This window comes from Streptomyces sp. BoleA5, from assembly GCF_000373665.1.
Lineage (GTDB): Bacteria > Actinomycetota > Actinomycetes > Streptomycetales > Streptomycetaceae > Actinacidiphila.
Window position 1 is genome coordinate 1 of sequence record NZ_KB892112.1, and the last position, 102,108, is coordinate 102,108.

Consider the following 102,108-nt stretch of genomic DNA (forward strand, 5'->3'; position numbering starts at 1 on the left):
CAAACTCTCCGTGAATGTCTTCACGAGAGCGGCACCATCGGGAGGAATAATCCCGACGTGCCCAGCGTCCTCGCTGTGTTTTTCTACAAAGGAACCTCGTCCGAGATGGACNGGGTATCAACATATCTGGCGTTGACTTTTGGCACGCTGTTGAGTTCTCAAGGAACGGAAGCTTCCTTCGAGACCGTTTCACCGGCCCCTCCGGGCTTTCCCTTCGTTGTCTCCAGCTTAGCAGATCCGATTTCCTTCTCTGCCACCCTCTGGAGGGGGTTCCGCCGTCCTGCTTTCGCTTTTCGACGTTCCCGACTTTATCAGACTCTTTCGTGCCCGATTCCCGCCGGTGGGGATTTCCTGCTTTTGCGTTTCTGCCTTTCGGCTTTCGCGCTCCCCGACTTTAGCAGATGCTTTCCGCCGGATTTACCGAACCGCTGCGAGGGCGCACGTCTCCGTGGCGTTCTCGTCGCGGGGCCGACCCAAAGTACTGGAGGACCCCGGTCGGAGCAAATCCGGGGCGCCGTGCGACGCCCTGGCATGCCGGGCCTCGCGGGGGTGGCAGACTTGAGTGGTCTGGACCACTTGCTTGGAGGCTTCATCATGACGACTGTCTCGTCGCCCCTGACCGGGCACGTCATCGGTCTGGCCGCGGTGCCCGACCCCGTGTTCTCGGGTGCCATGGTCGGGCCCGGCACCGCGATCGACCCCGTGCGTGAGCCGTCGGTGGCCGTTTCGCCGGTGGACGGTGTTGTCGTGTCGCTGCACGCGCACGCGTTCGTCGTGGTGGACAGGGACGGACATGGGGTGCTGACCCATCTCGGCATCGACACGGTGCAGCTGAACGGCAAGGGCTTCGAAGTCCTGGTCAACAAGGGCGACACCGTGGTGCGCGGCCAGGAGATGGTGCGCTGGGACCCCGCGGCCGTCGAGGCCGCCGGGAAGTCCCCGGTGTGCCCGGTGGTGGCGCTGGAGGCGACGGCCGAGGCGCTGACCGGCCTCCTCGAGGACGGAGAGGTGACCGCCGGGGCCACGCTCTTCTCTTGGACGTAGCCTTTTCGGCAAGGCCACTCCCGACGCATACACACAGGCAAACGCGGTCGCGAACGTCCGCGACGACCGGAGACGGGTGAGATGGAGACAACGCTGCGAGGCGTCGGTGTCAGCCACGGCGTGGCGATCGGCGAGGTACGGCACATGGGAACCGCGGTTCTCGAGCCCCCGGCCAAGCAGATTCCGGCCGACGAGGCGCCTCGGGAGCAGGCCCGGGCGCGTCAGGCGGTCGAGGCGGTGTCCAACGACCTGATCGCGCGCGGCAACCTGGCCGGCGGCGAGGCGCAGGCGGTGCTCGAGGCCCAGGCGCTGATGGCGCAGGACCCGGAGTTGCTGGCCGACGTGGAGCGCCGCATCGCGGTGGGCAGTTCGGCGGAGCGAGCGGTCTACGACGCCTTCGCCTCCTACCGCGCGCTGCTCGCCAACGCGGGCGAGTACCTGGCGGGGCGGGTCGCCGACCTGGACGACGTGCGCAACCGGATCGTGGCGCGGCTGCTCGGCGTGCCGATGCCGGGTGTCCCGGACAGCGACGAGCCGTACGTCCTGATCGCACGGGACCTGGCGCCGGCCGACACCGCGCTGCTGGACCCGACGCTGGTGCTCGGCTTCGTCACCGAGGAGGGCGGGCCGACCAGCCACAGCGCGATCCTCGCGCGTGCGCTGGGGGTGCCCGCGGTGGTGGCGCTGCCGGGTGCCACGGAGCTGGCGGAGGGCACCGTCGTCGCCGTGGACGGCAGCACCGGTGACATCTACGTGGACCCGGGCAGGGACCGGCGGGCCGAGCTGGCGAAGGCCGCGGAGGAGCGCAGGGCGGCGCTCGCCGCGAGCTCCGGTCCCGGTGCCACCTCGGACGGGCACAAGGTGCCGCTGCTCGCGAACGTCGGCGGGCCCGCGGACGTCGAGGCCGCCGTGAAGGCGGGCGCGGAGGGCGTGGGCCTGTTCCGCACGGAGTTCCTCTTCCTGGACGACTCGAAGAACGCGCCGTCGGAGGAGAAGCAGGTCGAGGCGTACCGGCGGGTGCTGGAGGCCTTCCCCGAGGGCCGGGTGGTCGTCCGGGTGCTGGACGCGGGGGCGGACAAACCGCTGGAGTTCCTGACTCCGGCGGACGAGCCGAACCCGGCGCTCGGTGTGCGCGGTCTGCGGACGCTGCTCGCGCACCCCGACGTGCTGCACACGCAGCTGCGGGCGCTGGCCAGGGCCGCCGAGGGCCTGCCGGTGTACCTCGAGGTCATGGCGCCCATGGTCGCGGACCGCGTCGACGCCAAGGCGTTCGCGGACGCGTGCCGTGAGGCCGGGCTGCACGCGAAGTTCGGCGCGATGGTGGAGATCCCGTCGGCGGCGCTGCGGGCGCGTTCGATCCTGCAGGAGGTCGAGTTCCTCTCGCTGGGGACGAACGACCTGGCGCAGTACACCTTCGCGGCGGACCGCCAGGTCGGCTCGGTCTCGCGGCTGCAGGATCCGTGGCAGCCGGCGCTGCTGGACCTGGTGGCCGCGGCGGCCGAGGCCGCGCGGGCCGAGGGCAAGAGCTGCGGTGTGTGCGGTGAGGCGGCCTCCGATCCGCTGCTGGCGTGCGTGCTGACGGGTCTGGGCGTGACGAGCCTGTCGATGGGCGCGGCGTCGCTCCCCTACGTGCGGGCGACGCTGGCGAAGTACACCCTGGCGCAGTGCGAGCGGGCGGCGGCGGCCGCCCGGGCGACGGACACGGCCGACGAGGCGCGGCGCGCGGCGCAGGCGGTGCTGTCCGGGGAGTGATCGCTCCCCGACCTCGCCAGGGGCGTCCCACCATGGGTGGGGCGCCCCTCGGCGTTCCCCCGTTCCGCCGTTCGCCGTGCCGCCGTGCTCAGTCGTCCTCCGGCGGCGGGAGGACGAATCCGGGGCGGTGGACGACGCCGGGCTCAGGGGGTACGGGGTCGCCGGACTCGGCGTCGGTGCAGTAGGCGTTGAAGACCTGTGCCTCGGTGAGGGGCTGGAGCCAGCCGTCGCGCAGGGTCCAGCCCCGGACTTCGTCCGGACGGTCCGGCGGGGGCGCTCCGGCGCCCGCGCCGCTTCGCAGGACGAGGCCTCCGGGGCTGTCCTCGGCGAAGCCCGCGGCCAGGACGGTGCAGCAGACCAGGGCCTCGGCCTCGGCGAGGTGGACCATGCCCTGCTCGTCGCAGCGGGCGTGCATGGCCGCGAGGAGCGTGGTGCCCTCGGCGGGGACGCTGCAGACGAGGTGGTGGTGGCCCGGTCCCGCGGCTTCGAGGAGGCGCATCAGGGCCTGGGACGCGCGGTCGAAGGAGGTGCGGGCGAGGTCGTCACCGCAGCCGGAGCAGTCGCCGGCGTCGGCCAGGATGCCGGAGGCCCGTTCCCAGGTGGCCTGGCGGCCCGTCTCGTACTCGAGCTCGGTGACGAGGAGTGCCAGGGGCTGTCCGGTGTAGGGGACGGTGGGTCCGGTGGTGGTGACGTCGGCGGCGTAGCGCGTGCGGGAGCGCGAGCTGTCGGGGTCGTGGCCGGTGCCGGCGCAGTAATCGGCGTACTCGTCCGGGTCGAAGGGGCCGACGCGGACGTGGACGCCGCGGGAGGCGAGGGAGCGGAGCAGGCCCTCGATCTGCCGGAGGTAGGTCGCGTGGTCGTCGAAGGTGAAGCTTCGGTAGCCGCGCATGGCGGCGAAGTCGGCGGGGTCGGTGAGGAGGGCGACGGTGGTCGGCGACTCGCGTCGCAGGGTGCGGCGGCCGCTCCTCGCGGCGCCGCGGGTGGGACGGGTGCTCTGCTTGCGGTGTTTGGTGTGTGCCATGACGGCTCCCCCTCGATACGGCGGATCAACTGTCACTCACCGTAATCGACGCTACTGACAGTGACCGTTCCGCTGGGGACGGCGGGGGCCTGCGGGGCCGCGGCACCGGGCCGTTCCAGGGCGTCCAGCCGGTCCAGGCGGCGGCGTACGAGGGTGCGCTGCCCCACGGAGACGGCCGCGAGCGCGCCGCCGAGGCCCAGCCAGCCGAGCGGGCCCGCGGCCATCACGACCGAGGTGAGCAGCACCGGGCCGGCCGAGCGCTGGGCCGACTGCGCGAGTCCGTGGACGCCGAGGTAGGCGCCCTGGGACCGGCCGGGGGCGAGGGCCAGCGACAGCTCCCAGGAGATCGCGGCGTGGACGATCTCCGCGGCGGTGAAGGCCGTGGCGGCGACGACGAGGGCGACGACGGCGATGCCCGCCGAGTCCACGGCCGAGACGGCCATGGCGCCTCCCGCGACGAGGAAGGCGAGGCCGAGCAGCGGAAGGGACGCAGCGGCCCTGCGGGGCTCGTCGCCGAGGCGGCTGAGGCGGACCTGGAAGAGCACGACGAGGACGTTGTTGAGCACGAAGAGCAGGGCGACGAGGCTGTGCGGCGCGGCGGTCGCGGTGGCGATCCACAGGGGCAGGCCGACGTTGAGCGCCGTGTCGTCGAGGAACAGCAGGGCCTCGGTGGCGGTGTACGCGAGGTAGCCGCGGTCGCGCCAGGGGCCGGTGGCCGGCGCCTTGCTCAGGGGCGGCTCCCCGCCGGCGGTCGCGACCGTGGCCACCACGCGTACGGGCGACGGTGGTTCGGCGCAGCGCAGGACGAGCAGGGCGGCACCGGCGAAGGAGAGCGCGTCCCCGACGAGCATGGTGCGGTAGGCGGTGCCGGTGCCGACGGCCAGGGCGACGGCGGCGGCGAGTCCGCCGATGCCGAAGCCGATGTTCACCACGGTGCGCTGGAGTGCCTGGTAGCGCACGCGGTCGGGGCCGGCGACGCGGGCGGCGTACAGCTTGGTGAGGACCGAGGCGGAGCGGTCGCCGAGGCTGCCGAGCGCGGCGATGGGGAGCAGCAGCCAGAGGGTGCCGGTGAACAGGATGCCGACGGCGGCCGCGGCGCGCAGCGCGTGGACGGCCGGGAGCAGCCGGGTGAGCGGGACGCGGTCGGCGACGCGGCCCGCGACGGGGGTGCCCGCGACGCCGACGGCTCCGGCGACGCCGAGCAGGAGGCCGATCTCGTGCGGGGCGAGTCCCGCCACGAAGGTGTAGTAGAGCGCCGAAGTGCCGTACCAGAGGCCGGATCCGGCCTTGTCGGTGAAGCTCACCCAGAGCATGCGGCGACCGTCGCGGCCGCCCGGTACGAGGTGCTCGATGTCGCTGCGGCTGCGAGGGAATCGCATGTACTGCCCCTTGACCCGAAGTTTGTATTGATACAGACTTACGAATGTGGCAGCACAATATGCGATCAGCGGCACGAGCGCCAAGGGCATCGCCGCGTCCGTCGAACGAGGAGTGGCAGAAGGGACGTTGTCCCCCGGTGCCGCGCTCCCGCCGGTGCGGACGCTGGCCGACCGCCTGGGAGTGAGCCCCGGCACGGTGGCGACCGCCTACAAGGAGCTTCGGCACCGCGGGATCGTCGTCACGCGCGGACGTGGCGGCACCGTTGTCGCGCAGGCGCCGTCGGTGGCGTCCAGGAGACCGCCGAAGGTGCCGGCCGGGCTGCGGGACCTGGCGGGCGGCCATCCGGACCCGGTGTTCCTGCCGGAGCTGCCGCCGTCGGTGCGGGTGACGCCCGGGGCGCGCTCGCACCGGTCGGCTCCACGGCTGCCCGAGCTCGAGGAGCCGACCCGCGCGTGGTTCGGCCGCGACGGGGTGCCGGCGGACGACGTGACCTTCGCGCACAGCGCGCTCGACTGCGTGGGGCGGCTGCTCTCGGTCGAACTGCGGCCCGGCGACGCGGTGGCGATGGAGGACCCGGGCTACCACCATCTGCTCGACCTGGTGCCCGCGCTGGGGCTGCGCATGGTGCCCGTCGCGGTGGACGACGAGGGCATGCGGCCCGACGCGCTGCGCGACGCGCTGCGGGCCGGGGCCCGGGCGGTGGTGTGCAGTCCGCGCTCACAGAACCCGTACGGAGGGGCCTTCTCTCCCGAGCGGCGGGACGCGCTGCTCGGCGTGCTGCGGGAGGCGCCCGACGTGCTCGTGGTCGAGAACGACCACGCCGCGGAGGTCGCGGGCGTACCGCTGCACAGCCTCGCCTCGGGTGGGCTGCCGCGCTGGGCGCAGGTGCGTACGGTCACCAAGTACCTGGGCACGGACCTGCGGTGGGCGGCCCTCGCCTGCGACCCGACGACGCTGGCGCGCCACGACGGGAGGCTGCTGCTCACCTCGGGCTGGATCAGCCATGTGCTGCAGGGGATGGCCGCGCGGCTGCTGACGGACCCCACGGCGCTGCTGCTGGTGGAGGCCGCCCGGGACGCGTACGCGCAGCGGCGCGAGGCGCTCGTGGCGGAGCTGGGCGCGCGCGGGATCGCGGCGCACGGCGCGAGCGGGCTGAACGTGTGGGTGCCGGTGCGGGACGAGGCGGCGGTGGTCAACGGCCTGCGCTCGCGCGGGTGGTGGGTGGCCGCGGGAGCGAGGTTCCGGCTCGCGGCGGGGCCGGGCGTGCGCATCACGACCGCCGCTCTGGAAGCCCCGGAGTCGGGTGCCCTGGCCGCCGACTTCGCGGACGTGCTGGGCGAGTTCGGCGCGACGTACGGGGGGTGAGGCGGGCGCGGGCCCGCCCCTCCCCCGTACGGGCGCTCAGCCGCGGGTGCGGGCCAGTTCCTCGTAGAACCGGAGCAGCTCCACGTTGTCGACGGAGCCCGGGTTGACGGCCTTGTCCATCGGCGTGCCCTGCAGCAGCTTCTTCACCGGAACCTCGATGCGCTTGCCGGTGAGGGTGTGCGGGATGCCGGGCACCGGGATGATCTCGTCGGGGACGTGGCGGGGGGAGAGCTGCTCGCGGATGGTGCGCCTGACCTTGTCGCGGAGTGCGTCGTCGAGCACCGCGCCCTCGGCGAGCTGCACGAACAGGGGCATCCAGTAACCGCCGTCGGGCTCCTCGACGCCGATGACGAGCGACTCGCGGATCTCCGGGAGCCGTTCGACGGCCTCGTAGATGTCGGCCGAGCCCATGCGGACGCCCTGGCGGTTGAGGGTGGAGTCGGAACGGCCGTGGATGACCACGGTGCCGCGCGAGGTCAGGGTGATCCAGTCGCCGTGCCGCCAGACGCCGGGGAACATCTCGAAGTAGCTGTCGTGGTAGCGGCTGCCGTCGGGGTCGTTCCAGAAGTGGACGGGCATCGACGGCATGGGGTTGGTGACGACCAGCTCGCCGACCTCGTCGGTGACGGGCTTGCCGTACGGGTCCCAGGCCTGCAGGTCGGTGCCGAGGCAGGGGGCCTGGAGCTCTCCGATGTACACCGGGAGGGTCGGGACGCCGCCCGCGAAGCAGCTGCACACGTCGGTGCCGCCGCTGACGGAGGCGATCCACAGGTCCTCCTTGACCTCGTCGTGGATCCAGCGGAAACCGTCCGGCGGGAGCGGGGAGCCGGTGGTGGCCACGCATGTGACGGCCGACAGGTCGTGGTCGCGGCCGGGGCGGACGCCGGCCTTGCGGCAGGCGATGACGTACGCGGCGGAGGTGCCGAACACCGTGGTGCCGGTGCGCTCGGCCACGCCCCACTGGGCGCCGGTGTCGGGGAAGCCGGGGCTGCCGTCGTACAGGACGATCGTGGAGCCCGCGAGCAGTCCGCCGACGAGGAAGTTCCACATCATCCAGCCGGTGGAGGTGTACCAGAAGAACCGGTCACCCGGCCCGAGGTCGAGGTGGAGGCCGGTCTGCTTGAGGTGCTCCAGCAGGATGCCGCCCTGGGACTGGACGATGGCCTTGGGCAGGCCGGTGGTGCCGGAGGAGTAGAGCACCCACAGCGGGTGGTCGAAGGGGACCTGCTCGTACACCGGCTCGGGATCGCCGGAGACCAGGGACTGCCACTCCAGGGCGCCCTCGGGGACGGGCGTGCCCAGTAGCGGGATGTGCACGACGGCGCGCAGCGAGGGCAGTTCGGCGCGCAGTTCGGCGACGACGCCGGTGCGGTCGTGCTCCTTGCCGCCGTAGCGGTAGCCGTCGACGGTGAACAGGACGACGGGCTCGACCTGCTGGAAGCGGTCCAGCACGCTGCGGGCGCCGAAGTCCGGGGCGCAGGACGTCCACACGCCGCCGACCGCGGCGGTGGCCAGCAGGGCGACGACGGCCTGGGGGACGTTGGGCAGGTAGCCGCTGACGCGGTCGCCGGGACGGACCCCGAGGGCGCGCAGCTCGTGGGCGAGGGAGGCGACCTGGCGGCGCAGACCGGCCCAGCTGGTGGCGCCGATCTCGTGCCGCTCGTCGAGGTGGAGCAGGGCGGGCTCACCGGCCCGCGCCGCGTCGCCGGCGGGACGCAGGGCGTGCTCGGCGTAGTTGAGGGTGGCCCCGGGGAACCACGTCGCGCCGGGCATGGAGGCGTCGGCGAGGACGGTCTCGTACGGTGAGGAGAAGCGCACGTCGAACCACTCGACGACGGAGCGCCAGAAGGTCTCGGCCTCACGCACCGACCAGGCGTGCAGCGCCTGGTAGCCGGCGACGGGGTCGGCGGCGTCGGGGGCGGGCGCGCCGTGGTGCTCGGCCGCCCAGGCCTGGAAGCGCGTCACCTGGGCACCGGAGACACGGTCCGGGCCCGGCTGCCACAGGGGCCGCTCGGTCGCCGGGTCGGCGGTGGACTCAGGTGTGGTGCTCATGGGGCGGCTCCCGGACGGTACGCGACGCTGCGTGATGTGCTGCTGGACACCCGGCCGGGCGGAATGTCCCCGGTCACGGATGGGCAGGACGATGCCACGTGATCGTCTCCGGCGCCAGGGCACACCCCACACATTCGGGGGTGGAAGCATGTGCCCGGCCGCCGGATGAAAGGCGGCCGGCCGGCGGCGGGGCGGGCGGGAACGGTGAGAGGGTGGGCCTTATGGATGCTCGGGACCTGGTGCGACAGGTACGGCAGGTCGGATCGGCGAACGGGCTGAGGGCGGTGCGCGCGGCATGGCGCCGGCAGCGTACGGACGCGCGGGACCTCCCACGACGGGGGCCGGAGCGGGCGCGGGTGCCGGGACCCGCCGACGGCGCGGACCCGCTGCCGGGCGGCGGCCTGGTCCGCTTCGCCCGCTCGACCCTGCGGGTGCGGGTCGCGGTCGGCGGCGCGGTGTTCTGCGGCTGGGACGGTGCCGAGCCGGAGCCCTCGTACGCGCTGGACGGCGGCTGCCCCGACGCCGACACACGGGCCGTCGTCGAGCCCGACAAGGACGGCTGGCGGGTGGTGTCGGAGCGGATCACGGTGCTGGTGTCCCGGCACGGGGCGGTGGAGTTCCGCACACCGGGCGGCCTGCTGCTGCGGCGTGACCTGCCACCGCGCTGGTGGGACCCGGTGAACACGGCGGAGGGCGCGCAGCCGCGCTGGGTGCAGCGCTCGGAGACGCCGGCGGACGCGGCCGTGTTCGGGCTCGGCGGGCGGGCCTCGGGACCGCGGCTGGGCGAGGGCACGTACCGGCTGTGGAACACCGACCCCGGCGGTGCCTTCGAGCCGCACACCGATCCGCTGTACATCACCATGCCGCTGCAACTGGTCGTCGCCGACGCGGGCAGCCATCTGGTCTTCCACGACAACACCTGGGACGGCCGGGTGACCCTGCGCGACGGGGAGGAGGGCGCGGGTTCCGGCCACGACCGCCCCGGCGGCTGCGAGACGCGCATGGACGGCGGCCCGCTGCGCTACTGGGTGATCCCCGGCACGCCCGCGCGGATCCTCGCCTCCTGGACCGCGCTGACCGGCCGGCCGGCGCTGCCGCCGCGCTGGGCCCTTGGCTACCAGCACTCGCGCTGGGGCTTCGGCACGTCGGCGGAGGTGCGGCGGGTCGCGGCGGGCTACCGCGAACGGGAGCTGCCGCTCTCCGCGCTGCACCTGGACATCGACCACTACGACGGCCACCGGGTCTTCACCGTCGACCGCGAGCGCTTCCCCGACCTGCCCGCGCTCGCCGAGGAGCTGCGCGGGCACGGGGTGCGCCTGGTGTCCATCGTCGACCCGGCGGTCAAACTGGAGGCGGGCAACGCGGTGCACGACAGCGGGGTCGCGGCCGACGCCTTCGTACGGGACGCGCAGGGGCACCCGGTGCGCGGCGTGGTGTGGCCGGGCGACGCGCTCTTCCCCGACTTCACCGACCCGCGGGCGCGCACATGGTGGGGCGGGCTCTACGCGGAACGGCTGACCCAGGGCTTCGCCGGGGTGTGGCACGACATGAACGAGCCGGTGTCCTTCGCCGCGTTCGGCGACACCACCCTCCCTCGCTCCGCCCGGCACGCCCTGGAGGGCCGCGGCGGCGACCACCGCGAGGCCCACAACGTGTACGGGCTGACCATGGCCCGGGCCGGGCACGAGGGGCTGCGCGAACTGCGCCCCGACTCCCGGCCGTTCCTGTTCTCCCGTTCCGGCTGGGCGGGCATGCAGCGGTACGGCGGCACCTGGTCGGGCGATGTGTCGACGGGCTGGCCGGGACTGCGCTCCTCGTTGTCGCTGGTGCTGGGACTGGGCCTGTGCGGGGTGCCGTACTCGGGGCCGGACGTGGGCGGTTTCACCGGGAACCCGTCGCCGGAGCTGTATCTGCGCTGGTTCCAGATGGCCGCGCACTTCCCCTTCTTCCGTACGCACTCGGCGATCGGCGCCGGTCAACGCGAGCCGTGGGAGTTCGGGCCGGAGGTACTGGAGGCGGCCGGGGCGGCGATGCGCGAACGGGAGCGCCTGATGCCGTACCTGTACACGCTGGCGCACACCGCGCGGCGTACGGGCGCGCCCTATGTGCGGCCGGTGTGGTGGGGCGACCCGGAGGACCGCAAGCTGCGTGCCTGCGGGGACGCCTTCCTGCTGGGGGACGCGCTGCTGGTGGCGCCGGTGCTGGAGCAGGGGGCGACGGAACGGGCGGTGCGGCTGCCGCGGGGCCTGTGGTACGACACCGCGACCGGGGAGGCGTACCAGGGGCCCGGGCAGGTGCTGTTGCCCGCGCCGCAGGAGCGCGTCCCGGTGCTGGCCAGGGCCGGTGCCGTGGTGCCGGTGGCGGAGGAGGACGGCACGGTGGCCCTGGAGGTGTGGGCGCCGGCGCCCGGGCGCGACGGGGGCGGCGCGCTGGTCACCGACGCCGGGGACGGCTGGGCCGAACCGCGGGTGGAGCGGTTCACCTCACGGATCGCGGACGGCGAGGTCGTCGTGGTGCGCGAGGAGCACGACGAGGTGGGGTACCGGGTGCGGGTGCGCGGCGCCGCCGCCCGGTAGCGCCCGCTGAGGCGGCACCTCAGTAGCGACCGGCGAACCAGTTGCGCGCCGCCTCGGTGTGCAGCGGGAACGCCAGCTCCGCCGGGGCGAGGAGGATCTCCCGGCCGTCCGTCTCGTCGGTGACGACGGCGGGCGGGAGGTCCTCGGCGGTACGCTCCGGCAGGAGACCGAACAGCAGCAGGTGGCCCGTGTCGCCGCTGAGGGCGTCAGCCAGCCGTACGTCGCCGGCGGCGGCCTTGACGCCGGTCTCCTCGTCGAGTTCGCGGACCACGGCCTCCTGCCACGTCTCGCCGAGGTCCACGAAGCCGCCGGGCAGGGCGAGCAGTCCGCGCCGCGGCTCGATGGACCGGCGCACGAGGAGCAGTCCGGTGCCCCCGGGGGTGCGCACGGGCAGCAGGGCGACGGCGACGGGAAGCGGATTGCGGTACGTGATGCCGCCGCAGACCGCACAGGAGCGCGGCCAGCCCGCGCCGGGGGCGTACTCCGCACCGCAGTAGGCGCAGTGGCTGTCCTTCTGACGAGTGGTCACGCGCGGACTGTACCGGAGCGACGGCTCCGGGCACGGGGGTCGTGCGGAGCCCTGTCCGTCGCGGTGGTTGAGGGGGCACACTGGCGTCCGTGACACCCGAATCCCTCGGAAAAGGCGCCAATCTGCCGGTACCCGTGCCCGCCGTGCGGGCCGTGCTCGACTGGAGCGCGGGCCCCGGCGTGCCCGATGTCGACGCCTCGGCACTGCTGCTGACCGGCGACGGACGGGTGCGTTCGGACGCCGACTTCGTCTTCTACAACCAGCCCGCGCACGCCTCCGGCGCCGTGCGGCACAGCGGCAAGCAGGCGGGGCCCGGGCAGGCCTCGGACACACTCGACGTCGATCTGGCCCGCGTGGAGCCGGCGGTCGAGCGGATCGTGCTCTGCGCCTCCGCGGACGGCGGCGGCTTCGGCCAGGTGCCAGGGTTGCGGCTGCGGCTGCTGGACGCGCGCAACGGGGCCGAGATCGCACGGTTCGACATGGGGGCGACGACGGAGACCGCGTTCCTCGGCGGTGAGCTGTACCGGCGCAACGGGGTCTGGAAGTTCCGTGCCGTCGGGCAGGGCTGGGACTCGGGACTGGCCGGGCTGGCCACGGACTTCGGGATCACCGTCGACGCGCCGCAGCCACCCGCGGCGCCGTCCGCACCCGCCGCGGCACCGCCGCCGCCTCCCCCTCCGCCTCCGCCTGCTCCGTACCCGCGACCCGCGCTGCCCGTGACGGTGCCCCCTCCCACTCCCCCGGCAGCCCCGGCTCCACCGCCGCCGGCCACGAGGCTGACCAAGGGCGAGGAACATCTGCCTCCCGACATGCGCAAGCGGCTGAGCCTGCGCAAGGAGCAGGTCGCCGTCAGCCTGCGCAAGCACGGCGCGGCGGGCGTGGTCGCGCGCGTGATCCTCGTGCTGGACGCCTCGGGCTCGATGAGCGCCCTGTACGCGCGCGGGGTCGTCGCCGACGTGGTCGAGCGCATGGCGGCGGTCGCGGCGCAGCTCGACGACGACGGCGAGATGCAGGCGTGGACCTTCGCCTCGCATCCCGCCCGGCTGCCGGACCTGCGGATCGGGGAACTGCCGCTGTGGCTGCGGCTGCACGTCCGGGTGGGCGAGCTGAGCCTGTTCGGCCGTCCCAAGAAGCCCCGGCACGGGCTGCAGCCGGGGCAGGTCGACATGCGGTTCGTCGGCATCCAGAACGAGGAGCAGAAGGTCATCGCCGAGGTGCGGGGCTTCGTGCGGGCGTACCCGACGGCGGTGCCGACGCTCGTGCTGTTCTTCTCCGACGGCGGCGTCTACCGCAACGCGCAGATCGAGCAGCAGCTGCGGGAGGCGGTGGAGGAGCCGGTGTTCTGGCAGTTCGTCGGTCTGGGCCGGGCCAACTACGGGGTGCTGGAGCGCTTCGACACCCTGCCCGGCCGGCGGGTGGACAACGTCGGGTTCTTCGCCGTGGACGACATCGCGACCGTGCCGGACGCGGAGCTCTACGACCGGATCCTCTCGGAGTTCCCCTCCTGGATCACGGCCGCGCGGCAGGCGGGCATCCTGCGCTGAACGTCGCGCTTGTCGCCGGCCGTCGGACCGTGGGACTCCAGGACGACCGGCGCGCCGAGCACCTCGCCGACCGCCTCCGACCACGCGGCCGGATCGGGGCCGGGCACGTCCCAGCGGGCCGGCCGGGCCTTCAGCAGCCGCTCGGTGAGGGCGGCCCGGCCGCCGAGGTCCCCGGGCGGGACGGTGGGCGCCGGCGCCCCCGCGGTGTCGTACGCGCGGACCAGCCGCAGCCGCGGACAGCGGCGGGGCGCGTCGAGGTGGGTGAGGGCGAGGGCGTCCACACCGCCGCAGGCCTCGACGGCGTAGCGGTGGGCGACGCCGTCGAAGTGGCCGGTGCGGAAGGCGCCCTGCCAGGGGCCGTGGCCGTTGTGCGGTTCGGGCAGCAGCGGGGCGAGTCCGGGGTCCTCGGTGACATGCGGTCCGGGTCCGTGCCGGGTGGTGTACGTGCGTACGACGCCGAGCCGGCGGGCCTCGCGGCCGGCTTCGGCGAGCAGGGTCTCGGCATTGGCGAACGTGGTGGTGGACCACGTGGTGTACGGGTGGAAGCCGTGCCACTCGTCCAGGAGCACGCCCTGGGCGCCCTCGAGAACGACCGGGCCCTCGCGCAGGACGCGGGCGAGGTGGCCGTCGCCGGTGAGGGTGACGGCGCGGGCGAAGGCCGTGAAGGCGTCGGCGCAGTCCTCGGGCGGCGGCGCGGGCAGCCGCCGCTTGAACTCGTCGGCCAGGCGGTCGCGCAGCAGGCGGAGCTTGCGCAGCAACCGGGGGCGTGAGGCGCAGTCCCCGGCCGTGGGGGCGTCCTCGGGGTGGGCGAGGGCGTAGGCGGCGGTCTCCCCGATGCCCATGCCGCACGAGCCGTGGCGGGCCGCGCCCCGCGCCTGCTCCCGCAGCCGGTTGGCGGCGGCGTGGTAGGGGGTGGTCAGGCGCGCCGCTCGGTCGACGCTGAGCAGGGCGTACGGCGCGGGGACGCCGAGGGCGGCGAGGTGGTCGGCCTCGGCGGCCAGCGCGAGGGGGTCCACCAGCATGAAGCGCGACAGATGGGTGGGGACGCCCCGCAGGGTGCCGGAGCCGAACTGGGCGAAAGTGTGGTGGCGTCCGTCGGTGGTGACGACGTTGTGCGCCGCCTGGGCTCCGCCGTTGAAGCGGACCACCGCGCGGACCGGCCCGCTCGCGCAGAGCCGGTCCACGACGGTGCCCTTGCCCGCGTCGCCGTAGCCGAGGTCGACGACGATGGTGTGCACGAGGTCCTCCGGGACGGGTCTACAGGCGGGTGGTGCCGGTCGCGGTGCCGTCGCCGTCGTCGTCGCCGTCGCCGTCGATCAGCGGCGTGTCCGTCACCGCGACGGCCGCACGCTCGCGGTCGAGGCCGGCGAGGGCCTTGCCCACGGTGCCGGTGGCGGTGGAACCGAGGTCGGCGAGGTCGTCGAGGCCCTCGGCGAGGTCGATGGCCTCCTCGCCGAGCCCGACGGTGAGGGCGATGGTCTCGCAGACGGCGTCGAGGTCGTCGAGCTCGATGACGTTCTGTCCGAGCAGCTTGCGCCAGGTCCCGAGGACCTCGGTGTTGCCGACGTAGGAGGAGCCCGCGGGGAGGATGTAGTAGACGTCGAACTTCTGCGTGAGCTCGGCGACGATGCGCGTGACGGGGATGTCCTCGGCGAGGTCGTCGCCGAGGACATCGCGCACCTCGCGGGCCTTGACCTTGCCGTAGGGCAGCTCGTCGCCGATGAGGAAGAGGTACCCGCGGCGGCCGCGCTTGTCGTGGCAGTCGAGCGAGGTGTGCCGGGCCATCGCGTACATGGCGAGCTCGTAGGACTCGGTCATCTGGCCGCCGCCCCCGCCCTCGAGCAGGATGTTGCCGAGGTCGTCGTCCATGCGGTTGTCGGACTCGAACTGCCCGAGCTGGAGCGGGACCCGGTCGCAGGTGGCGTCGCCGACGGCGCCGAAGAGGATCTGCGGGTGCTCGGTGTAGCCCTTGCGCAGGAGCAGGCCGAAGAGCTCGGGGAGCTTGGTCTGCAGGACCTGGGGGACGGTGCGCATGGAGCCGGTGACGTCGAACAGGACGGCGATGGCGAGCGAGGTGGGGTGCTCGTCGGAGTCGCGGCTCTCGCGGACGCCGATGTCCTTCGGGTCGAGCGAGGGGTGCGCGGTCCAGGAGCCGCGCGGTGCGGACGAGGTGACGCGGTCGCTGTAGGCGAAGGCGCCGGTGCCGCTGGCGGCGCGGTAGCGCGCGGCGGCGTCGTAGACGTTGGTGGACCAGCTTCCGCTGCCCATGGTGGTTCCCCCTTGGTGTCAGGCGTCAGATGTCGGGCGTCAGATGTCGGGCGTCAGATTTCGGGTGTCAGGCGCCGGTGCCCGGCATGGTGAACGGGCGGAAGGCGCGCGGGCCGTAGAGGCGTTCCAGGACGTCGTCGAGCTCCGCGAGCAGCCGCCAGGCGTCGTGCGGGCGGCGGGCCTGGGGTCCCCGATGCCGAGGGCCAGGGGCTGGCAGGGTGCAGCCGCGGAGGAAGGTGCTCAGCGGACGCGGCGCGCGGTCCCCCATCAGTTGCTCGACGCAGCGCGAGGCGAGGTGGATGTCGGTGGCCTCGGTGGCGGGACGGCGGCCGGTGACCTCGGGCGGGTAGAGGGCGCGGTGCCGCTCCACGAGGGCGGGGACGGTCGCGCCGCGTTCGGTGGCGTAGCACCAGTCGACCAGTACGAGACCGTGCTGTGCGGGGTGGATGAGGACGTGCTCGGGCAGCACGGCGCCGTGGACGACGCCGGCCTGGTGCGCCCAGCCGAGGGCGACGAGCAGGCGGCGCCACATCCATGCGGCGTCGCGCGGGTTGAGGCCGCCGGGGTGGAGCGCGCGGACCTCGGCGAGGGTGTGGAACCCGCGCAGCCGTTGCAGCGCGTTGACGCGGCGTTCGACGCCGTCGGGGCCGCGGTGGCGGAAGGACTCTTCGATGCGGGGTGCGTATGCGCGGTGCCGGGCGTCGGCGACGGTGTGCAGCCGGGTGAGGGCGTCGGCCTCACGCTCCATCAGGTCGTTGTCGGCGGGCCGCCGCGGGATCTTCAGTACGGTGCCGGGCCCGGCGGCGCGCAGCACGGCGAGGTCGCCCTCGGCGAGGACGGGCCCCAGCGGGTACACGCCGCGGGCGGTGGTGAGGGCCGGGCCGCCGCCCGTGTGCCGCCGCCAGAGGTCGGTGAGCCGGACGAAGGCGGCCTCGGCCTCGTCCGCGCGGCCGGGCGGGGCGGTGTCGGGGTGGAGGAGGCGGGCGAGCCGGCGGTAGTGGCGGGCGGCCTCGCCGGTGCCGGGCGGGAAGGGCCGGCCGAGGGCGGCCAGGGCCTCGTCGAAGGTACGGACGCGGTGCGTGGACGCGGGACGGGTCGTGGCGGTCATCGGACACTGTCCTCACGGTCGGGGCGGAGCAGTGCGGGGTGGAGGAGGCGGGCGTCGCCGGCCCGGTAGAGGCGGGCACGGGGGCCGCCCCTGGAACCGCCGCGGCCCGCGGTGGTGCCGGTGGACTCGACGAAGCCGGGCACCGACAGGACCTTGCGGTGGAAGTTCCCGGCGTGCAGGGGGCGGCCCCAGACCGCCTCGTAGACCGAGCGGAGCTCGGTGACGGTGAACTCCTCGCCGAGGAAGGCGGTGGCCAGCGGGGTGTACTCGATCTTGGCGCGGGCCCGGTCGAGGCCTTCGGCGAGGATCGTGCCGTGGTCGAAGGCGAGACCGGCACCGCGGCCGGCGTCGGGACCGGCGCCCTGGCCGTCGCCGTCGCCGCCGGGCGCCTCGCCGGACCGGCGGCCGGAACCACCCCCGTGGATCCCGGCCGGCCGGTCCTGCTCCATGGGACGCGCGGTGGCGGCGTTAGGGTTCCCCTGCGGCGCGACCGCCTCGACGGGCACCCATTCGGCCGCCGCGGCGTCGCTGCCGGCCCGCGCCTCGGGGAGGTCAGGGGCGAAGGCGAGGTAGGCGACGGAGACGACGTGCATGCGCGGATCGCGGTCGGGGCGGCCGTAGGAGCCGAGCTGCTCGAGGTGGACGCGGCCGAGGCCGCGGGCCGCGTCGAGCCCGGTCTCCTCGGCCAGTTCGCGGGCCGCCGCCTCGTCCAGCGACTCGCGGCCGGCCTGGACGAACCCGCCGGGCAGCGCCCAGGCGCCCTCGTACGGCCGGCCGCCGCGACGCACCAGCAGCACGTGCAGGGCACCTTGACGGAGGGTCAGCGCGACGACGTCGACGGTCACGGCGATGGGCTCGAAGGCGCGCGGGTCGTAGGCGGCCAGGAACGCGTCCTCACCCTGCCGGTCCGTCATCGTGCACCACTCCCTGGTCAGTTGTTCTCAGCTTGAGTATTTCTCGATCCGAGAAGAACCTAGCACCGGGCGCCGACACCGTCCACCCCGTTCCGCGGTACGACCCGTCCGTGGCAGGCTCCTGACGTATCGTCAGACACGACGTGGGAGGCGGGGTTGGACGTGACACGGTCGCGGAGACCCGTGGTGGCGGGCTGGCTCACGCAGGAACCGGCGGACAGCGGCGGCTTCCGGCTGCCGGGCACCCGGTGCCGCGGCTGCGGCGCGGTGTTCTTCCCGCGCGGGGACCACGCCTGCCGCAACCCGGCCTGCGACGGCGCCGAAGGGGACCCGGAGGAGGTCGGGGCCGGTGCGGAACCCGCGCACGGTGCCCGACCCCCCGGACATCGCCACCGACTCCGCCCTCGCCGCCGCGCCCCCGGAGCCCGCCGCCGGATTCCGGTCGGCCGTCGTCCGCGCCGCGTACGAGGCGGCCGGCATCGGTCCCGAGGACCCGGACCTGGCGGAGGTGCACGACCTGTCGACGGCACGGGAGCTGGACTGGTACGGGGACCTGGGCCTGTGCCCGCCGGGCGGGGCGGAAGCTGCTGCGCGACGGGGCCACGGCGCTCGGGGGGCGGATTCCGGTCGATCCCAGCGGCGGGCTCTCCTCCTCAGGGGAGGCCGTGCCCGCCCAGGCGCTCGCCCAGGTGTGCGAGCCGATCTGGCAGGTGCGCGGCCTGTCGGGGCCCCGGCAGGTCGCGGGGGCCCGCGTCGGGGTGACGGCGAACCAGGGCCTGTTCGGGCACGGCTCGTCGGTGGTCGTAATCAGGTGATCTGTCCGATACCTTGACGCTCCATCACCCCGGGACAACACTTCCGGGTGGCGCGGAGGCCGGGCGGGAGGCGGGACCTCCGTACCCGCGTCTCCGTGCGCCATTCTCTGGCGGCGCATGCCCGACACGTGCGCCCGCACGAAGGAGCCGTCATGTATTCCAACGGAGACGTCTTTGTCGGCGAGATCATCGGAACGGCGATCCTGATCCTGTTCGGCGCCGGCGTGGTGGCCGGGGTGCTCCTGCACCACTCGAAGGCCCGGGCATCCGGGTGGATCGTGATCTCATTCGGGTGGGGCCTCGCGGTCCTGGCCGGCGCGTACACCGCGGGCCCGCTGTCCGGCGGACAGATCAACCCGGCCGTCACCTTCGGTGTCGCCATCAGCTCCGGCAAGTGGAGCCAGGTGCCGATCTACCTCGCCGGGCAGATCATCGGCGCGATGCTGGGCGCCGTCCTGTGCTGGCTGGTGTACTACGGCCAGTTCGCGGCGAACCGCGCCGAGGAGACCCGCCAGCCCACGCTCGCCATCTTCTCCACCGTCCCCGAGATCCGCGTCTGGTGGCAGAACCTGATCACGGAGGCGATCGCCACCATGGGGCTCGTCCTGCCGATCCTGGCCTTCGGCCTCAGCAAGGGCCTCGGCGAGACGGGCACCGGCACCCTGATCGTGGCACTGCTCGTGACCGGCATCGGGCTCTCCCTCGGCGGCCCCACCGGCTACGCCATCAACCCGGCCCGCGACCTCGGGCCGCGCATCGTCCACTCCGTCCTGCCGATCCCTTTCAAGGGCACCTCCGACTGGACCTACGCCTGGATCCCGGTGGCCGGTCCGCTGATCGGCGGCGCCCTGTCCGGTCTCATCTACAACGTCGCGTTCAAGTGAGGCGGTCATGACCGATACGTCCGGCACGGCGACCCGATACGTGGCCGCCATCGACCAGGGAACGACCTCCAGCCGCTGCATCGTCTTCGACTCCGACGGGTCGATCGTGGCGCTCGACCAGCGCGAGCACCGCCAGATCTTCCCCAAGCCGGGCTGGGTGGAGCACGACGCCACCGAGATCTGGGCCAAGGTGCAGGCCGTGGTGGCGGGCGCGCTCGCGAAGGCCCGGCTGCGCCCGGACCAGCTCAGCGCGCTCGGCATCACCAACCAGCGCGAGACCACCGTGCTGTGGGACCGCACCACGGGCCGCCCGGTGCACAACGCGATCGTGTGGCAGGACACCCGTACCGCCGCGCTGTGCGAGCGGCTGGGCGGCCAGGACGGCCAGGACCGCTTCCGCGAGTCCACGGGGCTGCCGCTGGCCAGCTACTTCTCCGGCCCCAAGGCGGCCTGGCTGCTGGACAACGTGCCGGGGCTGCGCCGCCGCGCGGAGAGCGGCGAGATCGCCTTCGGCACCATCGACTCCTGGCTGATCTGGAACCTGACGGGCGGCACGGAGGGCGGCGTCCACGTCACGGACGTCACCAACGCGAGCCGCACGATGCTGATGAACCTGGAGTCGCTGGAGTGGGACCCGGCGATCCTGGCCGCGATGAACGTCCCCGAGGCGGTCCTCCCGCAGATCCGCTCCTCCTCCGAGGTGTACGGCACGGCGGTCGGTCAGCTGGGCGGTGTGCCCGTGGCCTCGGCCCTCGGCGACCAGCAGGCCGCGATCTTCGGCCAGGCCTGCTACCGGACGGGCGACGCCAAGAACACCTACGGGACGGGCAGCTTCCTGCTGCTCAACACCGGGAACCGGCCCGTGCCGTCGAAGAACGGGCTGCTCACCACCATGGGCTACCGGCTCGGCGGGCAGGCGCCCGTCTACTGCCTGGAGGGGTCGATCGCCGTCACCGGCGCCCTGGTGCAGTGGTTCCGCGACAGCCTCGGCATCATCAGCGCGGCGGACGAGATCGAGGCGCTCGCGGCGAGCGTCCCGGACAACGGGGGCGCGTACATCGTCCCCGCGTTCTCCGGGCTCTTCGCCCCGTACTGGCGCTCCGACGCCCGCGGCGTGATCACCGGGCTGACCCGGTACGTCACCAAGGCGCACCTGGCGCGGGCGGTGCTGGAGGCGACCAGCTGGCAGACCCGCGAGGTCGTCGACGCGATGTACCAGGACTCCGGTGTGCACATCACCGGGCTCAAGGTCGACGGCGGCATGACGGCCAACAACCTGCTGATGCAGCACCAGGCGGACGTACTGGGCGTGCCGGTGGTGCGGCCGCGGATCTCGGAGACCACGGCGCTGGGCGCGGCCTACGCCGCGGGGCTCGCCACCGGCGTGTGGGACGGGCTGGACACGCTCAGGGCGCACTGGCAGAAGGACGCCGAGTGGCAGCCGCGGATGGACGAGAAGACGCGCGAGAAGGAGTACCGGCGCTGGAGGAAGGCGGTCGAGCGGAGCTTCGGCTGGCAGGACGAGGACGAGGACGACGGATCCGCGCCGGCCGCCGGGGACTGACCGGCCCGCTCCCGCCCTCGCCCGCCCCGTACCCTCGGCGCGCGGCTCAGGTGGCGGCGGCCGCCCGGCGGTCGCCGGCCACCCGGGCCGCGTGCTCGACCACGGTGATCAGCACCTTCTTCGCGGAGGCGCGGTCCCGCGCGTCGCACATCAGCAGCGGCACCTCGGGGTCGAGGTCGAGCGCGTCGCGCACCGTCCCGGCGGGGTGGCGCTCGGCGTCGTCGAAGACGTTGACGGCCACGGCGAAGGGGATGCCGCGGCGCTCGAAGTAGTCGACCGCGGAGAAGCAGTCCTCCAGGCGCCGGGTGTCGGCGAGGACGACCGCGCCGAGGGCGCCCTGCGCCAGCTCGTCCCACAGGAACCAGAAGCGGTCCTGGCCCGGCGTGCCGAACAGGTAGAGCACGAGGTCGTCGCGGACCGTGATGCGGCCGAAGTCCATGGCCACGGTGGTGGTCCGCTTGGCCTCGACGCCCGCGGTGTCGTCGACGGGCCGGCCGGCCTCGCTGAGCGTCTCCTCGGTGCGCAGCGGGCGGATCTCGCTGACCGCGCCGACGAGGGTGGTCTTGCCCACCCCGAAGCCGCCCGCGACCAGGATCTTCAGCGTGACGGGCTCGACGGGGGAAGTGCGGCGCTCAGAGCGTCCGAAGGCCATGGCTCACTCCTCCGGTCGTGCCGTTTACACAGGTCAGAGACATCCTGGGTCCTAGGGACTGCGTCGGGCGATCAGCTGTGGCAGTGGAACATTACTACGGTCCTACCGGACAACTGCCAGCAGTCCCGGGTCCGTTGACCGTCCGAGGCCCGCCCGCCGGACCCGGGACCTTGCTGACGGCCCCCAGGCGCCGCCCGCGGGCGCCGCGGGCAACGGTGTGCCCGCGGCGCCCCGGGACGCGTTCAGAGCGCGCGCAGGCCGTCGATGACGTCGCGGAGCAGCCCGGCGTCCGGGAGCTCCGCCGGCGGGACGGGACGGCTGATGTGGACCAGGCCCGCCTCCAGGACGTCGCCGATGAGCACCCGGACGACGCCCACGGGCAGGTCGAGGTCGGCCGCCAGCTCGGCGACCGACATCGGCTCCGCACGGCAGAGCTCGACGATGTCGAGGTGTTCGGGCGACAGGGTGCGGTCGACGTCGGCGTCGTCGTCCTCGTCGCGGGACTCGGCGATCACCAGGGCGATCAGGTCGAGCCGGCCTTCCGCGGCGTGGCTGGTACGGCCGCGCGTCATGGCGTAGGGCCGCACCACGGGCCCGGCGTCGTCGTCGTACCAGCGGTCCGCTTGGGGAGTCATGACGTCCTCGTCACACCGCCTGCGCCGCGTCGTCGTCGGTGCGCGGCGCGGTCGCGAGGTGGACGCCGACCCGCTTGACCAGCAGCGCCATCTCGTAGGCGACCTGCCCGACGTCGGAGTCGGCGTCGGCGAGCACGGCCAGGCAGCTGCCGTCGCCCGCGGCGGTGATGAACAGGAAGGCCTCGTCCAGCTCCACGAGGGTCTGCCGGACCTTGCCGGCCTCGAAGTGCCGCCCGACGCCCTTGGCGAGGCTGTGGAAGCCGGAGGCGACGGCGGCGAGGTGCTCGGCGTCCTCACGGGTGAGACCCTCGGACGCGCCGGTGGCCAGGCCGTCGCTGGAGAGCACCAGCGCCTTGCGGATGCTGGCCACGCGGCCGACCAGTTCGTCGAGAAGCCAGCTGAGCTCGCGGGTCGGGCTCGATGGTGCCGTCATGGACCGTTCCCCTCGGTGGTGGTTCTGGTTGTGCTGTCGCCGCCCCGAGCCGCCGGGGAGGTTCCCGGGCGGTCTGCGGGGCGGACGTCGTCGGTGCCGAGGTCGTCGGCGGTGTCGGCGCGGCCGCGCAGCCATCCTCGTTGCAGGGACGCCATGCGGTCGCGCACCTCCTCGGGCGAGCGCTCCTGGCCGGCGTCGCCGTCCGCGCCGGCGGCGGCGATACGCGTCCGGGTCGTGGAGTCGCCGCGCAACTGCGGGGCGAGGCTGGCCTGCCGGACCCGGCGCGGCAGTCCGGCGCCGGCGGGCTCCTCCTGCGGCGCGGCCACGGCGGGTTCCTCCTCGGGCGCGGGGTCGGCGGGCTCCTGCCGGGGCGCGGGGTCGGCGGGCTCCTGCCGGGGCGCCCCGCCCACCGGGTGGCCGTTCTCGGCGACCAGGACCGGCGTGCGGCGGCGGCGCGGCAGGACCGTGAGCCCTTCGCCCGGTGCCAGGGAGGGCGGCGTGCGCGTGGCCCCGTCACCCGCGGCGGCGGGTGACGGCGTCCCTTCGGCCTCGATGACGTGCGGCCGGTGCTCGCGCGGCTTGTCGTCCGGCTCCGGGACCAGGCCCCACTGGCGGAAGCTGTGCTCGGTGGCGGCTGACATGGGCCTGACGCGCGGCTCGTCCATCCCGGCGGGCGCCGTCCCGTGCGCCGCGGCCTCTTCGAGCGGCGCCTCGGGCGGTTCCTCGCCGGGCTCGGTCAGCAGCGACGCCGGGACGAGCACCACGGCCGTGGTGCCGCCGTACGGGGACTGGCGCAGCGAGACGCGGACGCCCTGGCGCTGGGCGAGCCGGCTGACCACGAAGAGGCCGAGCCGGTCGGTGTCGGAGAGCTCGAACTCGGGGGTCTCGGCGAGGCGGAGGTTCGCCTCCAGCATGGCGTCGGGGGTAAGGCCGAGTCCGCGGTCGTCGATCTCCAGGACGAAGCCGTTGGCTACGGACTCGCCGTGCACCTGGACGCTGGTGTGCGGCGGCGAGAACACGGTCGCGTTCTCGATGAGTTCGGCGACGAGGTGGGTGAGGTCGGCGACGGCGTGGCCGGTGACGGCGAGCCGCGGCAGCCGGCGTACGTCGACCCGCTCGTAGTCCTCGACCTCGGCGACGGCCGCCCGCACCACGTCCATCAGCTGCACCGGCTTGCGCCACTGCCGGGACGGCACGGCGCCGGAGAGGATCACCAGGCCCTCGGCGTGGCGGCGCATGCGGGTGGTCATGTGGTCGAGCCGGAAGAGGTCGGCGAGCTCCTGGGGGTCCTCGGTGCGCCGCTCCATGGCGTCGAGCAGGGTGAGCTGGCGGTGCAGCAGCACCTGGCTGCGGCGGGCGAGGTTGACGAAGACCTCGGAGACCCCGCGGCGCATCTCCGACTGGCGCACGGCGGCCTCGACGGCCGCCCGCTGCAGGGTGTTGACGGCCTTGCCGACCTGGCCGACCTCGTCGTCGGGGTAGTCCAGCCGCGGCGCCTCGGTCTCGACGTCGACCTCCTCGCCCGCGGCGAGCCTGCGCATGACGCGCGGCAGCCGGGCGCCGGAGACCTCCTGGGCCTCCGTGCGAAGCCGGGACAGGTCGCGGATGAGGCTGCGCCCGATGCGTATGGAGACGATGACGGAGGCGACGACCGCGATCAGGCCCAGGCCGCCGGCGGCCGCGGCGATGGCGACCAGGCGCATGCCGATCGGTTCGGCGCGCTTCTTGTGCAGGTCGCCGGCCTCGACGCCCAGGCGGTCGAGGTCCTTCAGCGCGGTGGTGGCCGTGGTCTGCCAGGACACGCGGTCGGCGGCCTGGGGCGCGCCGGAGGCGCCCGCGGAGATGACCGCGTCCTCGGCGGCGCGCAGGGCCCGGCCGGAGGGCCCGGCCCAGTACGCCTCGTAGATGGCGCGCTCGTCGCTCGTCAGCAGGTGGAGGTTGTCGGCGTAGTAGGCGCGCTGCTCGGCGACGGCGAAGGTGAAGGAGCGCATCTCCGCCGCGCTCATGCGGCCCGCCGCGATGGCCGCCACCATGAGGGCGTCCTCCTGGCTGATCGCCTCGCGGGCCCGGGTGATCTGGATCAGGGCGCGGCCCTGCTTGTCGATGGCGACGTTGTTGAGCGGGTTCAGCGAGTCCAGGAAGCCGTAGGCCGGTACGAACAGACCGCTGTACGCGCCGAAGGCGTCGTTGCGGGCGATGCCGCCCTTGGCGACCTTGTCGCGCAGCGTCTCCAGGCCGCCGAAGCCGCGCACCACGAGGTCGAGCCGGCGCAGCGACTCGGGGGCCAGCCGTTCCCGGTTGCCTGCGGAACGGGCGTTGGCGCGCAGGCGGGCGATCACCGCGTCCGTCTCGCGCTCCCGGGCCAGCAGGGTGCCGCGGGCGTCCGACCGTCGAGGATCGGCCAAGTAGAGCATGGCGGAACGACGTTCCTGCTGGAGGGCCTGGATGCTGTCCTCGACCGGGTAACCGAGTTCGTTGACGGTCTGTTCCACACCGAAGAGGCCCCAGACCTGACGCCCGGTGAGGGTCGCGGCGAAGGCCCAGATGGCCGTGAGGGACACCAGCGGAATGAGCAGCAGTGCCACGATCTTCCGCCGGATCGTCGTACCGCGAAAGCGCATGGCCTCCCCAACGTCGAACCCGGTCAAGGGCTGTCGTATTCCGACTGCAAACGGCGCGAGCCTACTACTGCCGGATGACCAAACCGAAAGCCCCGCCTCCGCCCTTGCCCCGGGACGACCCGTTTCGTGCGGATGAACAGTCGGTACGGCTGGCCGAAATGCAGCGCACAGGGAACCGGCGGGGCCTCCGCGTCGTTTCAGGAGCGGGGAGGGGTGCTCCGGAATGCGGAGGGCATTCATCGGCGGAAACCGGGCAGCCACTCTGGAGTCGGACATCGGGGATCCGGCACCGCACCACCGGTATGCCGCAGGGGAGCTGATTTCATGGACGACCTCGTCGAGGACGCACTGGATCGCGACATTCCGCCGCGGAAGACACGGCGGCCGTTGTGGGTGGAGGAGCCCGTGGGGCGGCCACGCATGCCCGACCCGGTACGCCGGGCGGCGGTGCGGGCCGTGCTCGTCGTCTCGTTCACCTTGATCGCCGCGGTGATCGCCATGCTGGGGGCGGCCGGCGAGTCCTGGCTCGCGGCGCCGGCGACGCTCACGGCCATAGCCCTCACCGTCGTCGCCACGTGGGCGGTGCTGGACGTGTGGATCACGCGCCAGGTCTGGAACCAGCGCAACGGCGTGGTGTCCAGCCCGAGCAGCGCGGCCCGCAGGCTGCGCCGCGAGCGCAGGCGCGCACGGCGGCGGGCCCGGTCCGAGGCCCGCGCCGCCGCACGGCGCGGGCACCTGTCCGGCACCGGCGCCCGCACCGCCTGAGGACAGCGCGCGCCACCCGGGGAACCCGTGCCGCCCGCGGCGTCCGCGGCGTCCGAACCGCCCCGAAGGCCCCTACCTTCGGGGCGGGCCGTGCTGAAGCCCCTGGGACGGCCGGGGGCCGGCCGCGGGCGGGGAGCTGCCCTGCCCCGAGCCCGGCGGGCTCAGCCGTCCTGCGGGGCCGGCTGCTCCGCCGGGCGGCGGAACATCCGCGTCGCCGTGACCTCGCCGTGCACCGGCTCGGACTCCGGGTCCTGCACGGGGAGTCCGGGCCGCAGGTGCTCCTCCACGCTGATGTACTTCAGTCCCGCGCGCAGATCCGCGTCGTTGCGCAGCCGTACGACCAGCGGGAACTCGGCGAGCGCCGTGGTGTCGAACAGGCCCGTGGTGTAGATCAGCTGGACGCCCAGCGCGTCGGCGACCGCGCGCTGCAGCTCCAGCAGGTAGGTGGCGTTGGCGCGGCCGATCGGGTTGTCGAGGAAGAGCGTGCCCGCGTGCCGGTGGCGGTCCCTGCCGCGGTCGTTGCTGCGCAGCGCGGCCATCGTGCAGTACAGCGCGATGGCGGCGGTGAGCAGCTGGCCGCCGGAGAAGACGTCGCCCATCTGCCCGACGGGCACGCGCTCGGCGCGCAGCACGGCGTCCGGCTTGAGGATCTCGACGGCCACGCCCTTGGGTTCGAGGCCGGCCGCGACCCCGCGCAGCAGCAGCGACATGCCGTCCCGGCGCAGGTCGGAGTTCTTGCGGACGGCCGCCCGGGTCGCCTCGTCGATCACGGCGCCGAGCCGCTCGTTGAGCGCCGCGTGGTCCGGGTCCTCGAAGCGGATCCGCAGGAACTCCTGCCCCGACCACTCCCCCAGCCCCTCGGGCAGGCGGGACAGCCGTTGCGCCGACCTCAGAGTGGCCAGCGAGGACTCCACCATGCCGCGCAGCCGGTCCACGATGCTGTCGCGGTTGCGTTCCAGCTGCTCCAGTTCGTCGGTCAGGACCCGCAGCCGCGGCGCGAAGGCGGTGTGCCAGGCCTCCGCGTGCTCGGGCAGCGCGGAGCCGGGCAGTTCGCGGATCTGCTGACGGGCCGGGGTACGGACCTGCTCGTAGCGCGCCGCGTTGGCGTGCCGCACGAGGACGTCGCAGGCCTCGCGCAGCTGCGACTCGGCCGCCGACAGGTCGGCGGCGCAGCCGCGGAGGCTGCGGCGGGACTCGGCGACGGCCGTCCTGGCCGCCTCCAGGGAGCCGGAGTGCGGTTCGGGCTCCTCATCGCCCTCCTCGGGCTGCCGGTCGCCGTCGCGGAGCAGGTCCCGCAGGAGCGCGGCGAGTTCGTCGAAGCCGGTCGCGGCGTCCTCGGCGGAGCGGTGCGCACGGACCAGGTCGCCGTGGCCGTCGCGGGCGTGGGCCAGCGCCTCGGTGCGGGCGGCCAGTTCCCCGTTGGCGCCGCGCAGCAGTTCCTGCGCGTGCTCGGCGTCGCGGGGCAGCAGCTCCTCGGGGAGCTCGGTGTGCGCGTCGCCGTCCGCCGGGGCGTGCCGTTCGGCCTCACCGCGCAGCCGGCCGAGCTGCTCGGTGGCCGCGGAGGCGCGGGAGTCCAGCGTCGCCACCAGCTGTTCCGCCCGGGCCGCCGCGGCCTGGCGCGCGGGGCCGTCGGCGCCGTCCGGGCCTTCCAGCAGCAGCGCGGCGCGGGTGCGGACCTTGTTGGTGAGGCGCTCCAGTTCGGTGAGCGCGGACTGCTCGGTGCTCTCGGCACGGGCCTGCTCGGCCCGCAGGTCGGCGCCGACGCCCACCTTCTCGTACACCTGGGAGGCGGCACGGTAGGCCTCGCGCAGGGTGGGCAGCGACCCGGTGGGCTGCCCCGCGCCGTCCTCGTCCTCGAGGGCCTCGTCGGGAGCACCGGTGATCTCCGAGCGCTCGGCACGGAGCACACGCGCGGTGCGGCGCGCGTCGTCAGCGGCACGCTGGGCGGCGCGGCGGTCCTCGTCGGCGGCGCGGGCCAGGGCCAGGCAGGCGTCGGCTCGGCTCTCGGCCTCGACGGCGTCCTCGGCCAGCTCCCGGGTCCTGCGCTGCCAGTTGGCGCGCTCCCGCAGCCGGAAGGCGAGACCGGCGAGCGCGTCGGCGGCCCGCCGGGCCTGCTGCGCCGTCTCCTGGCGCGCGTCGCGCAGGGCGGTCGCCTCGGCGGCGGCCTCGTCGGCCTCCATCCGTACCGAGCGTGCCCCGGCCAGCTCCTCGCGGGCGGCGACCGCGGTCTCCCGGGCGGTCTCCACGGACGCGGCCAGCTCCGCGAGCCGCCCGCTGGGGCAGCCGGAGCGCCACGAGGAGAGCCGGGCGGCCAGGGTGCGGTCCTCGGCCAGGCGGGCGGCGAGCCCGCGGATGTCCTCCTCGCGGGCGGTCGCGCGGGCGCGCAGCGCCTGCCGCTCGCCGTCGGCGGCCAGTTCGTCGTGCATGGCCGGGTTGGGCGGGACGAGGAAGAGCTCGGGCTCGGCACCCACCGGGGCCGGCGGGGCGAGCAGCGCCGCCGCCGTGCCGACCGTGACGGTCGACCGCGGCAGCAGCGCCGCCTGCGCCAGCGCCTCGCGGGCCCGGGCGTAGCTCTGGGGATCGGTGACGACCACACCGTCCACCAGCTCCGGGCGCGCGGCGAGCACGGCTGCGTGGTCGGCCGGGTCGACGGCCTGCGCGAGGTAGCGCCAGCCGGGGAGCGCCGGGATGCCCTGCTCGCCCAGGTACTCCACCGTGGCGAGGACGTCGGGGCCCGGCGGGAGCAGCCCGCCGTCGCCGAGCGCCGCCAGGATGCGGGCGTCGTCGGCGGCGGCGGTGCGCAGGTCGAACAGCCGGCGCTCGGCGGAGGCCACCGCCCCGTCCAGCATGTCCTGGAGCGGCTCCGCGAAGATGTCCAGTTCGGCCGCGGTCAGCGGGCCCTGCTCGGCGGGGCGCCGTACGTGCGCCGGGGCGCCGCGCCGGGCCGGGGAGGTTTGCGCGGGGATGGCGGGGCCGCGGTCCTCGGAGGTCTCCCCCGCCGGGTCGGCCGCGACGGTGCCGGGTGCCTCCGCGGGCGGCAGGCTGAGCAGTTCGGCCAGACGGGGTTCGGCCGCGAGGGCGTCGGCGACGCGTGACTCGGCGGCGTGGGCGGCCTCGGCCGCGGCGAGGGCGTCGGCCGCGCGGGCGGCGGACAGCTCTGCGCGCGCATCGGCGGCGGCGGCCTCCCGCGCCCGGTCACCGGCCCGGCGGGCGGCGTCGCGCGCGGTCTCCGCGGCGGTCGCGGCGGCCTTCTCGGCGTCCGAGGCCGCCAGGGCCGCCCGGGCCGGGTCGGCGTCGGGGGCGGAGTCGTCCAGCCAGCCTGCCCGCACCGCCTCGGCGGTCTCCTGCTCGACCTCCGCCAGCCGCTGCACCAGGTGCCCGGACTCGCTGCGGGCGCGCTGCGCCTCCGTCGCGGCGGCGGTGGCATCGCGGTGTGCCGCCTCTGACCGCGCCTGGAGTCCCGCGGAGCGTTCCTCCTCGGCGTCCGCCCGCTCGTCGGCGGTGTCCGCGGCGGCCCGCAGGGCCCGGACGAGGTCGCCCGCGGCCTTCGTGCGGGCGGCCAGTGCCGGCGCGGCGTCCCGTTCCGCCTCGCGGATGGCGGCGGTCACACGGGCGAGGCGGTCGGCGGCGGCCCGGTGCCGCAGCACGATCTCCGCGGCCTGCCAGGCGGACTGCAGGGTACGGGCGTCGTTGAGCTCGCGGCGCAGCGCGGTGGCGCTCTTCTCGCCGGCGGCCAGGGCCAGCGAGGCGTGCCGGTAGGCGAGTTCGGCGGCGACCAGGGCGCCGCGGCCGCGGGCGGCCTCGGCGTCGGTGACCGTGTGCGCCGCGCTCGCCGTCCGCTGGGCCAGCTCGGCGGCGCGCCCCCGCTCCTCGCGAGCGCGCGCCGACAGCCCGCGGGCCAGGGCCCGGGTGCGGCGCTCGGACTGGGCGTGGACGCCGCGTGCCTGTTCGCGGGCGGCGGTGGTGTCGACGATGCGGCCGAGCAGTTCGAGGGAGCCCGCCGTGAAGTCGCGTTCCGCGGTGAGCTCTGCCCGGCGGCCCAGCTTGCCCGCGAAGCCGTGCACGAGGTCGGCGAGACCGTCGGTGTCCCTGGTGTCGGTGACCGCGCGCAGCAGGAGGTCGGTGAAGTCGGAGTCCTTCTTCACCGCGAAGAGACCGGCCGCCTCGCCCTCGTCGGCGTTCATCTCCCGCTGGTAGCGGAAGAGTTCGGGGTCGAGGCCGAGTTCGCCGAGGTGCTCGTTCCACCGGTCGTGGATCTCCTCCCACACCACCTCCAGGTGCGGGTAGTAGCGTCCGGCGTCGGTCAGGGCGTCGCGGAAGCCCTTCATGGTGCGGCGGCGGCCGCGGGCGCCCGAGGCGCCCTCCGCGGAGGGGCGGACGGCGGTGGACTCGGCCACGGGCAGCGAGTCGAGGCCGAGCCCGGGGCCGGGCCGGAAGGAGTACCAGGCCTCGGCGAACTTGCGCGGGTCGGAGGAGACCTGGCGGCCGCGCCACTCGCTGACCTTGCCGACGACGACCAGTTCGCCGGTGATCGTGTGCTGCCACTCCAGGGCGACGTGGCCGCAGTCGTCGGCCAGCAGGAACTTGCGGAGCACACCGGAGCTCGCGCCGCCCAGGGTGTTGCGGTGGCCGGGCAGCATGACGGAGAAGATCAGCTTGAGCAGGACGGACTTGCCGCCGCCGTTCTCCAGGAACAGCACACCGGCCGGCGCCGGACGGCGCGGCGGCCCGGTCGGTTCGTCCTCGAAGAACTCCGCCTGGGCGGGCGCGGGTTGCGGCACGGGCTCGCCGACTCCGCGCAGGTCCAGCACGGTGTCGGCGTAGCGCGCACCGGCGGGCCCGATGGAGTAGAGGCGGACCCGGGACAGCTCGTACATGGGGGGCTCTCGTCGTGGTGGTCTGTGATCGTGGTCGTGGTCGTGGTCATGGTCTGTGGTCGGCGGGTTCGGAGGATCGGCGGGATCCGGGGGCGGGAGGGGCCGCCGTTCAGGAGTGGAAGGGCAGGCCCGCCCCGGCCACGAGGCCGAGGTCCTCGCCCTCCTCCGCGGGCATCAGCGCCGCCGACTCACCGGGCCGGGGCACGATGCCCAGGTCGAGGAGCTCGGCCATGGCGGCGCCGCCCGCCATGTCGCGCACCTGGAGCTGGTAGCGGGCGGTGGTGCGGTACGTGCCGCCCGACTCGTCACCCGTACGCTGCAGGAACCCCGAGTCCACCAGGAAGGAGACGGCCTTGCCCACGATGCCGGTGGTGGAGCCCGCGAGGCGCCGGGCGTCCTTGGTGGCGCCGGTGGAGCTGCGGCGCACATAGACCCGCCAGGCGGCCTCCAGGCCGGGGGCGCCGGTGGCCGGGTCGGTGTTCTCGCCCTGCTCCTCGGCCCGTTCCTCCAGCCGGCGGCAGGCCTGGCGCAGGAAGCCGTCGATGCCGTTGACGGTGACACGCCCGATGTACGCGTCGTCGGCGAGGTCCTCCGGTCGCGGGAAGGCCATGGCGGCGGTGGCGAGGTGGGCGAGGCCGTGCAGGAAGCGGTCGCCCGCGTCGGACGCGGCGCGGCGGGAGTAGTCGCCCATGCGGACGGCGAAGACCGAGTCCTCTCCGGCCGCCAGCGCCATGCCGGCCCTCGGTGAGACCTCCAGCACGACCAGGCCGAGGCCGGCGGCCACGGCGTCGGCCAGCCGCGAGAACAGGGGCTCCTCGCGGTAGCGGCGGATCAGCTCGGCGTACTCGATGTCCCGCGCGGGCAGCAGCTTCGGCTGGAGGCCGAAGGCGACGAGGCGGGCGGCGTCCGCGGCGTCGCCGGGGGTGACGGCCGCGGGGCCGGGGGCCGCCGCGGGCGGCTGCGTGCTCTCGCCGTCGTGCTGGTCGCTCACGGGCTCGTCTCCTCGGTGCGGATGGTCGGTGCGCTCATCGTCACGCCGCCTCGGACCGCTCGGCGGCCATCCCGGCGGCGTCCAGCCGGGCCGTGCCCACGATCAGGTCGGCGCCGCCGAACTCGGGGTCGTCCAGTTCGGTGCCGTCGTCCACGGCGAACAGCAGCCGCTCCTCGCCCTGGCGGTAGGCGGTGCCGACCGGCGGGCTGGCCGCGTGCACCGCCAGCAGGGCGACCAGGTAGGGCAGTTCGGGGTCGAGGCGGCGGGCCTCGGCGAGCAGCCCGGACAGCCGCCGGGGGGCGTCGTGGGGCAGGTCGAGGAGTTCCAGGGCGGTCTCGAGCTGCTCCTCGCTGAACCGGCTGTCGTCCGGGGTGGCGACGAGGTCGGGCTCGGGCATCTCGGCGCCGAGGTGCTCGCGCTCCACCGGCGGGGTGAGCAGCGCCTCCACGAGGTCGGTGACGCGTACCGACGCGGGGGTACGCAGGCCCGTGCCGCGGGCGAACCAGGCATCGGTGACCCGGGTGGCCTGCTCCACCGGAAGCGGCAGGACGGGGGCGACCAGCTGCCCGTACAGGTCGAGCATGCCGACGAGGGCGCTGCCGCGGGGCGCGGCGAAGGCCTGCCGGTCCTGTTCGGCCCGGAAGATCGGGCCGGCCTCCAGCAGCCGGGACTGCAGCTGGGTGTGGCGGCGGATGCAGTCCTTGACGATGTCGACGAGCTCGGCGGCGCGGCGCTTGTGCTCCGGTTCCTCCGACTCGTCCCTGGCCTTGCGGATGTTGGTCAGGATGGCGTTCTCGTGCCGGTAGCGGTCGGCGACGTGGTCGAGCGCCTCGGCGATCATGTCGGGGACGGTGCGGATCCAGTCGACGGCCCGGACGTTGCGGCGGGTGGCGTCCAGGGCGCGGCGCAGGGTCTCTGCGTACTGCACCGTGCGGTAACGGGCCTGTTCCGCGGCGAGCTGGGCGTCGGCGAGCCGGCCGCGGTTGATCAGCACCTCGAGCTTGACCTCGGCGGCGATCTGGGCGCTGGTCACGTCGGTGTCGAGGGCGCCGACGAGCACGTTGACGGCTTCGTCCGTGGTGCGCAGGTAGACGGTGCCGTCGCGGCCCGGGACCTCCTCGATCAGCTTGAAGTCGTAGTCGCGGCGGACGTACGCCCCGTCCGCGCCGAAGGTGCCGTAGACGGCGCGGAAGCCGCGGTCGACGCTGCCGACGTTGATCAGGTTCTCCAGGACCCAGCGGCCCACCCGCTCGTGCTCGGCGGCGGGACGGCCGGGGGCCTGGGCGGCGATGCGGGGCAGCAGCCGGGAGATTATCTGGTCGTGGTCGGCGCCGGTGTCGAAGTCCATGTTGAGGGTGACCAGGTCGATGGCGGCCAGGGCGACCTCCGCCATCGCGTAGACCGAGTACTCGCCCGCGAGGTTGGCCTTGCGCACGTCGAGGTCGTGCAGCGGCGCGGTGCAGGCCAGGGCCTTGAGCCGGCGGGCCAGGCCCTCGTCGGCGGCCGGGCCCGGCGCGGGCCGGACACCGCCGCTGAGCTGGTGCGGAACGGTCGTGGTCACGACGCACAGACTAGGCGCTCGGACCGACATCGTCCCAAACGGCGCGGTCCGGGCACCCCTGCGTCCGGAACCCCTCAGGAGCCGGGGGCCCCGTAACCGCCCCCGCCGGGCGTGGCGACGACCAGGACGTCACCGGGACCCACGTCGGCGGAGTCGACCCCGCCGAGCGGGGTGACGGTGCCGTCGGCGCGCTCGATACGGTTCTCGCCCAGCGCGCCCGGCCCGCCGCCCGCCAGGCCGTACGGGGCTACCCGCCGGTGGCCGGAGAGCAGCGCGACCGTCATGGGCTCCAGGAAGCGGATGCGGCGGACGGCGCCGCGGCCCCCGTGCCACCGGCCCTCGCCGCCGCTGCCGTCGCGCAGGGCGAAGCCCTCGACGCGGACGGGGTAGCGCCACTCGAGGATCTCGGGGTCCGTGAGCCGGGAGTTGGTCATGTGGGTCTGGACGGCGTCGGCGCCGTCGAAGCCCTCGCCCGCCCCGGCCCCGCTGGCCACCGTCTCGTAGTACTGCACCCGGTCGTTGCCGAAGGTGACGTTGTTCATCGTGCCGGAGCCCTCGGCCTGCACCCCGAGTGCCGCGTACAGGGCCCCGGTGACCGCCTGGGAGGTCTCCACGTTGCCGGCGACGGTCGCCGCCGGGTACCGCGGGGCGAGCATCGAGCCCTCGGGGACGCGGACGTCCAGCGGCTTGAGGCAGCCGCTGTTGAGCGGGATGTCGTCGGCGACGAGGGTGCGGAAGACGTAGAGCACGGCGGCCATGACCACGGACCGGGGCGCGTTGAAGTTGCCCTCCTGCTGTGGCGAGGTGCCGGTGAAGTCCAGGACGGCCGAGCGCGCCCGGCGGTCGACGCGGACGGCGACGCGGACGACCGCGCCGTTGTCGGTCTCGTACGCGCACTCGCCGTCGTCCAGGCCGGCGACGATCCGCCGCACGGACTCCTCCGCGTTGTCCTGCACGTGCCCCATGTAGGCGTGCACGACGTCGAGGCCGAACTGCGCGGTCATGCGGCGCAGCTCGGCGATGCCCTTCTCGTTCGCGGCGATCTGGGCGCGCAGGTCGGCGATGTTGGTGTCCGGGTCGCGCGAGGGGTACGGGGCGTCCGCCAGCAGGGCGCGGGTCTCCTCCTCGCGCAGTCGGCCGTCGCGGACCAGGAGCCAGTTGTCGAACAGGACGCCCTCCTCGTGCACGGTGCGGCTGAAGGCGGGCATGGAGCCGGGGGTGAGGCCGCCGATCTCGGCGTGGTGGCCGCGTGAGGCGACGAGGAAGAGCAGCGCCCGCCCTTCCTCGTCGAAGACCGGGGTGACGACGGTGACGTCGGGCAGGTGGGTCCCCCCGTGGTAGGGGTCGTTGACGGCGTAGGAGTCGCCCGGGCGCATGGTGCCCTCGTTCCGCCGCAGCACCTCCTTGATGGACTCGCCCATGGAGCCGAGGTGGACGGGGATGTGGGGGGCGTTGGCGATGAGGTTGCCCTCGGGGTCGAACAGGGCGCAGGAGAAGTCCAGGCGCTCCTTGATGTTGACGGAGTGGGCGGTGTTCTCCAGGCGGACGCCCATCTGCTCGGCGATCGACATGAAGAGGTTGTTGAAGATCTCCAGCATCACCGGGTCGACCTCGGTCCCCACCGCCACCCGGCCGGGCCGCGGCCGCACCCGGGTGAGCAGGAGGTGGCCGTGCTCGCCGACGGCGGCCCGCCAGCCGGGGTCGACGACGGTCGTCGCGTCGGCCTCGGCGATCACGGCGGGCCCGTCCACGGTGTCGCCCGGGCGCATCCCGTCCCTGTGGAACAGGGGGCAGTCCTGCCATCGGCCCTCCGCGTACAGGGACACCTCGGCGGCCGGTCGCAGCGGGCCCTCCCGGGCCGGCCGTTCGACGAAGTGGCGCCCCTGCGGGCCCGCCGAGCCGACCGCCTCGACCGAGACCGCCTCCACGACCAGGGGCTTGTTCATGGTGAAGGCGTAGCGGGTGCGGTGCTCGGCGGTGAACGCCTCGCGCATGGCGTCGACGGTCCCGAACGGCACCGGGAGCGCCGCGTCGGTGCCCGCGTAGCGGACGTGGACGCGGGTGACGGTCTCGACGGTCTCGTCGGGCACCCCGTCCTCGCGCAGTTGGGCGCGGGCCAGGCCGTCGAGTTCGTCGCGGGCCTCCCGCAGGGCGGGCAGCCCGTCCTCGCAGAGCCCGGTCTCCACGGAGCGCTCCCGCATGGCGGTGGCGTCGGCCAGCCCGATCCCGTACGCGGACAGCACACCGGCCAGCGGGGGCACGACGACCGTGTCGACCGACAGGGCGTCGGCGACCGCGCAGGCGTGCTGGCCGCCGGCCCCGCCGAAGCTGGTGAGGGCGTAGCGGGTGATGTCGTGGCCGCGCTGCACGGAGATCTTCTTGACGGCGCCGGCCATGTTGAGGACGGCGATCTCCAGGAAGCCCGCGGCGACCTCCTCCGGGGTGCGGCGGTCGCCGGTCGCGGCGGCGGTCTCGTCGGCGAGCCGCGCGAAGCCGGCGCGGACGGTCTCGGTGTCCGGCGGCTGGTCGCCGTCCGGGCCGAACACGGCCGGGAAGTGCGCCGCCTGGACACGGCCGAGCATCACATTGGCGTCGGTGACGGTCAGCGGGCCGCCGCGCCGGTAGCAGGCGGGGCCGGGGTCGGCGCCCGCGGAGTCGGGGCCGACGCGGTAGCGCTGCCCGTCGAAGTGGAGGACGGAGCCGCCGCCGGCCGCCACGGTGTGGATGTTCATCATGGGCGCCCGCATCCGTACGCCCGCCACCTGGGTGCCGAGGACGCGTTCCAGTTCGCCCGCCCAGTGGGAGACGTCGGTGGAGGTGCCGCCCATGTCGAAACCCACGACCCGGTCGAACCCGGCCTGCCGGGAGGCGCGGACCATGCCGACCACCCCTCCGGCGGGGCCGGACAGCACGGCGTCCTTGCCCCGGAAGTGACCGGCCTCGCGGAGCCCGCCGTTGGACTGCATGAACATCAGCCGGACGCCCCGCAGCTCGGCGGCCACCTCGTCCACGTAGCGGCGCAGGATCGGCGACAGATAGGCGTCCACCACCGTGGTGTCGCCGCGCGGGATCAGCTTGATCAGCGGGCTCACCTCGTGGGAGCAGCTGATCCGGTCGAAACCGGCCTCGCGGGCCGCCCGCGCGACGGCCTGCTCGTGGGCGGGGTGGCGGTAGCCGTGCAGCAGGACGACGGCGACGCTCTTCAGGCCGTCCCGGCGGGCCTCGCGAAGGGCCGCGCCGACGGCGGCGGGGTCGAGGGGCCGGACGACCTCGCCGTGCGCGCCGACACGTTCGGGAACCTCGACGACACGCTCGTAGAGCGCCTCGGGAAGGACGATCTCGCGGTCGAAGAGCCCCGGCCGGTTCTGGTAGGCGATGCGCAGCGCGTCGCGGAAGCCCTCGGTGACGACCAGCAGGGTCGGCTCGCCCTTGCGTTCCAGGAGGGCGTTGGTGGCGACCGTGGTGCCCATCTTGACGGCGGAGATCCGGTCGGCGGGCACGGGTTCGCCGGGGCCCAGCCCCAGCATGCGCCGGATGCCCTCGACGGGGGCGTCCCGGTAGCGCCCCGGGTCGTGGGAGAGCAGTTTGCACGTCTCCAGGCCGCCGTCGGGCCGTCTGGCGACGACGTCGGTGAAGGTGCCGCCCCGGTCGATCCAGAACTCCCAGCGTCCGGTCACGCCCTCATTGTCCCAGGTACGTCCCTCCCAGGCGGGCCAGCGCACCGGCCGTGGCGTCCCGGGAGCGCAGGTCCAGCAGCCCGTCGGTACCCGCCAGCCGGTGGCGCGCCTCCCGGCCGGCCAGCCGAAGCAGGTCGGGCAGCAGATCGGTGCAGCGGTCGGCGACCCAGCGGGTGCCCTTGGTCGCCATCCACCACACGCTCGCCGCGGCGCCCGGTCCCGGGCCGCCGGGGGTCGTGGACGGCGGCTCGCCGTCCGACAGGCCGCGGGCCGCCAGGAGGTCGTGGAACTCGCGGGCCAGCAGTCGGTGCCCGCGTTCGCTGGGATGCAGCCGGTCCGCGCTCCAGGAGGCGCGTTCGGCCACCCACGGGTGGCGGGCGGCGTGCAGGTGCACGGCCCCGTACCGCTCGGACAGGACGTGCACGACCTGGTTCAGCGCGGCCATCCGGCGGCCGAGGGGGCGGGCGAGCGGCCACGGCAGGCCCAGCATGCGGCCGGGGTCCGGCAGGCAGGCGGTGAGCACCTCGGCGCCGTGGGCGCGCAGTTGGGCCAGGACGGTGTCCAGGCGGCGGGCGACGGTCTCGATCTCGAAGCTGCCGCGCAGCGTGTCGTTGGCGCCGACCACCACGGAGGCCAGGTGCGGCCGGTGCTCCAGGGCGCGGGGCAGCTGCTCCTCGACGACGTCCTTGGTGAGGGCGCCGCTGCGGGAGCAGTTGAGCAGGCGCACGGCCGACGGCTCGGCGGCCAGCCCCTGCGCCAGGAGCGGCGCCCAGCCGCGCCAGCCGGCGGCGACGGGGTCGCCGAGGCCCTCGGTGAGCGAGTCGCCGAGCGCGGCGAAACGTATCTCCTTCGTAGCGGTGGAGTCGCCGCCGAGCGGGGCGGGTGCCGCCGCCCCGGCCCCGGGCCCGGTGGGCGGGTGCGCCGCGGGTCCGGGACGTCCGGGGACGGCGGGCGCCCGCGTGCCCGTCGTCATGGCGTGACCTCCGGGGCGATGAGCCGGGGCGCGGCGTCGTGGGCGGCGAGGAAGGCGCTGACCGCGGCCGGCCAGCCGTAACGCTCGGCCTGGGCGCGGGCGATGGCCCGGCGCATGGGCTCGGGGCGGGACAGCAGGTGGCCGACGGCGTCCGCGAAGGCGGGGCCGTCGTCGGTGGCGGCGGCACCGGCCGGGCCCAGGATGTCGGGCAGCGCGGACAGCGCGCTGGCGACGACCGGGGTGCCGCAGGCGAGGGCCTCCAGGGCGGACAGGCCGAACGTCTCCACCGGACCCGGCGCCAGGACCACGTCGGCGGTGGCCTGGAGGGAGGACAGGGCGCGGCGGACCGGGACGTGCCCGAGGAAGGTGACCGGCAGCCGCGACTCCCGGGCCCGGGCCTCCAGACGGCCGCGCATCGGGCCGTCCCCGGCGACGACGAGGACGGCGTCCACGCCCTGGTGCCGCATGTGGGCGAGGGCCTCCAGGGCGCGTCCCGGCCGCTTCTCGGGCGACAGGCGCGAGCACATCACCAGCAGCACCTCGGCGTTGCCGGCGTACCGGGCGCGCAACTGCGGGTCGTGGTGCGCCGGGTGGCACGCCTCGAGGTCGACGCCGAGCGGCGCCCGTACGACGTTGCGGGCCCCGATCCGCTCGAACTCCACGGCCGCCCAGGCCGTGGTGCAGACGATGCGGGAGTACACGTGCGCGCTGCGGCGGTTGAGCCGGTCGGCGGCACCCTGGGCGAGGCCGCCGGGCAGGCCCCAGGTGCGCAGCACACCGTCGACGCTCTCGTGGGACACCATGACCGCCGGCACGCGGCGGCGGCGCGCCCACTCCCCGGTCCAGCGCAGCGTCGTGCGGTCGGAGACCTCCAGGCGGTCCGGGCGCAAGCCGTCCAGCACCGCCTCCAGCCGGGCCCGGCCGGTCAGCACGCGGTAACCGCCGGTGCCGGCCACCAGGGGGCCGGGGAGCGTGATGACGCGGCCCTGGGAGGTCGTCTCGTCCTTGGCGGCGGGACCGGGGACGACCAGGACCGGGTCGTGGCCGGCCGCGAGATAGCCCTCGCCGAGGTGCCGCAGCGCGGTGCGCAGGCCTCCGGAGGTGGGCGTGACGAAGTTCGCCAGGCGGACGATGCGCAGCCGGCCGCTCATGCCGCCACCGCCGTACGGGCGTCGAGCACCTGGGCGTAGTGCCGCAGGAGCAGGTCGCCGACGGCCTCCCAGGTGCGTGCGGCCACGTCGGCGCGCCCCTCGGCGCCGAACTGGTCGCGCATCGCCGGAGCGCTCGCCAGCAGCCGTACGGCGCCGGTGAAGGCGTCCACGTCGCCGGGCGGCACGAGCAGCCCGGTGCGGCCGTGGTCGACGAGATCGAGGGGACCGCCGGCGGCGGGAGCGACCACGGGCAGCCCGCTGGCCATCGCCTCCTGGACGGTCTGGCAGAACGTCTCGAACGGCCCGGTGTGGACGAAGACGTCGAGCGAGGCATAGATCCGCGCCAGGTCGTGCCCGGTGCGGCGGCCCAGGAAGGCCGCGCCCGGCAGCGCCTCGCGCAGCCCCGGCGCGCTCGGGCCGTCGCCGACGACGACCACCTTCACCCCGGACAGCCGGCAGGCACCGGCCAGCAGCTCCACGTGCTTCTCCGCGGCCAGCCGCCCGATGTAGCCGACCAGGACCTCGCCGTTCGGGGCGAGTTCACGACGCAGCGCCTCGTCGCGGTGGGCCGCGTCGAAGCGGACGGAGTCCACGCCTCGCGGCCACAGGTGCACGCGCGGGACGCCGTGCGCCTCCAGGTCCCGCTGGGAGGCGCTGGACGGTGCGAGCGTGCGGTCGGCCGCCGTGTGCACGGCGCGGATCCGGCGCCACGCGGTGCTCTCGCCGAGGCTCAGATAGGTGCGGGCGTACCCCGCCAGGTCGGTCTGGTAGACGGCGACCGCGGGGATGTGCTGCCGGGTGGCGGCGGCCATGCCGCGCACCCCGAGGATGAACGGGCTGGCCAGATGGACGAGTTCGGCACGGTGCGCCGCGATCGCCGCCGCGGTCCTGCGGCCGGGGAGCGCCACCCGGACCTGCGGGTAGCCGGGCAGCGGCAGCGACGGCACGCGTACGACGGGGCACGGTTCGTCGCCCGCCGCGGACTCGTTCGGGCCAGCCGGCGCTATGACCAGGGGCTCGTGGCCCCTGCGGACCAGATGTTCGGCCGTGCGCAACGCGCAGTGGGCCACTCCGTTGACGTCGGGTGGGAAGGACTCCGTGACGATGGCTACTCGCATACGGACGTTGTCGGCTCCGCGGGCGTTGTCCGGGTCACGTGGATCTTTCACCTTGGGGAACGTGCCGTGAGCGTTGGCCCCGGATCGGGCCTTCCGGCCGCCGGGGCGGTTGTGGGGCTCTCCCGGACGCCGCGCCGGGCGCGCCCCGTGGCGTCGGGCGCCGCTCGCCGGTCCGGGCAGGAGTTCGGCGACGAGCCCACGGGGCGGGGGGCGAACCGCCGGGGGCCACGGCCGGTGCAGCGGTCCGGGTGACGGTCCGACAGGGCGCCGGTGCCCGTCACCGGGTGTCCGTCCTCGGCGTAGCCGAACCCGCCATCGGCTTGTCGTCGGCACGCGGCACCAGTGCCCGCGTCCCCGCCGGGACGCCGTGACGGCAAGCACCAGCCGGTTGACCTCGACGCGCCGCCGACCGCCGTGCTCGCGGGCCCGGGAGCACTCGGACCGGCCGGCGCCGATGACGTATCCCGTCGGCGCGTTCCCTCTGGCCGAGCGGGGCGCGGCGGCCGTCCGCACCCGTACGTCCGGTCCCGCTCCGGCATGTGCCGTCCGTCAGCGCGCGGGGTCTCCGGAGCTGAGGCGGCCGCGGACGGCGGTCTGCACCTCGGCCTCCTCCGCGGGATCCGCGGCGAGGCTGCGCAGCCGGGCCAGGACGCGGACGTCCGCGGTCGTGGCCGTACGGGCGGCGAGTTCGCGGGTGGTCTCCTCGCAGTCCCACAGGCACTCGACGGCGAGTCCGGCGCCGAAGCTGGGATCGGTGCGGCCGAGGGCGTGGGCGGCGACACCGCGCACCTGCGAGGAGCTGGTCTCGCGGTAGACGTGGCGCAGTACGGGGGCGGCGCACTCGATGGCGAGCCGGCCGGCCCCCTCGACGAGCACGGCCAGGCCCTCGGCGTCGGCGCCCTCGCGCTGGACGAGGCGGCGCAGCGCGCCAAGCACGCGGTCGGCGTCCTGTTCGCCGCCGCGGCAGGCGAGCATGCGGGCGGCGGCCGCGCCGAGCACGTCCTCGCGGCGTGACCAGGCGCGGGCCCGGGTGAGGGCGGCGACGCTGCGCATCCGCTCGAAGGACTCGACGGCGGCTCGGACCACGACTTCGGACGTGCTGAGGGCGGCGGCCTCGATGAGGTCGAGCGCCTCGCGGTCCTGGCGGTCGCAGAGGTGGCGGAGGGCGGCCGCACGGGCCGCCTCGGGACCGCCGCGGGCCGACCGGACGAGCTCCTCGCGGTCCTCGGGGCCGGCGACGGCGGCGAGGCAGCGGGCGGCGGGGGCGTCGCGGTGTTGCGGCGGGTGGGCGGCCAGGCCCTCCTGGGCCCATTCGAGCACGGCGCCCACGCTCCAGCCCGGGGTCGGCCCGGCGGGCCGCATCTGGCGCTGCCACCGGTCGAAGGCGGTCTGCTCCGACGCCTTGCGCACGCGTTCGGATACGGCCGGGTCGGGATCCTCGGCCCACAACCGCCAGGGCCGGGGCTCGTACGCCTCGCGGAGCGCGGCGGCGAGCTGGGCGTCACCCTCCGTGGTCGCGGGGAAGCGGGCGAGCACGGCGGGGCCGAGCGCACGCAGCGCGTCGTCCTCGTCACGTACGGCGAGCTCGTCCAGGGCCCACTCCCAGTTGCCGCCGGTGGCCGCGTACCGGCGCAGCAGCAGGACGGCGTCCCTGCGGCCGTAGCCGGCGAGGTGCCCGAGGACGGACAGGGCCAGGCCGCAGCGGTGCTCGTCCGGGCTGATGACGTCGTCGGGGTGGAAGAGGTGCTGTTCGATCCCGTCGAGCGGGCCCTCGAGTTCCGAGTAGAGGCGCGCGTAATAGAGGGAGCGGGACTCCACGCGCCAGTCGTGGCGGGGGTCGCGCAGGACGCACTGCTCCAGCGCGGCGAGCGCGTCGGCTCGCTGCGCCGCGAGGGCGTGCAGGGTCCCGTCTCCGCGTCCTCTCTGGAGGAGGCCGAGAAGGGTACCGCTGGGCGCTATGTCGGGGTCGAACATGAGGTCAGCATCCGGTGCGGGGGGTTGGTTGGCAACGGGATTTTCCGTTACCGGCTGCGAGGTATCTTCGCAGATCGTCCCGGGTTCAAACCCTTTGCACGGCACCCGGGCAGCCCGTGAGCACGCTCAGGGGGCGGAGTCCCGCAGCTTACCCGGACCGGGGCATTCCGCGGAGTCCTCCGAGCGGGGGGCACTCCAGGCTTCTGGCATATGCCTGCAGCACCACCGGATCGGGTATTGCAGAAACCCTTACGGGTCATCACTCCTTGTGCAAGAGTCGTGACTGGCCCATCCGTACGGCCCCGTTGAGGCCGGCGCCCGGTTCGGAGACATGTTCGGAGAGCGTCATGCCGCCCCATTTGCATGAGGATCGCGCCACCGCGAAGCCTGAGCCCGGCACCGTGGACGCGCTCATCTCCCAGACCCGCCAGCTGCGCGGCAAGGTCGACGCCGTCCGCCGTGACGCCGCCGCCGAGGACGAGGAGGACCCGCAGCTGCGCTGGCAGCGCGCGCTGTGCGACCTCGCCGTCCATCAGCTCGACGACCTGGGCGCGCACCTCGGGCAGCTGCGGGACGGCCTCCCCGACCTCGGCCACCGGGAGGCGGCCGCCGAGCCCGGCGCCGCCGCCCACGCGGCCCCGCCGCCCCGGGAGGTGTCCGTCCCCGCACCGGTCCCCGGTGCGGTGCAGGCCCTGGGGCGGGCCGGCAGCGCCGAGTGGAACCTGGTCACGGACGGTGTCCAGTGGTCGGACGAGCTCTACCGGATCTTCGGCCGGACCCACGAGGACGGGCCGCTGACCCTGGACGAGCTGCCCTCCTGGCTTTTCGCGGAGGACCAGCAGACGCTCACCGCGGCCGTGACCGGCTGCCTGGTGGACGCCCGGCCGATCGACTGCGAGTTCCGCATCGTCCGCCCGGACGGTGCCGTGCGTACCGTGCACATGGTGGGCGAGCCGGTGCTCGACGCCGCCGGCGCCACCGCCTCGATGTGGGCGGTGCTCCGCGACGTCAGCGAACTGCGCCGCAGCCAGCGGACGCTGCGCGAGACCCGTGACTCGCTGCAGCGCGAGCGGCAGATCGCGCAGACCGAGCGCCGGCTGGCGGTGGAGCTGCAGGAAGCCGTGCTGCCGCCGTGGCGCGGTTCCCTGCGGTTCCCGCAGGAGGGTGGCCCCACCACGATCGACCTCGCCGCCCACTACCTCCCCTCCTCGACCGGATCCCTCGTCGGCGGCGACTGGTACGACGCGCTGCAACTGCCCGACGGCTCCGCGCTGCTCACCGTGGGCGATCTGACCGGGCACGGGGTCTCCGCCACCTCCGGCATGGCCATGCTCCTCGGCGCGCTGCGCGGAATGGCGATGACGGGGCTGGATCCGGCACCGCTGCTGGGCGGGCTCAACCAGCTGCTGGACAGCTCCGCACAGCCCGCACTGGGCAGCGCCCTGTGCTGCCGCTACCGCCCGGAGGACCGCTCGCTGGTGTGGGCGCAGGCTGGACACCCCGCCCCGCTGCTGTTCCGCGACGGGACGGGGCGTGCGCTCGACGCGCCCGAGGGCGTACTGCTGGGCGCCACATCGGGCGCGCAGTACGGCCAGGTCACCGAGCGGCTGCTCCCCGGAGACCTGCTGGTACTGCACACCGACGGCCTGCTGCCGCGCCGTTCCGGTCCGGTGGCCGCCTCCGACGCGGGCGCCGCGGTGCGGCACCTGCTGGGACTCGGCCCGAGGTTCGCCCGGGCCCGTACCCCTCAGGAGTGCGTGCGCATCGTGGTGGAGGAACTCGGCGCCCCCGAGCGCGAGGACGATGCCTGCGTGCTCATCGCCACGTTCCACTGAGGTCCTCGGCTGCGCCGAATTCCACAGTGGCACCACCGATCCCGCACCGGCCATTCACAGGCTCCGCGCGAAAGACGCACGACACCCGCACCGTGCGGGTGCGCATCCGGCGGCGGCGCATGGACATGTCGACGTGTCGACACAGGGTGGGCATCCGGGAGAGCCGGCTCATTCGGCGTCGAGTCGGCTGGTCCCGCGCATCGATGTTCGCGATGCCTGTGATGTCCGCGACATACCCGTCGTCCACGTCCTGCGCTCGGCGCTCCGCTCAGATCACGGGGCCCCTGCGCTGGGGTCCGCTCGGCAGCGCGATCTCGATCTCCTCACGCAGGTCCTGGATCCTGGTGAAGTCGGAGTAGCGGGCCGTCAGCCGGTACATCTCCCGCAACCGGTCCCAGGTACGCAGCGACGAGTTCTGCCTTATGGTCAGCAGCGCCAGTCGCGCGTAGCGGTCCGCCTGCTCCGGGTCGTCGGCGATGAAGCAGGCCGAGGCCAGTGAGATGTAGTCGAAGATGTTGGACCGGTCCCGGCCTTTGTCGCGCAGTTCCAGCGCCTGTTTGGCGTGCTGCTGTGCCGTCCGTGCGGCCAGCGGCTCGTGCTCGGCGAGGGTGCGGTACGCGAGCGCCTGCATCCCGTGCAGATCGGCCTCGTCGAACATCTGCATCCAGCTCGGCGGCGGGACGTCGCCGCGGTCGGTGGCGAAGAGGTCCTCGGCCTTGCCGAGGGTGCGGCGCATCGCCTGGCCGTGCCCCATGGAGGCCTGTGCCCAGGCCTCGATGGTGCAGAGCATGGCCCGGGTGCGCGGCAGGGTCTCGTGCCCGGAGCCGGACTGCGCCAGCTTCATCAGGTCCAGGGCGTCGTCCGGCCGGCCCAGGTGGACCATCTGCCGGGCGGCGCGTGAGAGCGCCTCGCCGGCCCTCGGCCGGTCGCCGCCCTCACGGGCGGCGTGCGCCGCGATGACGAAGTACTTCTGGGCGGTGGGCTCCAGGCCCACGTCGTGGGACATCCAGCCCGCCAGGACGGCGAGGTTGGCCGCCACGCCCCAGAGCCTTCGCTTGAGGTGCGGCGGGTGCTGGTAGGCGAGCATGCCGCCCACCTCGTTGAGCTGTCCGACCACCGCCTTGCGCTGCAGCCCGCCGCCGCGCGACGCGTCCCAGGCGCGGAACACCTCGACCGAGCGCTCCAGCGCCTCGATCTCCTGGGAGCCCACGGGGGCCGCCTCGTAGCGGTCGTAGGAGGCGGCGTCGGCGGTGAAGGGGTCATGGGTGGTGGGGGCGTCGGCCGCGAGCGCCGGATCGGTGTGCAGCCAGTCGTACATGGCGCTGCTGAGTGCGGAACCCGCGGCAAGCGCGGCTCCCGCGCCCACCAGACCGCGTCGGTTGAGCATGAGGTCCATTCCCGTGAATTCGGTGAGGACCGCGGCTGTTCGCTCCGGTGGCCAGGGCAGTCCGTCGGCGCTGACGGACTGCTTCCTTCCCGTACGCCGATGCCGGCCGAACCCGAGATCCTCGATGGTTACGACACGGCCGAGACGCTCGGTGAACAGGGCCGCCAGCACGGTGGGCACGGGTTCGCGGGGAGATTCACCGGTGTCGATCCAGCGGCGCACGCGCGAGGTGTCCGTCGCCAGCTGCGGGTGGCCCATGGCCGCCGCCTGCCGGTTGACGAGTCGCGCGAGCTCTCCCTTGGACCATCCGGTGAGTGCGAACAGGTCCGCTAGCCGTGTGTTGGCTTCCTTGTCCATCCAAGCCCCCAGGTTCCTCGGCACTGTTGACACTAACGGCCGGTCAGCGCCGCCGCGAGCATTCGCCATGGTTCGCCAGGGTGCGCCAGATGGTCTGCCACCCGCACGCGGTGGTCAGGTAGGAACGCGCCACCCGGCCCGGCACTCGCCGGCTCGCGAACGGTCGCATATGAACAACTTTCGAAAAACGCCGATCAGCGTTGAACAACTCGAGAGCCATGTGCGTACTGGAACGCGAGGGGCGTACGGCGCGTGGACAGTTCGGACCGCCGGCCCGGACCCGCATTCCCCAGGGTGCGGGACCGGACGCCGACTCCGGCTCCGGATCCGTCCACGCGCCGGCCCCGCCACCTCGTCAAGAGCCCGTTGGCACACGAAGGGATCTGTCTCCCCATATGTATTCAGCATCGTCCTCCGTGTCCGCACCGCCCCGGCCGACCCAGATCCCGGGGTTCACCGGGACCGGGACCGCCATACGTCCTCGCCCGGTGCTGCCCGCTCCGCGCCGAGGCGCGCCGGGGACCTCCCATCCGCTCAGCGGGAGGCTCGACTTGACCGGACCCCAAGGCGCGCAGCTGCGCTCGGCCATCGCCTCGGTGCAGCGCATCTGCCCCGAGTTCACGCCCGTCCAGATGCTGCGGCGCAGCGGCCGCTCGGTGCTGCTGGTCGGCACCTCGGGCCGCGCCCCGGCGGTCGCCAAGTGCCTGCTGGACCACTCCCCCGCCTGGGTGGAGCGGTACCGCCACGAGATCGCCGCGTACCGCGCGTTCGTACGGCACCGGCCGCCGGTCAGGGCGCCGCGGCTGATCGCCGCCGACCCCGAGAGCTGCACACTCGTCCTGGAGCGCATGCCCGGACGGGTCGCGGCCCTGCAGCGGCACCCCTCGGAGGCCCCGCCGCGGGCGGACGTGCGGATGGCGCTCAGCGCGATCTCCCGGGTCAACATGTGGCGTCCGCCGGCCGGGGTCTTCGACGCCCCGATCGACTACGCGGCGCGGCTGTCCCGCTACCACGAGCTGGGACTGCTCACCGACCGCGACATGGGCGACCTGCAGAAGCTGCTGCACGGACTGGCGCACGCACAGGGCCAGTTCAACCACGGCGACGCCCTGCTCTCCAACATCCTGCTCTCCCCGGCCGGCCCGGTGCTGGTCGACTGGGAGCACGCGGGCTGGTACCTGCCGGGCTACGACCTGGCGGTGCTCTGGATGATCCTGGGCGACGACCCGGCCACCCGGCGGCAGATCAGCCAGATGGCGCAGGCCGCGGGACCGATCGCGCGTGACGCCTTCCTGGTCAACCTGATGCTGGTGGTCACCCGCGAGATCCGCACCTACGAGACGGCCGTGCAGCGCACGATGCGCAGCACCGTCCCGGCGGGTCCCGGCGCGGGCGAGGCCGGCGAGGAGCAGCGGCTGCTGCTGCGCCGGCTGCACGACGACGCGGGCCTCGCCCGGCGGGCCGTCAGGGCCGCCGTCGGCACCAGGTGACCCCGCGGCCGGTTCCCGGACGGAAGGGGAGGAACCGGTGCGTGACGGACGGCGGCACACCGCGATCGCGGACCCGGGGTCCAGGGGAGTGTCCCCGGGTCACGTCGCGGTGCCGCCCGGCCGGCTTCACGGCCGGGGCGGCACCGCCGGTGGTCCAGTCCACTGACGCACCGCAGGCCACAGCGCCCGTGCGGGGAAAGCTCCCGCACGGGCGCTGACATGCGTAAACGGTTACTGCACCGCACAGTTGACGGATCGTCGAGCAAGGGATACCTCTGTGGTGCCGAACGGCCCCGTGCGTCACCACAGGAGGCTGCAGTGCGAGGAACCCCCCACAACGCGAGACGCCCGCGCAAGGTCGTCACCGCCGCGACGGCCACCGTGGCCGTCGGCGCCCTGCTCTCCGCGCTGTCGCCGCTCCCCGCGGCCGGCGCGACTTCGGACGAGCGGGACGTGCCGCTCCGGCAGGCCTTCAGGGACGCCGCGGAGCGCCACCACGTGCCGGAGAGCGTGCTGATGGGCGTGGCCTACCTGGAGTCGCGCTGGGACACCCACCGAGGGCTGCCCAGTGTCACCGCCGGATACGGCCCCATGCACCTCACGGACGCCCGGTCGGCGATCACCGACTTCCCTCGAAGGGGTGATGGCGGTGACGACCCGCGCGGCGACGTAGGACGTCCCCTCACCGACGTCGGACCACCCACGGCGGACACCCGCGCGCTGCCGCCGTCGCTCACGACGCTGGACCGTGCCGCCGGGCTGACCGGGCTGCGCGCCGAGGAGCTGCGCGAGGACCCGGCGGCCAACGTCGAGGGCGGCGCGGCGCTGCTGGCCCAGGCCCAGAAGTCACTGGGCGCGCCGCTGAGTTCGGACCCGGCGAGCTGGTACGGCGCGGTGGCCCGCTACTCGGGCGCCGACGACTCCGCCACCGCCTCGGTCTTCGCCGACGACGTCTTCCAGGTCATCCGGGACGGGGCCACACGCACCACGGACGACGGGGAGACCCTCACCCTCGCCGCGCACCCCGGTCTCGCGCCGGACACCTCCCGGCTCCGCTCCCTGGGCCTGCGCACCGTCCCCGCGGACGGGACGGAGTGCCCGCGCACGATCGCCTGCGAGTGGCTCCCGGCCCCGTACGAGGAGTACGGCACGGACGACTACGGCAACCACGACCTCGCCGACCGCCCGCACGACCAGAAGATCGACTACATCGTCGTGCACGACACCGAGGCCACCTGGGACACCACCCTCCAACTGGTCCAGAAGCCGGACTACCTGGCGTGGCACTACTCGATCCGCTCCGCGGACGGCCACGTCGACCAGCACGTGCGGACCAAGGACGTCGGCTGGCACGCGGGCAACTGGTACGTCAACGCCAAGTCGGTCGGCATCGAGCACGAGGGCTTCCTCACCGACCCGGGCACCTGGTACACGGAGGCCATGTACCGGGCGTCCGCACGGCTGGTCCGCTTTCTGGCCCGGCGCAACGGCATCCCGCTGGACCGGCAGCACATCCTCGGCCACGACAACGTTCCGGGCCCGACCCCGGCGAACATCCCGGGGATGCACACCGACCCCGGCCCGTACTGGGACTGGGCGCACTACTTCCAGTTGCTGGGAGCGCCCTTCCGGCAGACCGCAGGACCCGGCAGCGCGCTGGTGACGATCGCCCCGGACTACGTCTCCAACCGGCCCGTCCACACGGGGTGCGCGACCGCCGGCGACACCTGCCCGTCCCGCGGGTCCACGGCCGTCCGGCTGTACACCGAGCCGCGCGAGGACGCCCCGCTCGTGAAGGACACGGGCCTGCACGGGGACGCCCCCTCGACGACCGGGGTGAACGACACCGGTGCCCGCGCCTCGACCGGTCAGCAGTTCGCGGTGGCCGAGCGGCGCGGGGACTGGACGGCGATCTGGTACCTCGGCCAGAAGGCCTGGTTCCACGACCCCAGGGGACACCGGACCGCCCTGCCCGCCACGGGCCTGCTGGTCACGCCGAAGAAGGGCCGCGGCGAGGTCCCGGTGTACGGGCGCGCCTACCCGGAGGCGTCGGCCTACCCGGCGGGGGTCCCGGTGCAGCCGGAGGCCCCGCTGCCGTACCGGCTCCTCCCGGGCCAGAGCTACGCGGTCGGCCAGGTGACGCGCGGCGAGTACTACCGGGCGGTCACGTTCGACGCCTCGCAGCATGTGGTGGTGCGCGGCGAGCAGCGCTACTACGAGATCCAGTTCGGCCACCGGGTGGCCTGGGTCAAGGCCGGGGACGTGACCCTGCGGCCCTCCTGGGCCCCGTTCAGCCCTGCTGGAACATCTCCGCGGGGAGGGGCTTGAGCAACTGGTAGAGGTCGTCGGTGATCGGACGGTCCCAGGTCGCGATGGTGACCAGGACGCCGTCGCTGCGGTCGAACTGCGTGCAGGCGATGCGCCCCTCGGAGAGCTTCACCTTGCGCACGATCAGCAGGTTGTCACCGTGCATGACCGGGGTGTCCTCGGTGCCGACGACCTCCACCGGCTCGTCGTTGCCGAGGGCCAGCATCAGCTGCGCTACCTCGAAGGGGATCTGGCCCTCCTCGAGGTCGCGGGCGGGCGAGCCCTCGGGGAGGTTGCCGATCAGCATGGCGGGACCGCGCCCGCCGAAGAGGTCGTAGCGCAGGAAGATGCCCTGACAGCTGCCGTCCTCCCCGGGCAGCAGCCCGGCGCCCAGTTCGCCCGGCCAGTCGCCCGGGTCCATGGCCAGGACGTCGAATTCCGGCCCTGTGGGCGTTGCGGCGCTGCGGCGGCGGAGGAACGACATGCGCCCATCGTACGGTCCCCGGGCGGGCCGCGTGCCCGGGGTCGCGTCGCTACGGTGCCAGGGCCCTGGCGAGGCCTGACCGGTCGGTGCCGATCTTGCGGTAGACGGCGGAGAGCAGACGGGTGACGCTCTCCACGTCGGTGTCCAGACCCGCGGCGATCTGCTCGTCGTCCTCCCCGCGGGCGGCCCGTGAGGCGGCCGCCCGTTCCTGGGCGGTGAGGGCGTCGGTCTCGGTCGTACGGAGCCTGCGCGGCCGGAGTCCGGCGGCGGCGAGTTCATCGCGGGCGCGCTCGGCCAGGGCGTCGGCGCCGCAGTGGACAGCGGTCTCCAGGCCCCGGTAGAGCTGCTCGGCCGCCTCGTGGAGCCGGGCCTCGCGGCGCAGCACGGCGCCGTGGTCGACCAGGGCCCGTGCCAGCTCGTAGCCGGCGGGTGAGCGCTCCAGGTGCGCGACCGCCTCGTGCAGCAGCTTGAGCCGGTCGGGCTCCGCGGCCACCTCGGCGGAGACCCGCAGCGCCTGGCCGATCGCGGACGCGGTGCCGTACTGCCGGGCACGCTCGACGGCGTCCGCGGCGGTGGCACGGGCCCGCTCCGGGGTGTCCCGGGCCTCGGCGAGCGCGAGGTGGAGCTTCCACGGCGACCAGCCGGGGTTGCGCACGCCCCGGGGGTCGAGCCGGCGACCGCACGCCTCGAGCTGGGCGATGGCCTCGTTGACCATGCCGCGCTCGAGCAGCAGCCGGCCGTAGACGGTCTGGGCGTCGGGGAAGGTGACGGCCGCCGGGAAGGGCTCATGGAACTCGTACTGGTCGGCGAGGGCCGTGGCCTCGCGGACCCGGCCCCGGGCGAGCAGGATCTCGACGAGGATCGCCACGGTGTACCAGACGACCGGGGTGCCGCGGCCGACGCGGTCGGCCAGCCGCAGGCCGTCGCGGGCGAAGTCCTCCGCCTCGGCGAGCCGGCCGCGGCGGTAACGCACGTAGCCGAGCAGGGAGTAGCCGAAGGCCAGATGGGCGCCGCGCCAGCCCTGGCGCTCGTAGTCGCCGATGCCGGCGGCGAAGAGCTCCTCGGCCCGGCCCGGCCGGTCGGCGTACATGTACGTCATCGCGACGAGGACCGGGACCTCGAACCCGAAGTCCTCGCTGGCCCAGGGCAGGCCGCCGTCCAGGGCCCGGTCGGAGTGCCTGAGCGCGGTCTCGGCGGGCTCGCCGCGCAGGGTGGCGTCCCAGGCGCGCAGTCCGATGATGTAGCGCTCGGTCAGGTCCCGTCCGGTCAGCCGGTCGGCGAGGCGGCTCAGCCTGCGGGAGCGCGCCGGGGAGTCCGGCTCGTCGGAGCGGAAGGCGTCCCACATGAACTGCTCTTCCTGCATCCGCAGCCGGGCCCGCGCGTTGGTCGCGGTACGGGCGGCCTGCCCGACGGTGTCCGCGGCCTCGCCGAGCCGGTCGGAGTGGGCCAGCGCCTGGGAGAGCCGGTAGGTGATCGCGTCGCGCAGCGCCGGGTCGACGATCGGCTCCTCGAGCGCGGCACGCAGGTGGTTGACGGTGGTGGCCGGCTCCGTGAGCAGGGAGGAGCAGCCGAGTTCGAAGAGCACGGCGGCCCGGTCCTCGAAGGGCGGCGGCTCACGCAGCGCCCGCGCCAGGTAGCGGCGTGCCGCGTCGGGGGCGCCGGCCCGGGCGGTGTCCCGGGCGGCCTGGCGCAGTTGGGTGACGACCCACGGGTCGCCCTCGGGGTGGGTCTCCAGCAGGTGGCGGGCGGCCGCGGAGGGGCCGAGACCGGCGTCCACGACGGACCAGGCGGCCTGGCCGTGCAGGGCGACCCGCACGGCGTCGGGGATCGCCCGGTACACCGCGGTGGCGATGAGGGGGTGGACGAACTCCAGCACGTCGCTGCCCGTGAGGATGCGGGCCTTGCGCAGCCGGTCCGCGGCGTCGGCGGCCTCCTCGCCGCCCAGGCCCGCCACGCTCGCCGCGATCGCCGGCGAGATGGACGTGCCGAGGACGGCGGCGGCCCACGCCATGCGGACGGTGGAGGTGCCCAGGCGTTCCAGGCGGGCGATGAGGCCGCTGCCCTTGGCGGCGGCGGCGAGGTCGCGCAGGAGGTGCGCGCTGGACTCGTCGGGCCGCAGCGCACGGTCGAGGACCTTGGCCGTGAGCTCCACGGCCTCGAAGGGGTTGCCGGCGGTGACGGCCCAGGCCTCGCGGCAGAAGGCCTCGTCGGCGTGTTCGCCGACGGTCTCGCGGACGAGCCGGCCGATGGCGGCCGCGCTGAGCGGTTCCAGGCCGATCGGGCGGGTGCCGGAGCGGTCGGGCAGCCCGCGGAACGCCTCGGCCTGGGAGGGGAGTTCGTCGGGGCGGTAGGCCACGACGACGAGCATCGGGAGTTCCTCGGCGCGGGGCGCGAAGGCGGCCAGCCAGCCCAGCGACTCGGGGTCGGCCCAGTGGGCGTCGTCGAGTACGAGCACCACCGGGGCCCGCCGGACGGCGATGTGGGTGAGCACCCAGTCGAGGCCGTCCGCGAGGCCCTGCGGGTCAGGGGGCGCGCCCGCGCCGTCGGTGCACAGTCCCAGGGCGGGGCCGACGATGCCGTACCAGCTGCCGAGGGTGGAGCGGAGCACCTCGTCGCCGGCTCCGGCGAGCTGGGGCTGGAGCAGTTGGCGGGCGACGTGGAAGGCGACGCCCTGTTCCTGGTCGCCGCCGCGGGCGTACAGGACGGTGCAGCCGAGGGCGGAGGCCCGGCGCCTGGTCTCCGCGAGCAGGGTCGTCTTGCCGAGACCCGCGGGGGCGGCGAAGGCCAGCACGCCGCCACGCCGTGTGCCGCTGCGGGGGTGTTCCCCCTCGGCCCGTATACCCGTGAGCTCGGCCAGCGCCTCGTCGACGGCCACGAGTTCGGCCTCGCGTTCGAGGAGCGGCCTCCGGGACTTCGGTGCGCGCCGCGCCATAGTGCACCCCCTGCCCCTGATCCGGCGCGCGCCGGGAGCGCGCCGGTGATACTCGGACGACTGTCCGGTGGCATCTCAGCGTACGCCACCGGGGACCCTGCGTGAGTGGATAATGCGAACTGGTGACGGCTGTTCAAAATCGTCCGCGAAGTGATCGACTGTGCTCGATCGGGTGCGCCCACATGCGGGAAGGCCCGGCCCCGATGCCTCCGGCACATGCCGCGCGGCGTCGACATGACGCGCCGTCGGGTGCATGCGCCTAGGGGGCGCACAACGGGCGCTGCCGACGGCGGACACGGCGTGGGCGCAGCCGCCCGGCCGGATGCGCCGGCGGCCCGCCGCCACGGTCGGGGGCGGGCCGCCGGACGTGCCCGTGACATTCCGTCAGGTGAGGTCGAACTCGCCGTCGCGGGCCCCGAGGACGAAGGCCCTCCACTCCGCCGGGGTGAAGATCAGCGAGGGCCCCTCGGGGCTCCGGCCGTCCCTCATGGCGATATAGCCCTCGACGAAGGCGATCTGGACGTCTCCCGTGCCCTGGCTGCTCGACTGCCATGTTGCGTTGGCCAGATCAAGCTGCGGCTTCTTCCCGTTGGCCAACGGCGATCCGATCGTGCTCTCGGCCACGTCCGTTCTCCTCCCGACTCCGTCGTCCGGGCCAGCCTAGCGACCGTGCCGGGGCCCGGACAGGTCATGGAAGAACCTGCCCGGTCCCGGTACCGGTTCATGCCCGTTTCACTCTCCGGGGTGCCCGGATCCGACCACCCACAGGGCGAAGAACTGCGAACCCCCGCCGTACGCGTGACCCGGCGCCGGTCGTGCGCCGTCCACCTGGCGCCCGCCCGCCGTGCCGCGCACCTGGAGGGCGGCCCCGGCGAAGCGGATCATGCCCGAGGCGCCGATCGGATCGGTGGACAGCACACCACCCGAAGGGTTGACGGGCAGGTCGCCGCCGAGCTCCGTGACCCCTGACTCGGTGAGCTTCCAGCCCTCCCCCTCCGGTGCTAAACCGAGATACCCCAGCCCCATCGGCTCGTACCAGGAGAAGGACACGTACATCTCGACGGCGTCGATCTGCCGCCGCGGATCGGTGACGCCGGCCTGCCGGCAGACGTCGGCCGCGCAGTCGCGCCCGGCCCGCGGCGCCCGTGAGCAGTTCGACCCAGGTCTCGCACAGCGCCCACGCCCCGCGGGCGCACCGGCCTCTGGCACCATGAACGGCCATGCGGCGGAAGACGGCGGAGATCGCGACGGCGGCTCTGGAGCGGGGACCGTTCGCCCCGGGCGGCACGATTATGGACAGGCGGAGCGTGGACCTGGACGGCGGTCCTGTCGCGGCCGGCGTATGGACCGACGGGGACCTCGGATTCGTCCTCGTGCTGCACCGCAGGAAGGACGGGTTCGCCGCGAGCGAGCTGTACTGGTCCACCCGGGGACCCGATCCGCGGTGGACGGTGGCCGAGCACCTGTCCGGGGGTCTGACCGGATGCGACCCCGCGTACGCCTCGTCGTGGGAGGCGGTCCTGGCCGACGCCGCGTTCACGGTGCTCTCCTCGTCGGAGTCGCTGCTGTCCACCGGCGCCGGCGTCTTCGAGGCGGAGGACGAGGGGGAACTCGTCGGCGTCCACGAGCTTCTGGTGAGCCGGCGGGTCGGCCACCTCCGTATCGAGAGGTCCGGCCCCGGACCGGGGCCGTCGTGCGCGCCGCGCACGGTTCGGGAGCTGCCCTTGGCTTCGCCCTTCGCCCTGGTGGCCGTCCGGCCCGGTGAACGCGTCCGCGTCGTGGCGGTGGAGCGGGACGGCAGGGCGGGCGAGGACGTCGAACTCCTCCCACCGGAAGGATGAGCACGGTGACGCACTCGATCGACGGGGGAACCCTGCGCACGCGAGGTCCCGCTCCTTAGGGTGTGCGCATGACGCGTATCGAGGCCCAGCGCACCGCACTTGTCGTGATCGACCTGATGGAACGCATCGTGGAGCTGCCGTTGGCCCCGCGCTCCGGTGAGGAGGTCGTGCTGGCGTCGCTCGGACTCGCCGCCGCCTTCCGGGAGGCCGGGGCGCCGGTCGTGCTGGTGCGCGTGGAGCGCCCCGGGGTCGACGAGCAGCCACCGGGGAGCGGACTGGTCGAGGGGCTGGAGCGGGAGGGCGACCTCGTGATCGTCAAGCGGACCGTGGGCGCCTTCCACGGCACCGGGCTGGACGGGGAGTTGCGGGCGCGCGGCGTCGACACCCTCGTGGTCGCCGGCATCGCGACGAACATGGGCGTCGAGTCCACGGCCCGCGCCGCGGCCGACCACGGGTACGAACTCCACTTCGCCGAGGACGCGATGACCGCGCTCAGCGGCGCGGAGCACGAAGCCGCGGTCACACTCGCCCTTCCGCGTTTCGGGACCGTCGCGCCCGCCGCGGAGCTGGTGAAGGCCCTGTGGAGCTGATCGGGGCGGGCCGCGACGCCGATGTCTGGGCCCTCGACGGCACACGGGTCCTGCGGCGCTACCGGCACGGCGGCTCGGCCGACGAGGAGGCGCGGGTTATGGCCCACCTGGCCGGGGTGGGCTTCGCGGTGCCCCGCGTGCACGACGTGAACGGCGCCGACCTCGTCATGGACCGCCTCACCGGGCCCACCATGGCGCAGGACCTGGCCCGCAGGCCCTGGCGGGCGCACTCCCACGGCCGGCTGCTGGCCGGGCTGCAGGCGTCCCTGCACGCCGTCCCGGCACCCGGCTGGCTCCGCCGCCGCTTCGCCACCGGGGACCCCGCCCGTGACCGCGTCCTCCATCTCGACCTGCACCCGGAGAACGTGGTCCTCACCGCGGACGGCCCGGTGCTGATCGACTGGAGCAACACCGCCGGGGGCGACCCCGCCGCCGACACCGCGCTGACCGTCGCCATCCTGCGCGGCGTCAGCCTGGGCCCCGTCCGCGACACCGGACTGCGGCTCTTGCTCGCCGGCTTCCTGCACGCCGCCCCCACCGACCCCGCCCCGCGCATGGCCGAGGCGATCAGCGCCCGCCTCGCCGACCCCAACCTGCGGCCCGCGGAGGCACGCAGGCTCAGGCGCCTGGCCCGCCGCGCCCCGGACGGCAATTGACTCGCGCACCCGCGAGGCGGGCTCCTAACCTGGCGCGATGGCGTACCAGGTGATCGTGCTGAACGGCGGCTCCAGTTCGGGCAAGTCGGGCATCGCGCGCTGCCTTCAGGCGGTGCTGCTGCCGGAGGCGTGGCTGACGTTCGGCACCGACACCCTCGTCGACGGGATGCCCGCCGGGCTGCGGGGCTCCGGGCCGGGCGCGGGCATCGGCTTCGGCGCGGACGGCGTCGTGTCGGTCGGCGAGGCCTTCCGGGCCATGGACGACGCCTGGGCGGTCGGCATCGGAGCCATGGCGCGGGCCGGGGCCCGGGTGATCGTCGACGAGGTGTTCCTCGGCGGGCCCGCCTCGCAGGACCGCTGGCGGCGCGCCCTGGACGGCCTGGAGGTGCTGTGGGTCGGCGTCCGCTGCGCGCCCGAGGTGGCGGCGGGCCGGGAGACCGCCCGGGGCGACCGGGTGGGAGGCATGGCAGCGGCGCAGGCGGAGGCGGTGCACCGGGGTGTCGGCTACGACCTCGAAGTGGACACGACACACACCGAGTCGATGGAGTGCGCGCGGATCATCGCCGCTCGTGTGTCACCCATGTGACGGCTGCGACGGTGACCGCGACGGAACGGCCGGTCCTGTGTTTTCATGGCGGCATGCGCACGAACATCTGGAGCCTGGGCCCCCTGTGGCCGGGACGCCGTGCGCACCACTTCGACCAGAGCTGTCGCCGGGGCTGATTCCGTAGCCCCGACCACCCCATGACCTGCCCCCGCCCAGGCGGGGCACGTCGTGTTCCCGCTCTGGAGCCCTTCCCATGGCCCTGCACGACCGGGTGAGCGGCCCTACCCCGCTCGTCCTCCCGCAACTGCGCGCGCTCGTCCTCGGCTACGCCGCCGCCGTCGAGGCCGGCGTCCACCTCCCCGTCCACCTGCCCGACCGCCGCTGGTACACCAGGCTGCACCAGGACCCCTACGTGGACGTCTGGATGATCACCTGGCCCCGCGACACCTGCACCGAACTCCACGACCACGCGGGCTCGCTCGGTGCCCTGAGCGTCGTCGACGGCACCCTCACCGAGCACCGCTGGCTCCACGACGACGGGGGCCGCGGCCGCATCTCGACCCGGGAACTCGCCGCGGGCGGCGGCGCGGGCTTTCCCCTCGGGCACGTCCACGACGTCGTCAACACCTCCGCCGCGCCCGCGGTGAGCGTGCACGCCTACTCGCCGCCCCTGACGGCGATGTCGTACTACGCGGTCGACGACGCGCGCTCCCTGCGGCGCACGCGTACCGTGCTGACGGACGATCCGGAGCCCTCCGCGGTGCCCCGCGCCGTCCCCCTGTCACGTGCCCTGACCGTGACCGCGTCCGCGTCCACGACCGCCCCGGAGGCCGTCCGATGAACCAGTCCACCACCGTCAGGTCCGGCATCGACCGGATGCTCGACCGCGCCCGGGCCCGGCTGCGGCGGGTCGGGCCGAAGGACGCGGCGGCGGAGATCGCCGCGGGTGAGGCGCTGCTGGTCGACATCCGCCCGGCCGCGCAGCGGGCCCGGGAGGGCGAGTTCCCGGACGCCCTGGTTATCGAGCGCAACGTCCTCGAATGGCGGCTGGACCCGCTGAGCGACGCCCGGATCCCGGAGGCCACCGGCCCCGGCGTGCGCTGGATCGTGGCGTGCTCCGAGGGCTACACCTCCAGCCTCGCCGCGGCCTCGCTGCTGGACGTCGGCCTGACCCGGGCCACCGACCTGGAGGGCGGATTCCAGGCGTGGCTGCGGGCCGGGCTGCCGGTCAGGGACGGGGCGCCGGAAGGAAGCCGCTGACCTCGGCGAGGAAGTCCGCGGGGCGTTCCCCGTGGACCAGGTGCCCCGCCTCCACGGTCACCAGCCGCGCCCCCGGCACGCGCGCGGCGATGGCCGCGATCCCGTCCTGGGGGACATGGCTGCCCGCTCCGCCGGCCAGGACGAGGGTGGGGCAGTCGATCGTCGCCAGCAGCTCCCACCAGCCCGGGTCGGGGGCGTTGCGCCAGCGGTTGACGGCCGCGATGACCCGCCAGTCGCAGGTCTCGTCCCCCTCCGGGCCGCGGGGCACGGCCCGCGGCGGCACCTCCGGGTCCGGCGGCACGGGCTCCTCCAGCACGAGGGCGGTCAGCCGGGACGACCGCTCCGCCGCCACCAGGTAGGCGACGACCGCGCCCATCGAGTGCCCGGCCAGCACCACCGGCTCGGGGCCGAGGGCGTCCAGGAAGGCGACGACGTCGTCACGCATGGCCTCGAAGGCGTACTCGCCCGGCCGGTCGCTCGCCCCGTGGCCGCGCAGGTCGGGGGCGTACACCCGGTGGGTCGCGGCCAGGGCGGGCACGACGGGCAGCCAGTCGGCGCCGTCCGAGCCGCGTCCGTGGAGGAGCACGAGCGGCGGCGCGTCCGGCTCGCCCCAGGTGCGGTAGGCCATCCGGATGCCGTTCACGTGCAAGGTGTGGAGATCGCTCACCTCGGCGACGCTACCCGTCGGCGGCGGACGTCACCCGCCTGGGCGACACCCTTCCGCTGAGGGCTGATGCGGTCCCGCGCGGGCGTCAGTGCGGGACGACGGCGACCGGGCAGGCCGCGTGGTGCAGCACCGCGTGCGCCACGGGCCCGAGGTGCGGGCCGACGCCGGCGGGCCGGTTCCGGCACCGCCCGACGACCAGCAGCGAGGCCCCGGCCGCCGCGTCCACCAGGGGCTGCGCGGCGTTGCCCGCGGCGACCTCCTCCGTGATCTCCACACCGGGCGCCTTCTCCCGCCACGGCGCGAGGGCCGCCTGCACCGCGTGCCGCTCCGCCGCGGAGATCTCCGCGCCGCAGGTGGGGTCCATGGCCGCGGGGACGTATCCGTACGTCGGGGGGTACGACCAGGCGTGGACGACCCGCAGCGGCGCCCCGCGCCGCCGCGCGTCCTCCAGCCCGAAGGCGATCACCTCGTCGGCGCCCTTGCGCAGGCTGAAGCCGAGCACCACGGGCCGCCGGTCGTCCCCGGTCTCCTGCTCCTGACCGGTGCGGACGACCACGACGGGACCCTCCGCGCGGGCCAGCGTCGTCTGCCCGACGGAACCGAGGAGGAAGCCGCTCAGCCCGCTCAGCCGCTGCGAACCGAGGGCCAGCAGATCGCTGCGTCCCGCCTCCGCGACCAGCAGTTCGGCCGGCGGGGCGTCGGCCACGTCGGTCGTCACGGGCAGGCCAGGATGGCGCTCGGCGAGCTCCTGTGCGGCGTCCCGCACGAGCGCGTCGCCGTACGGGTGCCCCCCGGCGTGCACCAGCCGCAGCTGCACAGCTCTCCGCAGCGCCTCCCCCGCCGCCCAGTGCATGGCGGCGCGGCTTTCCGGCGAGCCGTCCAGGCCCACGGTGACGGGTCGGGTCATCGGATGTGCCTCCCTCGCCTCCACAGTAGGCGCCGCCGCCCCGCCCGGCGCCCCGGCGGAGCCGGGCGGCGGCGCCGTCACACGGGCCGTGCGCGGCCCTCCCCGTGCGGGTGGCGGAGCCGGCGCTTGTACCCCTGCCGGGTGAGCGGCTCGTCGAGGGGCACCGCGAGGGCGAGGTCCCGGGTGATCTCGACGGGCGCGTTCGGGGAACGCGCCGGGGCGGCCGCCGCCGGGTGCAGGACGCGCCCGGCGACGGCGGAAGCACGGCTGTCGGCAGCCGCGGGTCGCCCTGCCCGCACCGGAGGTGCATCCCCGGCCGCACTCCTGGGCATGCGCACCGTGTGGCGCACGCGGACCCGGCCGCGGGGTGTCCGGGGAGCCGCCTCGGGTCAGGCGCCGGACCGGCCGAAGTAGTGGCCGGCCGCCAGGTCCGGGAGCAGGGCGGGGTGCTCCGGACGCCAGCCCAGGAGTTCCCGGGTGCGCGTGCGGCCGTCGCCGAGCACCGGCACTTCGGCCGCGCCGCTGAGGCGCTGCACGTCACGCAGCCGTCCCTGAGCCGGCAGGTCCGGCGCCTGGAACAGCAGCTCGGGGCGCGCCTGCTGGACCGCACCCCGCGGGGCACCGTGCTCACCGAGGCCGGGAAGGTCTTCCTGCCCCGGGCCAGGGCGCTGTTGCGCTCGGCGGCGACCGCGGCGGCCGAGACCCGCGCCGCCGCCCGCCCCAGCCGGATCACCGTGGGTTACACCGCGGGCCTCATCGTCACCCCCGCGGTGCGGGAGCTGCGCCAGCGGCATCCGGACGCCGACGTGCGCACCCAGCACGTGCCCTGGAACGAGGCGGGCGCGGCGCTGCTGGACCACCGGGTGGACGCGCTGGTGACCCGGCTGCCGTTCCCCACCGGCGGGCTGCACGTGACGGTGCTGTACGACGAACCCCGGGTGCTGGTGGTGCCGCTGGACCACCGCCTGGCGGGCAAGGAGTCCGTCACCCTTGACGACATCGCCGGCGAACCCCTGCCCCGGGTACGGGAGTCCGACCCGTCGTGGAGCGCGTTCTGGCGCATCGACCCCCGGCCCGACGGCAGCCCGGCACCGGACGGTCCCCTCATCGACGCCGCCGAGGACAAGTTTGAGGTGGTCGCCGCCGGGCAGGCCGTGGCCGTCTCGGCGGGCGTCCGCGGCGGCCTGCGCCCCGACCTCACGGCGATCCCCCTCGAGGGCGTCGAGCCCAGCCATGTCGTGCCGGCGACCCGCGCCGGCGACGGCAACCGGCTCGTGGCGGCGTTCCGCAGGGCGGCTCTGGCACGGCTCACCGGCCGACCCTGAACCGGGTCAGTCGCGCAGGCCCAGCTGCTCACGGCACAGGGCCCGGTCCTGCCTGCTGGCCACCGTGTCCGGGTGGTCCGCGCCGAGGACGCGCTCACGCGCCTCCCCCACGGCCTCGTGAAGGGCCAGGGCCTCCCGCCAGTCGCCCAGCCAGCCGAGGGCGACGGCGACCTCGCGGCGGCTGACGAGCGTGTCCGGATGGTCCGTGCCGAGGACGCGGGTGCGGACCGCCGTGACGTCGCGGGCCTCGGCGAGGGCGTCCCGCCAGCGGCCGAGGCGCCCGAGGTTGACCCCGAGGCCGTGCCGGGCGCGGAGGGTGTCGGGATGGGCCGGGCCCGAGACGCGGGTGCGCAGCGCGACGAGGTCGGTGTAGAGCTCGTGGGCCTCGGCGCCGAGTCCCATCCGCCCGAGGCAGATGCCCAGTTCATGGCGGGCGGCGAGGGTCTCCGGGTGGTCGGCGCCCAGTAGTCCGGCCCGGATCGCGGCGACGTGGGCGTAGGTGGCACGGGCCTCCGGCCAGCGGTCGAGGAGCCCGAGGAGGTGGCCCACCTCGCAGCGGGTGGTGAGCGTGTCGGGATGGGAGGGGCCCAGGACGCGGGTGCGGGAGTCCGCGACCTGGGCTGCCGAGGCGTACGCCTCCTGCGTACGGCCGAGCCGCCCGAGCGTGACGGCGAGGTTGTGCCGGCAGTGCAGGGTGTCGGGGTGGTCGGTGCCCTGGCGCAGTTCCCGGGCGGTGAGCACCGCGGCGTACCCCTGGCGGGCCTCCTCGTGACGGCCGAGACGCCCCAGCACATAGGCGGCCTCCTGGCGGGCGGCCAGCGTGCCGGGGTGATCGGGGCCCAGCCCCTGCGCCCGGGCCGCCGCCACGTCCTCGTACATGCGCAGCGCCTCGGCGTGGCGGCCGCCGCGGCTGAGGCACAGGGCGAGTTCGTAGCGGCTGGTCAGCGTGTCGGGATGGGCGGCGCCGAGCAGCCGCTCGCGCTCCTCGGCGACGGCGCGGTGCGTCCGCTCGGCCTCGGTCCAGCGGCCCAGCCGGGCGAGCCCGACGGCCGCGGTGTGCCGGCTCGCCAGGGCCCCGCCGCCGCGCGCGCTGGGCGCCCCCGACTGCAGTTCCAGACGGCGCGCCCAGGACGGCAGCCCGGACCCGGGGCGGGTGCCGCCGTGCCCGCCCTGCCCGCCCTGCCCTCTGTCCCGGAGCGTCTTGAGCCGTCCCGCCACGTCCGCCGCGCTCTGCGGGCGGCCCTCCGGGTTCTTGGCGAGCAGGTCGAGGACGAGCTGCTCCAGTTCGTCCGGCAGGTCGGGCCGGTGTTCGCGCGGCGGCCGGGGCGGGGTGTCGCGGTGGCCGACCAGGACGGCCCAGGTGTCGTCGAGGTCGAAGGGCGGCGCTCCGGTGGCGATCTCGTAGAGCACGCAGCCCAGCGAGTAGAGGTCGCTGCGGTGGTCGATGCCGTCCTCGCCGCCGATCTGCTCCGGCGACATGTAGTGGGGGCTGCCCATGGCGACCCCGGTGCCGGTCAGCCGCGAGGTGAAGCCGATGTCGTGACCGAGGCGGGCGATGCCGAAGTCGCAGATCTTGACGTCCCCGTCGGCGAGCCGCATGACGTTCGCGGGCTTCAGGTCGCGGTGCACGATGCCCCGCGCGTGGGTGTACGCCAGGGCCGCCGCGATCTGCGCGGCGATGTCGGTGACGTCGGGCAGGGGCAGCGGGCGGCCCTCGTTGTCACCGAGCAGCTGCTTCAGGTTGCGGCCGTCGAGCAGTTCCATGACGAGGAAGAGCACGCCCTCGCTCTCGCCGAAGTCGTGGACGACGGTGACGCCCCGGTGCTGGAGCGCCGCCGCGACGCGCGCCTCCCTGCGGAACCGCTCCCGCAGCACCCGGTGCACGGACGGGTCGAGGGAAGGGCTCGTCGGCTTCAGGCACTTGACCGCGACCTCCCGGCCCAGCGACTCGTCCAGCGCGTTCCACACCTCGCCCATGCCGCCGCGACCGATCCGCTCCCGCAGCCGGTAGCGCTCGCGCAGCAGTGTTCCCCCGTCGTACTGAGCTGCCGTCATGGTGTACGCCGCCCCCGGTCGTCCGCCTCTCCCCGGACCCAGTATGGACGCGGGGGGCGCGCTTGGGGACCCGCCGTCACCCGGGGGAACGCGCCTGTTCGCGCAGCCGGTGGGCGGACGGGTGGGTGCCGGGGCCGAGACGTCCGACCGCCTTGAGGATGTGCCCGGGCGGGAGTTGCCAGCGCACGTAGGAGGGGATCGCGCGCAGCAGCAGCCCCGTACCGCGCAGCCGCCGCCCGGTGACGGGGACGGCCGGGGCGGGCCGCCCGTACAGCTCGTGGGCGAAGGGCGGCAGCGCGGCATAGGCCAGTGCGGTGGCGCGGCCCCACACGGCGAGCCGCAGGGGCAGCAGCGCCCGGGGCGCGGGCGGCCCCTGCAGGAAGGCGAAGACCTCCAGGGCCTCGGGGGTGGCGGCCAGCTCGGGCCGCACCTTCTCGAAGTACGCGGCGAGCGACTCGGTGTCGTCGGGGATCTCGGCCGGGTCCAGGCCCACCAGCCGCGCGGCCTCCCGCTGTTCGGCGACGTAGGCGTCGGCCTGCGCGTCGGAGAGGGGGAAGCCGGAGCGCCGCGCCACCTCCAGGTAGGAGTCGATCTCCGCGCAGTGCACCCACAGCAGCAGTGCGGGATCGTCGACGGGGAAGCGCTCGCCGGTGTCCGGATCGGTCCCGGACAGCCTGCGGTGGATGCCCCGTACCTTGGCCCCGGCCCGCTCGGCCTGCAGCGTGGTGCCGTAGGTGATCGTGCCGACGAAGTCCGCCGTGCGCAGCAGCCGCCCCCAGGCGTCATGCCGGAAGTCCGAGTTCTGCGTGACGCCGCGCACCGCGCGCGGGTGCAGCGCCTGCAGGTACAGCGCCCGTACACCGGCGATCCACATCATCGGGTCGCCGTGCATCTGCCAGGTGACCGAGGCGGGCCCGAAGAGCCCGGGGTCGGCGTCGCGCATCGCAGCCTCCTGTCGCCGTGCGACCACGGCCGGCCCCACCCGTGACCGGGACGGCGACGCACGGCCTGGTGCCCGCAGCGCCGAGCATAGGGCCGCGCGGACCGCCGGGTCTGCCCGGTGCGGTCTCCCGGGCGGGTGCGTCAGCGGGCGGGCGCGTCAGCGGGCGGGTGGGAGCGCCGTCGCTCGATCAGCGCCAGGCTGACCGCGCCGAGAACCATCAGGGCCGCACCCGTCACGATCTGGTTGAGCGGCGCGAGACCCGCTCCCGGGTCGCCGAAGTAGCCGAAGACGAACGGCGAGACGATCAGGCAGGCACCGCTCACGATGGTGACGACGTCGCTGCCGGGCCCGCGGGTCCGGGCGACACGCGCGATCCCGTTGAGCAGGATGACGGTCGAGAAGACGAGGTCGACGATCCGCACGTTGTTGCCGATGGGCGTGTCGGGATAAGCCAGCGGCCAGCCGGCGGCGAACAGCCATCCGCCGATCAGCAGCAGGGGCGCCGTGAACAGCGAGTCGCGGATGTCGGCCGGTGGGGTCTGGACGTGGCCCGCCGTCTGGATCCGGGTGCCGGGACGCTGAGTCAGGGACATGGTGCCCTCCCGCGGTGTGAGCCGCGTCGCCCGGGCGCGGCGCGCTCCCGCGGTGCCTGCCGGCGGGGAGCACACCCGCGTCCGCTCCGGGCGACAGGCCGGAGTGTGGACCTCTTCATTTTAGGTGGGTTGCGCGGAACATCCTGTTCGGGCGGCTTTCGGTACCGGGTCCGCTCAGACCCAGATCGCCTGGGCCAGCGCGGCACCGGTGAACGCCGCCCCCATCCCGGCGACCACGCTGGCGACGACGTTCGCGACGGCGAAGAACCGCGCCCCCGTCTCGGCCAGCCGCAGGGTCTCGTACGAGAAGGTCGAATAGGTGGTGAGCGCCCCGCAGAAGCCCGTGCCGACCAGGAGCTGCACCGAGTGGGAGGCCGCGCCGTAGGTGACGGCGCCGGCCAGCAGCCCCAGGACGAGGCAGCCGACCACGTTCACGGTGAACGTGCCCCACGGGAACACGGTGTCGTGCCGGGCCTGGACGGCACGGTCGGTGAGGTACCGCAGCGGCGCTCCGACCGCGGCCCCGGCGATGACGAGCATCCAGTTCACCCGGGGTTCCCCCGTCCCACGTAGCGGATGACCTCGACCTCGTCGAGGGTGACCAGCCCTTCGGTGACCAGCTCGTCGAGCTGCGGCAGGAACGCGCGGATGCGCTCCTCGTGGTCGACGATGACGACGGCCACCGGAAGGTTGTCGGTCAGCGAGAGCAGCCGGGTGGTGTGGATCAGTGAGGAGGCACCGAAGCCCTCGACCCCGTGGAAGACGCTGGCCCCCGCCAGCCCTGCGTCGTGGGCACGGCGGGTGATCTCGGAGCACAGCGGCTTGTGGTGCCAGGTGTCGTTGTCGCCGATCAGGACCGTCAGCCGCAGCGCGGTGCCGTGCAGCCGTGTCATGTCTGCCTCCATCCGATCAGACGGCGGGCCGTGTGCGCCGCGCCCCACACCGCGGCAAGCGCGATCAACGGCGTGGCGGCGAGGTAGGCCAGCCCCTCCCCGGCGTGACCGCCCTGGACCAGGCCGTGGATATCGACCGCGTACGTGGAGAAGGTGGTGAAGCCCCCGAGCACGCCGGTGCCGAAGAACGGCCGGACGAGCCGGTGCGCGGACCACACTTCGGTGATGACCACCATGAACACGCCGATCACGGCGCAGCCGAGCGCGTTGACGCCCAGCGTGGTCCACGGGAAGGCGCCCGGCGCGGTGGGCCACAGCAGGCCCGCGCCGTAGCGTGCGCAGGCCCCCAGCGCCCCGCCGACCGCGACCACGGCGACGACGGGCGCCTGCTCCCGTGTCCGCGCGGATCGCGGCAGGGGCGGCTGGGGCTCGGCGTCGGGGGAGGCTGGCTCGGTCATCGCGGGGAGGGGGGCTGGTGAGGTCATGGTTCTCCTACTCGTGAGGCACCCTGCGCAGGGCGCGTTCCGTCACAAGTAGGGACCGTTGGCGGCATCCTCACCGCGGTTCGGGTACGGCGGGCCCCACCGCCGCGCGGCGGTCACGAGGGACCACCGCTGTTCTCAGCATACTCCGGGGTTCCGGGCCCCGTGATCCGTTCCGGGGTGGCACCCTGGGGCTTTCGGACCGGGCGAGGGGATGCGGCGATGATGACCGGCGGGGACGTGGTGGAGATCCTGGAGCTGCTGCGGAGGGCCGGCACCGAGGTCTGGGTCGGCGGGGGCTGGGGGATCGACGCCCTGCTGGGAAGGCAGACCCGCGACCACCGGGACCTGGACCTCATGCACCGCGACGAACAGGAGGAGGCCGTCGTGGCGGCGCTGGCCGCGGTCGGTTTCACCGAGTCGCTCGACGGGCGGCCGGTGCGCTTCGTCGTCACCGACGCCCGGGGCCGCGAGGTCGACCTGCACCCCCTGACCTTCGCCGCCGACGGAAGCGCCGAACAGGCGTCGCCGGAGCCGGGGCGCCCCTTCGGCTACCCGGCCGCGTGCTTCGTCACCGGCGAGGTGGAGCGGACCGCCGTCCCCTGCCTGTCGGCCGAGCAACAGGTGTACTTCCACCAGGGGTACGAGCCCGCCGACCGGGACCGCCACGACATGCGCGGGCTCCGGGAGGCCTTCGGGATCGCCACGCACTTCTGAGGTCATCCGTACAGCGGCGCCAGGAGGATCCAGACGCGGCCGAAGGGGTCCCGGAGCATCGACTGGCGCGCGCCGTAGGCCATGTCGGCCGGAGCCGTGAGCAGTTCGGCTCCGGCGGCCACCGCCCGGCCGGTGAGGGCGTCCACGTCCGGCACGTGGACGTGCCGAACGACGGACGGGCCGGCCGCGGCGGACGGCGGCGACGCCGGGGCCTCGGCGTCGCCGAGCATGAGCGTGGAGCGGTGGACCCTGATCTCGGCATGCGCGATCCGCCCGTCGTCCCCTTCGAGCCGGAAGCTCTCCGTCGCTCCGAACGCGGCGGCGCAGAAGGCGATCGCTTGATCGTGGGGCCGACGAGACGGCGTCGGAGTAGAACGCGTTCCAGAAATCCGGAAGGGCCGTGACCGGTCTCAGCGGTGGGGGACGAAGCGCACCGGCAGCCCCGGGACGGCCTGCGCGGCCGCGGCCAGACCTCGCTCGGGGACCACGCCGACGACCGGGTAGCCGCCGGTGGTGGGCGAATCGGCGAGGAAGACCACCGGCCTGCCTTCGGGCGGCACTTGGACGGCTCCCACGACCATGCCCTCACTCGGCAGCTCCCGGCGGACGGCCCGCTCCAGCACGGGCCCCGTGGTGCGCAGCGCGATGCGGTTGCTGCGCTCCGACACGTGGAAGCGGCCGGCGGCGAGGGTGCGGACGGCGGCGGCGGTGAACCAGTCGTCGCGCGGCCCGAGCCGCAGCGGCAGCACCAGTTCCCCGGGCGGTCCGGCGTGCGGGGCCAGGTCGGCGTGGACGGGGAGCGCGGGCGCCGCGCCCAGCGGCAGCACGTCGCCGTCCCTCAGCGGCGCGGGCCCCAGCCCGGACAGCAGGTCGGTGGAACGGCTGCCGAGCACCGCGGGCACGTCGACGCCGCCGGCGACCGCCAGATAGCTGCGCACACCCCGCGTGGCGGGTCCCACCTCGATCACGGCACCGGCCCGCAGCCGCACGGCGGCGCCCCAGGGAGCGGGGCGGCCGTCGAGCAGGACGGGCGCCGGCGCCCCGGTGACCGCGACGACGGCCGGACGGACGACCCGCACGGCCACCCCGGTCAGCGTGGTCTCCAGGGTCGCGGCCCGGTCGGCATTGCCCACCAGGCGGTTCGCCAGCCGGTGCGCCGGCCGGTCCAGGGCCCCGGAGCGGGCGACGCCGAGTGCGGCGTGACCGTACCGCCCGAGGTCCTGGACGGTGGTCAGCGCACCGGCCCTGACGATCCGCAGCTCACCGCCGCTCACGCTCCCGCCCCCTCGGGCGCGGGGACGAAGCGCACACGGGTGCCGGGCGCGAGCAGCGCGGCCGGTTCGCGTGCCAGGTCCCACAGGCGGACGGAAGTAGTCCCGATCAACTGCCAGCCGCCCGGCGAACTCCTCGGGTAGATGCCGGTGTAGGGGCCCGCGACGGCCACCGAGCCGGCGGGCACCGAGGTGCGGGGCTCGGCCCGGCGCGGCACGCCGTATCTCTCGCCGAGCCCGGTCATGTAGGCGAAGCCCGGGGCGAACCCGCAGAAGGCCACGCGGTGTTCCGTACCGCTGTGCACCCCGGCCACCTCCTCCGGCCGCACGCCCCAGCGCTCGGCGACCATCGCGAGGTCGGGCCCGTCGTAACGGACCGGGATCTCCACGAGCGGCCCGTCGGCCGCCGCCCGTGCCGTGACGGACCAGCCCCGCAACTCGGCGCGGAGCGCGGCCGCGTCCGGCACCCCGTACAGCAGCACGGTCCGCTCGCCGGGGACGATCTCGCGCACCGGCCCGAGGCCGCCCTCGCCGCGGCGGCGCAGGAGTTCGGCGTGCCAGGCCCGCGCCTGCTCGGGGGTGGCCAGGTCGATCAGGAGGGCGTCCTCCCCGACCGTGAGGACCCTCATGCGAATGCCTCCAGCCGCACGCCCGCGTCCTCGAGCGCGGCACGCACCCGCAGCGCCGTGGCGACCGCGTCCGGGGAGTCGCCGTGCAGGCATAGCGATCGCGCCCGTACGGTCACCCGCTCGCCGGTCAGGGCCGTGGTCACGCCGTCGCGGGCGAGGGCGACCGCCTGCCGGGTGACCTGGTGGGGGTCGGCGATGAGCGCCCCCGAGGTGCCGCGCGGGACGAGAGTGCCGGCCGCGGTGTAGGCGCGGTCGGCGAAGGCCTCCCCCACCACGTCCAGCCCGGCCTGCCGGGCCGCGCGCTCCATGGCCGAACCCGGCAGGCAGAGCACCGGCAGGGCCGGATCGGCCCGCCGGGTGCCCGCGGCGACGGCGGCGGCCTGCCCGTCGTCGACGACGACCTTGTTGTAGAGGGCCCCGTGCGGTTTCACGTACGCCACCTGGGCGCCTGCGGCGCGGGCGAAGACCTCCAGCGCGCCGATCTGGTAGGTGATCTCGTCGGCCAGTTCGTCCGCGGGCACCTCCATCGCCCGCCGGCCGAACCCCGCGAGGTCGCGGTACGAGACCTGGGCGCCGATGCGCACCCCGCGCGCGGCCGCGGTGTCGCACACCCGGCGCATGATGCCGGGATCGCCCGCGTGGAACCCGCAGGCGACGTTGGCGCTGGTGACCACGGACAGCAGGGCGTCGTCGTCGGTGAGGATCCACCGTCCGTAGCCCTCCCCCAGGTCCGCGTTGAGGTCGATCACGAAGTCTGTCACGGTACGGCGAACTCCCTCGGGGAAATGCCGCGTCCGGTCGGGCGACACGGGCAGCGGTGTCCGGCGGGCCGAGGGCGAACGCTTCCCGGCGTCCGATCACCGTAGATTCTTGTTGAACAATCCGACAAGAGTCCCGTTGTCTTCTCCCCGGCTCTCGGATTGACTGGGCCCGCGCCGCGGGCCCGCGGCCGGGTACGGAGCGAGAGGGGCGGGGACGATGGCGGCAGAGGTGGATCCCGCGGTCCTCGCCGGCGACCGCGCGCTGCTGGCGCGCGCCAGCACCGCCGACCGGGTCGCCGCGGTGCTGCGCACCAGGATCTCCGAGGGTCACCTGCCGCCGGGTGGCAAGCTCGCCGAGGACGTCGTCGCCGGGGCGCTCGGCGTCTCCCGCAACACCCTTCGCGAGGCGTTCCGGCTGCTGACGCACGAGAAACTGCTGGTGCACGAACTCAACCGCGGGGTCTTCGTCCGGGTGCTGACGGCCGGGGACGTCGCCGACATCTACCGGGTGCGGCGCCTGGTCGAGAGCTCCGTGATCCGGGGCCTCGGGGCGGCTCCCTACGACCTGACCGGTGCCGCGGACGCCGTGGCGGAGGGCGGGCGGGCCGCCGCCGCGGAGCGGTGGGGCGAACTGGGAACGGCCGACATCCACTTCCACCAGGCGCTGGTCGACCTGGCGGGCAGCGCCCGGCTGACCGGTCTCATGACGGGCGTGCTCGCCGAACTCCGTCTCGCCTTCCACGCGATGGACGACCCCCGGGCTTTCCACGAGCCCTATCTCGACGGCAACCGGGAGATCCTCTGCGCGCTGGAGGCGGCGGACCCGGCGGGGGCGGAGCGGCTGCTGGCGTCCTACCTCGACCATGCCGAGGCGCAGCTCCTCCGCCGGTACGCGCTCCCCGCCGCGGACGGGGGCGCGCTCCGGTAGACCTTGTGCGCGGTGCACACGAGACTCATCCGTCATCGGGACTGCCCCTGGCGCTGCGGATTTGTAGGCTGATGTGACAACGCAGCACCGCCAGACCCAGCCTTCGGACGGAGCAGTTCCATGAAGATGCTGATCAATGTCCCGGAAACCGTGGTGGCCGACGCCCTGCGGGGGTTCGCGGCAGCGCATCCGGAGCTGACCGTGGACGTGGAGAACCGGGTGATCGTGCGCCGGGACGCGCCGGTCGCGGGGAAGGTCGCGCTGCTCTCCGGGGGCGGGTCGGGGCACGAGCCACTGCACGGGGGGTTCGTGGGACACGGGATGCTCGACGCGGCGTGCCCGGGCGAGGTGTTCACCTCCCCCGTGCCCGACCAGATGGTGCGGGCGGCCGCGGCGGTGGACAGCGGGGCCGGGGTGCTGTTCATCGTGAAGAACTACACCGGTGACGTGCTGAACTTCGACATGGCCGCCGAGCTGGCCGAGGACGAGGGGATCATGGTCGGCAAGGTCCTGGTCAACGACGACGTCGCGGTGACCGACAGCCTCTACACGGCGGGGCGGCGCGGCACCGGTGCCACGCTCTTCGTGGAGAAGATCGCCGGCGCGCTGGCCGAGGAGGGAGCGCCGCTGGAGCGCGTCCAGGCCGTCGCGCGGCGCGTCAACGAGGTCTCGCGGAGCTTCGGCGTCGCGCTGACCGCGGTCAGCACACCGGCCAAGGGCGCGCCCACCTTCGACCTCCCGGCGGGGGAACTGGAGCTGGGCATCGGCATCCACGGCGAGCCGGGCCGGGAACGCCGGGCGATGATGACCTCGGGCGAGATCGCGGAGGTCGCCGTCGACGCCGTCCTGGACGACCTCCGCCCGGACGGTCCGGTGCTGCTGCTGGTGAACGGCATGGGCGGGACGCCGCTGCTGGAGCTGTACGGGTTCAACGCCGAGGTGCACCGCGTGCTCGGGGCGCGCGGCGTGACGGTGGCCCGCACACTGGTCGGCAACTACGTGACGTCGCTGGACATGGCGGGCGCGTCGGTGTCCCTGTGCCAGGTGGACGAGGAGATGCTGCGGCTCTGGGACGCGCCGGTGAGCACACCGGCCCTGTGCTGGGGCGCCTGAGCGAGGTTGAGGAGAGCGGGAGAGATGAGCGAGGCATCGTCCACCGGAGCGGGCCAGGTGATCGACACGGCCTTCCTCCGCCGCTGGTTGACCGCCGCGGCCTCGGTGATCGAGCGCGAGGCGGACCGGCTGACGGAACTGGACTCCCCCATCGGGGACGCCGACCACGGAGCGAACATGCGGCGCGGCTTCATCGCGGCGCGCACGGCGGTGGAGAAGGAGCCGCCGGACACCCCGGGCGGTGTGCTGGTGCTGGTCGGGCGGCAGCTGATCAGCACGGTCGGCGGGGCCTCGGGCCCGCTGTACGGGACGCTGCTGCGCAAGGCGGGCAAGGCCCTGGGCGATGCCCGGCAGGTGGCGCCGGAGCAGTTGGCGCAGGCGCTGCGGGAGGGGGTGGACGGCGTGGCGCAGTTGGGCGGCGCGGCACAGGGCGACAAGACGATGCTGGACGCGCTGGCACCGGCCGTGGAGGCGCTGACCTTCGCCCTCGACAAGGGCGCCGGGCTCGCGGAGGCGCTGTCGGCGTCCGCGATCGCCGCCGACGAGGGGGCGTTGGCCACCGTGCCCATGCTGGCCCGCAAGGGCCGGGCGAGCTACCTCGGGGAGCGCAGCATCGGGCACCAGGATCCCGGGGCGGCGTCCTCGGCGCTCCTGGTGGGCGCCCTGGCCGGCGCCGCCCGGGAGGGCACGCAATGACCGTCGGACTGGTACTGGTGTCGCACAGCGCCCAGGTCGCCGAGACGGTCGCGCGGATGGCGACCGGCCTGAGCGGCGGCGGCACCGACGTGCTGGTGGCCGCCGCCGGCGGCGCGCCGGACGGCGGGCTCGGCACGGACGCCGGCAAGATCACCGCCGCCGCGCGCTCGGTGGACCGGGGCGACGGTGTCGCCGTCATCGCCGACCTGGGCAGCGCCGTCCTGACGGTGAAGGCGCTGCTCGCCGAGGGCGACGAGCTGCCGCCCGGCACCCGCCTGGTCGACGCGCCCTTCGTCGAGGGCGCGGTGGCGGCGGTGGTCACCGCGTCGACGGGGGCGGACCTCGACGCCGTGGCCGCGGCGGCTCAGGACGCGTACACGTACCGCAAGACCTGAGCGGGGCCGCGGCCCCCGGCCGTCAGCCCCGGCGGAGGCCGGTGCCGTACCGGCGCTCGAAGCGCTCGACGCGGCCCGCGGTGTCCATGACGCGGGCATTGCCGGTGTAGAACGGGTGGCTCGCGGAGGAGATCTCCACGTCGACCACCGGGTAGGTGTTCCCGTCCTGCCAGACGACGGTCTTCTCGGCGGTCATCGTGGAGCGGGTGAGGAAGGCGAGGTCCGCGCTGCGGTCACGGAAGACGACCGGACGGTAGGCGGGGTGGATCGAGTGCTGCACGGTGTGCTCCAGTCTGCGGCGGGGACGGGGGACGGCTGTGTTCGCCGGTGTCAGCGCTCCTCGCGGAACGGCACGTGACGGCCGACGGCGGGGTCGTACTTGCTCAGGACCATCCGGTCCGGGTCGTTGCGCCGGTTCTTGCGGGTCACGTAGGCCGTGCCGGTGCCGGCGGTCGACCGGAGCGTGATCACCGGGCGCTGCTCGCTGCGTGCCATGCGAGGTCCTCTCCACGTCCATAATGGTTTTCATTTTCTTCGGACGTGGGGTTCAACACGGCGGCCGCCGTGTCCATTCCCGCCGTCACCGGCCCGGTGCGGCGAAGATGGAGAAGGGGTGTCCCGCACCGGCGACAGGAGGGCCGGCACCCATGGCCCGCAGCCCGCACACGCGCACCGGCGTGCCCCCGCTCGCACTGCCCCGCGGGGCGCTCTGCTTCCTGGCGCTGGCCTACCTGCTGATCGCCGGCTGCGTGGTCCTGGACCTGACCAGCGGCCCGGGTACGACCCTCGCCCCCGTCCTGGCGGCACTCCCCGTGCTCGCCGGCGCGCACTCCCGCCGGGCCCGCGGCCCGCTCGCGGCGGGCGCGCTCGCGATCGGCCTGGTCTTCGCGCTTGCGGCGGCGAACCACGGGGTACCGGCGCTGGTCCACGTGGCCTCTGCGATCACCGTGCTCGCAGTGACCTTCACCAGCACCGGCGCCGTCGTGCTGATCACCGGGCGGGAGAGGGAGCTGGCCCGGGTGCGCGGGGTCGCCGAGGCGGCGCAGAGCGCCCTGCTGCGGCCGCCGCCGCCCCGGATCGGCCCGCTGCGGGTCGCGGTGCGCTATGTGGCGGCGGAGGCGCAGGCCCGCATCGGCGGGGACCTGTACGAGGTGGTGCCGACCGACCACGGGGTGCGGGTGCTGCTCGGCGACGTACGCGGCAAGGGGCTGGCCGCCGTGGAGACCGCCGCCGACGTCCTCGGCGTCTTCCGGGACGCCGCCCGCTCGGAGCCGGGCCTGGAGGCGGTCGCGGCCCGGCTGGACAGTGCGCTCGCCCGCAGCGGCGGCGGCGGCGAGGACTTCGTCACCGCCGTCCTGCTGGCCGTGCCGGAGGAGGGCGACGGCGCCGTGCTCGTCAACTGCGGCCACCCCGCGCCCCTGCTGCGGCGCCACGGCGCCGTGACCGAGCTGACGCCAGAGGTCCCCGCGCCGCCGCTCGGGCTCCTCGCCCTGACCGGCGACCGCTACCGCCCGCAGACGGTCCCCTTCCACCGCGGCGACCTGCTGCTGTTCTGCACCGACGGCGTGATCGAGGCGCGCGACCGGCGGGGCCGCTTCTACCCGCTCGCCGAGCGGGTGCGGGAGATGCCCGAGCAGGACCCGGACGACCTGCTCGACCGGGTCCTGGCCGATCTGCGGTCCTGGAGCGGCGGCGGACTCGGCGACGACGCGGCACTGCTGGCCCTGCGCCGTACACGGTGACGGACGCGCGCGCCCTGACGTCCCCGGGCATCGGCCGCACATTGCTGAGGAAGCGTCAGCTTTCCTCGCCGAAGACCCGCCGTGACAGCGTCCACCCTGGCCGACGACCGTACGCGGCAGCCTTCCCGCCGCCAGGTGCCACGCGGGACGCGGGCGGCGGCGCGGGCGGCGGCGCGCGGCGGCTCTTCGCCGGACTCACCGCGGCGGCACCCGCCGTACGCCGCGGGCAACGCAGGCGCGGCCGCGCCGGGCCGCATCCGCGCCGGGGCGGGCTCGGCCACGTCGCCGCCGACGACATCGCCGGCCGGTCAGGAGCGCCCCATCTCCTCGACCTCGGCGACCGCCTCGCCGAGCCACTGCGCCCAGAAGGTCTCCAGCTCGATGCCCGCACGCAGCACCAGGTGCCGCAGCCGGTCCTCGTCGGCGCCGCGCCCCGGCGGGAAGTCGCGCCGCTCGATCTCGGCGTACTGCGCCAACTGGCGCTCGTGCAGCTCCAGATGACGACGAAGCTCGTCCGCGAGCCCGCCGGTCCCGACGACCGCCGCCGCGCGCAGGCGCAGCAGCAGCGGGTCGCGGATCGGCTTGGGGTCCTCGGTGGCGGCCACCCAGGCGACGAGTTCGGCGCGGCCCGCGGGCAGCACCTCGTACTCCTTGCGCTGCCCGCGGGCGGGCTGGGCCGCGGGCAGGGCCCGGATCAGGTCCGCGTCCTCCAGCCGGCCCAGCTCGCGGTAGATCTGCTGGTGCGTCGCGGACCAGAAGTAGCGGATGGAACGGTCGAAGCGGCGTGCCAGCTCCAGCCCCGACGACGGCTTCTCCAGCAGGGCGGTGAGGATGGCGTGCGGCAGCGACATGTCCGCATCCTACGGACGGCCCGGGCTCACAGCGCCGCGGCCAGCTCGGTGCCCTGGCGGACGGCCCGCTTGGCGTCCAGCTCCGCCGCGACGTCGGCCCCGCCGATGAGGTGCACGGAGTGCCCGGCCGCGCGCAGCGCCTCGTACAGGTCGCGGCGCGGCTCCTGACCGGCGCACAGGACGACGGTGTCGACGGGCACGGTCCGCCGCTCGCCGTCCACGGTGATGTGCAGGCCCTCGTCGTCGATGCGCTCGTAGACGGCGCCCGCGACCATGGTCACGCCGCGGTGTTTGAGCTCGGTGCGGTGGATCCAGCCGGTGGTTTTGCCCAGCCCCGCGCCCACCTTGGTGGTCTTGCGCTGGATCAGGTGCAGGGTGCGCGGCGGCTTCGGCCGCTCGGGCGCGCGCAGCCCGCCGGGCCCGCGGTACTCGGTGTCGACACCCCACTGGCGGAAGTACGTCTGCGGGTCCCGGCTCGCGCCCTCGCCGCCGTCGGTGAGGAACTCGGCGACGTCGAAGCCGATGCCGCCCGCGCCGACGACGGCGACGCGCTCGCCGACCGGGGCCCCGTCGCGCAGCACGTCGAGGTAGCTCAGCACGCTCGGGTGGTCGACACCGGGGATGTCAGGCGTGCGCGGGGTGACGCCGGTGGCCAGGACGATCTCGTCGAAGCCCTCGTCCGCCAGGGACTCCGCCGCGACGTGCGTGCCCAGGCGCAGTTCCACCCCCTCCTCGGCGAGGCGGGTGCGGAAGTACCGCAGCGTCTCGTCGAACTCCTCCTTGCCCGGCACCTTGCGGGCGATGTTCAGCTGGCCGCCGATCCGGTCGGCGGCGTCGAAGAGGGTGACGGCGTGGCCGCGTTCGGCCGCGGAGACGGCGCAGGCGAGCCCGGCGGGACCGGCGCCGACGACGGCCACGCGCTTGCGCAGCCGGGTGGGGAGGAGGACGAGCTCGGTCTCGTGGCAGGCCCGGGGGTTGACCAGGCAGGAGGTGAGCCTGCCGCTGAAGGTGTGGTCCAGGCACGCCTGGTTGCAGCCGATGCAGGTGTTGATGGCGTCCGCGCGGTCCTCGCGGGCCTTGGCCACGAAGTCGGGGTCGGCGAGCATCGGGCGGGCCATCGACACCATGTCGGCGGCCCCCTCCGCGAGCAACCGCTCCGCCACCTCGGGGGTGTTGATCCGGTTGCTGGTGACCAGCGGCACCGAGACCGCGCCCATCAGCCGCTTCGTCACCCAGCTGTACGCGCCGCGCGGGACGGAGGTGGCGATGGTGGGGATGCGCGCCTCGTGCCAGCCGATGCCGGTGTTGATGATCGTCGCGCCGGCCGCCTCGATCTCCTTGGCGAGGGAGACGACCTCCTCCAGGGTGGAGCCGCCGGGCACCAGGTCGAGCATGGACAGCCGGTAGACGATGATGAAGTCCGGGCCGACCCGTTCGCGGGTGCGGCGGACGATCTCCAGCGGGAAGCGGGTCCGGTTCTCGTAGGAGCCGCCCCAGCGGTCGTCGCGGTGGTTGGTGGCGGAGGCGATGAACTCGTTGATCAGGTAGCCCTCGGAGCCCATGATCTCGACGCCGTCGTACCCCGCCTGTCGCGCGAGCGCGGCCGCCCGCACGAAGTCCTCGACGGTCTCCTCGACCTCCTCGCCGGTGAGGGCGTGCGGGACGTAGGGGCTGATCGGTGCCCGCAGCGCGCTCGGGGCGACCAGCTCGGGGTGGTACGCGTACCGGCCGAAGTGCAGGATCTGCATGGCGATGCGGCCGCCGGCGCGGTGCACGGCGTCGGTGACGACGGCGTGCTGCGCCGCCTCGGCCTCGGTGGTCATCCGGGCCCCGCCGGGGTAGGGGCGGCCCCGGTCGTTGGGGGCGATGCCGCCCGTGACGATCAGGCCGACGCCGCCGCGGGCCCGGGCGGCGTAGAACGCGGCCATCCGCTCGAATCCGCCCTCGGCCTCCTCCAGTCCGATGTGCATCGAGCCCATGAGCACCCGGTTCGGCAGTGTGGTGAAGCCGAGGTCGAGCGGGTTCAGCAGGTGCGGGTACGGGCTCATCGCGGGGTCTCCTCGGGCGGCGGCGCGCGGTGTCGTCCCGACTTTTGTAGACCACCGGGGCTCGATTGTGCAACCAGTTGCAAAAGTGTTTCGCGCTACGCGGCCGGGCGGCTCCAGCGCGGATCGCGGCCCGTGCCCGCCAGCAGGGCCTCGAAGGCGGAGGCCCCGGCGGGCATGGGCGCCGGCTCGCCGAAGACGCCCGCCTTCCGGGCGGTGGGCCCCATCACGGCCACCAGTTCCTCCTGCGCCCGCAGCCCCTCGGTGTCCGGTGTCCAGGGCAGCCCGGTGGCGCGGGCGAGGTCCCAGGGGTGCACCGTCAGGTCCAGCAGCGCCGTCGCGCCGACGGTGCGCGCGGGCAGGTTCATCGACCCGGCCACGCCCTCGTCGGCGCCCGGTACCGCCCAGGCGGCCACCAGCCGTCCCGTCTCCTCCTCGAAGCGCGCCCCCCGGACCGTCTCGCCGTACTCGGCGAGACGGTCCGGGGTGACGGAGAAGTCGGCCTCCTCGCGCGCCGCGGAGGCCTGGAAGCCGACGACCACGTGGAAGAGGTGGTTGAGCAGGTTCCGCACGTCGTACTCGGCGCAGGGCGTCGGCGCGTCCAAGGCGTCGTCGGGCAGCGCGCGCACCAGGGGCAGGGCCCGGTCGCGGGCCGCGGCGAGCAGTTCACCGGTTCTCGTCGTCATGGGGCCGACGCGAGGGCGGGGCAAAGCCCGGCGGCTTGAAGAAACGCGACAGGGGTGCACCGTAGGATCGCCGGTATGGCAGGTCCGGACAGCCCGCGCCGCGACACCCGGGGCATCGTCATGGGGCCGACGCGAGGGCGGGGCAAAGCCCGGCGGCTTGAAGAAACGCGACAGGGGTGCACCGTAGGATCGCCGGTATGGCAGGTCCGGACAGCCCGCGCCGCGACACCCGGGGCATCGTCGACGCCCCGGAGCTCTTCGCCCGCGTCCGCTTCCGGCGCCGGGCGCCCGCTCCCGCGCTGCGCCCGTACCTGGAGCACTACTGGCTGATCGACTGGGACCTCGCCGAGCCCTACGCCTCGCACGTCGTGCCGCACCCCTCGGTCAACATCGTCTTCCAGCGCCACGGCGCCGCCCCGGACTTCGGCGAGGTCTCGGGGATCGGGCTGGAGCTGTTCACGCAGAAGCTGGAGGCCACCGGGCGCGTCTGCGGCATCCAGTTCCGGCCCGGCGGCTTCCGGCCCTTCTCGCCCGCGGTGCCGGTGTCGCACTGGACGGGCCGGCGTGTCCTGCTCGACGACGCGCTGCCCGGCCACGAGGCCGTGCCGGGCGCGGTGCTCGGCCCTCGGGACGAGGACACCCGCGTCGCCGCCCTCGACGCGTTCCTGCTGTCGCTCGCCCCCGCACCCGACCCGCAGGCGGCCCTCGCCGCGGCGCTGGCCGACCGCATCCGGCACGACCGCTCCATCCTGCGGGTCGAGGACTTCGCCCGCTCCGAGGGCATGTCCGCCCGCTCGCTGCAGCGGCTGTTCGCGGCGTACGTCGGCGTCAGCCCGAAGTGGGTCATCCTCCGTTACCGCATCCACGAGGCCCTGGAGCGCGCGGAGTCCGAGGCGGCCGTCGACTGGTCCGCCCTCGCCGCGGAACTCGGCTACAGCGACCAGGCCCATCTGGTCCGGGACTTCACCGCGACCGTCGGCGTGCCGCCCACCGCGTACGCGAGCTGACCCGCGCGCGGCACCGCGAACGGCCCGGCCCCACCCGGGCCTCGTCACCAGCCCGACGGCGCGGCGATCGCCGGGCCGGTGCACCATCAACGACCCCGTGCCGTTCGGGGAACGGCGAGGAACGAGTACGCCGCAACGTGCGGCCGCCGCCAGCCCCACCTCCCCGGCGGTTACCAACTCCTGACCTCCGCACATGCGTCGGAGGCCACCATGACGGGGCATACCGACATCGAGTGCGCGCAAGCGGCCCGTCACCCACACGCGCACAGGTCGCGCGCGCGGCAGAGGAGGCCCGCCCATGACCGGTCCCATCACGCCCCGGCTCACCCCGATACCCGTCGACGGCACGACGCCGTGCGGCCGCGTCGCCGCCGACGCGGCGCGACCGTGCGCGGAACCCGCGCGGTGGCACATCCAATGGCTGCCCGGGCACGGCTCGTTCGCGTGCGCGGCACACATGGTGGAGGCACGGCGGCTGTTCGCCTACGTCGACCGGCACCAGGTCGGCCCGGACTGCAACATGCCCGGAGCGCTGTGGGCGGCGGGACGGTGCGCCGTGCCCCGGGGCCAGGCGCGGGCGGCCTGACCCGGGGCGGTCCGGCTCAGCCCGAGAAGGCCTCGAGAATGCGCGCGGCGGCCAGGGTGGGCGTCAGCGTGCCCTCCCGGACCTGCCGTTCGATCTCCGGGGTCAGCCTGCGCACCTCGGGGTGGTCCCGCAGGCGGCCCAGCAGTTCCTCGCGGACCATGCTCCAGGCCCACTCCGTCTGCTGGTCGCGCCGCTTGGCGGCCAGCCGGCCCGTGGACTCCAGCAGCGTGCGGTGCTGCTCCAGCCGCTCCCACAGGGCGTCGAGGCCGGTGCCCTCGCGGGCGCTGCAGGTGAGCACGGGCGGAGTCCAGGCGGAGTCCACCGGGGTCATCATCCGCAGGGCGCCGGACAGTTCGCGTGCGGCGGCGCGGGCGTCGCGCTCGTGCGGGCCGTCGGCCTTGTTGACGGTGATGACGTCGGCGAGCTCCAGGACGCCCTTCTTGATGCCCTGGAGCTGGTCACCGGTCCGGGCCAGCGTCAGCAGCAGGAAGGTGTCGACCATGCCCGCGACCGCGGTCTCGGACTGTCCGACACCCACGGTCTCGACGAGCACCACGTCGTAGCCCGCCGCCTCCACCACGACGACGGACTCCCGGGTCGCCTTGGCCACGCCGCCGAGCGTCCCGGCCGACGGCGAGGGCCGCACGAAAGCCGAGCGGTCCACCGCGAGCCGTTCCATCCGGGTCTTGTCGCCCAGGATGGAGCCGCCGGTCAGCGTGGACGACGGGTCGACGGCGAGCACCGCGACCCGGTGGCCGAGGCCGGTGAGCAGGGTGCCGAAGGCGTCGATGAAGGTCGACTTGCCCACCCCCGGCACCCCGCTGACGCCGATCCTGCGGGCCTTGCCCGCGTGCGGCAGCAGCTCGGTCAGGAGCCGCTGGGCGAGCTCCCGGTGATCGGGCCGCGACGACTCCACCAGGGTGATGGCGCGCGCGATCCACGCCCGGGAGCCGTCCAGCACGCCCTTGACGTACGCGTCGAGGTCGATGGTGGGAGGCATGGGCTCACAGTTCGTGGCCGAGCGCGGCGGCCAGCCGCGTGACCAGGTCGTACGCCGAGTCGGGGATGACGGTGCCGGGCGGGAAGACCGCGGCCGCGCCCATGCCGAGCAGTTCGGGGACGTCCTGCGGCGGGATGACGCCGCCGACCACGATCATGATGTCCTCGCGGCCCTCGGCCGCCAGTTCCTCGCGCAGCGCGGGCACCAGCGTGAGGTGCCCGGCGGCTAGCGAGGACACGCCGACGATGTGCACGTCGGCCTCCACCGCCTGCCGGGCGACCTCGGCGGGGGTCTGGAAGAGCGGCCCGACGTCCACCGTGAAGCCCAGGTCCGCGAAGGCGGTGGCGATCACCTTCTGGCCCCGGTCGTGGCCGTCCTGGCCCATCTTGGCGACGAGGATGCGCGGGCGGCGGCCCTCCGCCTCCTCGAAGCGGTCGACCAGCGCGCGGGTGCGCTCCACGGACGGCGACTCCCCTGCCTCGTTGCGGTACACACCGGAGATCGTACGGATCTGCCCGGCGTGCCGGCCGTACACCTTCTCCAGGGCGTCGGAGATCTCGCCCACGGTGGCCTTTGCGCGGGCCGCGTCCACCGCGAGTGCCAGCAGGTTGCCCTCCAGCCCCCGGCCGGCGCCCCGCTCGGCGGCGGCCGTCAGCGCGCTCAGCGCGTCGCGGCAGGCGGCCTCGTCGCGCTCCTCGCGCAGCCGGCGCAGCTTGGCCACCTGCCGGCCGCGCACGGAAGAGTTGTCGACCTTGAGGACCTCGATCTGCTCGTCGCTGTCCACCCGGTACTTGTTGACGCCGATGACGGGCTGGCGGCCGGAGTCGATACGCGCCTGGGTACGGGCCGCGGCCTCCTCGACGCGCATCTTGGGGATGCCCGCGTCGATCGCCTGCGCCATGCCGCCGGCCTTCTCGACCTCCTGGATGTGCTGCCAGGCGCGCCGCGCCAGGTCGTACGTCAGCTTCTCGACGTAGGCGGAGCCGCCCCACGGGTCGATGGCCCGGGTGGTGCCGGACTCCTGCTGCAGCAGCAGCTGGGTGTTGCGGGCGATGCGCGCGGAGAAGTCGGTGGGCAGCGCCAGGGCCTCGTCGAGGGCGTTGGTGTGCAGCGACTGGGTGTGGCCCTGGGTGGCGGCCATCGCCTCCACGCAGGTGCGTGTGACGTTGTTGAACACGTCCTGCGCGGTGAGCGACCAGCCGGAGGTCTGGGAATGGGTGCGCAGGGAGAGCGACTTGTCGTTCCCCGGCTCGAACTGCTTGACCAGCCTGGCCCACAGCAGGCGGGCCGCGCGCAGCTTGGCGACCTCCATGAAGAAGTTCATCCCGATCGCCCAGAAGAAGGACAGCCGCGGCGCGAAGGCGTCGACGTCCAGGCCGGCGCCGAGCCCCGCGCGCAGGTACTCCACGCCGTCGGCGAGGGTGTAGGCCAGCTCCAGGTCGGCCGTGGCCCCGGCCTCCTGGATGTGGTAGCCGGAGATGGAGATCGAGTTGTAGCGCGGCATCTTCTGCGAGGTGTACGCGAAGATGTCGGAGATGATCCGCATCGAGGGCTTGGGCGGGTAGATGTAGGTGTTGCGGACCATGAACTCCTTGAGGATGTCGTTCTGAATGGTCCCCGCGAGCTTCTCGGGCGGTACGCCCTGCTCCTCCGCCGCCACGATGTAGAGCGCGAGCACCGGCAGCACGGCGCCGTTCATCGTCATCGACACGGTCATCCGGTCCAGCGGGATGCCGTCGAAGAGCTGCCGCATGTCGTAGATGGAGTCGATGGCGACGCCCGCCATGCCCACGTCGCCGGTGACGCGCGGGTGGTCGCTGTCGTAGCCGCGGTGCGTCGGCAGGTCGAAGGCGACGGACAGGCCCTTCTGGCCGGCGGCGAGGTTGCGCCGGTAGAAGGCGTTGGACTCCTCGGCGGTGGAGAAGCCCGCGTACTGCCGGATCGTCCAGGGCTGGTTGACGTACATCGTCGGGTAGGGGCCGCGCAGGTACGGGGCCATGCCCGGGTAGGTGCCCAGGAAGTCCAGGCCCTCCAGGTCGCGGCCGGTGTAGAGCGGCTTGACGCCGATGCCCTCGGGCGTCTCCCACACCAGGTCCTCGGCGCCGCGGCCGGTGGTCTCCTTCACCGCGGCGCGCCACTGCTCCTCGGTGGCGCCCTCGCCGGCGCCCGGTCCGAGTTCGATCTCCGAGAAGTCGGGGATCCGCATCACGCCACTCCCATCCGGTCGAGAACGGAGGTCAGGACGGCGACCGCGTCGCCGCCCGCGAAGACGAAGCCGTCGACACCGGCCGCCGTGTAGGCGGCCTCGCGCTCGCCGGGGCGGCCGGCCAGGAACACCCGGCCCGCGCCCGCCGCCTTCAGGGCCCCGGCGACATCCGCTGCCTGCTCCGCGTAGAGCGCGTCGCTGGAGCACAGGCAGGCGATCTGCGCTCCGCTGCGGACGAAGGCCTCGGCCGCGCTCGTGGCGTCGACCGTCACCGGGTCGTGGACGGGCTCGACACCGCCGGCCTGGAAGAGGTTGGCGGCGAAGCCGACCCGGCCGGTGTGCGCGGCGGCGGGGCCGAGGGCCGCCAGGAAGACCTTCGGGCGGGACCCGGTCGCGGCCAGGTGGGCGTCAGAGCGGGCCCGCAGGCTCTCGTAGGCCTCGTCGCGGCGGACCTTCGGCAGGCCGCCGGAAGGGGCGGCCGGGGCCGGGTCGCGCTCGACGGGCGCCTCGGACAGCAGCGGGAACTCGCTGACGCCGGTGATCGGCTCACGGCGTTCGGCCAGTGCCCGCGTGCGCTTCGCCCAGGTCGCGGCCAGGCGGTCGGCGACCAGGCCGGAGGCGAGGGCGGCGGCCTGTCCGCCGGCGCGCTCCAGCTCCTGGAACCAGGCCCAGGCGGCCCCGGCGAGTTCGTCGGTGAGCCGCTCCACGTACCAGGAGCCGCCCGCGGGGTCGACGACCCGGGCCAGGTGGGACTCCTCCACGAGGATGGTGGAGGTGTTGCGGGCGATGCGGCGCGCGAAGGCGTCGGGCAGGCCCAGCGCGTGGTCGAAGGGCAGCACCGTGACGGAGTCCGCGCCGCCGACGCCGGCGCCGAGCGTGGCGACGGTGGTGCGCAGCATGTTCACCCACGGGTCGCGGCGGGTCATCATCACCGGTGACGTGACGACGTGCTGGCGCTGCCCCGCGGCGGCCGCGGTCGCGCCGCACACCTCGGCGACGCGGGCCCACAGCCGGCGCGCGGCGCGCAGCTTGGCGATCGTCAGGAACTGGTCGGCGGTGGCGGCGTAGCGGAACTCCAGCTGTGCGCAGGCCGCGTCGACCGGCAGCCCGGCCTCGGTGAGCGCCCGCAGGTAGGCCACGCCGGTGGCGAGGGACGCGCCGAGTTCCTCGGCAGCCGAGCCGCCCGCCTCGTGGTACGGCAGGGCGTCGACGGTCAGCGCGCGCAGCCCCGGATACCCCTCGTGGGCGCGGCGGGCGAGTCCCACGGCGGCGGCGGTGCGCTCGGCGAGGGCGTCCGCCCCACCGGTACGGGCGGCGTGGCCGAGGGGGTCGGCGCCGAGGTTGCCGCGCGCGGCCCGGCGGGGCACGCCGCGCTCTTCGTACAGCGCGAGCAGCGCCTGCCCGGCCGCCTCGAAGTCCGCGCCGGCGTCGAGCACGACCGGGGCGAGGTCGAGGTAGACGCCGTCCAGGACCGTGCCGAGCGCGGACACCGGGAGCCCGGCGTCGCCCAGCACGAGCCAGAGGGACGTGACGCCGTTCTCGAGATCGGCGAGCACGGCCTCGTTCGTGCGGGCCGCGTCGGGCCGCGCGTGGCGCTGGCGTACGTCCCAGCCGCCGAGGACGGCGCCCGCCGGGGCACCGCCCCGGGTGTAGGGCGCGAAGCCGGGGAGTCCGACGCCGTCGCCGAAGGCGTCGGGCGCGTCGGGCGCGGTGTACAGCGGGCGCGTGGTGAGCCCGTCTTCGAGGCTGGTGGACAGCGCGTCCTCCGCCGCCTGACCCGAGACGTCCTTGCCCGCCTTGCGCAGGACGCCCTCTACGAGGCGCCGCCACTGCTCGTGGGTCGCATCCGGGAATTCGGCGGCCAGGGAAAGCCCGTCGTCAGGCAGGACCGTCATGCTCAGAGGTTAGTGCCCGTTAGCAGGTGAGCAGCAGGGGGCACACCTGTGACCTTGCCCATTCCGGTGCGCCCTTGATCCGTTCGGACGCGATGCCCTATCGGCCGGCGGGGCGGGGGCGCCGTCCGAACGGCGCCGCCGGCGCTATTCGGCGGCCCGTCCCGACGCCCCGGCGCGGGCGCCGGTCGCGGCCCGCGTGAGGTCGGCGACCTGTCGGCGCAGCTCACGGACCTCCAGCAGCAGCTCCTCGGTGACCTCCTGGACACGCCGGTTCTCCTCCTCGTCCTCCTGGAAGCGCGCCAGGAACCACGCGGCGATGTTGGCGGTGACCACACCGAGCAGGGCGATGCCCGAGAGCATCAGCCCGACGGCGATGAGCCGGCCGACGCCCGTGGTGGGGGCGTGGTCCCCGTAGCCCACGGTCGTCATCGTGGTGAAGGACCACCACAAGGCGTCGCCGATGGTGCGGATGTTGCCGTGCGGTGAGCCGCGCTCGGCCTCGAGGACGGCGACCGACCCGAACGCCAGCAGGCCGAGCACCGCACCCACGACATAGGTCGTCAGGCGCACCTGAGCCGCCAGCCGTACCCGCTGGCCGACCAGGAAGAGCGCCGACACCAGCCGCAGCAGGCGCAGCGGCTGGAGCAGCGGGAGGAGGACCACCGCCAGGCTGAGCGGCTGCCGCCTGACGAATTCCCAGCGCCGCTCGCTCAGGGCCAGGCGGACCGCGTAGTCGGCGGCGAACAGGGCCCAGACCGTGCGCTCCGTCCAGTGCGCGGTGGTGATGAGCGCGGGGTCGGCCGCCGGCACCAGGATCGGCAGGGCGTACGCGGCACCGAACACCGCGGCCAGGGCGAGCAGCGACGCCCTGGTCCGCTGCTCCCAGCGTTCGAGACGGTTCATGGGCTCAGTGTGCACGCTCTCCCGGCATCCCACGGCGGCACGTCAGGCCCCGCTCACGGCACGGCCGACCGCGGGACCGGTTGGGGCAGGCTTCCCGAACGGTTCGTGTACTGGCCCCCACTTGTTCGGACAAGTTGAGGAAGCTGACGGCTTCGCACATCCGACCGCCCATCGCATCCCCTTGGGAGACAGTCCCCTCATGAACGCCCTCGACCGCAGAAGGTTCATGCAGCTGGCGGGCGGCACCGCCGCCCTGACCGCGCTGTCCACCAGCATCGCCCGCGCGGCGGAGATACCCGCGCACCGGAGCACCGGCTCCATCAAGGACGTCGAGCACATCGTGGTCCTGATGCAGGAGAACCGCTCCTTCGACCACTACCTCGGCACCCTGCGCGGCGTCAGGGGGTTCGGGGACCCGCACCCGGTGACGCTGCCGAGCGGCAAACCGGTCTGGCACCAGTCGGACGGCACGAAGGAGGTGCTGCCCTTCCGCCCGGACGCCGACGACCTCGGCCTCGCCTTCCTGGAGGACCTGCCGCACGGATGGAAGGACACCCAGGCGGCCTTCAACAAGGGCAGGTACGACCGGTGGATCCCGGCCAAGTCCGCCACGACGATGGCGCACCTGACCCGCGAGGACATCCCGTTCCACCACGCGCTCGCCGACGCGTTCACGGTCTGCGACGCCTACCACTGCTCCTTCATGGGCTCCACCGACCCGAACCGCTACTACCTGTGGACGGGCCACACCGGCAACGACGGCAAGGGCGGTGGCCCCGTCCTCGGCAACGACGAGAAGGGCTACTCCTGGACGACCTATCCCGAACGGCTGGAGAAGGCCGGGGTCTCCTGGAAGATCTACCAGGACGTCGGCGACGGCCTGGACGCCGCCGGCGGCTGGGGCTGGATCGACGACGCCTACCGCGGCAACTACGGTGACAACTCGCTGCTCTACTTCGACCAGTACCGCAACGCCAAGCCCGGCGACCCGCTGTACGACAAGGCCCGCACCGGCACCGACGCGCGCAAGGGCGAGGGCTTCTTCGACGTCCTGCGTGCCGACGTCAAGGCGGGGAAGCTGCCGGAGGTCTCCTGGGTCGTCGCCCCCGAGGCCTTCACCGAGCACCCCAACTGGCCCGCCAACTACGGCGCCTGGTACATCTCGCAGGTCCTCGACGCGCTCACCTCCAACCCCGAGGTGTGGAGCAGGACCGCGCTGTTCATCACCTACGACGAGAACGACGGGTTCTTCGACCACGTCGTGCCGCCGTTCCCGGCCGGCTCGTCCGCGCAGGGCGCCTCCACCGTCGACGTCGGCCTCGACCTCTACGCCGGCGACAGCGGGCGCCCGGCGGGTCCGTACGGCCTGGGCCAGCGCGTCCCGATGTTCGTCGTCTCGCCCTGGAGCAAGGGCGGATACGTCTGCTCGCAGACCTTCGACCACACCTCCATCATCCGCTTCGTGGAGCGCCGGTTCGGCGTGACCGAGCCCAACATCTCCCCCTGGCGCCGCGCCGTCTGCGGCGATCTGACGACCGCCTTCGACTTCCGGCACAAGGACAGCCGGCCCCCGCGGCTGCCGGGCACCGACGGCTACCTCCCGCCGGACGGCGACCGTCACCCCGACTACTCGCCGGTCCCTCCCGCCGTGGGATCGCTGCCCCGTCAGGAGCGCGGTCTGCGCCCGGCGCGGCCCGTCCCGTACGACCTCGCCGCGGACGGCGGGATCAGCGCCGCGGGCTCGCTGCGGATCGAGTTCGCGTCCCACGGCGAGGCCGGAGCCGCCTTCCTGGTCACCTCCGCGACGGACGCCTCCGGTCCGTGGACGTACACCGTTGGGGCGGGGCACTCGCTCACCGGCGCCTGGGACCTCCCCGCGGGCGCCCACGGCGACTACGACGTGACCGTGCACGGCCCCAACGGCTTCCTGCGCCGGTTCGCCGGCCGGGTCGCGGCGGCGGGTGCCGAGGTCAGCGCCCGGCACGACGGCAGGAGCGGCGCCGTGCGCCTGGTCCTGACCAACCACGGCCACGAGACGGTCACGCTCACCGTCCGGGACGGCTACGGCGAGCACAAGGCGGCCTCCCACCGGCTGCGTCCGGGCGCCCACGTGGTCCACGTCGCCGGGACCGAGCGCACTCACGGCTGGTACGACCTGACCGTCACCGCCGGCCACGACGGCGGCTTCGAGCGCCGTCTCGCCGGTCACGTCGAGACGGGCCGGGACAGCACCAGCGACCCGGCGATCGGCGGCTGACGCACCGCGCCCGGAGCGCGCCCGCTACATCGGCTCGACGTAGCGGGCGCGCCACTCCGGGCGGGGGTCGGAGCCGGGGCTCGTCCAGTACTCGCGTCCGGCGACGATCCGCCCGTCGCGGACGGTCCAGAACGACGCGGCGTGGAACAGGCCGAGGTCCACGTGCGGCACCTCGACCTCGGAGACCGCCTGATCGCCCTCACCCACGATCTTGAGCACGCGGACCGACCAGCCCTGCGGGTACTCGCTGTTGACGGCGAGGAAGTTCGCCCTGCCGACGATGCGCTCGCCGCTCACGGGCCACTCCACCACGGCGTCCTCGGCGATCAGTTCACCGGCACCGGCCCAGTCGCGCGCCTGGATGCGCTGCCACAACTCTTCGACGACCTTCGCAGACTCCATGCTCACAGCATGCCGGACGGAGCGCCGCCCGGTCCCCGGTACGGCCGGGTCTGCCGGCAGACCACGCTGGTCGTGACGCTCCCGAACCGCGCCGACTCGTCCATGACCTCCTCCAGGTGGACCATGGACGCGGCGGCGACCTTCAGCACGTAGCACTCCTCCCCCGTGGTGCCCACTCCAGGATCTCCGGGCGCCCGCCGAGCAGCCGGTGCAGGGGCTCGTGGCGGCTGCCGGGGTAGAGGCGGACGACCGCGAGGACCGGGCAACCGGCCTTGCCGAGGCCGGCCTCGGCGCGGTAGCCCGTGATGACGCCCAGGGTCTCCAGCCGGCGCACCCGCTCGGTGGTCGCGGAGGCGCCGAGGCCGACCCGTCGGGCCGGTTCGGTGAAGGGGATCCGGCCGCGCTGCAGTTCGTCGCGGATCGCCCGGACGGTCGCGTCGGGATACTCGGCCATGCGGCGAAGACACCGGCGGATCCACGGACGGGCGGCGATCACACCGGGAGGAATGCCTTCCGGCCGGGGCGGCCGGCTGGATAGCCTGACGGGGTGCGAATCGGTGTGAACGTCCCGAATTTCGGGCCCGGAACCGACCCCGGCGTGCTGCGCGACTGGGCGCGGACGGTGGAGGGGCTGGGCTTCGACCTGCTGATGGTCTCCGACCACGTCGTGGTGACCCCGGATGTGGCGGAGCAGTACCCGGCGCCCTTCTACGAACCCTTCACCACCCTGTCGTGGCTCGCCGGCGTCACCGACCGGATCCGGCTGGGCACGACGGTGCTGATCCTGCCGTACCGGCACCCGCTGCTGACGGCCCGGATGGCGGCGAACCTCAACATGCTCAGCGGCGGCCGGCTGGTGCTCGGCGTGGGAGTGGGCTGGGCGCGGCAGGAGTTCGCGGCGCTCGGGGTCCCGTTCGAGCGGCGCGGCGCGCTGACGGACGAGCACCTCACGGCCCTGCGCGGGGCCTGGAAGGACGAGGCGGACTACGCCGGCGGCCCGGTGCCGCTCTGGATCGGCGGCAACAGCGCGGCGGGACGCCGGCGGGCGGTGCGCGTCGGCGACGCGTGGCACCCGCTGCGGTTCACCCTGCCGTGGCTGCGCGAGGCCGTCGGCGAGCTCGCCTCCCAGGCACGCGAGCAGGGGCGGCCCGTACCCGCCCTCGCGCCGCGCATCGCGCTGCGGATCACGGCGGAACCGGTCACCGGACCGGACCGGCTCGCGGGTGTGGGCACCTTCGAGCAGATCACCGCCGACCTCGCGGACCTGCGGGCGCTCGGTGCGGACACCGTCGTCCTGGACCCCTTCGACGGCGACCCCCGCGAGACGCTGCGCCCGCAGACGGCGTGGCAGGCCCTCGCGGCGGTCGCCGCCCACCGCTCACGAACGGAGTGACGATGACCGACGAGATGACGACCCGTCTGCTGCGCCGGGCGGTCGAACTGGCCGCCGAGGCCCGCGCGTCCGGCAATCCGCCGTTCGGCTCGCTGCTGGCCGGGCCGGACGGGTCCGTGCTCGCCGAGGACCACAACAGCAGCCTCAGCGACGACGACATCACCGCCCACCCCGAGCTGAAGCTGGCGCGGTGGGCGGCCCGGGAGCTCGATCCGGCCACCGCGGCCGCCACCACCATGTACACCAGCTGCCAGCCCTGCGGGATGTGCGCGGGCGCCATCGAGCGCTCGGGGCTGGGGCGCGTGGTCTACGCGCTCTCCACCGACCAGCTCACCGGGCTCAAGTCGCCGGCGGCCAGGGCCGGTTTCCCGCACGTGCCGCAGGAGGGCCCGGCCCTGTACGACGAGGCCCGCGTCCCGGTCGAGGGCTACTACTGATCCCGCCGCCGGCCCCGACCCGGCCCCCTCACTCCTGCTTCTCGCCCGAGGCGAAGCGGGAGATGATCAGGGCGACGATGATGATGGCCCCGTTGAGGAACTGGTTCCACAGCGGGGGCACGCCCGCCAAGGTCATCACGTTGACGACGAGCTGCAGGGTCAGGACGCCGGTGAGCGCCCCGAAGAGCGTGCCGCGGCCGCCGTTGAGGCTGACCCCGCCGATCACGGTCGCGGCGAAGACCTGGAAGATCCAGCCGCTGCCCTGGTCCGCGGAGATCGAGCCGTAGTGCCCGCTGTAGAGCACGCCCGCGAAGGCGGCGAGGACGCCGCCGACGATGAGCACCACCCAGGTGATCCGGTCCACCCGGATGCCGGCGGTGCGCGCGGCCTCGGGGTTGCCGCCGATCGCGTACAGTGCCCGGCCGTGCCGCAGCCAGGCGAGTGCGCAGCCGCCGACCGCGAAGAGCAGGGCGCAGACCCAGATCGCGGCGGGCACCCCGGCCCAGGAGGCATGCCCGAGGTAGGTGAACGAGGCGGGCAGCTCGACGATGGAACGCCCCTCGGAGATGGCGATCTGCAGCCCGCGCAGCATGGTGAGCGCGCCGAGGGTGACGATGAAGCCGTTCAGCCGCAGCTTGAGGATGAAGAAGCCGTTGACGGCGCCGATGACCGCGCCCACCAGCAGGCACACGGGTATCGCCGTCCAGACCGGCAGCAGTTCCAGTCCGGTGAAGCGGCCGCCCGCGGCGGGCAGCACGAGCCAGACGGCGATGACGGGCGCGACGCCGATGGTGGACTCCAGCGACAGGTCCATCCGTCCCGCGATGAGGATCAGCGCCTGGGCCAGCACGAGCAGGCTGAGTTCGGTGGACTGCTGGGCGACGCCGATGAGGTTGTCGGAGGTGAGGAAGGCCGGCGAGACGATGAAGCCGATGACGCCCAGCACCAGGATCGCCGGGACGAGGGACAGTTCGCGGAAACGGGCGAGCCCGCCCGGTACGCGGCGCGGCGTCCCGGCCGCGGCCGCCTCGGCGGCGGGCACCGGCGGCTCGGTGACGTCAGTGGTGGTGGACATGGCTACCCTTCCTGTTCCTCTCCCTGCTCGGTGTCCCGCTCCTGCGCGGGACGGGCGGCCACGCCCTCCATGGCGGCGACCAGGTCCTCGTCGCGCCAGCCCCGGCCGAACTCCGCGACCACCCGGCCGTGGAACATGGCCACGATCCGGTCGCACGCCCTGAGGTCGTCCAGTTCGTCGGAGACGACCAGCGCCGCCCGCCCGTCGTCGGCGACCTTGCGGATCCTGCCCAGCAGGAACTCCTTGGAGCGCACGTCGACCCCGTTGGTGGGGCGCACGGCGACCAGTACGTGCGGGTCGGTGGCCAGGGCGCGGGCGACCACGACCTTCTGCTGGTTGCCGCCGGAGAGCGCGGAGACGGGGGTCCCCGCGCCCGGCGTCCTGATGTCCAGGTCCTTGATCATGCGCTCGGCGAACTCTCGGGTCCGCGAGGGCAGTACGGTGCCGTACGGCCCGAGCTGGCCGGTGACGGTGAGGGTGGCGTTCTCGGCCACACTGCGCGAGCCGACCAGGCCCTGGTGGTGGCGGTCCTCGGGCACCAGGCCCACCCCAGCGGCCAGGGCGGCGGGGACGCCGGAGGCGCGGACCTCGCGCCCGCCGACGGTGATCCGCCCGGCGTCGGCGCGGTGCAGTCCGGCGAGGGTCTCCGCCAGCCGGACGTTGCCGCTGGCGGTGGCGCCGGCGAGGCCGACGACCTCGCCCGCGCGCACTTCCAGGGAGACGTCCGCGTAGGCGTCGCGCAGGGTCAGGCCGGTCACGTCCAGCAGCGCCGGGCCCGCGGCGGCCGGGGTGCGGACGGACGCCGGGGCGCCCGCCGCGGGCGCGGCGGCGCTCTCCCCGGTCATCGCCTCGACCAGGGCGTCGTGGTCCAGGTCGGCCACCGGTGCGGTGACGATGTGACGGGCGTCGCGGTAGACGGTGACGGTGGTGCAGAGGTCGTAGACCTCCTGCAGGTGGTGCGAGATGAAGAGGAAGGCCACGCCCTGCCGTTGCAGGTCGCGGAGCTTGTCGAAGAGCCGGGCGATGCCGCGGGCGTCGAGCCGGGCGGTGGGCTCGTCGAGGATGATGAAGCGCGCGCCGAAGGAGAGGGCGCGCGCGATCTCGACGAACTGCCGCTGTTCGACGGTGAGGTCGCGGGCGCGCGCGGCGGGGTTGATGTCGACCCCGTACTCGCCCAGCAGTTCCGACGCGCGGCGGCGCAGCGCCGTCCACCGGATGGGGCGCAGCGGGCCGGGGCTCTGCCGGTTGAGGAAGAGGTTCTCGGCGACGGAGAGTTCGCCGATGACGGTGGAGCGCTGGTAGACGCAGGCGACCCGGGAGCGCCAGCCGTCGGTGTCGCCGAAGGAGGGCGCCGGCTCGCCCGAGAAGCGCAGGGTGCCGGTGTCGGGCTGCTGGAGGCCGGTGAGGATGCCGACGAGGGTGGACTTGCCCGCGCCGTTGCGGCCCACGAGGGCGTGCGACTCGCCCGGGGCGACCGAGATGCCCGCGTCGCGCAGCGCCACGGTGGCGCCGTAGCGCTTGCCGATCCCGGTCGCCTCGGCCACGGCCGGCGGCGCGGTGGCGGTGTCCGCCATGGTGGTCTTCCGTTCTTCGGTGCGGACGGGCGGTCAGCCGATGTTGTTGCCCCACAGGGCCTTGTCGTCGACGTTCTCCTTGGTCACCAGCGGCGCGGGGAGCTGGTCCTCCAGGCCGCCCGGGATGCTGATGATCGTCGAGTCGTGGTCGGTGGGACCGGCCTTGAAGGTCTTCCCCTCGGCGGCGGCCTTGGCGTAGTACAGCGCGTACTTCGCGTAGAGGTCGGCCGGCTGGGAGACGGTGGCGTCGATCTCGCCCTTGCGGATGGCGTCCAGCTCCTGCGGGATGCCGTCGTTGGAGACGATGCTGATGTGGCCCTTCTGCCCGGCGGGCTTGAGCAGGCCCTTCTGCTTGAGCAGGGCCAGCGTCGGCTGCAGGAAGACACCGCCGGCCTGCATGTAGATGCCGTTCAGGTCGGGGTGCTGCGCGAGCAGGCTCTGCAGCTTGGCGGAGGCGACGTCGCCCTTCCAGTCGGTGGGCAGCTCGAAGACCGTGATGCCGGGGAACTTCTCCTTCATGCACGCCGCAAACGCCTCGGAGCGGTCGCGGCCGTTGATGGAGTCCAGGGCGCCCTGGAACTCGGCGACCTTGCCCTTGCCGCCCAGTTGCTCGCCGAGGAACTCGCAGGCCTTGGTGCCGTAGGCCTTGTTGTCGGCGCGGACGACCATGTAGACGTCGCCCTTGTCGGGGCGCGTGTCCACGCTGACCACGGGGATCTTCTTGCCGGCGAGGGTGTCCAGGGTGGAGGCGATGGCGCCGGTGTCCTGCGGCGCCATGACGACGGCCTTGGCCCCGGTGTTCTGGAAGACCTGGACGTTGGCGACGAGCTTGGTGACGTCGTTCTGGGAGTTGCTCCGCGGCAGCGCGTTCAGGCCCTCGTCCTTGATGCCCTTCTCGAGGTACTGGGCGTAGGAGTTCCAGAAGTCGGAGTCGGAGCGCGGCAGGTCGATGCCGATGGCGGGCCTGCCGCCGCCGGAGCCGGCGGCGGCGCCGGTGCTGCCGCGGTTGCAGGCGGTGGCGAGGGCGGCCGTGACGAGAACGGCCACGGCCATCGCGGCGGTGGAGCGCGTGCGGGCGGGCTTCATGCCGTGTTCTCCCTGTCCGGGTAAGCCGGGCGATTCATCCGAGGTATCCCGGACGAGAGGAAGGTAAGTCCGTCTCGCGAGCCTGACAACCCCTTATACGGACACGATCGAATGGAGTTCGACAGGCGAGACATCCGAGGAATGGATTGCCAGTCCTGTCGCGGGGCCCTAGAGTCACCGTGGCGCGAGACCTCCGATGTCTTGGCCAGGCCGAGCGTGAAAGGCAGCCACTTGTCCGCAACCTCCGCCCGCATCACCGCGATCGACACCAGCGACATCCGCTTCCCCACCTCGCGGGAGCTCGACGGCTCGGACGCGATGAATCCGGATCCCGACTACTCCGCCGCGTACGTGGTGCTGCGCACCGACGCCGACGACGGCCACGAGGGTCACGGCTTCGTCTTCACCATCGGCCGGGGCAACGACGTCCAGGTCGCGGCGATCGAGGCACTCCGCCCCCATCTCGTCGGCCGGCCGGTCGAGGAGCTGTGCGCCGACCCCGGCTCCGTCGCGCGCGACCTGACCGGCGACAGCCAGCTGCGCTGGCTGGGGCCCGAGAAGGGCGTGATGCACATGGCGATCGGGGCCGTCGTCAACGCCGTGTGGGACCTGGCCGCCAAGCGCCGGGGCCTGCCGCTGTGGCGGCTGCTGGCCGAGGCCGAGCCCGAATGGCTGGTCTCCCAGGTCGACTTCCGCTACATCGACGACGCCCTCACCCCCGAGCGCGCGCTCGAACTGCTGCGCGCGGGCCGCGAGGGCGCCGCCGAGCGCACCACCGCGCTGCTGGAACACGGCTACCCCGGCTACACCACCTCGCCCGGCTGGCTCGGCTACTCCGACGAGAAGCTGACCCGGCTCGCCGAGCAGGCCGTGGCCGACGGCTTCACCCAGATCAAGCTGAAAGTCGGCGCCGACTTCGGCGACGACGTACGGCGCATGCGCGCGGCCCGCGCCGCCGTGGGCCCGGACGTGCGCATCGCCATCGACGCCAACCAGCGGTGGGGAGTCGCCGAGGCCGTCTCCTGGGTGACCGCGCTGGGCGAGTTCGACCCGTACTGGATCGAGGAACCCACCTCCCCCGACGACGTCCTCGGCCACGCCACGATCCGCAAGGCGGTCGCCCCGGTCCGGGTCGCCACCGGCGAGCACGTGCAGAACCGCATCGTCTTCAAGCAGTTGCTGCAGGCCGGCGCCATCGACGTGCTGCAGATCGACGCGGCACGGGTCGGCGGGGTCAACGAGAACCTGGCGATCCTGCTGCTGGCCGCGGCCTTCGACGTCCCGGTGTGCCCGCACGCGGGCGGCGTCGGGCTGTGCGAACTGGTGCAGCACCTGTCGATGTTCGACTTCGTGGCGCTGGCCGGGACGACCGAGGACCGCGCCATCGAGTACGTGGACCACCTCCACGAGCACTTCACCACGCCGGTCGTCATGCGCCGCGGCCACTACACCGCCCCGGTGGCACCCGGCTTCTCCGCGCAGATGCGACCGGAAGCGATCGACGCGTACCGCTACCCCGACGGTACGTTCTGGGTGGCCGACCGGACACGGCAGGAAGGTGGGACGGCATGAGCGAGGAATCGCGCGATCTGGAGGGCCTCGGCGCCCTGGTGACGGGCGGTGCCTCCGGGATCGGCCTGGCGACCGCGCGGCTGCTTGCCGCGCGCGGCGCGCGGGTCGCCGTACTGGACCTGGCGCCGGACGGACTGCCCGGGCAGCTGACCGGCTTCAAGGCCGACGTGTCCGACGACGCCTCCACCCGCGCCGCCGTGGACGCCGCCGCGGAGGCGCTCGGCGGCCTCGACGTCCTCGTCAACAACGCGGGCATCGGGGCGACGGGCACCGTCGAGGACAACCCAGACGAGCAGTGGCACCACGTGCTCGACGTCAATGTGCTCGGCATGGTGCGCACCACCCGCGCGGCGCTCCCGTACCTGCGGCGCTCGGCCCGGCCCGCGATCGTCAACACCTGCTCCATCGCCGCCACCGCCGGGCTGCCGCAGCGCGCGCTGTACAGCGCCAGCAAGGGAGCCGTGCTCTCGCTGACCCTGGCGATGGCCGCCGACCACGTCCGCGAGGGAATCCGGGTCAACTGCGTCAACCCCGGTACCGCCGACACCCCGTGGGTGGCCCGGCTGCTGGACGCCGCCGACGACCCCGAGGCGGAACGCGCCGCCCTCGACGCCCGGCAGCCGATGGGCCGGCTGGTGACCGCCGACGAGGTGGCCGCCGCCATCGTCTACCTGGCGAGCCCCGCCGCCGCCTCCGTCACCGGCACCGCGCTCGCCGTGGACGGCGGCATGGCCGGGCTGCGGCTGCGCCCCGCCGGGCAGTGAGGGACGGGACCGCGATGCGCACCACCACCCTGGGCAGCAGCGGGGTCGCCGTCACCGAGGTGGGCTTCGGCGCCGCCCCGATCGGCAACCTCTTCACCCCGGTCGGCGACGACGCCGCCCGCGCGGCCGTGGACGCCGCCTGGGACGCCGGCGTCCGCTACTTCGACACCGCGCCCCACTACGGGCTCGGCCTGTCCGAGCGCCGGCTCGGCGCCGCCCTGCGCGACCGGCCGCGGGCCGGATACACCGTCTCGACCAAGGTGGGGCGGCTGCTGGAACCCGGCGGGCCGGGCGGGGACGACCTGGCGAACGGCTTCGCCGTGCCCGCCCGGCTGCGCCGCGTCTGGGACTTCAGCGCCGACGGCGTCCGGCGCTCCATCGAGGCCAGCCTGGAGCGCCTGGGCCTGGACCACGTCGACCTGGTCTACCTCCACGACCCCGACGACCACGCCGAGGAGGCCTTCGGCCAGGGCTACCCGGCGCTGGAGCGACTGCGCTCGGAGGGCGTCGTCCGCGCGATCGGCGCGGGCATGAACCAGACCTCCATGCTCGCCCGGTTCCTGCGCGACACCGACGTCGACGTGGTGCTGATGGCCGGCCGCTACACGCTGCTGGAGCAGGAGGGCCTGGCCGAGGTGCTGCCGCTGGCGGCGTCCCGCGGCGCGAGCGTCGTCGTGGGCGGTGCCTTCAACTCCGGCCTGCTGATCGACCCCGGCGAGGACGCCACGTACGACTACGCCCCCGCCCCGGAACCCGTGCTCGCCCGCGCCCGGCGCCTGCGCTCGGTGACGGGCCGGCACGGCGTGCCGCTGCGCGCGGCCGCGCTGCGCTTCCCCGCGGCCCATCCCGCCGTCGCGAGCACGCTGGTGGGGCTGCGCTCCGCCGACGAGGCGCGGGACACCGCCGCCCTGCTGCGGCTGCCGCTGCCGGCCCCGCTGTGGGCCGACCTCCGCTCCGAGGGCCTGCTCGGCGCGGACGTGCCCGTACCGGACGGCGAGGCGTCATGAGGGTCGCGCTGCACACGAAGGTGCGGGCGGACCCGACTGGCCGGTGTGCCGGCTCACCGCCTCCTACGCCGAGGTGGTCGACACCGCCCGCGTCCTGACCGGCAAACTGGCCGAGGCCGAGCGGCGGGAGGTCTTCTCCGGCACGGCCCGGCGCGTCTACGGGCTCTGGTCCCCCGCATGGACGGCCCCGGGCGGGGCAGGGGTGATTAGACTCCCACCCCTGGCGGCACGAGGGACGGGCGTGGGCGCGTGGGCGACGGCAGACCGGACACACCCCCGGCGAGCACGGCGGGGCGGCTCACCGTGCGCGACGTGCTCGATCTGGACCTCGTGGCGCCCTGGGTGCCGGAGGTCGTGGCCGGTTCCGCCCATCTGCACCGCGCGGTGCGCTGGCTGCACGTGGCCGAGGCACTGGACGTCGGCGTCATGCTCAGCGGCGGCGAGATGGTGCTGACCACCGGCCTGCTGCTGGCGGGCGACGAGCGAGCGCAGCGCGAGTACGTCGAGTCGATGCAGCGCGCCGACGTCGCGGCGGTCGTGCTGGGCCTCGGCCGGGCGTTCCGCACCACGCCCGAGCCGATGCGCCGGGCCGCCGAGCGCTGCGGGGTGCCGCTGATCGTGCTGCACCGCCCGGCGCCGTTCGCCCGGCTCACGGAGGAGGTGCACGCACGGCTGGTGCACGGCCGGTTCGCCGCGCTCGACCTCTCCGACCGGGTCCGCTCCTCGCTGACCGCGCTCAATCTTTCCGGCGCCAGTCTGCAGCAGGTCCTTGACGAGATCGCCGCGCACAGCGGATGTCCCGCGGTCGTCGTCAACCTCGCGCAGCGCGTGCTGGCCTCGGCCGGGGACAAGGGTTCGCTCAACGACCTGCTGCGCGACTGGGAGCGGGTCTCCGGGCAGGTCGCCGAACTGGCCGGCAGCGGCGCGGTGACGGTCGGCCCGGACGGCTGGATCGTCGCGCCGCTGGAGGCCCGGGGCCGGCAGTGGGGGCGTCTGGTGCTCTTCGGCCACCGCGGTCCGGAGGAGTTCGGCCGGGTGCTCGGCGCCCGTGCCTCCGAGGCGCTGGCCATGCACCGCCTCCTCGGCGACCAGGACCGGGGCTGGGAGGACCAGGCCGCCGAGTCGCTGCTGCACGACCTGGCGACGGGCACGGCCCGCCCGGAGCAGTTGGTCACCCGGGTGCGTGCCGCGGGCCTCCCGGTCAACCGGCGCATCTTCGTGCCCCTCGTCGTCCGCCCCCTGGGCGCGGCGCCGGAGGGCCGGGACGACCTGCCGGAGCCGATCGAGCACGCGCTGGCCGAACACCCCGGCGTGGCCGGGCTGGTGGCCCGGATCGGCACCGCCGGTACGGCGGTCCTGCTGAGCATCCCCGCCGGTCAGGACGCCGACGCCGCCGTGCGCAAGGTGGCGGTGCGGGTGCACGAGGAGCTGGCGGGGCGGGGCCGTACGGTGGTGGTCGGCGCGGGCTTCGGCTGCCGGGAACTGGACGAGGTGCGCCGCTCCTTCGTCGAGGCGGTGCACGTGGCGGACGCCGCGGTCGCCGGCCCTCCGGACGCGCCGGTGGCCCGGCTGCGCGACGTACGGCTGCGCGGCCTGGTGCGCCTGCTGCGCGACGAGCCGGAGCTTCAGGCTTTCATCGGGCGGGAGTTGGGGCCGCTGTTGGGGAACCCGGCGCTGCTGGAGGTGCTGCGCACCTATCTGGCGACGGGCCGCAACAAGTCGGCGGCCGCCCAGGTGCACCACGTCAGCCGGCCCGCCCTGTACCGGAGACTGCAGAGCATCGAGTCGCTGCTCGGCATCGACCTGGACGACTGGGAACAGCTCACCTCGCTCTACGTGGCGCTGCTCGCGCACGAGGCGCAGCGCGCCGCGGGGCCCGGGTCCGGCCGCTGAGGGCGGCGGGACCCGGGCCCGGGACGCCGCGCGGTCAGCTGCTGCGGTCCGGCGCGAGCCGGCTGAGCAGGACGTAGACCAGGAGGGATGCGGCGAGGCCGACGGCCCACCCGTAGTCCGCGAGCGGCTTCAGGAAGGGGATCAGTCCGTCGACCGGGAACGGCCCCTGCTTGACGCCCTTGGCGTCGAGTCCGGAGTGGGAGCCGCCGATGGCGAGGACACCGCCCGCCACGAACGCCGCCAGCGCCCGCCAGTTCCAGCCGCCGTCGTACCAGTAGCGGCCCTCGGATCTGTAGAGGTCGGCGAGCTCCAGCCGCGTGCGGCGCAGGATCCAGTAGTCGGCGATCAGGATGCCCGCCACGGTGCCCAGCAGGCCGCCGACGGTGCCGAGCCAGGTGAAGATGTACGCCTGCGGGCTGGCCAGCAGCTTCCACGGGAAGATGACGACGCCGACGACCGAGGTGATCAGCGCGCCGGTGCGGAAGCTGATCCTGCGCGGCGCGATGTTGGACAGGTCGAAGGCGGGCGAGACCACGTTCGCCGCGATGTTCACCGACAGGGTGGCCACCAGGACCGTGATCAGGGCGAAGAGCACCGCGGCCCAGTTGTCGAGCTTCGCGGCCAGGGCCACCGGGTCCCAGATCGGCTCGCCGTAGACCGCCTGCGACCCGGAGGTCACGAGCACCGACAGCAGCGCGAAGAGCGTCATCGTGGTGGGCAGCCCGAGGGACTGCCCCCACAGCTGGGCGCGCTGCCCGGCCGCGTAGCGGGTGAAGTCGGGGATGTTCAGGGAGAGCGTCGACCAGAAGCCGATCATGCCCATGAGGGCGGGGAAGAAGACCTTCCAGAAGTCGCCGCCCCAGCCGAGTGCGGAGGGCTGGTCGAGCAGCGGGCCGAGGCCGCCCGCCTTGTTCGTCATCCAGATCAGCAGGGCGATGGCGCCGACGATGACGAAGGGCGCGGCCCAGTTCTCGAACCGCCGCACCATCTCCATGCCGCGCACGATGATCGCGACCTGGATGATCCAGAAGACGACGAAGGACAGCCACTGCGTCCACGGGTACCCGCCGATCGTCCCGGCGTTCGCCCACGAGTCACCGAAGAGCTTCCCGGCGAGCAGGAAGATGCCGGAGCCGCCGATCCAGGTCTGGATGCCGAACCACACGCACGCGACCGCCGCCCGGACCAGGGCGGGCAGATTGGCCCCGCGCACCCCGAACGACGCACGGGCGAACACGGGGAACGGGATGCCGTACTTGGGACCGGCGTGGCCGGTGAGCAGCATCGGCACCAGCACGATGACGTTGGCGAGGGCGATGGTGAGCACCGCCTGCTTCCAGTCCATACCGAGGGCGACCAGGCCGGATGCGAGGGTCCATGAGGCGACGTTGTGGGCCATCCCGACCCACAGCGCGGTGAAGTTGTAGGTGGTCCACTTCCGCTGGGCGAGCGGAACGGGCAGCAGGTCCTCGTTGGCGTACGGGCCGGACGGGACGGCGTCGGGCGAGAGCTCGACGCGGCCGTCGGCCCCGGCTCTTCCGGCAGGGGGTGGAGCGGTGGCTGTCATGGCAGCCCCCTTCGTTCGAGGGGTACGGGGATCGAACGTGCCGTGTGGGGGGATGGCGGACCCGGGATCAGGCGCGGAGCGCGGGGATGACGGTGGAGCCGTAGGCGTCGATGGTGGACTCCTTGGCGTCGTGCATGTCGTAGACCGCGAACTGGTCGACGCCGAGGGCCTCCAGAGCGCGCAGCTTCTCGACGTGCTGCTCGGGGGTGCCGATGAGGCAGAAGCGGTCGACGATCTCGTCGGGGACGAACGCGGTGTCGGGGTTGCCGGTGCGGCCGTGGTGCGAGTAGTCGTANCCCTNGCGGGCCNTGATGTANTCNGTGAGNNCNTNGGGNACNGNGNCNGANNNCTCNCCGTACNTGGANACNAGGTCGGCGACGTGGTTGCCGACCATGCCGCCGAACCAGCGGCACTGCTCGCGGGCGTGGGCCAGCGCCTGCGGGGAGTCGTCCTCGGTGACGTACGCCGGAGCNGCCACGCACACCTTCACCTCGGCCGGGTCACGTCCGGCGGCGACCGCGGCCTCCCTGACCGCCTTGACCATCCACTCCGTCAGATAGACGTCGGCGAGCTGCAGGATGAACCCGTCCGCCTTCGCCCCGGCGATCGCCAGCGCCCTCGGCCCGTACGCCGCCATCCACACCGGCAGCCTCGCCCCCTCCTTGATCCAGGGGATGCGGACGACCGTGCCGCCGAGGTCGGCCTCGCGGCCCTCGGCGAGTTCCCGGATGACGTGCATCGCCTCCTCGATGCGCGCGAGGGTGTTGGGCTTGCGTCCGGCCACACGCATCGCCGAGTCGCCCCGCCCGATGCCGCAGATCGTCCGGTTGCCGAACATCTCGTTGAGCGTGGCGAAGGTGGAGGCGGTCACCTCCCAGGTACGGGTGCCCGGATTGGTGACCATCGGGCCGACGACCATCCGTTCGGTGTTCGCCAGGATCTGGCTGTAGATGACGAACGGCTCCTGCCACAGCACGGTCGAGTCGAACGTCCAGCCGTGGGTGAAGCCGTTGCGCTCGGCNCGCCGCATCAGCTCCACGACCCCCGCGGCGGGCGGGTCCGTCTGCAGGACGAGNCCAAAATCCATGGCTGCGCTCCCTGGGGTGGCTAGACGAGGTACTGGCATGTCTCGCGGGTCTGGTAGCGGCCGTGACCGGCCCTGCCCAGGTAGCGGTCCTGGTCGACGACGACGGTGCCGCGCGAGATCACGGTGCGGGCCTTGCCGCGCAGGTGCTTGCCCTCGTAGGCCGAGTAGTCGACGTTCATGTGGTGGGTGGCGGCGGACACGACCTGCTCCGCGTCCGGGTCGTAGACCACGATGTCGGCGTCCGCACCCGGCGCGATGGTGCCCTTGCGCGGATAGAGACCGAACATCCGCGCCGGCGTCGCACAGGCGATCTCGATCCACCGGCGGCGGCTGATGTGACCGTCCACCACGGCCTGGTGCAACAGGTCCATCCGGTTCTCCACCCCCGGCAGACCGTTCGGGATCTTCGAGAAGTCACCCCGCCCCAGCTCCTTCTGACCCACGAAGCAGAACGGGCAGTGGTCCGTCGACACCACCTGCAGGTCGTTGGTCCGCAGGGCCCGCCACAGCGCCGCCTGGTGCTCCTTCGGCCGCAACGGCGTGGAGCACACGTACTTGGCCCCCTCGAAGTCCGGCTCCGCNAGATTGTCCGTGGACAGGAACAGATACTGCGGACACGTCTCGCCGAAGACGTTCAGCCCCTCGTCCCTGGCGAGGGTGATCTGCTCGACCGCCTGCCGGGCGGAGACGTGGACGACGTAGAGCGGGGAGCCCGCGACCTGGGCGAGCCGGATGGCGCGGTGGGTCGCCTCGGCCTCCAGCAGCTCG

At 74.2% G+C, this 102,108-nt stretch carries 86 protein-coding genes and 4 pseudogenes; 35 read left to right on the top strand and 55 right to left on the bottom strand.

From position 1 onward, the window contains the following. Positions 1-594 precede the first annotated feature (594 nt). Both B085_RS0123800 and ptsP read left to right on the top strand, forming a co-directional pair. The gene (locus tag B085_RS0123800) at positions 595-1,044 is read left to right on the top strand and encodes a PTS sugar transporter subunit IIA (protein WP_018561105.1); all 450 of its coding nucleotides are present in this window, start codon (positions 595-597) and stop codon (positions 1,042-1,044) included. Positions 1,045-1,125: 81 nt separating this feature from the next. Then, a complete protein-coding gene (gene ptsP / locus B085_RS0123805) occupies positions 1,126-2,796 on the top strand; it encodes a phosphoenolpyruvate--protein phosphotransferase (RefSeq protein WP_018561106.1) in 1,671 nt (556 codons plus the stop codon). Positions 2,797-2,884: 88 nt separating this feature from the next. Here the strand turns inward: ptsP and B085_RS0123810 are convergent, their stop codons facing one another. Then, positions 2,885-3,817 (bottom strand): hypothetical protein, encoded by a 933-nt coding sequence (locus tag B085_RS0123810; protein WP_018561107.1) that lies wholly within the window; start codon positions 3,815-3,817, stop codon positions 2,885-2,887. A 32-nt stretch (positions 3,818-3,849) separates the two neighbouring features. After that, entirely contained in the window at positions 3,850-5,196 is a 1,347-nt protein-coding gene (locus B085_RS0123815) for an MFS transporter (protein WP_086020729.1), read from the bottom strand. A gap of 46 nt (positions 5,197-5,242) precedes the next feature. On the opposite strand from B085_RS0123815, the gene B085_RS0123820 reads away from it, so the two are divergent. Beyond that, entirely contained in the window at positions 5,243-6,562 is a 1,320-nt protein-coding gene (locus B085_RS0123820; RefSeq protein WP_037732355.1) for an aminotransferase class I/II-fold pyridoxal phosphate-dependent enzyme, read from the top strand. 36 nt (positions 6,563-6,598) lie between these two features. Here the strand turns inward: B085_RS0123820 and B085_RS0123825 are convergent, their stop codons facing one another. Then, on the bottom strand, positions 6,599-8,614 hold the full coding sequence (locus B085_RS0123825; RefSeq protein ID WP_018561110.1) for an acetoacetate--CoA ligase: 2,016 nt from the start codon (positions 8,612-8,614) through the stop codon (positions 6,599-6,601). A gap of 221 nt (positions 8,615-8,835) precedes the next feature. On the opposite strand from B085_RS0123825, the gene B085_RS0123830 reads away from it, so the two are divergent. Further along, the gene (locus B085_RS0123830) at positions 8,836-11,190 is read left to right on the top strand and encodes a glycoside hydrolase family 31 protein (protein ID WP_026251364.1); all 2,355 of its coding nucleotides are present in this window, start codon (positions 8,836-8,838) and stop codon (positions 11,188-11,190) included. A gap of 19 nt (positions 11,191-11,209) precedes the next feature. On the opposite strand, the gene B085_RS0123835 is transcribed toward B085_RS0123830, so the two are convergent. Beyond that, complete coding sequence (locus B085_RS0123835; protein ID WP_018561112.1) at positions 11,210-11,719, bottom strand: NUDIX domain-containing protein; 510 nt, start codon at positions 11,717-11,719, stop codon at positions 11,210-11,212. Positions 11,720-11,808: 89 nt separating this feature from the next. Here B085_RS0123835 and B085_RS0123840 point away from each other — a divergent pair, with 89 nt between their 5' ends. After that, complete coding sequence (locus tag B085_RS0123840) at positions 11,809-13,263, top strand: VWA domain-containing protein (protein ID WP_026251365.1); 1,455 nt, start codon at positions 11,809-11,811, stop codon at positions 13,261-13,263. Here the strand turns inward: B085_RS0123840 and B085_RS0123845 are convergent. The 4 genes from B085_RS0123845 to B085_RS0123860 all read right to left on the bottom strand — a co-directional run bounded on the left by B085_RS0123845 (position 13,194) and on the right by B085_RS0123860 (position 17,553). Then, positions 13,194-14,501 (bottom strand): adenylosuccinate synthetase, encoded by a 1,308-nt coding sequence (locus tag B085_RS0123845; RefSeq protein ID WP_018561114.1) that lies wholly within the window; start codon positions 14,499-14,501, stop codon positions 13,194-13,196. The genes B085_RS0123840 and B085_RS0123845 overlap by 70 nt on opposite strands. 19 nt (positions 14,502-14,520) lie before the next feature. Beyond that, the gene (locus tag B085_RS0123850) at positions 14,521-15,531 is read right to left on the bottom strand and encodes a hypothetical protein (protein WP_018561115.1); all 1,011 of its coding nucleotides are present in this window, start codon (positions 15,529-15,531) and stop codon (positions 14,521-14,523) included. A 67-nt stretch (positions 15,532-15,598) separates the two neighbouring features. After that, positions 15,599-16,639, bottom strand: coding sequence for a hypothetical protein (locus tag B085_RS0123855; RefSeq protein WP_018561116.1), 1,041 nt, complete (start codon positions 16,637-16,639; stop codon positions 15,599-15,601). Beyond that, the gene (locus tag B085_RS0123860) at positions 16,636-17,553 is read right to left on the bottom strand and encodes an NUDIX hydrolase (protein WP_018561117.1); all 918 of its coding nucleotides are present in this window, start codon (positions 17,551-17,553) and stop codon (positions 16,636-16,638) included. The genes B085_RS0123855 and B085_RS0123860 overlap by 4 nt, the downstream gene beginning before the upstream one ends. 358 nt (positions 17,554-17,911) lie before the next feature. Here B085_RS0123860 and B085_RS50135 point away from each other — a divergent pair. From B085_RS50135 to glpK, 3 genes and pseudogenes are all read left to right on the top strand, one after another. Next, a pseudogene (locus B085_RS50135) lies at positions 17,912-18,368 on the top strand (thiolase C-terminal domain-containing protein); the annotation flags it as partial. A gap of 152 nt (positions 18,369-18,520) precedes the next feature. Continuing rightward, positions 18,521-19,252, top strand: a complete 732-nt coding sequence (locus tag B085_RS0123870; protein WP_018561119.1) for an MIP/aquaporin family protein — start codon at positions 18,521-18,523, stop codon at positions 19,250-19,252. 7 nt (positions 19,253-19,259) lie between these two features. Beyond that, positions 19,260-20,816, top strand: a complete 1,557-nt coding sequence (glpK, locus tag B085_RS0123875; protein ID WP_018561120.1) for a glycerol kinase GlpK — start codon at positions 19,260-19,262, stop codon at positions 20,814-20,816. 46 nt (positions 20,817-20,862) lie between these two features. Here glpK and B085_RS0123880 read toward each other — a convergent pair whose 3' ends face one another. The 4 genes from B085_RS0123880 to B085_RS0123895 all read right to left on the bottom strand — a co-directional run bounded on the left by B085_RS0123880 (position 20,863) and on the right by B085_RS0123895 (position 25,157). After that, positions 20,863-21,468 carry a GTP-binding protein gene (locus B085_RS0123880; RefSeq protein WP_018561121.1) on the bottom strand — a complete coding sequence of 202 codons (606 nt, stop codon included), beginning with the start codon at positions 21,466-21,468 and terminating at the stop codon, positions 20,863-20,865. Between the two features lie 242 nt (positions 21,469-21,710). Then, positions 21,711-22,103 carry a DUF742 domain-containing protein gene (locus B085_RS0123885; protein WP_018561122.1) on the bottom strand — a complete coding sequence of 131 codons (393 nt, stop codon included), beginning with the start codon at positions 22,101-22,103 and terminating at the stop codon, positions 21,711-21,713. Positions 22,104-22,113: 10 nt separating this feature from the next. After that, on the bottom strand, positions 22,114-22,536 hold the full coding sequence (locus B085_RS0123890) for a roadblock/LC7 domain-containing protein (protein ID WP_018561123.1): 423 nt from the start codon (positions 22,534-22,536) through the stop codon (positions 22,114-22,116). Continuing rightward, on the bottom strand, positions 22,533-25,157 hold the full coding sequence (locus B085_RS0123895; RefSeq protein ID WP_018561124.1) for a nitrate- and nitrite sensing domain-containing protein: 2,625 nt from the start codon (positions 25,155-25,157) through the stop codon (positions 22,533-22,535). Before B085_RS0123895 ends, B085_RS0123890 begins: the two co-directional genes overlap by 4 nt. 324 nt (positions 25,158-25,481) lie before the next feature. On the opposite strand from B085_RS0123895, the gene B085_RS0123900 reads away from it, so the two are divergent. Continuing rightward, the gene (locus B085_RS0123900) at positions 25,482-25,922 is read left to right on the top strand and encodes a hypothetical protein (RefSeq protein ID WP_018561125.1); all 441 of its coding nucleotides are present in this window, start codon (positions 25,482-25,484) and stop codon (positions 25,920-25,922) included. A 161-nt stretch (positions 25,923-26,083) separates the two neighbouring features. Here the strand turns inward: B085_RS0123900 and B085_RS0123905 are convergent, their stop codons facing one another. The 8 genes from B085_RS0123905 to B085_RS0123940 all read right to left on the bottom strand — a co-directional run bounded on the left by B085_RS0123905 (position 26,084) and on the right by B085_RS0123940 (position 42,244). Next, positions 26,084-30,799, bottom strand: a complete 4,716-nt coding sequence (locus tag B085_RS0123905; RefSeq protein ID WP_018561126.1) for a hypothetical protein — start codon at positions 30,797-30,799, stop codon at positions 26,084-26,086. 109 nt (positions 30,800-30,908) lie between these two features. Continuing rightward, the gene (locus tag B085_RS0123910; protein WP_018561127.1) at positions 30,909-31,790 is read right to left on the bottom strand and encodes a hypothetical protein; all 882 of its coding nucleotides are present in this window, start codon (positions 31,788-31,790) and stop codon (positions 30,909-30,911) included. 40 nt (positions 31,791-31,830) lie between these two features. Then, a complete protein-coding gene (locus tag B085_RS0123915) occupies positions 31,831-33,381 on the bottom strand; it encodes a hypothetical protein (RefSeq protein ID WP_037732357.1) in 1,551 nt (516 codons plus the stop codon). Between the two features lie 44 nt (positions 33,382-33,425). Beyond that, a complete protein-coding gene (locus tag B085_RS0123920) occupies positions 33,426-37,028 on the bottom strand; it encodes a hydantoinase B/oxoprolinase family protein (protein ID WP_018561129.1) in 3,603 nt (1,200 codons plus the stop codon). 4 nt (positions 37,029-37,032) lie between these two features. Continuing rightward, the gene (locus B085_RS0123925) at positions 37,033-38,001 is read right to left on the bottom strand and encodes an SGNH/GDSL hydrolase family protein (RefSeq protein ID WP_018561130.1); all 969 of its coding nucleotides are present in this window, start codon (positions 37,999-38,001) and stop codon (positions 37,033-37,035) included. Further along, entirely contained in the window at positions 37,998-39,152 is a 1,155-nt protein-coding gene (locus tag B085_RS0123930; protein WP_018561131.1) for a glycosyltransferase, read from the bottom strand. Before B085_RS0123930 ends, B085_RS0123925 begins: the two co-directional genes overlap by 4 nt. Continuing rightward, a complete protein-coding gene (locus B085_RS0123935) occupies positions 39,149-40,270 on the bottom strand; it encodes a glycosyltransferase family 4 protein (RefSeq protein ID WP_026251368.1) in 1,122 nt (373 codons plus the stop codon). The genes B085_RS0123930 and B085_RS0123935 overlap by 4 nt, the downstream gene beginning before the upstream one ends. Before the next feature lie 549 nt (positions 40,271-40,819). Continuing rightward, on the bottom strand, positions 40,820-42,244 hold the full coding sequence (locus B085_RS0123940; RefSeq protein WP_018561133.1) for a hypothetical protein: 1,425 nt from the start codon (positions 42,242-42,244) through the stop codon (positions 40,820-40,822). 347 nt (positions 42,245-42,591) lie between these two features. Here B085_RS0123940 and B085_RS0123945 point away from each other — a divergent pair, with 347 nt between their 5' ends. Beyond that, entirely contained in the window at positions 42,592-44,079 is a 1,488-nt protein-coding gene (locus B085_RS0123945; RefSeq protein ID WP_026251369.1) for a PP2C family protein-serine/threonine phosphatase, read from the top strand. 268 nt (positions 44,080-44,347) lie between these two features. On the opposite strand, the gene B085_RS0123950 is transcribed toward B085_RS0123945, so the two are convergent. Further along, positions 44,348-45,823: a hypothetical protein gene (locus B085_RS0123950; protein ID WP_018561135.1), complete on the bottom strand. Its 1,476-nt coding sequence runs from the start codon at positions 45,821-45,823 to the stop codon at positions 44,348-44,350. A 395-nt stretch (positions 45,824-46,218) separates the two neighbouring features. Here B085_RS0123950 and B085_RS0123955 point away from each other — a divergent pair, with 395 nt between their 5' ends. Then, positions 46,219-47,313 (top strand): aminoglycoside phosphotransferase family protein, encoded by a 1,095-nt coding sequence (locus B085_RS0123955; RefSeq protein ID WP_026251370.1) that lies wholly within the window; start codon positions 46,219-46,221, stop codon positions 47,311-47,313. Positions 47,314-47,631: 318 nt separating this feature from the next. Further along, on the top strand, positions 47,632-49,641 hold the full coding sequence (locus B085_RS43610) for an N-acetylmuramoyl-L-alanine amidase (protein ID WP_018561137.1): 2,010 nt from the start codon (positions 47,632-47,634) through the stop codon (positions 49,639-49,641). Here B085_RS43610 and B085_RS0123965 read toward each other — a convergent pair. From B085_RS0123965 to B085_RS43615, 4 genes and pseudogenes are all read right to left on the bottom strand, one after another. Then, positions 49,604-50,104 (bottom strand): hypothetical protein, encoded by a 501-nt coding sequence (locus B085_RS0123965; protein WP_026251371.1) that lies wholly within the window; start codon positions 50,102-50,104, stop codon positions 49,604-49,606. The genes B085_RS43610 and B085_RS0123965 overlap by 38 nt on opposite strands. Before the next feature lie 49 nt (positions 50,105-50,153). Continuing rightward, positions 50,154-53,036, bottom strand: coding sequence for an ATP-binding protein (locus B085_RS0123970; protein ID WP_018561139.1), 2,883 nt, complete (start codon positions 53,034-53,036; stop codon positions 50,154-50,156). A gap of 384 nt (positions 53,037-53,420) precedes the next feature. After that, a complete protein-coding gene (locus tag B085_RS0123975) occupies positions 53,421-53,660 on the bottom strand; it encodes a DUF397 domain-containing protein (RefSeq protein WP_018561140.1) in 240 nt (79 codons plus the stop codon). Between the two features lie 108 nt (positions 53,661-53,768). Further along, positions 53,769-54,179, bottom strand: a pseudogene (locus tag B085_RS43615) (thiolase C-terminal domain-containing protein); the annotation flags it as partial. Positions 54,180-54,256: 77 nt separating this feature from the next. Between B085_RS43615 and B085_RS0123985 the strand changes: the two are divergent. From B085_RS0123985 to B085_RS0124010, 6 genes are all read left to right on the top strand, one after another. Continuing rightward, positions 54,257-54,877 carry a hypothetical protein gene (locus B085_RS0123985; RefSeq protein WP_018561142.1) on the top strand — a complete coding sequence of 207 codons (621 nt, stop codon included), beginning with the start codon at positions 54,257-54,259 and terminating at the stop codon, positions 54,875-54,877. Positions 54,878-54,945: 68 nt separating this feature from the next. Beyond that, on the top strand, positions 54,946-55,467 hold the full coding sequence (locus B085_RS0123990) for an isochorismatase family protein (RefSeq protein WP_018561143.1): 522 nt from the start codon (positions 54,946-54,948) through the stop codon (positions 55,465-55,467). Then, the gene (locus B085_RS0123995; RefSeq protein ID WP_018561144.1) at positions 55,458-56,123 is read left to right on the top strand and encodes a phosphotransferase; all 666 of its coding nucleotides are present in this window, start codon (positions 55,458-55,460) and stop codon (positions 56,121-56,123) included. The genes B085_RS0123990 and B085_RS0123995 overlap by 10 nt, the downstream gene beginning before the upstream one ends. A 37-nt stretch (positions 56,124-56,160) precedes the next feature. Then, positions 56,161-56,709 (top strand): chloramphenicol phosphotransferase CPT, encoded by a 549-nt coding sequence (gene cpt / locus B085_RS0124000; RefSeq protein WP_018561145.1) that lies wholly within the window; start codon positions 56,161-56,163, stop codon positions 56,707-56,709. A gap of 214 nt (positions 56,710-56,923) precedes the next feature. Next, the gene (locus B085_RS43620; RefSeq protein ID WP_018561146.1) at positions 56,924-57,511 is read left to right on the top strand and encodes a cysteine dioxygenase; all 588 of its coding nucleotides are present in this window, start codon (positions 56,924-56,926) and stop codon (positions 57,509-57,511) included. Next, positions 57,508-57,930: a rhodanese-like domain-containing protein gene (locus B085_RS0124010; RefSeq protein WP_018561147.1), complete on the top strand. Its 423-nt coding sequence runs from the start codon at positions 57,508-57,510 to the stop codon at positions 57,928-57,930. Before B085_RS43620 ends, B085_RS0124010 begins: the two co-directional genes overlap by 4 nt. On the opposite strand, the gene B085_RS0124015 is transcribed toward B085_RS0124010, so the two are convergent. The 3 genes from B085_RS0124015 to B085_RS0124025 all read right to left on the bottom strand — a co-directional run bounded on the left by B085_RS0124015 (position 57,899) and on the right by B085_RS0124025 (position 59,803). After that, complete coding sequence (locus tag B085_RS0124015; protein WP_037732358.1) at positions 57,899-58,597, bottom strand: alpha/beta fold hydrolase; 699 nt, start codon at positions 58,595-58,597, stop codon at positions 57,899-57,901. The two genes, B085_RS0124010 and B085_RS0124015, sit on opposite strands and share 32 nt — an antisense overlap. 85 nt (positions 58,598-58,682) lie before the next feature. After that, complete coding sequence (locus B085_RS0124020; RefSeq protein ID WP_018561149.1) at positions 58,683-59,504, bottom strand: universal stress protein; 822 nt, start codon at positions 59,502-59,504, stop codon at positions 58,683-58,685. Between the two features lie 77 nt (positions 59,505-59,581). Further along, positions 59,582-59,803, bottom strand: a complete 222-nt coding sequence (locus B085_RS0124025) for a hypothetical protein (protein WP_018561150.1) — start codon at positions 59,801-59,803, stop codon at positions 59,582-59,584. A gap of 147 nt (positions 59,804-59,950) precedes the next feature. Between B085_RS0124025 and B085_RS0124030 the strand changes: the two genes are divergently transcribed. Further along, entirely contained in the window at positions 59,951-60,829 is an 879-nt protein-coding gene (locus B085_RS0124030) for a LysR family transcriptional regulator (RefSeq protein WP_051102151.1), read from the top strand. Positions 60,830-60,835: 6 nt separating this feature from the next. Here B085_RS0124030 and B085_RS0124035 read toward each other — a convergent pair whose 3' ends face one another. The 6 genes from B085_RS0124035 to B085_RS0124060 all read right to left on the bottom strand — a co-directional run bounded on the left by B085_RS0124035 (position 60,836) and on the right by B085_RS0124060 (position 65,771). After that, complete coding sequence (locus B085_RS0124035; RefSeq protein ID WP_018561152.1) at positions 60,836-62,884, bottom strand: tetratricopeptide repeat protein; 2,049 nt, start codon at positions 62,882-62,884, stop codon at positions 60,836-60,838. A gap of 76 nt (positions 62,885-62,960) precedes the next feature. Further along, on the bottom strand, positions 62,961-63,827 hold the full coding sequence (locus B085_RS0124040; RefSeq protein WP_018561153.1) for an oxygenase MpaB family protein: 867 nt from the start codon (positions 63,825-63,827) through the stop codon (positions 62,961-62,963). Positions 63,828-63,967: 140 nt separating this feature from the next. Further along, a complete protein-coding gene (locus tag B085_RS0124045) occupies positions 63,968-64,420 on the bottom strand; it encodes an SPW repeat domain-containing protein (RefSeq protein WP_018561154.1) in 453 nt (150 codons plus the stop codon). A 174-nt stretch (positions 64,421-64,594) separates the two neighbouring features. Continuing rightward, a complete protein-coding gene (crcB, locus tag B085_RS0124050; RefSeq protein WP_018561155.1) occupies positions 64,595-64,969 on the bottom strand; it encodes a fluoride efflux transporter CrcB in 375 nt (124 codons plus the stop codon). Continuing rightward, positions 64,966-65,313: a DUF190 domain-containing protein gene (locus B085_RS0124055; protein WP_018561156.1), complete on the bottom strand. Its 348-nt coding sequence runs from the start codon at positions 65,311-65,313 to the stop codon at positions 64,966-64,968. The genes crcB and B085_RS0124055 overlap by 4 nt, the downstream gene beginning before the upstream one ends. Next, positions 65,310-65,771: a fluoride efflux transporter FluC gene (locus B085_RS0124060; protein WP_018561157.1), complete on the bottom strand. Its 462-nt coding sequence runs from the start codon at positions 65,769-65,771 to the stop codon at positions 65,310-65,312. Before B085_RS0124060 ends, B085_RS0124055 begins: the two co-directional genes overlap by 4 nt. 246 nt (positions 65,772-66,017) lie before the next feature. Here B085_RS0124060 and B085_RS0124065 point away from each other — a divergent pair, with 246 nt between their 5' ends. Next, positions 66,018-66,512: a nucleotidyltransferase domain-containing protein gene (locus B085_RS0124065; RefSeq protein ID WP_018561158.1), complete on the top strand. Its 495-nt coding sequence runs from the start codon at positions 66,018-66,020 to the stop codon at positions 66,510-66,512. Between the two features lie 2 nt (positions 66,513-66,514). On the opposite strand, the gene B085_RS49495 is transcribed toward B085_RS0124065, so the two are convergent. The 4 genes from B085_RS49495 to B085_RS0124085 are packed head-to-tail and all read right to left on the bottom strand — an operon-like array spanning position 66,515 to position 69,173. Beyond that, positions 66,515-66,901 (bottom strand): VOC family protein, encoded by a 387-nt coding sequence (locus B085_RS49495; protein ID WP_158689814.1) that lies wholly within the window; start codon positions 66,899-66,901, stop codon positions 66,515-66,517. A gap of 21 nt (positions 66,902-66,922) precedes the next feature. Then, entirely contained in the window at positions 66,923-67,786 is an 864-nt protein-coding gene (locus B085_RS0124075; protein WP_018561160.1) for a biotin-dependent carboxyltransferase family protein, read from the bottom strand. Next, positions 67,783-68,412: a 5-oxoprolinase subunit B family protein gene (locus B085_RS0124080; protein WP_018561161.1), complete on the bottom strand. Its 630-nt coding sequence runs from the start codon at positions 68,410-68,412 to the stop codon at positions 67,783-67,785. Before B085_RS0124080 ends, B085_RS0124075 begins: the two co-directional genes overlap by 4 nt. After that, positions 68,409-69,173 carry a LamB/YcsF family protein gene (locus B085_RS0124085; protein ID WP_018561162.1) on the bottom strand — a complete coding sequence of 255 codons (765 nt, stop codon included), beginning with the start codon at positions 69,171-69,173 and terminating at the stop codon, positions 68,409-68,411. The genes B085_RS0124080 and B085_RS0124085 overlap by 4 nt, the downstream gene beginning before the upstream one ends. A 217-nt stretch (positions 69,174-69,390) precedes the next feature. Here B085_RS0124085 and B085_RS0124090 point away from each other — a divergent pair, with 217 nt between their 5' ends. From B085_RS0124090 to B085_RS0124105, 4 genes are all read left to right on the top strand, one after another. Beyond that, positions 69,391-70,101, top strand: a complete 711-nt coding sequence (locus tag B085_RS0124090; protein WP_037732360.1) for a GntR family transcriptional regulator — start codon at positions 69,391-69,393, stop codon at positions 70,099-70,101. 120 nt (positions 70,102-70,221) lie between these two features. Continuing rightward, on the top strand, positions 70,222-71,214 hold the full coding sequence (gene dhaK, locus B085_RS0124095) for a dihydroxyacetone kinase subunit DhaK (RefSeq protein WP_018561164.1): 993 nt from the start codon (positions 70,222-70,224) through the stop codon (positions 71,212-71,214). 24 nt (positions 71,215-71,238) lie between these two features. Next, complete coding sequence (gene dhaL, locus B085_RS0124100; RefSeq protein WP_018561165.1) at positions 71,239-71,910, top strand: dihydroxyacetone kinase subunit DhaL; 672 nt, start codon at positions 71,239-71,241, stop codon at positions 71,908-71,910. Further along, positions 71,907-72,305 carry a PTS-dependent dihydroxyacetone kinase phosphotransferase subunit DhaM gene (locus B085_RS0124105; protein WP_018561166.1) on the top strand — a complete coding sequence of 133 codons (399 nt, stop codon included), beginning with the start codon at positions 71,907-71,909 and terminating at the stop codon, positions 72,303-72,305. The genes dhaL and B085_RS0124105 overlap by 4 nt, the downstream gene beginning before the upstream one ends. Before the next feature lie 22 nt (positions 72,306-72,327). On the opposite strand, the gene B085_RS0124110 is transcribed toward B085_RS0124105, so the two are convergent. Beyond that, positions 72,328-72,585 (bottom strand): type B 50S ribosomal protein L31, encoded by a 258-nt coding sequence (locus tag B085_RS0124110; RefSeq protein ID WP_018561167.1) that lies wholly within the window; start codon positions 72,583-72,585, stop codon positions 72,328-72,330. Between the two features lie 50 nt (positions 72,586-72,635). Then, a complete protein-coding gene (gene rpmG / locus B085_RS0124115) occupies positions 72,636-72,800 on the bottom strand; it encodes a 50S ribosomal protein L33 (RefSeq protein WP_018561168.1) in 165 nt (54 codons plus the stop codon). 152 nt (positions 72,801-72,952) lie between these two features. Here rpmG and B085_RS0124120 point away from each other — a divergent pair, with 152 nt between their 5' ends. Beyond that, positions 72,953-74,047: a PP2C family protein-serine/threonine phosphatase gene (locus B085_RS0124120; RefSeq protein WP_018561169.1), complete on the top strand. Its 1,095-nt coding sequence runs from the start codon at positions 72,953-72,955 to the stop codon at positions 74,045-74,047. A gap of 308 nt (positions 74,048-74,355) precedes the next feature. On the opposite strand, the gene B085_RS0124125 is transcribed toward B085_RS0124120, so the two are convergent. The 3 genes from B085_RS0124125 to B085_RS0124135 all read right to left on the bottom strand — a co-directional run bounded on the left by B085_RS0124125 (position 74,356) and on the right by B085_RS0124135 (position 77,629). After that, complete coding sequence (locus B085_RS0124125; RefSeq protein ID WP_018561170.1) at positions 74,356-74,898, bottom strand: PadR family transcriptional regulator; 543 nt, start codon at positions 74,896-74,898, stop codon at positions 74,356-74,358. Between the two features lie 26 nt (positions 74,899-74,924). After that, positions 74,925-76,946, bottom strand: coding sequence for an NADPH-dependent 2,4-dienoyl-CoA reductase (locus B085_RS0124130; RefSeq protein WP_018561171.1), 2,022 nt, complete (start codon positions 76,944-76,946; stop codon positions 74,925-74,927). Positions 76,947-77,041: 95 nt separating this feature from the next. Next, positions 77,042-77,629 carry a TIGR03086 family metal-binding protein gene (locus B085_RS0124135; protein WP_018561172.1) on the bottom strand — a complete coding sequence of 196 codons (588 nt, stop codon included), beginning with the start codon at positions 77,627-77,629 and terminating at the stop codon, positions 77,042-77,044. A 197-nt stretch (positions 77,630-77,826) separates the two neighbouring features. Here B085_RS0124135 and B085_RS0124140 point away from each other — a divergent pair, with 197 nt between their 5' ends. Together B085_RS0124140 and B085_RS0124145 are read left to right on the top strand one after the other, a co-directional pair. Continuing rightward, positions 77,827-78,636: a helix-turn-helix domain-containing protein gene (locus tag B085_RS0124140; RefSeq protein WP_018561173.1), complete on the top strand. Its 810-nt coding sequence runs from the start codon at positions 77,827-77,829 to the stop codon at positions 78,634-78,636. Between the two features lie 298 nt (positions 78,637-78,934). Next, a complete protein-coding gene (locus B085_RS0124145; protein WP_018561174.1) occupies positions 78,935-79,222 on the top strand; it encodes a hypothetical protein in 288 nt (95 codons plus the stop codon). A gap of 16 nt (positions 79,223-79,238) precedes the next feature. On the opposite strand, the gene meaB is transcribed toward B085_RS0124145, so the two are convergent. The 4 genes from meaB to B085_RS0124165 all read right to left on the bottom strand — a co-directional run bounded on the left by meaB (position 79,239) and on the right by B085_RS0124165 (position 85,226). Then, positions 79,239-80,222, bottom strand: a complete 984-nt coding sequence (meaB, locus tag B085_RS0124150; protein ID WP_018561175.1) for a methylmalonyl Co-A mutase-associated GTPase MeaB — start codon at positions 80,220-80,222, stop codon at positions 79,239-79,241. A gap of 4 nt (positions 80,223-80,226) precedes the next feature. Further along, positions 80,227-82,428, bottom strand: a complete 2,202-nt coding sequence (scpA, locus tag B085_RS0124155; protein WP_018561176.1) for a methylmalonyl-CoA mutase — start codon at positions 82,426-82,428, stop codon at positions 80,227-80,229. Next, positions 82,428-84,323 carry a methylmalonyl-CoA mutase small subunit gene (mutA, locus tag B085_RS0124160; protein ID WP_018561177.1) on the bottom strand — a complete coding sequence of 632 codons (1,896 nt, stop codon included), beginning with the start codon at positions 84,321-84,323 and terminating at the stop codon, positions 82,428-82,430. The genes scpA and mutA overlap by 1 nt, the downstream gene beginning before the upstream one ends. A gap of 144 nt (positions 84,324-84,467) precedes the next feature. Next, positions 84,468-85,226, bottom strand: a complete 759-nt coding sequence (locus B085_RS0124165; protein ID WP_018561178.1) for a potassium channel family protein — start codon at positions 85,224-85,226, stop codon at positions 84,468-84,470. Positions 85,227-85,425: 199 nt separating this feature from the next. Here B085_RS0124165 and B085_RS0124170 point away from each other — a divergent pair, with 199 nt between their 5' ends. After that, positions 85,426-87,483: a phosphocholine-specific phospholipase C gene (locus B085_RS0124170; protein ID WP_018561179.1), complete on the top strand. Its 2,058-nt coding sequence runs from the start codon at positions 85,426-85,428 to the stop codon at positions 87,481-87,483. Positions 87,484-87,507: 24 nt separating this feature from the next. On the opposite strand, the gene B085_RS0124175 is transcribed toward B085_RS0124170, so the two are convergent. Both B085_RS0124175 and B085_RS43630 read right to left on the bottom strand, forming a co-directional pair. Continuing rightward, positions 87,508-87,885 carry a nuclear transport factor 2 family protein gene (locus tag B085_RS0124175; RefSeq protein WP_026251375.1) on the bottom strand — a complete coding sequence of 126 codons (378 nt, stop codon included), beginning with the start codon at positions 87,883-87,885 and terminating at the stop codon, positions 87,508-87,510. A 2-nt stretch (positions 87,886-87,887) separates the two neighbouring features. Beyond that, positions 87,888-88,339 (bottom strand): annotated as a pseudogene (locus B085_RS43630) (Lrp/AsnC family transcriptional regulator). A 93-nt stretch (positions 88,340-88,432) separates the two neighbouring features. Here B085_RS43630 and B085_RS0124185 point away from each other — a divergent pair. Together B085_RS0124185 and B085_RS0124190 are read left to right on the top strand one after the other, a co-directional pair. Then, positions 88,433-89,278, top strand: coding sequence for a TIGR03619 family F420-dependent LLM class oxidoreductase (locus tag B085_RS0124185; RefSeq protein WP_026251376.1), 846 nt, complete (start codon positions 88,433-88,435; stop codon positions 89,276-89,278). Between the two features lie 2 nt (positions 89,279-89,280). Beyond that, on the top strand, positions 89,281-89,715 hold the full coding sequence (locus B085_RS0124190) for a nucleoside deaminase (RefSeq protein ID WP_018561182.1): 435 nt from the start codon (positions 89,281-89,283) through the stop codon (positions 89,713-89,715). Between the two features lie 28 nt (positions 89,716-89,743). Here B085_RS0124190 and B085_RS0124195 read toward each other — a convergent pair whose 3' ends face one another. The 3 genes from B085_RS0124195 to B085_RS0124205 are packed head-to-tail and all read right to left on the bottom strand — an operon-like array spanning position 89,744 to position 93,450. Continuing rightward, positions 89,744-90,790 (bottom strand): ABC transporter permease, encoded by a 1,047-nt coding sequence (locus B085_RS0124195; protein WP_018561183.1) that lies wholly within the window; start codon positions 90,788-90,790, stop codon positions 89,744-89,746. A 2-nt stretch (positions 90,791-90,792) separates the two neighbouring features. Further along, the gene (locus B085_RS0124200; RefSeq protein ID WP_018561184.1) at positions 90,793-92,364 is read right to left on the bottom strand and encodes a sugar ABC transporter ATP-binding protein; all 1,572 of its coding nucleotides are present in this window, start codon (positions 92,362-92,364) and stop codon (positions 90,793-90,795) included. 33 nt (positions 92,365-92,397) lie between these two features. After that, positions 92,398-93,450, bottom strand: a complete 1,053-nt coding sequence (locus tag B085_RS0124205; RefSeq protein WP_018561185.1) for a sugar ABC transporter substrate-binding protein — start codon at positions 93,448-93,450, stop codon at positions 92,398-92,400. Between the two features lie 231 nt (positions 93,451-93,681). Between B085_RS0124205 and B085_RS0124210 the strand changes: the two genes are divergently transcribed. From B085_RS0124210 to B085_RS0124225, 5 genes and pseudogenes are all read left to right on the top strand, one after another. Next, the gene (locus B085_RS0124210) at positions 93,682-95,022 is read left to right on the top strand and encodes an enolase C-terminal domain-like protein (RefSeq protein WP_018561186.1); all 1,341 of its coding nucleotides are present in this window, start codon (positions 93,682-93,684) and stop codon (positions 95,020-95,022) included. Continuing rightward, positions 95,019-95,786: an SDR family NAD(P)-dependent oxidoreductase gene (locus B085_RS0124215; protein WP_018561187.1), complete on the top strand. Its 768-nt coding sequence runs from the start codon at positions 95,019-95,021 to the stop codon at positions 95,784-95,786. The genes B085_RS0124210 and B085_RS0124215 overlap by 4 nt, the downstream gene beginning before the upstream one ends. Before the next feature lie 14 nt (positions 95,787-95,800). Continuing rightward, positions 95,801-96,793, top strand: coding sequence for an aldo/keto reductase (locus B085_RS0124220; protein ID WP_018561188.1), 993 nt, complete (start codon positions 95,801-95,803; stop codon positions 96,791-96,793). Positions 96,794-96,836: 43 nt separating this feature from the next. Beyond that, positions 96,837-96,947 (top strand): annotated as a pseudogene (locus B085_RS51020) (amidohydrolase); the annotation flags it as partial. Positions 96,948-97,042: 95 nt separating this feature from the next. Beyond that, positions 97,043-98,686 carry a PucR family transcriptional regulator gene (locus B085_RS0124225; protein WP_018561189.1) on the top strand — a complete coding sequence of 548 codons (1,644 nt, stop codon included), beginning with the start codon at positions 97,043-97,045 and terminating at the stop codon, positions 98,684-98,686. Positions 98,687-98,720: 34 nt separating this feature from the next. Here the strand turns inward: B085_RS0124225 and B085_RS0124230 are convergent, their stop codons facing one another. The 3 genes from B085_RS0124230 to B085_RS0124240 form a co-directional block, all read right to left on the bottom strand. After that, complete coding sequence (locus B085_RS0124230) at positions 98,721-100,253, bottom strand: NCS1 family nucleobase:cation symporter-1 (RefSeq protein ID WP_018561190.1); 1,533 nt, start codon at positions 100,251-100,253, stop codon at positions 98,721-98,723. Positions 100,254-100,320: 67 nt separating this feature from the next. Then, the gene (locus tag B085_RS0124235; protein ID WP_018561191.1) at positions 100,321-101,340 is read right to left on the bottom strand and encodes a TIGR03842 family LLM class F420-dependent oxidoreductase; all 1,020 of its coding nucleotides are present in this window, start codon (positions 101,338-101,340) and stop codon (positions 100,321-100,323) included. Positions 101,341-101,360: 20 nt separating this feature from the next. Beyond that, positions 101,361-102,108, bottom strand: a 748-nt coding sequence (locus tag B085_RS0124240) for an amidohydrolase family protein (RefSeq protein WP_018561017.1), incomplete at its 5' end; no start/stop codon positions are given.

Coding starts and splice junctions, on each gene's coding strand:
- B085_RS0124010 (WP_018561147.1), top strand. CDS start 57,508: ATGAACCAGTCCACCACCGTCAGGTCCGGCATCGACCGGATGCTCGAC.
- B085_RS0123810 (WP_018561107.1), bottom strand. CDS start 3,817: ATGGCACACACCAAACACCGCAAGCAGAGCACCCGTCCCACCCGCGGC.
- B085_RS0123900 (WP_018561125.1), top strand. CDS start 25,482: ATGGACGACCTCGTCGAGGACGCACTGGATCGCGACATTCCGCCGCGG.
- B085_RS0124195 (WP_018561183.1), bottom strand. CDS start 90,790: ATGTCCACCACCACTGACGTCACCGAGCCGCCGGTGCCCGCCGCCGAG.
- cpt (WP_018561145.1), top strand. CDS start 56,161: ATGGCGTACCAGGTGATCGTGCTGAACGGCGGCTCCAGTTCGGGCAAG.
- B085_RS0124035 (WP_018561152.1), bottom strand. CDS start 62,884: ATGACGGCAGCTCAGTACGACGGGGGAACACTGCTGCGCGAGCGCTAC.
- B085_RS0123915 (WP_037732357.1), bottom strand. CDS start 33,381: ATGTCGGTCCGAGCGCCTAGTCTGTGCGTCGTGACCACGACCGTTCCG.
- B085_RS0124190 (WP_018561182.1), top strand. CDS start 89,281: ATGACCGACGAGATGACGACCCGTCTGCTGCGCCGGGCGGTCGAACTG.
- B085_RS0124165 (WP_018561178.1), bottom strand. CDS start 85,226: ATGAACCGTCTCGAACGCTGGGAGCAGCGGACCAGGGCGTCGCTGCTC.
- rpmG (WP_018561168.1), bottom strand. CDS start 72,800: ATGGCACGCAGCGAGCAGCGCCCGGTGATCACGCTCCGGTCGACCGCC.
- B085_RS0123830 (WP_026251364.1), top strand. CDS start 8,836: ATGGATGCTCGGGACCTGGTGCGACAGGTACGGCAGGTCGGATCGGCG.
- B085_RS0124055 (WP_018561156.1), bottom strand. CDS start 65,313: ATGACACGGCTGCACGGCACCGCGCTGCGGCTGACGGTCCTGATCGGC.
- B085_RS0123985 (WP_018561142.1), top strand. CDS start 54,257: ATGCGGCGGAAGACGGCGGAGATCGCGACGGCGGCTCTGGAGCGGGGA.
- B085_RS0123855 (WP_018561116.1), bottom strand. CDS start 16,639: ATGACCGCCACGACCCGTCCCGCGTCCACGCACCGCGTCCGTACCTTC.
- B085_RS0123965 (WP_026251371.1), bottom strand. CDS start 50,104: ATGTCGTTCCTCCGCCGCCGCAGCGCCGCAACGCCCACAGGGCCGGAA.
- scpA (WP_018561176.1), bottom strand. CDS start 82,428: ATGCGGATCCCCGACTTCTCGGAGATCGAACTCGGACCGGGCGCCGGC.
- B085_RS0123825 (WP_018561110.1), bottom strand. CDS start 8,614: ATGAGCACCACACCTGAGTCCACCGCCGACCCGGCGACCGAGCGGCCC.
- B085_RS0124140 (WP_018561173.1), top strand. CDS start 77,827: ATGGCAGGTCCGGACAGCCCGCGCCGCGACACCCGGGGCATCGTCGAC.
- B085_RS0123940 (WP_018561133.1), bottom strand. CDS start 42,244: ATGTTCGACCCCGACATAGCGCCCAGCGGTACCCTTCTCGGCCTCCTC.
- B085_RS0124220 (WP_018561188.1), top strand. CDS start 95,801: ATGCGCACCACCACCCTGGGCAGCAGCGGGGTCGCCGTCACCGAGGTG.
- B085_RS0124135 (WP_018561172.1), bottom strand. CDS start 77,629: ATGACGACGAGAACCGGTGAACTGCTCGCCGCGGCCCGCGACCGGGCC.
- B085_RS0123925 (WP_018561130.1), bottom strand. CDS start 38,001: ATGACGACGGGCACGCGGGCGCCCGCCGTCCCCGGACGTCCCGGACCC.
- B085_RS0124230 (WP_018561190.1), bottom strand. CDS start 100,253: ATGACAGCCACCGCTCCACCCCCTGCCGGAAGAGCCGGGGCCGACGGC.
- B085_RS0123895 (WP_018561124.1), bottom strand. CDS start 25,157: ATGCGCTTTCGCGGTACGACGATCCGGCGGAAGATCGTGGCACTGCTG.
- B085_RS0123930 (WP_018561131.1), bottom strand. CDS start 39,152: ATGAGCGGCCGGCTGCGCATCGTCCGCCTGGCGAACTTCGTCACGCCC.
- dhaK (WP_018561164.1), top strand. CDS start 70,222: ATGAAGATGCTGATCAATGTCCCGGAAACCGTGGTGGCCGACGCCCTG.
- B085_RS0123990 (WP_018561143.1), top strand. CDS start 54,946: ATGACGCGTATCGAGGCCCAGCGCACCGCACTTGTCGTGATCGACCTG.
- B085_RS0124020 (WP_018561149.1), bottom strand. CDS start 59,504: ATGACCCGACCCGTCACCGTGGGCCTGGACGGCTCGCCGGAAAGCCGC.
- B085_RS0124040 (WP_018561153.1), bottom strand. CDS start 63,827: ATGCGCGACGCCGACCCCGGGCTCTTCGGGCCCGCCTCGGTCACCTGG.
- B085_RS0124120 (WP_018561169.1), top strand. CDS start 72,953: ATGGCCCGCAGCCCGCACACGCGCACCGGCGTGCCCCCGCTCGCACTG.
- B085_RS0123955 (WP_026251370.1), top strand. CDS start 46,219: ATGTATTCAGCATCGTCCTCCGTGTCCGCACCGCCCCGGCCGACCCAG.
- B085_RS0123945 (WP_026251369.1), top strand. CDS start 42,592: ATGCCGCCCCATTTGCATGAGGATCGCGCCACCGCGAAGCCTGAGCCC.
- B085_RS0124130 (WP_018561171.1), bottom strand. CDS start 76,946: ATGAGCCCGTACCCGCACCTGCTGAACCCGCTCGACCTCGGCTTCACC.
- B085_RS0124170 (WP_018561179.1), top strand. CDS start 85,426: ATGAACGCCCTCGACCGCAGAAGGTTCATGCAGCTGGCGGGCGGCACC.
- B085_RS0124060 (WP_018561157.1), bottom strand. CDS start 65,771: ATGACCGAGCCAGCCTCCCCCGACGCCGAGCCCCAGCCGCCCCTGCCG.
- B085_RS0124065 (WP_018561158.1), top strand. CDS start 66,018: ATGATGACCGGCGGGGACGTGGTGGAGATCCTGGAGCTGCTGCGGAGG.
- B085_RS0124125 (WP_018561170.1), bottom strand. CDS start 74,898: ATGTCGCTGCCGCACGCCATCCTCACCGCCCTGCTGGAGAAGCCGTCG.
- B085_RS0123880 (WP_018561121.1), bottom strand. CDS start 21,468: ATGGCCTTCGGACGCTCTGAGCGCCGCACTTCCCCCGTCGAGCCCGTC.
- B085_RS0123885 (WP_018561122.1), bottom strand. CDS start 22,103: ATGACTCCCCAAGCGGACCGCTGGTACGACGACGACGCCGGGCCCGTG.
- B085_RS0124145 (WP_018561174.1), top strand. CDS start 78,935: ATGACCGGTCCCATCACGCCCCGGCTCACCCCGATACCCGTCGACGGC.
- B085_RS0123970 (WP_018561139.1), bottom strand. CDS start 53,036: ATGGCGCGGCGCGCACCGAAGTCCCGGAGGCCGCTCCTCGAACGCGAG.
- B085_RS0123950 (WP_018561135.1), bottom strand. CDS start 45,823: ATGGACAAGGAAGCCAACACACGGCTAGCGGACCTGTTCGCACTCACC.
- mutA (WP_018561177.1), bottom strand. CDS start 84,323: ATGACGGTCCTGCCTGACGACGGGCTTTCCCTGGCCGCCGAATTCCCG.
- B085_RS0124215 (WP_018561187.1), top strand. CDS start 95,019: ATGAGCGAGGAATCGCGCGATCTGGAGGGCCTCGGCGCCCTGGTGACG.
- B085_RS0123870 (WP_018561119.1), top strand. CDS start 18,521: ATGTATTCCAACGGAGACGTCTTTGTCGGCGAGATCATCGGAACGGCG.
- B085_RS0124090 (WP_037732360.1), top strand. CDS start 69,391: ATGGCGGCAGAGGTGGATCCCGCGGTCCTCGCCGGCGACCGCGCGCTG.
- B085_RS43620 (WP_018561146.1), top strand. CDS start 56,924: ATGGCCCTGCACGACCGGGTGAGCGGCCCTACCCCGCTCGTCCTCCCG.
- B085_RS0124045 (WP_018561154.1), bottom strand. CDS start 64,420: ATGTCCCTGACTCAGCGTCCCGGCACCCGGATCCAGACGGCGGGCCAC.
- B085_RS0123800 (WP_018561105.1), top strand. CDS start 595: ATGACGACTGTCTCGTCGCCCCTGACCGGGCACGTCATCGGTCTGGCC.
- B085_RS0123815 (WP_086020729.1), bottom strand. CDS start 5,196: ATGCGATTCCCTCGCAGCCGCAGCGACATCGAGCACCTCGTACCGGGC.
- dhaL (WP_018561165.1), top strand. CDS start 71,239: ATGAGCGAGGCATCGTCCACCGGAGCGGGCCAGGTGATCGACACGGCC.
- B085_RS0124105 (WP_018561166.1), top strand. CDS start 71,907: ATGACCGTCGGACTGGTACTGGTGTCGCACAGCGCCCAGGTCGCCGAG.
- B085_RS0124205 (WP_018561185.1), bottom strand. CDS start 93,450: ATGAAGCCCGCCCGCACGCGCTCCACCGCCGCGATGGCCGTGGCCGTT.
- glpK (WP_018561120.1), top strand. CDS start 19,260: ATGACCGATACGTCCGGCACGGCGACCCGATACGTGGCCGCCATCGAC.
- B085_RS0124175 (WP_026251375.1), bottom strand. CDS start 87,885: ATGGAGTCTGCGAAGGTCGTCGAAGAGTTGTGGCAGCGCATCCAGGCG.
- B085_RS0123850 (WP_018561115.1), bottom strand. CDS start 15,531: ATGGGCAGCGGAAGCTGGTCCACCAACGTCTACGACGCCGCCGCGCGC.
- B085_RS0124080 (WP_018561161.1), bottom strand. CDS start 68,412: ATGAGGGTCCTCACGGTCGGGGAGGACGCCCTCCTGATCGACCTGGCC.
- B085_RS0123905 (WP_018561126.1), bottom strand. CDS start 30,799: ATGTACGAGCTGTCCCGGGTCCGCCTCTACTCCATCGGGCCCGCCGGT.
- meaB (WP_018561175.1), bottom strand. CDS start 80,222: ATGCCTCCCACCATCGACCTCGACGCGTACGTCAAGGGCGTGCTGGAC.
- B085_RS0123935 (WP_026251368.1), bottom strand. CDS start 40,270: ATGCGAGTAGCCATCGTCACGGAGTCCTTCCCACCCGACGTCAACGGA.
- B085_RS0123860 (WP_018561117.1), bottom strand. CDS start 17,553: ATGACGGACCGGCAGGGTGAGGACGCGTTCCTGGCCGCCTACGACCCG.
- B085_RS0124200 (WP_018561184.1), bottom strand. CDS start 92,364: ATGGCGGACACCGCCACCGCGCCGCCGGCCGTGGCCGAGGCGACCGGG.
- ptsP (WP_018561106.1), top strand. CDS start 1,126: ATGGAGACAACGCTGCGAGGCGTCGGTGTCAGCCACGGCGTGGCGATC.
- B085_RS0123890 (WP_018561123.1), bottom strand. CDS start 22,536: ATGACGGCACCATCGAGCCCGACCCGCGAGCTCAGCTGGCTTCTCGAC.